The organism is Streptomyces sp. NPDC088197, assembly GCF_044741185.1.
Lineage (GTDB): Bacteria > Actinomycetota > Actinomycetes > Streptomycetales > Streptomycetaceae > Actinacidiphila.
This window is the reverse complement of record NZ_JBIUSD010000010.1, coordinates 115,344-230,686: the sequence shown is the minus strand read 5'-3', so window position 1 is coordinate 230,686 and position 115,343 is coordinate 115,344. Positions and strand designations below refer to the sequence as shown.

Sequence of the window (115,343 nt, the reverse complement as noted above, 5' to 3'; positions counted from 1 at the left end):
CCCCCTCCCGACCCGTTCGGGCCGACTCGGTCGACCGGGATCACCCCGGCCGACCCGGTCCGACCGGCCCGATGCCCCACCCCGCTCACGCCCGCTCGCCCGCACCCGCACCCGCACCCGCATCCGTCCGCATCCGCCAGCCCCCGACCGCATCCGTCCGCATCCGGATCCGCTCGCAGCCCCGCACCCAGGAGACCTCGTGGTACGCGCAGCCGTCCTGCCCGCCGTCAACGCGCCGCTGGCCGTCGCCGACATCGAGCTGCCCGACCCCGGACCCGGACAGGTCCGGGTCCGGCTGGCGGCGGCGGGCGTGTGCCACTCCGACCTGTCGCTGTCCAACGGGACGCTGCGCCAGCCGGTACCCGCCGTCCTCGGCCATGAGGGCGCGGGCACGGTGGTGTCGGTCGGAGACGGCGTCGGCCATCTCGCCCCCGGTGACCGCGTGGTCCTCAACTGGGCGCCAGCCTGCGGCGACTGCCACTTCTGCGGCCTCGCCGAGCCCTGGCTGTGCGCCAACTCCGCCACGGCAGCCGCCAGTCCGTACGCCACGCTGGCCGCCGACGGCAGCCCGCTCTACCCGGGCCTGGGCACCGCCGTCTTCGCCGAGGAGACCGTGGTCGCCGCGGGCGCGGTCCTGCCGCTCCCCGACGGCGTCCCGCTCACCGACGCCGCGCTGCTCGGCTGCGCCGTACTCACCGGCTACGGCGCGGTGCACCACTCGGCGCGGATCCGTACCGGCGAGAGCGTCGCCGTCTACGGGGTCGGCGGCGTGGGGCTCGCCGTGCTCCAGTCGGCGCGGATCGCGGGCGCCGAGCGGATCATCGCGGTCGATGTCGCGCCCGCCAAGGAGGAGCTGGCGCGGGCGGCCGGCGCCACCGACTTCGTCGTCTCCGGGGACGACACGGCCAAGCGGATCCGCAAGCTCACCGACGGCTTCGGCGCCGACGCGGCCATCGAGTGCGTGGGCCGCGCCGACACCATCCGCACCGCCTGGTCCTCCACGCGCCGCGGCGGCCGTACGACAGTGGTCGGCATCGGCGGCCAGGACCAGCAGGTCACCTTCACCGCGCTGGAACTCTTCTACTTCGGCCGCACGCTCTCCGGCTGCGTGTACGGAAACTGCGACCCGGCCGTGGATCTGCCGGTGCTCGCCGAGCACGTACGGGCGGGCCGCCTCGACCTGTCCGCCATGGTCACCGACCGCATCACGCTCGACGGCATCCCGGCGGCCTTCGAGGCGATGACCGCCGGGCGCGGCGGCCGGGCGCTGGTGGTCTTCTGACCGGTCGGTCGGGCCGGATTCCCGCGGGACCGCGCACCCGCCGCTGTCAGCGGGCGCGTCCCCAGGCGTACGTCTAGGCGTACGTCTACGCGTACGCCTACGCCTGCGCGCCGTCGACCATCGCCAGCCAGTGCCGGTGAGTGCCGTCGAAGGGACCGGTGCCCTCCGCCACCGCCGTCATCAGCCACGCGGCGGCGGATTCGGCGGCGCCGATCACATCGGCGGGGTAGCCGTACCGCACCTGGTGCTCGGCGAATTCGTCCTCGTCGACCAGGATCGGCAGGTCGGCGCCGCGCTTGAGCAGGACGTCCAGGTCGAGGTCGACCATGGTGACCTCGGCGGGGGACGGCCACCGCGGCGGGGTGGTGATGTCGCAGTAGATCTCGGTGCGGCGGGGCGCGGCGTTGAAGGTCGCCGTCCACCAGGCGTCGCGCGGGAAGAGGATGATGTGCGCCTCGGGGATCGGGACGTGGGGGTTGTGGCCCTTGCGCACCAGGCCGAAGCCGGGAAGGCCGAGCCATACGCCGTGCTCGTCCTCACCGAGCCGCCGCATCCGCAGATTCCAGTGCAGAGTGCCGTCGTATTTGCGGTAGTTGACCTGGACGAAGTCGGGCTCGGGGCCCTGCGGGACCGGTTCTGACATGGCGCCATCCTGTCAGCAGGCGCGGCAGGTCCGCCCCCGGATTTCCCGCCGGGAGGCCACCCGCGCCGGGGCTCACGCCGGGGCGGTTCCCGGGCCCGCGAGCGCCTCGAACTGCACGGCCAGACCGTCGATCAGCGCGCGCAGCCCCGTCTCGAAGGCGCCGCTGTCGATCTGCCGCTGGTGCTTGGCGAGGAGGTGGGCCTGGCCGAGGTGCGGATAGTCGGCGGGGTCGTAGACGTCCGCGTCGCCGACGAAGCCGCCCGCGAAGGAGCCGAGCGCGGAGCCGGTGACGAAGTAGCGCATGAGGGCGCCGATCCGGGTGGCGTGGGCGGGCGGCCAGCCCGCCTCGACCATGCCGCCGAAGACGGCGTCGGCCATCCGGAGCCCGGCGGGCCGCAGGCCGGGCCCGACGGCGAGGAACGGCACGATGTGCGGGTGGTCGGTGAGGGCGGCGCGGTAGGAGCGACCCCAGTCGAGCAGCGCCTGCCGCCAGTCCCTGCCGTCACCGAACATCGACAGGTCGACCTGGGTGACGACGGTGTCGGCCGCCGCGTCGAGGATGGCTTCCTTGGTGGCGAAGTGGTTGTAGAGGGAGGGCCCGCTCACGCCCAGTTCGGCCGCGAGCCGCCGGGTGGACAGGGCCGCCAGACCCTCCTCGTCGATGAGGGCGAGGGCCGCCGTGACGATCCGGTCGCGGCTGAGCAGGGGCTTGCGGGGGCGGGCCATGCGGCACATAGTAGAGCCTGCCGCCCGAAAACTAGCGGTGGTAGTTTCAAAGGATCGTCCGGACGATCGTGGGATGCGGTGACGACGCAGTGAACCTTGAGCTGACCGAGGAGCAGGCCGCCGTCAAGGAGCTGGCCAGGGACTTCACCGAGCGCGAGATCACGCCGAACGCGGTGGCGTGGGACCGCGCCGAGAGCGTGGACCGTGCCATCGTGAAGAAGCTCGGCGCGCTCGGTTTCCTGGGGCTGACCGTCGACGAGGAGTACGGCGGCTCCGGCGGCGACCACCTCGCCTACTGCCTGGTGACCGAGGAGCTGGGCCGCGGCGACTCCTCCGTGCGCGGCATCGTCTCGGTCTCGCTCGGGCTGGTCGCCAAGTCGATCGCGCGCTGGGGGAGCGAGGAGCACAAGCGCGCGTGGCTGCCCCGGCTCACCGCGGGCGACGCGGTCGGCTGCTTCGGGCTGACCGAGCCGGGCACCGGTTCGGACGCCGCGAATCTCACCACCCGCGCGGTACGGGACGGTGACTCGTACGTGATCACCGGCAGCAAGATGTTCATCACCAACGGCACCTGGGCCGATGTCGTCCTGCTCTTCGCCCGCACCGGTCGCGCCGACGAGGGGCACAAGGGCGTCAGCGCCTTCCTGGTGCCGACCGACACGGCGGGCCTGACCCGCCGAGAGATCCACGGCAAGCTCGGGCTGCGCGGGCAGGCGACGGCCGAGCTGGTCCTCGACGGCGTCCGCGTCCCGGCCTCCGCGATGCTCGCGCCCGAGGGCAAGGGCTTCTCCGTGGCGATGTCCGCGCTGGCCAAGGGCCGGATGTCGGTCGCGGCGGGCTGCGTCGGCATCGCCCAGGCGTGCCTGGACGCGGCGGTGGCGTACGCGGGGGAGCGCGAGCAGTTCGGCGCGCCGATCGCCGGGCGCCAGCTCGTCCAGGAGCTGCTCGCCGACATCGCGGTGGACGTGGACGCGGCCCGGCTGCTCACCTGGCGGGTCGCCGACCTGATCGACCGCGGGCTGCCCTTCGCCACCGAGTCCTCGGTCGCCAAGCTCTACGCGAGCGAGGCCGCCGTGCGCTGCGCCAACAACGCCCTCCAGGTCTTCGGCGGCTACGGCTACATCGACGAGTACCCGGCGGGCAAGCTGCTGCGGGACGCGCGGGTCATGACGCTGTACGAAGGCACCAGCCAGATACACAAGCTGCTGATCGGACGGGCGCTGACCGGCGTATCGGCGTTCTGACCGCAGGCCGCGCACCCGTACGCACCCGTACCGCTTCCACGCACCGCGCCCCCGTACCGCTTCGACGTCCTGTCTCGACGTCCCCCTGCCCTGGTCACGACAAGTGACGAGCGACCGCTTAGTATCTAAGCGCTTGCTCAGCCCCGCGATAGGGTGGCGGCTGTGACCGGCGGTGAGGAGCGTGCGATGAGCGTCGAGGCGACAACCGGCGAGGCGTGGGGGGACATCAGCCCCGACGCCGCGAGGCGGCTGGTGATCGCGGCGGTGCAGGCGTTCGCCGAGCGCGGCTACCACGCCACGACCACCCGCGACATCGCCGGGCGCGCGGGCATGAGCCCCGCCGCGCTCTACATCCACTACAAGACCAAAGAGGAACTGCTCTACCAGATCAGCAAGGTCGGCCACCTGCGCTCGCTCGCCATGCTCTCCGAGGCCAGGGACGGCGACGGCAGCCCGGCCGAACGGCTGGAGAGCGCCGTACGCGCCTTCGTCCGCTGGCACGCCGAGCACCACACGACCGGGCGGGTCGTGCAGTACGAGCTGGGCGCGCTCGCCCCCGAGCACCACGCGGAGATCGTGGCGCTGCGGCGGCAGAGCGAGGACGCGATCCGCACGATCATCAAGGACGGCGTGACGGCGGGCGAATTCGACGTCCCCGAGGTCTCCGGGACCACGCTCGCCGTGCTGTCGCTCTGCATCGACGTGGCCCGCTGGTTCAACCCCGAGGGCCGCAGGACCCCGGACGAGGTCGGCGCGCTCTACGCCGACCTCGTGCTGCGCATGGTGCGGCCCACGGCCTGAGGGCGCGACCCGCGCGAACGCGTCCACGGACAGCCGCCCGAACGCGTCCGCAGAGCTACAGATAGAAGCGGGCCACCGTCTCCGCCACGCACACCGGCTTGTCGCCGCCCTCGCGCTCGATGGTCACCTTCGTCACGAGCTGGATGCCGCCGCCCACCTCGGTGACCTCCGCGACCTCGGCGGTCGCGCGGAGCCGGGAGCCGACCGGTACGGGAGCGGGGAAACGCACCTTGTTCACGCCGTAGTTGACGCCCATCTTCACGCCCTCGACCAGCAGGAGCCGCGGGGTGAGGGACGGGATCAGGGAGAGCGTCAGATAGCCGTGCGCGATGGTCGTGCCGAACGGGCCGAGCGCCGCCTTCTCCGCGTCGACGTGGATCCACTGGTGGTCCCCGGTGGCCTCGGCGAACAGGTCGATCCGCTTCTGGTCGATCTCCTGCCACTCGGTCCAGCCGAGCTGTTCGCCGACGGCGGCGCGCAGTTCGTCCGGCGAAGCGAAGATGCGGGGCTGCGACATGGGGTGGCCTCCAGGGGCGGTCCGGTACGGCGCGCTACGGGGTTTCTAAGCGCTTGCTCAGCGACTCTCAGCATGGTTCGGGGGCCGCCGGGTGTCAATCGCCGCCGCGCGGTCGGCCGCCCCTCGCGCCGCCCGGCCGCCGATCCCGTACCCCCGGCTCCCGCGCCGATCCCGTACCCCCGGCTCCCGCGCCGATCCCGTACCCCCGGCTCCCGCGCCGCTACCAGAGCTCCGGCCGCCGCCCCGCCCAGGGCCTGGCCCGTTCCAACTGCGCCGACAGCGACACCAGCGTCGCCTCGTCGCCGTACCGCCCGCCCAGCATCACGCCGATCGGCAGCCCCGCGTCCGTCCAGTGCAGCGGGACGCTGACCGCGGGCTGGCCCGTCGCGTTGTACAGCGGGGTGAAGGGCGTGAAGGCGGCCATCGCGTCGAATTCGGCCGTCGGGTCCGCGTCGTCGCGCATGCCCCCGACCAGGGCGGGCGGCTGCGCGAGCGTCGGCGTCAGGATCACGTCGTACGACGTCAGGAGCGCGTCCGCGATGAGCTGGCCGAGCATGCGGAAGACGTAGAGGGCGCCCGCGAAGTCCAGCCCCGACACCTTGCCGCCCGCCGCCCGCAGATGCCGGGTCAGCGGCATCAGCAAGTGCTCGTCGCCCGGCGCGACCGGCCGGGCCGCGGCCATCACCGACCAGACCGCGTTGAACGCCTGCCGCACCGAGTCGTCCACCGGCAGCGCCATCTCGTCCACGTCGTGGCCCAGTTCGCGCAGCAGCCCCGCCGCGCCGTCGAGCGCGGCCCGGCAGTCGGGGTGCAGCGCGACGCCGGGCACCGGCGGATCGGCGAGCGCCACCACGCGCAGCGGCCCCGGCTCGCGGCGGGCGTGGGAGAGGAAGGTCTCGCCGGGCGGCAGCGAGGGCGCCCCGTACGGGGCGCCGGCCTCGGGGCCCGCGAGGATGTCGAGCAGCGCCGCCGCGTCGGCGACGGTACGGGCGATCGGGCCCGACGTGCTGAGCCCGCTCACGTCGTGCAGGACGGGACCGCCGCTCACCCGGCCGCGGCTCGGTTTTATGCCGAACAGCCCGCAAACCGAGGACGGGATACGGATCGAGCCGCCGCCGTCGCTGCCCTGCGCGACCGGCGCGAGGCCGCCCGCCACCGCCGCCCCGGCGCCACCGCTCGAACCGCCCGCCGACCGCTCCAGGTCCCAGGGCGTGCGGGCGGGCGGCGCCAGCCGGTTCTCGGTGTAGCAGGGCAGCCCGAACTCGGGGGTGTTGGTCTTGCCGAGCAGGATCGTGCCCGCCTTGCGCAGCCGGGCCGCCACATGGTCCTCGGCGTCGGGTACGTGCTCCGCGAAGGCCGCGGAACCGAAGGTGCAGCGCACACCCGCCACCAGATTCAGGTCCTTGACCGGCACCGGGACGCCGTGCAGCACGGGCAGTTCGTCGGCCGCGCCCTCGCGCCGCGCGGCCAGCGCCCACGCCTCGGCCTCCGCCGCCTGCTTGCGGGCGACCTCCGGCGTCACGGTGATGAACGCGCCGAGCGTCGCGTCGAGCCGGTCGATCCGCTCCAGATAGTGCTCGGTCAACTCGACCGGCGACACCGCCCCCTCACGTACCGCAGCCGCCTGCTCCACCGCCGTCAGATCGTGCAACTGGGCCATGCCCGCTCCCGCCTTCCGCCGCTCGTACCGCCGTGCGCCACGCGTCGTGCGCCGCGATCCTCGCACTACCGGCGGGTAGCGACCAGCCCCTCGGCGGACCCGGTCACCGCCCGGAACCCGTCATGCCTGATGACCACGGCCCCGTGGCGGTGACGCCCGTCGGCCGGTGACGCCGCCGACCGGTGACGGCCGTCGCCCCGCCGTCGGCCACTATGGAGCGGAGCCGACGGGCCAAAACGAGTGGCACCCGCCATCCCGATCGGGGACCATCGCGAACGCCCGAGCCCGCCTGTGAACGACCAGCACCGCCAAGGAGCCACATGAGCCTGCGCCACCACGAGATCGCCGAGGCGGACAACCGCATCCTCAACCCCCTCAGCCAGGAGAAGCTGCGGCTGCTCGGTGAGATCTGCCGGTTGAAGGAGGGGCAGCGGCATCTCGACCTCGCCTGCGGGAAGGGCGAGATGCTGGCCGGCTGGGCGAAGCGGTACGGCACGGGCGGTGTCGGCGTCGACCTCAGCGAGGTCTTCCTGACGGCGGCGCGCGAGCGGGCCGCGGAATTCGGCGTGTCGGAGAGCGTGACCTTCGAGCGTGGCGACGCCGGGAAATACCAGCCGGAGCCCGCCGCCTTCGACATCGCCTCGTGCCTCGGCGCCACCTGGATCGGGGACGGCCTCGCGGGCACGATCGAGCTGCTGCGGCCCGCCCTGCGCCCCGGCGGACTCATGCTGATCGGCGAGCCGTACTGGCACGAGACACCTCCGGAGGAGGCGTACGAGGCCCTCGGCACCGAGCCGGACGACTTCGTGTCGCTCAGCGGCACCCTGGACCGCTTCGAGGCGGCGGGCGTCGACCTGGTCGAAATGGTGCTGGCCGACGGCGACAACTGGGACCGCTACTACGCGCCCCAGTGGTTCGCGATCTCCGAATGGCTCCGCCGCACCCCCGCCGACCACCCCGACGTACCGGCCATGCGCGAATTCCTCGACCACCAGCGGCGCGGCCATCTCACCTACGGCAAGCGCTACTTCGGCTGGGGCGTCTTCGTCCTGCGCCCCCGCTGACCGCGACGCGCGCCGCTGCTCCCGGCGTGCCCCGCTGACCGCGACGCGTGCCCGCCGACCCCAACGCGCCCCCACTCACCCCAACGCGCCCCCCACCCCCCCCCGCGGCCGCGGGAGTCGGGGACGACGGGATGTGGGGGAAGTGAAAAGCTGACGCATGTTCATCTTCCGGGAAGGAGGTACCGGCGGTAACGTCCGGGGACTGGTATCCGGAAGGAGCAGACATGCCGCTGCGGACCCCACGACGGATCGGCAAGCTGGGCAGGATCGGCAAGTGGAGAACGGCGACAGCCGCGGCGCTGCTGGCGCTCGGGGCCACCTTGGTGGCCCCGTTGCCGCTGGCGGCGCAGGCCGCGGACAACTCGGGCGACTACTGCGCGGGACAGTGCTCTGACATTCTGCCGCCTGGCGAGAACGGCAACGCCACGCTCGCGGACATTCTGGCGAACAAGGTGCTCGGGACACGCCCCGCGCACACCTCTGACCAGCTCGGACCGTATTCGTCGCTCGCCGACGGATACCCAGGGCTGACCGACGCGACCATCAGCAACTTCTTCAACAGCTCGTCCTTCGGCGTCCCTTCGGGCCAGGTCGCCTCGGTGATCAGCCCGCGCTCGGACGTGACGATCACCCGTGACAAGGCGACGGGCGTCCCCCACATCAAGGGCACGACCAGGCAGGGCACGGAGTACGGCGCCGGATACGCGGCGGCGCAGGACCGGCTGTGGCTGATGGACCTCTTCCGGCACGTCGGACGCGGCGAACTGTCGTCGTTCGCGGGCGGCGCGGCGGCCAACCGCGGCCTGGAGCAGGAGTTCTGGCGGCAGGCCCCGTACACCGAGGCCGACCTCCAGGACCAGGTCACCCGGCTGGCGAACAGCGGCGGCGCCCGCGGCCAGCAGGCGCTCGCCGACGCGCAGGCGTACGTCGACGGCATCAACGCCTACATCACGCAGTCCAAGAACGGCCGTTACTTCCCCGGCGAGTACGTCCTCACCGGGCACATGGACGCGATCACCAACGCGGGCACGATCGACCCGTTCCAGCTCACCGACATGATCGCGCTCGCCTCGGTGATCGGCGCGTTGTTCGGCACCGGCGGCGGCGGAGAGGTGGAGTCCGCGCTGTCGCTGCTGGCGGCGCAGCAGAAGTACGGGGTCGCCGAGGGCACCAAGGTCTGGGAGTCCTTCCGCGAGCGGGACGACCCCGAGGCCACGCCCACCGTGCACGACGGCAGCAGCTTCCCGTACGCCGGCAAGCCCGCGCAGGCCAAGGGCCAGGCGCTGCCCGACGCCGGCTCGGTCGTACCGGAACCGCTGGTCTACGACGCGACCGGCGGCGCCAAGCAGGCCACCACCAAGAGCCCCGGAGTGCTGCCGAGCAACCTCTTCTCCGGCGACGCCACGAAGAAGGGAATGTCCAACGCTCTCGTGGTCAGCGGCGCGCACACCGCCAGCGGCCACCCGGTCGCCGTCTTCGGTCCGCAAACCGGCTATTTCGCGCCACAGTTGCTGATGCTCCAGGAGTTGCAGGGCCCCGGCATCAGCGCGCGCGGCGCGTCCTTCGCGGGCCTGGGCATGTACGTGGAACTCGGCCGGGGCCAGGACTACGCCTGGAGCGCGACCTCCGCGAGCCAGGACGTCACCGACACCTACGCCGTGGAGCTGTGCCAGGACTCCACGCACTATGTGCTGCACGGCGCGTGCGTGCCGATGGAGAAGCTGGAACGCACCAACTCCTGGTCGCCGACCGTCGCCGACTCCACGGCGGCGGGCTCGTACCGCATGCAGGTCTGGCGCACGGCGTACGGCCCGGTGCAGTACCGGGCGACCGTCGGCGGCAAGGCCGTCGCCTATACGGCGCTGCGCAGTTCGTACCGGCACGAGGCCGACTCGATCCTGGGCTTCCAGGAGCTGAACGACCCCGGATTCGTGCACGACGCCGCCTCGTTCCAGCGGGCGACGCAGGACATCAACTACACCTTCAACTGGTTCTACGCGGACTCCCAGCACACCGCGTACTACAACAGCGGCACCAACCCGGTCAGGGCGGACGGCGTGGACCCGTCGTTCCCGGTGTGGGCGCAGGCCGCCTACGACTGGCGCGGCTGGGACCCGGTGACCAACACCGCCTCCTACACCCCGCCCGCGCAGCATCCGCAGTCCGTCGACCAGGACTACTACGTGTCGTGGAACAACAAGCAGGCCAAGGGGTACACCTCGGCGGGCTTCGGCAACGGCTCCGTGCACCGCGCCGACCTGCTGGAGGACCGGGTGAAGGCGCTCACCCAGGCGGGCGGCGTCACCCGCGCCGCGCTCACCAAGGCCATGGCGGACGCGGCGCTCACCGACCTGCGCGGTGAGGACGTCCTGCCCGACCTGCTCCAGGTGATCCACAGCGCACCGGTCACCGATCCCCAGGAGGCCACCGCCGTACAGCAGTTGGAGGCGTGGAGCACGGCGGGCACCAAGCGGCACGAGACCTCGCCCGGCTCGCACACGTACGCCAACGCCGACGCGGTACGGGTGATGGACGCGTGGTGGCCGCTGCTGATCGCGGGCGAGTTCCAGCCCGGCCTCGGCAGCGACCTCTACAACGCGCTGGCCGCGAACCTCGCGATCGACGAGTCGCCGTCCGCGGGACACGGGCCGACCGGCTCGCACGCGGGCAGCGCCTTCCAGTACGGCTGGTGGTCGTACGCCGACAAGGATCTGCGCAAGGTGCTCGGCAAGCCGGTGCAGGGCGCTCTCGACCAGACGTACTGCGGCGGCGGCCAACTGGCCGCCTGCCGCGACATGTTGCTGTCCACGCTGAAGCAGGCGGCGGCCGTCCCGGCGGCCACCGTCTACCCGGCCGACGACAGCGGCTGCTCCGCCGGTGACCAGTGGTGCGCCGACTCGATCGTCCAGCGTCCGCTGGGCGGAGTCACGGACGACCGGATCGCGTGGCAGAACCGGCCCACCTTCCAGCAGGTGGTGGAATTCCCGTCACACAGGTGACGCGTTCCGCTCAGGGGTGAGCCCTTGAGCGGTCCGCGGTGACAGTCGCGGGCCGGGTCCTCAGCCGGGGACCCGGCCCGCGGCGCGCAGCACCAGGCGGGCCAGCTCCTCGTGGCAGATGTCGCTGTGCGCGCCGGACGGCGGCCCGCCCGAGCACACCACCGAGGACGCGTCCACGCTGACGCAGCCGGTCCTCGGCAGCTCACCGGCCAGGGCCCGCTCCAGGGTCAACTCCGGTGCGCCGTCCAGAGCTTGGAAGCCGTCGTGGCCCAGCGCGCCCCAGCGTTCGCCGAAGCCGAGCAGATCCGCTCCCGCGTGGGCGATGTCGCCGAGCAGCGACTCGTCCTCACCCGCGAGCCGCGAGGCCAGCGGGTAGAACACGCCGAGCGCCTGGTCGTGCCGCGAATGGCAGGCCACCAGGGGCCCGGTGACCCGCTGTTGTCTGCCGTGCAGCGCCCCGCCCCGCGCGTCGAAGGGCTGCGGGCCGCTGAACGCGTAGTGCGAGAGGGCCCCTTGGAGCAGGGTCACCGACGAGACCCGGACGGTGGACGGCATGCCGTCCAGGGCGAAGGACACCAGCCGCGCGCCGAAGCTGTGCCCGATCAGGTGAACCCGGACCGAGGGCGCCCGGCGCGCCAGCACCCCGAGCAGCGGCCCGAGCCCGCGCTGCCCGACGGTCCCCGCGCGCCGCTTCATCGCGTAGTACGTGGCCTGCCGAAGCAACTCCTTGGCGCCGTCCCACACGCGCCGGCCGAGCCCGCCGAACAGCGCCTCGCCGGAGACGGGTTGGGCCGGGGCGACCTCGGCGCCCGCTGTCGCCAGGGCGTCGGCCAGTGAGAGGCAGGTGGTGACGGGGTCCTGGGTGAAGAGGAGCGGCTCGGCGCCCGGCGCGGTGCCCATGTCCTCGGCGAGGAGGCTCTGGGCGGCGACGCCTTGTGCGGCGGGAATCTGTGCGGCGGGACCTGAGGCGGCGGGACCCCGTGCGCCGGGAGTCCGTGCGGCGGCGCCCGGACTCGGCGGCAGTCCGGTGAGCGTACGGACCAGCGCGGCGAATTCGTCCAGCCGCTCGGGCGCTTCCGGCCGCTCGGCCAGCAGTTCCGCGATCCGGTCGAGCGTCGGTCCGCTGCCGGGGAAGACCTCGCCGAGCGCGGCCCTGGTCAGGGGGTCGAGCGCGGCGCCCGACGCGGCGGCGCCGTCCGCCACGGGCGCGGCGAGCGTCGGGGAGGTGCGCGGGAAATCGGGGATGGGCTCGTCGCTGAAGCGCATCGACGGCCAGTGCACGCCGACGTAGCCGAAGCGGAGGTCCGGCGCGGCGGCCAGCAGGCCGGGGAAGGGGCCGAAGAAGCCGTCGTAGAGCGCGGTCGCGGTGGCGATGTCGTTGTTCCAGCCGTGCGAGAAGACCACCAGATCGGTCCGGTCCCCGACCGCCTCCAGCAGCGCGTCCCGCTGCCGGGGGTCGGGGTCGCCGTCCGCGTCGAAGGTCAAATCCCAGTACGGCCGGACGCTGGTCACTGAGGTGCCGGTCACGGCCATGGTGCCCCCCTGGAAATACGCCGTGATGGTGTGGTTCGCCCGCATCATCCCGACAGGGCCGGGTGTCGTCCATCCCCCGGACGGCTGAATACGCACCGGCTACGTACGCGGCGGCACCGGCTACGTACATGGCGCGCGGGCGGACCCCAGGCCCCGGCGTCCGGGGTCCGCCCCCGGCGCCCGGCCCGGCACTACCGGATTGTGTGACCGACCGCTTAGTATGCGAAGGAGCCGAGTCGAGTCGAAGGAGACACGATCGTGGTCGTGGAAGCAGTGCGCGGCGCCCGGGTGGTCGTCACCGGGGCGGGCGGCGGCATCGGAGCCGCCCTCGCCCGCAGATTCGCCGCCGAGGGCGCCCGGGTCGTGGTGAACGACCTGGACGCCGACGCCGCCCGCGCGGTCGCCGACGAGATCGGCGCGGCCGTCGTCCCCGGCGACGCCTCCGGCATCGTGCCCGCCGCCCGCACCGCGCTCGGCGGCGGCGTCGACATCTTCTGCGCCAACGCCGGGGTCGGCACCGGCGGCGGCCCCGAGGCGGACGACGCCGCCTGGGAGCTGGCCTGGGACGTCAACGTCATGAGCCATGTCCGCGCCGCCCGCGCGCTGCTCCCCGAATGGCTGGAGCGCGGACAGGGGCGCTTCGTGTCCACCGTCTCGGCCGCCGGACTGCTGACGATGATCGGCGCGGCCCCGTACTCGGTCACCAAGCACGGCGCGCTCGCCTTCGCCGAATGGCTCTCGCTCACCTACCGGCACCGCGGCGTCCACGTGCACGCGGTGTGCCCGCAGGGCGTGCGCACCGCGATGCTCCGCTCCACCGGGGTCGCGGGCGACCTCGTGCTCGCGCCGAACGCCATCGAGCCCGAGGACGTCGCCCAGGCGGTGCTCGACGGCATCGCGGCCGACCGCTTCCTGATCCTGCCGCACCCCGAGGTCGCCGGTTATTACGCGGCCCGCGCCGCGGAACCCGACCGCTGGCTCCGCGGCATGAACAAACTCCAGCGCACCTACGAGGAGTTGCGGGCGAAGGAAGCTGGACGGGCCGAGGGCGCGGGGAAGGCCGGGAAAGCCGAGGACACAGGGCGAGCCGGGCAGACCACGGAATCCGCCAACGCCCCCGCGCGGGAAGGGGAACCGGCATGACCACCTACGCCGACCAGCCCTGGCTCAAGCACTTCACCGACGAGCAGCGCGAGGACGTCGAGCACCCGCCGTCCGTCCTGCACACCTTCCTCGACGTCGCCGCGCGGATACCCGACCACCGCGCGCTCGCCTACTTCGACGGCGCGCTGAGCTACCGCGAACTCGACGCCCTCTCCGACGGGTTGGCCCGGCATCTGGCCGCGCGCGGCTTCGCCCCCGGCGACCGCCTCGCGGTCATGCTGCAAAATGTGCCGCAGTTCGTCGTCGGCCTGCTCGCCGCGTGGAAGGCGGGCGGCACCGTCATCCCGGTCAACCCCATGTACAAGCAGGGCGAGTTGGCGCACATCCTGACCGACGCCGGGGCCGCCGCGATCCTCTGCTCGGAGCGCGCCTGGCAGGGATACGTCCGCGCCACCGTCGTCGACTCGCCGGTCCGCATCGCGCTGACCGCCAGCGAATTCGACCTCCAGACGCGCGACGACAGCCGCGTACTGACCGGGGAACGGCCGCCCGCGCAGGCCGGTGAGGGCGCGGACGACGTCCTCACCGCCGCCCGCGCCGCGGCCGGACCGCGCCCCGACGTCCCCCTGCCCGCCGCCCGCGACATCGCGCTGATCAGCTACACCTCGGGCACCAGCGGCAAGCCCAAGGGGGCGCTCAACACACACGGCAACATCTCCTTCAACGCCCACCGGCAGGTACGCGTCCAGGGCTTCGCCGACGACGCCGTCATCTTCGCGCTCGCGCCGCTCTTCCACATCACCGGCATGGTCTGCCAGTTGTCGGCGGGGCTGGCGGGCGGACACACCGTCGTCCTCGCGTACCGCTTCGAGCCGGGCGTGGTGCTCGACGCCTTCCGCGAGCACCGCCCGACGTACACCGTCGGCCCGTCCACCGCCTTCATGGCGCTGCTGGCCAGGCCCGACGCCGACGCCGCGGACTTCGCGTCCTTCCGGCTGATCTCCTCGGGCGGCGCGCCGCTGCCGCCCGCCGTGGTGGAGGGCTTCCGCGCCCGCTCCGGCGGCCTCTACCTCGCCAACGGCTACGGCCTCACCGAGTGCACGGCCCCCTGCGCCAGCGTCCCGCCCGGCACCGAGGCCCCCGTCGACCCCGCGTCCGGCACCCTCGCCGTCGGCGTTCCGGGTCCCGGCACGATGGTCCGGATCCTGGACGACACGGGCGCCGAGGTGCCCTTCGGCGAATCCGGTGAGATCGCCGTCACCGGACCGATGGTCGTACCGGGCTACTGGAACCGGCCGGAGGAGTCCGCGGCGGCCCTGCCCGGCGGCGAGCTGCTGACCGGCGACATCGGCTTCATGGACGAGGACGGCTGGCTCTATGTCGTCGACCGCAAGAAGGACATGATCAACGCGTCCGGCTTCAAGGTCTGGCCGCGCGAGGTCGAGGACGTCCTCTACACCCACCCCGCGGTCCGCGAGGCGGCCGTCGTCGGCGTCCCCGACGCCTACCGCGGCGAGAGCGTCAAGGCGTACGTCAGCCTGCGGCCCGGCGCCACCGCGGGACCCGAGGAGATCGTCGCCTACTGCAAGGACCGGCTCGCCGCCTTCAAATACCCGCGCGAGGTCGAGGTGCTCGGCGACCTCCCCAAGACGGCCACCGGGAAGATCCTCCGGCGCGAACTCAAGGTCCGGGCCGGATAGGGTTCCCTACCGGCCGGAACGCGCGTCGCTTTGTCGGTACGGCGCCACATCGGTTCACCGGCAGGTCGGTACGGGGATACGTGGGCACGTGGGTACGGAAAGAGGTCAGGCCATGGCACGCAATGCGACGGGCGGCGGCAGCGGCGGCTCCGGCGAGGGCGGCACCGCCGCGGTACCCGAGCGGCTGCTCGCCGAGGCCACCCGGCTCTTCGCCGAGCGCGGCTACGACCGCACCTCCGTCCAGGAGATCGTGGAGGCCGCCGGAGTCACCAAGGGCGCGCTCTACCACTACTTCGGCTCCAAGGACGATCTGCTGCACGAGATCTACGGCCGGGTGCTGCGGCTCCAGACCGAACGTCTCGACGCCATCGCCGCCCGCGACACCGCCGTGCCCGACCGGCTCGCCGAGGCCGCCGCCGATGTCGTCGTCACCAGCATCCAGAACCTGGACGACACCAAGATCTTCTTCCGCTCCATCCACCAGCTCGCCCCGGAGAAGCAGAAGGCGGTACGTGCCGAGCGCCGCCGCTACCACGAGAAGTTCCGCTCCCTGATCGAGGAGGGCCAGCGCGGCGGCCACTTCCGCGCCGACCTGCGGCCCGACCTCGTGGTCGACTTCTTCTTCGGCTCCGTGCACCACCTCGGCACCTGGTACCACGCGGAGGGCCCGCTCTCCGCCGAGCAGGTCGCCACCGAATTCTCCGACCTGCTGCTGCACTCGGTGCGGCGGCACTGACCCGCTGGGAGCTTTGACGTGAAGGCATGGCGCGTGCACGAGAACGGCGAGCCGCGCGAGGCGATGCGCCTCGACGAGGTCCCCACCCCCGAGCCGGGTCCCGGCGAGGTGCTGCTGCGGGTACGCGCCGCCGGGGTCAACTTCCCCGACGCGATGCTCTGCCGGGGCACCTACCAGATCCGGCCGCCGCTGCCGTTCACGCCCGGCGTGGAATTCTGCGGCGAGGTCGTCGCCGTCGGTGAAGGGGTCACGGACCTGGACACCGGCGCCCGCGTCATCACGCCCGCCGCCCTGCCGCGCGGCGCCTTCGCCGAATACGCCGTCGTCCCCGCCGCCGGGGTGCTGCCCGCGCCCGAGGCCCTGGACGACGCCGAGGCCGCCGCCCTCCACATCGGCTACCAGACCGGCTGGTTCGCCCTGCACCGCCGCGCCGCCCTCAGGCCCGGCGAGACGCTGCTCGTGCACGCCGCCGCGGGCGGTGTCGGCAGCGCCGCCGTCCAGCTCGGCAAGGCCGCGGGCGCCACCGTCATCGGTGTCGTCGGCGGCCCCGACAAGGCCAAGGCCGCCCGTGAGCTCGGCGCCGACATCGTCGTGGACCGGCACGCGGAGGACTTCGTCGCGGTCGTCAAGGAAGCGACCGCCGGACGCGGTGCCAACGTCGTCTTCGACCCCGTCGGCGGCGACTCCTACACCAAGTCCACCAAGTGCGTCGCCTTCGAAGGGCGCATCGTCGTCGTCGGCTTCGCCGGCGGCACCGTCCCCGCGCCCGCGCTCAGCCACGCCCTCGTCAAGAACTACGCCATCCTCGGTCTCCACTGGGGGCTCTACAACACCCACGATCCGGTGGCGGTCCGCCAGGCCCACGAGGCGCTCTGCGAGCTGGCGGCTTCCGGGGCCGTCCGCCCCCTCGTGAGCGAGCGGGTGGCTTTCGACGGCGCCGCCGAGGCCGTTCAACGCGTCGCGGACGGCACGACGATCGGCCGGCTGGTCGTCCAGCCGTAACGCCCTCAGCGCCCCTGAAAAGACCGGCGCGCCGCCCACCGCGGAGGTACCCCTCCGCGGTGGGCCGCTCAAGACACCGGCGTATCGCCCAGCGCGGGCGCGGTCCCCTTACGGGGTCAGGTACTTCTTCAGCTCGCGGCGGGCGAGCGAGCGCTTGTGGACCTCGTCGGGTCCGTCCGCGAGCCGCAGGCTACGGGCGGCGGCGAAGAGTTGGGACAGGGGGAAGTCCTGGCTGACGCCGCCGGCGCCGTGGACCTGGATGGCGCGGTCGACGATGCGCTGGACGGCGACGGGGGTGGCGATCTTGATGGACTGGATCTCGGTGTGGGCGCCCTGGTTGCCGACGGTGTCCATGAGCCAGGCCGTCTTGAGGACGAGAAGCCGCAACTGCTCGATCTCGACGCGGGCTTCGGCGATCCACTCCTGGACCACGCCCTGGGCGGCGAGCGGCTTGCCGAAGGCGACACGGGAGGCGGCGCGGCGGCACATGAGTTCAAGCGCGCGCTCGGCCATGCCGATCAGCCGCATGCAGTGGTGGATGCGGCCGGGGCCGAGCCGGGCCTGGGCGATGGCGAAGCCGCCGCCCTCCTCGCCGATCAGATTCCCGGCGGGCACGCGCACGTCGTGGAAGACGATCTCGGCGTGACCGCCGTGGTCGCCGTCGTCGAAGCCGAACACCCGCATGCCGCGCCGTACTTCGATGCCGGGGGCGTCGCGCGGCACGAGGATCTGGCTCTGCTGGCGGTGCCGTTCGGCGTCCGGGTCGGTCTTGCCCATGACGATGAAGACCGCGCACTTGGGGTTCATCGCCCCGGAGATGTACCACTTGCGGCCGTTGATCACGTACGAGTCGCCGTCCCGTACGATCCGCGTCTCGATGTTGGTGGCGTCGGAGGAGGCGACGTCCGGCTCGGTCATCGCGAAGGCGGACCTGATCTCCCCGGCGAGCAGCGGCTCCAGCCACTCCTTGCGCTGGGCGGGGGTGCCGAATTCGCTGAGGACTTCCATGTTGCCGGTGTCGGGAGCGGCGCAGTTGAGGGCGGGCGGGGCCAAGTGGGGGCTGCGGCCGGTGAGTTCGGCGAGCGGCGCGTACTGGAGATTGGTCAGTCCCGCGCCGTGCTCGCCGGGCAGGAAGAGATTCCACAGGCCCTGCCGCCTGGCCTCGGCCTTGAGGTCCTCCACCACGGGCGGCGCGGTCCACCGGTCGTCCCCCGTGGCCTCGGCGCGCTGCTCGGCGAAGACCGGCTCGGCGGGGTAGACGTGCTCGTCGAGGAACGCGGTCAGCCGCGACCGCAGCTCCTCGGTACGGGTGTCGAAGGCGAATTCCATGGCTGCTCAGCCTTCCTTCCGGGGGGAGTCCTGCGAGGGGCGCGGCCGGCCCTGCCGCTCGGCGTGCCGCCGGAGCCGGTCGAGGCCGCGTTCGACGAAGTGGGGGACGATGCCGCCGATCCGGTCGAATCCGGCGCCGATCGTCTGCCCGAGGGTGTAGCGGTAGTGGATGCCCTCGGAGATGACGGCGAGCTTGTAGCAGGCGAAGGCCGTGTACCAGTCGACGGTCGACACGTCGCGGCCGGACCGCTCGGCGTACCGCTGGAGGAGTTCCGCCTCCGAGGGGTGGCCGGGCGCGCCGCCCGCCGCCTGGATGGGGAAGTCGGAGGCGATCTGCGGCTCGCTGTAGACCAGCAGCAGCCCGAGGTCGGTGAGCGGGTCGCCGAGGGTGGACATCTCCCAGTCCAGGACGGCGGTGAGCCGGTCGGCGGTGTCCACCAGGACGTTGTCCAGCTTGTAGTCGCCGTGGATGACGGCGCCGCCGGGGGAGTCGGGCAGGGCCGCGCCGAGCGCGGCGTGCAGCGCGTCGATGCCGGGCAGTTCACGGCTGCGGGAGGCGTCGAGCTGCTTGCCCCAGCGGCGCAACTGCCGTTCCAGATAGCCCTCGGGGCGGCCGAAGTCGCCGAGGCCGACCGCCGCCGGGTCCACCGCGTGCAGGTCGACCAGCGTGTCGACCAGCGCGAGCACGACCTCGCGGGTCCGCTCAGCGCCCAGCTCCCTGAGCTGGCTCTCGGTGCGGAAGGGGGTGCCCTCGACGAATTCCATGACGTAGAACGGGGCGCCGATCACCTCGCCGTCCTCGCACAGCAGCACCGTGCCGGGCACCGGCACCGGGGTGGCGGCGAGCGCGCTGATCACCCGGTGCTCGCGCGTCATGTCGTGCGCGGTGGCCAGGACGTGCCCGAGCGGCGGCCTGCGGACGACCCATTCGGTGCCGCCGTCGGTGACCCAGTACGTGAGGTTGGACCGGCCGCCCTCGATGAGCTTGCCGCGCAGGCCGCCGCCGACCAGCCCCGGCCGCTCCCGGTCGAGATGGGCGCGCAGCCGGCCCAGATCGAGACCCGGGGGGTTGTCGGTATCGCTCATGCCGTCTCCTCGTCACCGTCGTGGCTTCAGAAATCGTACCGACCAGTCGGTATGTCGTCCAGCTCTTCGCTCTCCCCGTCGCGTCCCGTCCGTCACGTCCGCGCTTGGGAGGCCGCATTGACGGCCGTGGTCACCGCACCTACGCTCTGGACTTATGGGTGAACGTAATTCACATATGCAGACAGCAGATCGCTCCGCCGGACTCGTGATCACCGAGGTGCGGCTGACCCCCATCCTCATCGCCGATCCGCCGCTGCTCAACACCCAGGGTGTCCACCAGCCCTACACGCCCCGCCTCATCATCGAGGTCGTCACCGCCGACGGTACGGCCGGGGTGGGCGAGACCTACGGCGACACCCGCTATCTCGACCTCGCCGCGCCCCTGGCCCGCGCGCTGCCCGGCCACACGGTCAGCGATCTGAACGGGCTGTTCACCCTCGCGGAAGAGGTCTGCGGCGACCCCGCCGACGTCTCCGACTCCGTCGACGTCGGCGGGCTGCGCGGTGTGCAGACCGCCGACAAGCTGCGGCTGTCGGTCATCTCCGGCTTCGAGGTGGCCTGCCTCGACGCCCTCGGCAAGCACCTCGGCCTGCCGGTGCACGCGCTGCTCGGCGGCAAGGTCCGCGACGCCGTCGACTACAGCGCCTACCTCTTCTACCGGCTCGCCGCCCACCCCGAGGGGCAGGGCGAGGCCGACGACTGGGGTCCCGCCCTCGACCCGGAAGGCGTCGTCGCCCAGGCCCGCCGCTTCGCCGACACGTACGGCTTCGGCTCCTTCAAGCTCAAGGGCGGTGTCTTCCCGCCCGACGAGGAGATCGCCGCCGTACGCGCCCTGGCCGCCGCCTTCCCCGGCCGGCCGCTGCGCCTCGACCCCAACGGCGCCTGGTCGGTGGAGACCTCGCTGTACGTGGCCCGCGAGCTGGGCGAGGTGCTGGAGTACCTGGAGGACCCGGCCAGCACCACCGACCGCATGGCCCGGGTCGCCAGCGGCACCTCCGTGCCGCTGGCGACCAACATGTGCGTGACGACCTTCGCCGAGATCCAGGACGCCTTCACGCGCGGCGCCGTCCAGGTGGTGCTCTCCGACCACCACTACTGGGGCGGTCTGCGCAACACGCAGCAACTCGCCGCGATCTGCCGGACGTTCGGCGTGGGCCTGTCCATGCACTCCAACACCCACCTCGGCATCAGCCTCGCCGCCATGACCCATGTCGCGGCCACCGTGCCCAACCTCGACTACGCCTGCGACTCGCACTACCCGTGGCAGACCGAGGACGTCATCACCCGCCGCCATGTCTTCGAGGACGGCCGTCTCGCCGTCAGCGACCTCCCCGGCCTCGGCGTCGAACTCGACCAGGACGCGCTCAAGGCGCTGCACCAGCGCTGGCTCGACGACGACGGGGCCATGCGCGACCGCGACGACGCCGCCGCGATGCGCAAGGCGGACCCGGACTGGCGGACGCCGCCCGTGCCGCGCTGGTGACACACGCGTGTGGGGCGGCGGACCGTACGGCCCGCCGCCCCACACACCTCACGATGTCAGCGCCTCACAGCACCAGCGACAGCAGCATGACGAAGCCCAGCGCCACCACCGAGATCACCGTCTCCATCACCGACCAGGTCTTGAGGGTCTGCGGGACGTCCATCCCGAAGTACTCCTTCACCAGCCAGAATCCGGCGTCGTTGACGTGCGAGAAGAACAGCGAACCGGCGCCCACCGACAGCACCAGCAGCGCGGTGTGCGAGGACGACATGCCCTCGGCGAGCGGCGCGACGAGACCGGCGGCCGAGATGATCGCCACCGTCGCGGAACCGGTCGCGACCCGGATCAGCACCGCGATCAGCCAGGCGAGCAGCAGCGCCGAGATGTGCCAGCTCTTGGACCAGTCGAGGATCATCTGACCGACCCCGCAGTCGATCAGGGTCTGCTTGAAGCCGCCGCCCGCGCCGACGATCAGCAGGATGCCCGCGATCGGGCCGAGCGAGGCGTCCACGGTCGAGGAGATGCGGTCCTTGCTGAAGCCCGCGGCTCGCCCGAGGGTGAACATCGCCACGATCACCGCGGCGAGCAGCGCCACCAGCGGCGTGCCGATGACGTCGAAGATCCGGTACGTCAGGCTGCTCTGGTCGTCCACGATCACGTCGACCAGGGCCTTGGCGAGCATCAGCACCACCGGCAGCAGCATCGTGCAGGTCGTCGCGGCGAAGCTCGGCCGCCGCTCCAGGTCGTCGGAGGCGCGCGCGGGCGTCATCCGCTCCGGCGGCGTCACGTCCACCCAGCCCGCGGCCACCCGGCCGAAGAGCGGACCCGCGATGGCGAGCGTGGGTATCGCGACCAGCACGCCGAGCGCGAGCGTGATGCCCATGTCGGCGTGGATGGCGCCGATCGCGGCCAGCGGGCCGGGGTGCGGCGGCACCAGACCGTGCATCACCGACAGACCGGCCAGCGCCGGGATGCCCAGCCGGATCAGCGACTGGCCGCTGCGCTTGGCGACCAGCAGCACCACCGGGATGAGGATCACGATGCCGATCTCGAAGAAGAGCGGCAGGCCGACCAGACCCGCGATCAGGGCCATCGCCCACGGCAGCCGTTTCTCGCTGGTACGGGCCAGGATCGTGTCGACGATCTGGTCCGCGCCGCCGGAGTCCGCGAGCAGTTTGCCCAGTATCGCGCCGAGCGCGATCAGGGTGCCGACGCTCGCCACGGTCGAGCCGAGGCCGGTCGAGAAACTGGTGATCGTCTTGGCCAGCGGCGCGCCCGCGACGGAGCCGAGCACACCGGAGCCGATGGTCAGGGCGAGGAAGGCGTGCACCTTCCAGCGGGTGATCAGCAGCACGATGACGGCGATACCGGCCAGGGCGGCCAGTGCCAGGCGGGTGTTGCCCGCGTCGGTGATCGGGGACGGATCGGCGGCCAGCAGCTCCACGCTGAGTGCGGACACGGAGGACTCCAGGGGGGAAGGACGGGGACAGGGGGGAGGGGGTTCGAACGGGTGGGGCGGGTCAGTCCTGCGACGTCAGCGGGGTACGGCGGCGAGCGCGCGGTCCGCGATCTCCCGCGGGCCGCCCTCGATCGTCACGACCGCGCCCGCCTCGTCCGGCTCCAGCGGCTCCAGCGTCGCGAACTGCGAGCGCAGCAACTCGGACGGCATGAAGTGCTGCATCCGCGCGGCCAGCCGGGAGGCGATCAGCTCCGGGGACCCGTCCAGGTGCAGGAAGAACAGGTCGGGCGCGCTCTGACGCAGGTGGTCGCGGTAGCGGCGGCGCAGGGCGGAACAGCTCACCACCCCGCCCTTGCCCTCGCGTTGCGCGATCCACGCGCCGATGGCGTCCAGCCACGGCGCCCGGTCGGCGTCGTCCAACGGATGACCGGCCGACATCTTGGCGATGTTGGCCGCCGGGTGGAAGTCGTCGGCCTCGGCGTACGGGACGCCCAGCCGATCCGCCAGCAGGCCGCCGACGGTCGACTTGCCCGAACCGGAGACCCCCATCACGACGACGACGGGGGAGTGCGGTGGGCGCGGGGAGCTGGTCATGCGCTCGAACCTCCTTGTGCAAGCGGTCGGGGACACTCAACGCCATAGGTACTACTTATTCAAGAGTCTGTGATGTAAAAGTCACATGACTGTGCTGCCGCATAAGCTGTCCTCATGCCTCAGCAGGAAGCACCGCGGGACGACGCCGGGGGTCTGCACGCCCGTGTTCTGGCCGAACTCGGCCCCGCCATCGCCTCGGGCGACTACCCGCCGGGGACGGTTCTGCGCATCGACGAACTGGAATCGCGCTACGGCGTCTCGCGCACCGTCGTCCGCGAGGCGGTCCGGGTGCTGGAGGCGATGCACCTCGTGGAGTCCCGCCGCCGCGTCGGCGTCACCGTGCTGCGCAGCGAGGAGTGGAACGTCTTCGACCCGGCCGTCATCCGCTGGCGCCTGGCCGGCGCCGACCGCCCCCGCCAACTGCGCTCCCTCACCACCTTGCGCACCGCCGTCGAACCGGTCGCCGCGGGGCTCGCCGCGACCGCCGCCGGTCCCGCCCAGTGCCGCGAACTCACCGTGCTGGCCGCCGAGATGGCCGCCGCCGCCCGCGCCGCCGACCTCGACGCGTACCTCGTGCACGACGTCGCCTTCCACCGCGTCGTCCTCGACGCCTCGGGCAACGAGATGTTCGCCCGCCTCGGGGACGTCGTCGCCGAAGTCCTCACCGGCCGCACCGAACACCATGTGATGTTCGCCGAGCCCGACCCCGCCGCCGTCACCCTCCACGTCCGCGTCGCCGAGGCGATCCGCTCCCGCGAAGCCGCCGCCGCCGAGGACCTGATGCGCGAGATCTGCGTGGGCGCCCTGCACGAGCTGGACATCCTGGCGCCCTGAAAATCCGTTTACCCGCACGGCCCGGCAGTGCTGCACTAATACGCGTGACCGCTCGTCAACCCGCCCCGCCGCAGCCCTTCCGCTGGGCGCTGTCCTCGTACGAGGGCCGCCCGCCGGACCGCCTCGGCACGCTCGCGGACGGCTCGGAACCCGTACGGCTGTGGCACCTTCCGGCGCTCACACAGTGCACGGGCAAGGTGCTGGCCCGCTCCCGCGCCGCCGACCTCCGCTTCGTCGGCCGCTCGCTGGACAGCATGTACGACCTGCTCACCGGCGCGCTGGAACACGCGGACCGCCCTGGCGGACTCCTGCGGCTCCCCCTGTCGATCCGCCGGTCCGCCCGCCTCGGGCAGCCCCAGCGGGAGCGCTTGCGCGAGCACCTGGCCGCGGCGGGCCTCGAACCGCGCGCCCTGGCCCGCCGCAAGCGCCCGCTGGCCGTGGTCGACGTGGTCCACAGCGGCTCCACCTTCGACGCGCTCCACCGTGAACTGGCCGCGTGGATCGCCGAGAGCCGCGAACCCTGGCCGGTGATCCGCCGCAAGCTGCGCTACGTCGGGGTGACGCCCCGCGGCAAGAGCGGCCCGAACGCCGACCGCTGGCAGCAGTCGCCCGATTCCGCCCGCTGGGTGCGGACGCTGCCCGCCGGACACGTGGTCAACGTGTCGCTGCCCTGGCCCGAATGGGGCTGGTACGGCAATGCGCAGCCCAAGCTCAACGGCACCTTTCCGCCGAGCCGCTGGTTCGACGAGGACGCGGACACACCCTGGTACCACCAGGCGCTCCCGCAGGCGCTGGCCGAGTCGCTGGCGCTGGTGGAGGCCGGCCGAAGCCGTACCGTGCGGGACGGACTCGTGCGGACCGTCGCGGGCGAGCCGGGCTTCGCCGACCGGGAGGTCCGGGCGCTGGTGAGCGTGCTGCGACGACGCTGAGGGGCGCGGCGGGCGCGCCTCACCACAGCTGGGCGCTTCACCACACGAGGGCGCGCGTCACCACAGCTGGGCGCGCGTCACCACACCAGCGCCGCGCCGAACACCGCGAGCGCCACCGTGCAGCCCACCACCGCGACGGCGGCGCCCGGCGCCATCACCGCCGGGTGCGGCGCGCCGCCGAGCTGCTGAATCCTGCGGTGCGCCAGCCGGAGGAAGGCCAGGAACGCGAGCGCCGTCAGACCGATGGCCACCGCGGGGAGCGCCCCGCCCTCGTGGTGCAGCACCTGCCGCCCGGCCAGCACGGCCGTCACCGCGCAGGACAGCGTCGTACGCCGCCACGCCAGCCGCGTTCGCTCCGGCTGGAGCCCCGGATCCCGGTCGTCACCGGGTCGGCCGCCGACTCCCGGCGGCCCGCCGTCCTGGCGGTCGTGGCTCATCCGGCCCAGCCGAAGAGCACCACGCACACCATCGCGACGGCGATCACCGCGATGGCGACCGCGAGCAGCGCGGGGAAGCGGGAGACGGGCAGGTCGGCGCCGCGGCGCATGGCGCGTTCGCAGCGGGCCCAGTGGTTGACCGCGCGCAGCGTGCAGGCGACGCCACCGGCCAGCAGGACGAGCGCCAGCGAGACCCGTACCCAGTGCGCGAGGTGGTCGGTGAGGAACTGGTCGACGGCGAAACCGCCGCCGATCAGGGCGAGCGCGGTGCGGATCCAGGCGAGGAAGGTCCGCTCGTTGGCCAGCGAGAAGCGGTAGTCGGGGGTCGTGCCCTCGTCCCGCACGTGGGCGGGGGCGAACCACAGACGTACGGAATCCCGCGCGGCACGCAGCCGCGCGGGCAGCTCCTGGGCGAAAGCGCTCACGCGTCCACACTAACGACCAGGTCGGAAGCGGGCGCGGGCGGTCACTTCCGGCGGGAGACCGCCGCGATGATCACGGCGAGCACCGCGGCCAGCAGCACCACGCCGACCACGGCGATCACCACATGGCCTGCGGAGCCGCCGCCACCGTCCTGCGGCGGCGCGACGTCAGCGAGCAGCATCGGAGGACTCCTTCCTTCCGTCGGTCGCACGCGCGTCGGTCGCGCTCTCTTCGGGCACGCCCATTGCGGGCGGGCTCTTCTCGGGCGGCCCCTCTTCGGTCGCGCTCGTCCCGGTCGGCCTCGTCCCGGTCGGCCTCGTCCCGGTCAGGTCCGCCCCGGCCGCCCGGCCCCGCTCCCCGAGCCCCAGCACCAGCATCAGCAGCACCGGGAACTCCAGATACGCGTGGTAGCTGGCCACCGCCGCGTACAGCGACCTGCCCCGCGTGTAGTCGCTGACGAACAGCACCGACAGGGCCGCCGCCCCGCCGAGCCCCAGCGCCCAGGCCCGCACACCGCGCAGCACGGGCGCGCGCCGCTCGAACGCCTCGGTCGCGTCCGGCGCGTACCGCGGCATGAACCACACCCACACCACGTAATGCATGGTCTGGAGGAAGGCGAAGACCGCGACGAAGCGCAGCCCGGCGTGCGTGTGCTGCCAGGCGGGCGGGGTGTACGACAGCGCCAGCCGGTCCGTCCAGCCCGAGCCCGCGCCGAGCAGACCGTCGAGGGCGCCGGACAGCAGCAGCGCGGGGATCACCAGCACCCACCCGCACTGCACCGCACGGAAGGCGGCACGGCCGCGCGGCATGGCGCGCGACCACTCCCACAAGAAGAGCAGCGGCACCACATTGTGCAGATGGGCCAGCACCACGAAGTGGTAGGCGGGGAAGGCCAGCGACGCCATGGCGGCGCCCGCCAGCAGGGCGCAGGAGGCGGCCAGCGGTACGGGCCTGGTCCGCAGCGCGTGCACGCAGGCCGCGGCGAGCAGCACGTACGCGAGCAGGATCTCGGCGGTACGGGTGGCGGAGGACGGCGGCAGCAGGCGGCACACGACGATGCCGGTGATGAGCGCGCCCAGCAGCCGCAGGAACGGGCCGTGCAGGACGCCTTCGAACCGGCCGGTCACGTACCGCAGTTCGAGCACATTGTGCAGAATGCCGAAGACCGCGAGGCCCACCACGGCTGTGCCCGCGGGCAGCCGCAGCGAGACGGCGAGCGCCACCGCCGCCGCCAGGACGAAACCGGCGACCGGCAGCGTACGCCCCGCGCGTCCCGTATCGGCCGTGCCCGTATCGCCCGCCAGGGGCGCCCCCACCGCGCTGGCCACTCGTCCCCTCCCCGTGGCACGATCCGCCCGTGCCGTATCCGCTGGCCCTCGCCCTCACCCTGCTCGTCGAGGTGCCCTGCTACGTCGCGGCGGTCACCGCGGCGTCCGCCGTCCGACCGACGCGGACCGCTCTCGCGGCCGTCATGGTCAACTGTGTGACGCACCCGCCGCTGTGGTGGTTCCTGCGGCAGACGCACGGCGCCGCGTACTGGCCCGCCTTCGCCGTCGCCGAGAGCGCGGTCTGCCTCGTGGAGGGTCTGCTGCTCGGCCGACTGCTGCGGCTGCGGGGCCCGTTGCCGTACGCGTCCTCGGTCGCCGCCAACTGCGCCTCGGTCATCGCCGGTCTCCTGGTGGCCGGTTGAGCCGCCGGGCGGTCAACTCCCGTGCGTCGCACGCCATTCGAGCAGCCTGCGGTAGCCGTCGAGGCCGTCCGGCACCCACTCCCACTCGGTGAGCCTGGCGGCCAGCTCCTCCTCGGTGAGGAAGGTGTGCCAGGCCACCTCCTCGGCCTGCGGGGCGACCGGCAGTGTGCACCGCACCTGGTAGACCGACGACCACCACGTCCGCGGCCCGTCCTCGTAGAGGAATCGGAACAGCGGCTCGGGGCGCGGCAGTCCGCTCACCCCCAGTTCCTCCTCCGCCTCGCGCAGCGCCGCCTCCTCGTAGGACTCGCCCGCGCCGACGACACCGCCGACGAACATGTCGTAGAGGGAGGGGAAGACCAGCTTCTCCGCGGTGCGGCGGTGCACGAAGATCCGGTCCTCGGCGTCCCTGGCCAGGATGAAGACGCAGCGGTGCCGCAGGCCCTTGGCGTACGCCTCGCCGCGCGGCGCCCTGCCGACGACCCGGTCGTGCTCGTCCACGATGTCGATGATCTCGTCGGCGGACAGCGGGGGTCGCGGTGTGGGCTCGTTCATGGAGCCGATTCAACCACCGGCCGCCGGACCCGCCCCGGGCGCGCCCCCTGGTGGTCTTGCGCGGCGCGGACACCGGCAAGATGATCGTCCCGGTTCGGTGAGACGGGGGAGTGACGGGAGTGTGGGATGACGGCACACCAGGCGCCCCGGGTACCGCAGGCGCCCCAGACGCGACAGGACCGGCGGGCACCGCGGGCGCAGCGGGAGCGCGGGGCGCCGCTGCGGATCGCGAACTGCTCCGGCTACTACGGTGACCGGCTGTCGGCCGCCCGCGAGATGGTCGAGGGCGGCCCCATCGACGTCCTCACCGGCGACTACCTGGCCGAACTGACCATGCTGCTGCTGTGGAAGGCGCGGCAGCGCGACCCGGACGGCGGCTACGCGGTCTCCTTCCTCGCCCAGATGCGCGAGGTGCTCGGCACCTGCCTGGAGCGCGGCATCAAGATCGTCGTCAACGCGGGCGGCCTCAACCCGGCGGGACTGGCCGCCAAGCTCGCCGAGTTGGCCGCGGTCGGCGGCCTGCACCCGTCCGTGGCGTACGTCGAGGGCGACGACCTGCTGGACCGGCTGCCCGAACTCCAGTCCCGCGGCCACGACTTCGCGCACCTGGCCACCGGCCGCCCGCTGGCGGGCTCCGGCGTCGAGCCGGTCACCGCCAACGCCTACCTCGGCGGCTGGGGCATCGCGCAGGCGCTGCGCGGCGGCGCCGACGTGGTGATCTGCGGCCGGGTCACCGACGCCTCGCTGGTCGTCGGGCCCGCCGCCTGGGCCTTCGAGTGGGCGCTCGACGACTGGGACCGGCTGGCGGGCGCCGTCACCGCGGGCCACATCATCGAGTGCGGCACCCAGGCCACCGGCGGCAACTACTCCTTCTTCACCGAGATCCCCGACCCGGTGCACCCCGGCTTCCCGATCGCCGAGATCCACGCCGACGGCTCCAGCGTCATCACCAAGCACCCCGGCACCGGCGGCGCCGTCACCATCGGCACCGTCACCGCCCAACTCCTGTACGAGATCGGCGGACCCGGCTACCTCAACACCGACGTCGTGGCCCGCTTCGACACCGTCCGGCTCATCCAGCAGGGCCCCGACCGGGTCTCCGTCGGCCCGGTCGCGGGCGAGCCCGCGCCCGACACCCTCAAGGTCTGCCTCAACCACCGCGGCGGCTACCGCAATTCCGCGACCTTCGTGCTCACCGGCCTCGACCTCGACGCGAAGGCGGACTTCGCCGAGGCCACCCTGCGCGACGCGACCGGCGGGCCGGGCCGCTTCGCCGGGTACGACCTGCGGCGCGAACACGGCGGCGAGGCCGACCGGTTGACGCTCACCGTCAAGGACCCGGACCTCGACACCGTCGGCCGCGGCTTCTTCACCGACGTCGCGGGCTCCGCGCTGGCCGGCTACCCCGGGCTCTACCTGGAGCACGCCTCGCCGCGCCCCACCGAGTACGGCGTGTACTGGCCCGCGCTGGTGGCCGCCGACGAGGTCACCGCCGTGACCGTGCTCGCCGACGGCACCCGGCTGCCCGTACCGCGCCCGCCGCACGGCGCCACCGACCTCCGCGAGGGACGGCCGGGTCCGGTGCCCGACTCCGGCCCCGTACCGCCGCCGCTGGTGTCGCCGGTCACCGGACCCGCGCCGCGCCAGGCGCGGACCGGGCCGCCCGAGCCCTTCGGCCGGACGGTACGGCTGCCGCTCGGGACCGTCGTCGGGGCGCGCTCGGGGGACAAGGGCGGCGACGCGAACGTCGGGCTGTGGGCGCGGGACGACGAGGGGTACGCGTGGCTGCGCGCGTATCTGGACGTACCCCGGCTGCGGGCCCTGCTGCCGGAGACCGCGACGCTGCCGGTGAGCCGCTGGGAACTGCCGAATCTGCGCGCGGTGAACTTCGTCGTGCACGGGCTGCTCGGCGACGGCGTCGCCGCTTCCACCAGGGCCGATCCGCAGGCCAAGGCGCTGGGGGAGCGGCTTCGGGGATGCCTCGCGGACGTGCCGGAAAAGCTGGTGGATCTTTTGCAGAGCCAGTACACGCCGTTGCCCAAGAGGTGACATTCGTGGAGTCATGATGGGAATCGTCCGAGGGCGACGGGCCCGCGGGGGTAGTGAAGGGCGGTCCCCATGGACGGCGACATCCTGCGCAAGGCGATCTTTCTGCTGCGTGAGTGCCACGAGTCGGAGCAGCAGGTCGTGACCAGGCTCAAGGACTACTTCCCCGGCCTGACGCTCGGCGACCGGGAGATGTACGTCAGCGAGGCCCGCGACCTCGTGCACGGCATCCACCCCGCCCACTCCGCGCCGCCCGCCCGGTAACCGCCCGCCCGGCCCCTGGCCTCCGGATTCCTGCCGCCCGGGGCCGACGGACCCCCTGACCCGCGCGACCGCCCGGTCCCCTCCTCGCTTCGGGCGGTCGCGCGCGGCATGATCGGCACCATGAGCAATCTCGACACGACGCCCGCCGCCACCCGCTGCGGCGGGCGCGCCGACGTCTCCGCCGCCCCGGTCCGCGACCTGCTCGCCGGCCGCACCGTCCAGCTCGGCGAGAGCACCGAGGTACGGCGGCTGCTCCCCAACCTCGGACGGCGCATGGTCGGCGCTTGGTGCTTTGTTGACCATTACGGGCCCGACGACATCGCCGACGAGCCCGGCATGCAGGTGCCGCCCCATCCGCACATGGGCTTGCAGACCGTCAGCTGGCTGCACGACGGCGAGGTGCTGCACCGCGACAGCCTCGGCAGCCTCCAGACGGTGCGCCCCCGCGAGCTGGGTCTGATGACCTCGGGCCGGGCCATCGCCCACTCCGAGGAATCACCGCGCGACCACGCCCGCTACCTGCACGGCGCCCAGCTCTGGGTCGCCCTGCCCGACGCCACCCGCGACACCGCGCCCTCCTTCGAGCACCACCCCGTACTCCCCGAGGTCACCGGCGGCGGCGGACTCCACGCCACCGTCATCCTCGGCGACCTCGACGGCGCCTCCTCGCCCGGCACGATCCACACCCCGCTCGTCGGCGCCGACCTCACCCTCGCCGCCGGTACCGACGCCCGGCTCCCGCTCGACCCCGACTTCGAGTACGCCGTCCTCACCATGTCCGGCGAATCCCACGTCGACGGCGTCCCCCTCACCCCCGGCTCCCTGCTCTACCTCGGCTGCGGCCGCCGCGAACTCCCCCTGCGCGCCGACACCCCCGCCTCCCTCATGCTGCTGGGCGGCGAGCCCTTCGCCGAACGCATCATCATGTGGTGGAACTTCGTCGCCCGCACCAGCGAGGAGATCACCGAGGCCCGTACCGCCTGGCAGTCCGCCACCCGCTTCGGCGACGTCCACGGCTACGACGGCGACCGCCTGTCCGCCCCCGACCTCCCGCCGGGCCCGCTGAAGGCGCGCGGCCGGGAGCGCTGACCGGGCGGAGGCGCGGCGGGGAACGTCACAGGGCCCCTGGGCGGCGGGGGCGCGCCGGGCAGGGGCCCTGGGGGGAGCGGGGGTCAGGACGCGGAGTGGTCCTGGGCCGCCTTCTGGACGTACTCGTCGGTGTACGTCTTCGACAGGTCGATCGTCTTGCCCTTCACGGTCGGGTCGACCGCGGTCAGGACGCGGAGCACCGTCTGCGGGGCGTCGGCCGGCATCTGGCCGGTCGGGTTGTACATGCCCATCTCGTTGGCCAGCGCCTGGACGTACTGGTCCTTGCCGCTGCCGGCGTAGAAGTCGGCCGGGACCTGCTCGGTGATCTCCGCGGCCGAGTGGGACTCCATCCACTGGAGCGTCTGGTAGACGGCGTTGACCATCTTCTGGACGGTCTCCTTGTGGCTGTTGGCCCACGCCGTCTGGACGGTCAGCGCGGTGCCGGGGTACGGGCCGCCGAGCGCGGCCTTGGTGCCCGCCGCGGTGCGCATGTCCGCGATGATCGTCCCGAGCTGCTTCTTGAGCAGCGTCGAAATGGTCGGCTCGGTGGTGACACCCGCGTCGATCCGGTTGTGCTCGAAGGCCGCCACGAAGGTGGCACCGGCCGCCACCGCCACCAGGTGGGTGTCGGCCACCGCGATGTTGTTGTGGATCGCGAGGTACGAGGCGATGGTGGAACTGGCGGAACCGAGCGAGGTGACGCCGACGTTCTTGCCCTTGAGGTCCGCGGGCGACTTGATCGACGGCGCGTTCGTACGGGCCATCTCGACCATGCCGGGCGCCTGGAGGAGCTGGACGACCGCCTGGGTGTTCTTGCCCTTGAGCTGGAGCTTGAGGTTCGAGTCGTAGAAGCCGATCATGCCCTGGGCGTCACCCTTGAGCAGCGCGTCGGAGACCTGCGGCGTGCCCTGGAGGTTGGCGATCTTCACGTTCAGACCCTGCTTCGTGAAGTAGCCCATCCGCTGCGCCAGGATCAGCGGGAGGTAACTCTGGTTCGCCTGGTTCGACAGGGCGATCGTCACCGTCTCCAGCGACCCCGCGCTCGCCGCGTCGGTGGTCTTGTCGGACTTGCTGTCCGAGCAGGCCGTCACGCCTGTCGCCAGGACTACCGTCGCGGCTGCGAGAACGATCTTCTTGTGCCACATGTGCGTTGTCTTCTCCTCGGAAGCGGGTGGGTCGTGCGCCGTCTCGGGTCGTGCCGCGGGCCGCGAGTCGCCGCGGGGCGGTTGACCGTCGGGGGGATGGCGGAATGGGCGGGGATGGCGGGAGTGCCGGAGGCGGCCCCGGTCCCGGCGGTGCTGTCGCCGGTCACGGCGGTCACGCCTGCGCTCCGGACTTCTGCGGACGCGGCTGCCAGCTCAGCAGCCACCGCTCCAGCAGCGAGATCAGTCCCTCGGCCGCCAGCGCGAACGCGGCGGTGATGACGAGTCCCGCGTAGACCCCGTTGGGATCGAAGTTGGCCTGCGCTTGGAAGATGAGCAGCCCGAGGCCCTGCTGCGCCCCGAGCAGTTCGCCCACGATCGCGCCGGTGATGGCGAAACCGAAGGCCACGTGCAGGCTGGTGGTGATCCAGCTCAGCGCGGACGGGACGACCACGTGCAAGGTCACCCGGGTGTTGCTCGCGCCGAGGATGCGGGCGTTGGCGAGGAGATTGCGGTCCACCTCGCGGGCGCCCTGGAAGGCGTTGAAGAACACGCCGAAGAAGACCAGTACGGCGGCCAGCATGACCTTGGAGCTGATGCCGAGACCGAACCAGATCGCGAACACCGAGCCCAGCAGGATGCGCGGGATCGAGTTCAGGGTCTTGATGTAGGGGGCGAAGACATCGGCCAGGAAGCGCAGCCGGCCCAGCACGATGCCGAGGACGACACCCAGGGTGACCCCGATGCCGAAGCCCATCAGGGTCTCCTGCAACGTCACCCACACCTGGTCCCACAGCGGTCCCTGCGACGTACCGTCGCGCATCCAGCCCCACAGCTTCGAGCAGATGCCCGACGGCTTGCCGGAATAGAACGGGTCGACGACCTCCGTCGAGGCGAGCACCTGCCACAGGCCGATGAACGCGGCGAGGACGGCGGCCCTGACAACGTTGACCCACACGCGGCGCCTGGCCCGTTGTCGCCTGGCCAGCGCGGCGCGGGCCGCTCCGGCGTCGCTCTTCGGCGGTTCGGGTCGCGCGAGGATCTCGTCGGTCGCCGACCCGGTCGCGGTGTCGGTCTTCATAGGCTCATGCCTCTTCCGTACGGATGGTTCAGGCCGCCGATTCGGACGTCACGGTCTCGGCCGACACGGTCTCGGGCCGCGCGGCCGTGCGGGAGTACGCGAGCTGCACCTCGTCCCGCAGCGCCTGCCAGACCCGTTCGTGGAGCTTGACGAATTCGGGAGTGTGCCGGATCTCGCGGGGATTGCGCGGCCGGGGGAGATCGATCTCGAACTCCTCCTTCACGGTGGCCGGTCCCGCCGTCAGCACCACGACCTTGTCGGCGAGCGAGATCGCCTCCTCCAGGTCGTGCGTGACGAACACGACCGAGGGCCGGGTCAGGTCCCAGAGCGAGAGCAGTTCGTCGGACATGATCTGACGGGTCTGCACATCGAGCCCCGAGAAGGGCTCGTCCATCAGCAGCACCCGCGGCTCGTTGATCATCGTCTGCGCGAGCGCCACCCTCTTGCGCATTCCGCCGGAGAGCTGGTGCGGGTGGTACCGCTCGAACCCGGCGAGGCCCACCCGGCGGATCCACTCGGCCGCGGCGGCGTGCGCCTCCTTGCGGGACGCGCCCCGGAAGCGCGGACCCGCCGCGACGTTGCCGATGACGGTCTTCCAGGGGAACACCGCGTCCGTCTGGAAGACGAACCCGACGTCCTTGCCAATGCCCTCCACCGGGCGCCCGTCGACGAGCACCTCACCGCTGTCCGGACGTTCCATGCCGGAGATCAACGAGAGAGTCGTCGATTTCCCGCATCCGGTGGGACCCACGACCGCGGTGAACTCTCCGGGCCTGACGGTGAAATCGATGTTGCGCAGGACGTCATGATTTCCGCCCTGCGGGGTACTGAAGGACTTGCACACGTCGCGCATCGCGATAGGCGATGTCGTCGGTTGCGGCGATTTGACTAGACCATTGCTGTGCCCGTGCTGGGATTCGCTTGCCACGCGAGTGAGGCTGCCAGAACCGACGGGCAGACACCAACCTCGTCGAACAAGGGTGCATTGACTTAAGCGTCCGGAGGCCGCTGACCTCACTCTCCGTCGACGTCGTTGTCCGGAGAAATTCCGTCTAGTGCCTCTTTCTCCCGACTATCCATAGTGGGTTAGACGCGGAGGGTTCTCCGGGGGTAGCTTCTGGCGAATGACGTTTCGCCATCTCGACATATCGCCTGAAACGCATCTTCCCGACCGGCTCGCACTGCGCATGCTCGTGGAGACTTTCCGGCCGGATGTGATGGACCGGCTCGTGGACAAAACCGAGCGCCGAGAGCGCCGCAGGCGTCTCCTGCCCGCACAGCTCATGATGTATTTCGTTCTGGCGATGTGGCTCTTCGGGGCCTCCTCTTATGAGGAGGTGCTCGCCAAACTCACCGGCGGTCTGCCCGAGATGTTCCCGGGCGCAGGCGTCGGCGGATCGGGCGACGTGGCCAGCGCGGCCGCCATCGCGCGGGCCCGCATGCGGCTCGGCGTCGAACCCCTCAAGGCGCTCTGCGGCCACCTCGCCGACGCCGCGGGCCACGGGACCCGGCTGGACGGCGAGCGGGTCTTCGTCTACGAGAGCGTCGCGATGGAAGTGCCGGACACCCCCGCGAACAGGGCAGGTTACGGCTCCCCCGACACCATGGCGCCCCGGTTGGACAAGCACCGGTCGCTCGACGTGTGGGTGTCCTCGCTCACCGACTGCCGGCTGCGCGTCTCGGCGGTCGCGGCCATCACGCCCCGGGCCGAGGAGGGCGCCGAGGGCCTGCTCGCGCAGTGGCCGGAAGACCTTCTCGACAAGCGGGCGCTGGTGGTCGGCGACGAGGAACTGATCCCGGTCGCGCTGTGGTCGGCGCTGGCCGAGACCGGCGCCGACCAGATCTGGCGCTCCGGCGGCCTCGGACCCGCCCCGTACTCACTGCCGGTGATGCGCGAACTCCCCGACGGCTCCTACCTGTCGGAGCTGGCGGCGGACGCCGGTCCCGGCGAAGGTCCGGGGCCGGGGACCGCGGTCCGGGTGGTGCCGTGCGGCGACCGCACGGCCGCGCGAGCCGCCGCCGCGGGACCGGTCCTGGGCGCTCCGCTGCTGGTCACCTCGGTACTCGACAGCACGGTGACGGCCGACGAGATCAGGGCCCGGTACGAACAGGCGGCCGTCGCGAGCGGCGACGGGGTCGCCCACTTCGTCGAGCAGATCACCGGGCCACGGGTGCTATTACGGTCGAAAAGCCCTGAACTCGTGCAGCAGGAAATATATGCCCTCCTGTGCACCTATCATGCCGTCGGACACCTCGTATCGCCGCCGCTTTCGGTGGGTCCGATTTCGACCGATCCGACCACTGGACTGGGGGAGTGGGCGGCGGTGAGGCCGCGTTAAGTCAGTAGCGCAACCCTTTGCTCCTGCGGGCACGCGTGTGCTGCAATAAAGTTCCCGCAGAGGGCGTGGAAGTGAACAGACACAAAGAGCCTCCGACCTGGTACGCAGTGGTATGCGGTCGGAGCCGAACGTCTCATCGCGGTGAACCGGATAATCAAGCGTCGCCGCGCCATGCGGCGGCGTTATGAGGGTTAAGGGTTAGTGAATGGAAGACCAGCGGTCTCACGGAGCCGGCAATCCGTTGACATGCGGGGACCGCTTGACGAAGCACGATGCGGCGACGGCATGACGAGCGCGCGGAGACGGGGTCGCGCGCCCGCACCGAAATGGATCTCCCCCCTCACCGGGCTCGGCTCCAGGCTCTGGACCAAACGCAAGCTCGGTGACTGGCGGCTGCGCAATCGCATGCTGCTCCTCGTGCTCGTCCCGCTGATCGCGATCATTCCGCTGGCGGGCGTGCGCGTGTTCTCCGCGGTCGGCAACCTCCGGAGCGCGGCCCATATCCAAGGGCAGGCGCAACTCGCCCGGCAGGTGTCCACGCTGGTCAGCGCGCTCGACGACGAACGCGACCTCACCCAGTTGGCACTCACCGGGTCGGGTACCGCCAAGGACGACAAGCTCGCGGCGGCGCAACGGGCCACCAACGCGCAGGTGAAGGCGTTCGGCCAGAGCCTGGACGAACACCGGAGCAGCGTCGACGCGCTGCCCGCCGCCGTACGCCTGATCGGCGTGCGCGCCGAGGCCCGGCTCGGTGACCTGACCCCGCTGCGCGCCTCGACCAAGGGCCTCGCCCACGGCGCCAACACGCCGACCTTCAGCGCCTACAGCACGATCATCGGCAATCTGCTCGACTTCAGCCAGCAGCTCGCGGCGGTCGGCTCCGACCACACGCTCGGCAGCCTGGTCACCACGCTCGCCTCGATCGAGCAGATCGAGCAGCAGACGTCGAGCGAACGCGGCTTCATCGTCGACGCGCTCGACCGCGGCTTCACACTGGAGCTCAAGGAGAACATCGAGCAGGCGCACTTCGAGACCGCCAACGGCACCTTCACGAACAACGCGTCGACCTCGCTGCTCAACCTGTACCAGTCGACGGTCAGCGGCGACAAAGTCGGCGCGGCCGACGGCACCATCCAGGTGGTCGCCACCGCCGCGCAGGAGGACATCCCGCTCGGCAGCCTCGGCATCACCAAGGCCACCGCGTTCCAGCAGATCACCGACAAGCTCGACGCCGTGCGCACCGTCGAACGGCAGACCGTGGCGGACCTCAACGACCGGTCCTCGCACCTGCTGTCGGCTGTGCGCACCCAGCTCTACCAGAACATCGCCATCATCGTCGCCGTGGTCGCGCTGTCCTTCCTCGGCGCGTTGATCCTGGCCAGGTCCGTGGTCCGGCCGCTGCGCCAACTGCGGGTGTCCGCACTGGACGTGGCCGACAACCGGCTGCCGGGCGCGGTCCGCCGACTGCGCGACGTGAACCCCTCGGAGACGGACCGGCCGGTACGGGTCGAGCCGATCGAGGTGCAGTCGCAGGACGAGGTCGGCCAGGTCGCGCGCGCCTTCGACCGCGTGCACTTCGAGGCGGTCCGGCTCGCCACCGAGCAGGCGCGGATGCGCTCCAACGTCAACGCGATCTTCACCAACCTCTCGCGGCGCAGTGAGAGCCTGGTGCTGCGCCAACTCCAGCTCATCGACGACCTGGAGAACAGCGAGCAGGACCCCGGTCAGCTCACCGCCCTGTTCCAGCTCGACCACCTCGCCACCCGCATGCGCCGCAACAACGAGAACCTGCTGGTGCTCGCGGGCGAGGAGCAAAGCCGCCGCTGGGACCAGCCGGTGTCGCTGTTCGACCTGGTCCGCGCCGCGACCGCCGAGGTCGAGCAGTACGAGCGCGTGGTGCTCTACGAACTGCCCGACGTGGCGGTGGTCGGACATGCCGCCACCGACGTCGTCCACCTGATGGCCGAGATCATCGAGAACGCCACGACGTTCTCCGGCCCCGAGACCCAGGTGCTGGTGGGCGCCAAGATGCTCACGGCGGGCGATGTGGTCCTGGACATCGCGGACGCGGGCATCGGCATCCGGCCCGAGGAGCTGGAGCGGATCAACCGGCGGCTCGCCGAGCCCCCGGTCCTCGATGTCGCGATCTCCCGCCGCATGGGCCTGTTCGTGGTCGGCCGGCTGGCGGCCAAGTACGGCATCCAGGTGCGGCTGACCAGTACGGGCAGGACCGGCCTGAACGCGCTCATCCGGATCCCACTGACTTTGCTGGTGTCCGCGAGCGAGTTGGAGGTGGACGGCCCGCAGGTCTTCGACCAGTCGGCGCTGCGGCCCGGACCGTACGACACCGGCGAGATGGCCGGGCTGCCGGGCGGCGGGGTCGCGGCCGGACAGGCGGGCGACCCGCGCTTCGACGGCCCCTACGGGCCCGCGGGCCCGCCCTCGCGCGGCCGGTCGTACGACGACGTGCCGGCGGGCCGCCACTCCGGTCAGCCCGACGGCGGCTTCCCGTGGTTCCACGACCAGGAGGAGGGCGGCGGCCCCGACGGCGACTTCTCGTGGTTCGCCTCGGAAGAGGAGGAGGCCGAGGCGGTCGCGCGCCTGGAAGGGCACGGGTCCGACCGGTTACCGATCTTCGACGCGATGAGGTCGCAGTGGCCGGCCGGGCAGGGACCGCAGCAGGCGCGGCCCCCGCAGGGGCACGTACGTCCGCAGGTCCCGCCGCAGCCGCAGGCGCTGCCCCACCAGCGGGTCCAGCCGCCGGCCCAGCGTCCGCAGCCCCTGCCGCAGCCCCAACCCCAGGCGCAGCTCCGGCCGCAGGCGCAACCCCGCCCGCCGGCCCAGCCGCCGGGCAACCCCGGTCACACCTCACCCTCGTGGGCCCGGCCGGGACCCGAGGACGCGGGCGGCCAGGCGACCGGAGGCACGACCGCCCAGGGTCTGCCCCGGCGGGTGCCCCTGAACAACCTCTCCGCCGAGGCGCGCCCGCGCGGCCCGGTGCCGCAGCCGAACGCGGCGCCCACCGCCCCGCGCGCGGCGAACCTGATGAGGGATCGGCTGTCGAACTTCCACCAAGGGGTCAGACAGGGTAAGGATGGGTCCGACCGCGAGGGGCCCGGCCGGACGCCGGGCGGATCGGGTCCGCTATGAGCGGACTCACAGCTCCCACGACCTCCGTGTTTCCCGTGTTTCCCCTGTCCGTAGCGCCGTCGGACGACGTCCTCGGCAGCATAGGAAGCAGCTACACCCATGAGCGATCTGAGCAACGAAGCACAGAACCTGAACTGGCTCATCGCCAACTTCGTGAAGCAGGTGCCGGGAGTCGCGCACGCGGTCGTGATCTCCTCGGACGGCGTTCAACTCCTGGCCTCCGCGTCCCTGCCCAGGGACCGCGGCGAGCAACTCGCCGCGATGGCCTCGGGCCTGGCGAGCCTGACGCAGGGCGCGGCCCTGCTCTTCGAGGCCGGGGTGGTCACGCAGACCGTCGTCGACATGGAGAACGGATTCCTCTTCCTGATGTCGGTCAGCGACGGCTCCGTGCTGGTGGTGCTGGCCTCGCCGACCTGCGACATGAAGGTCGTCGGTTACGAGATGGCGTTGCTGGTCGAGCGGACCGGCGACGTCCTCACGCCCGACGTGCGCAGGGAACTGCAGAACGCGCTGGCCGGCTGAGGGCCGGCGCGATGGGCCGTCCGAATCACACCCGGAAGGATGTGCGTTCGTGAGTGGAGACCGAGACCGAAGGCGCAACTCGCCGTTCGTCCGTCCGTACGCCGTCACCCGCGGCCGGACGACGGCGCGGACCGACTTCGCGCTGGAGGCCCTGGTCGGTACGACCGCTCTCGCCTGGGAGAGCGGTGTGCGGTTCTTCCCCGAGCAGCAGGCGATCTGCCGGCTGTGCATGAACCTCACATCGGTGGCCGAGATCTCCGCGCTGATGAACATCCCGCTCGGCGTGACCCGCGTCCTGGTGGGCGACCTCGCCGAGAGCGGCTTCGTCATCGTCCAGCAGCCCACGTACGCCGAGGGCCGGCCGGACGTCACGCTGCTGGAGCGGGTGCTCACCGGGCTGCGCGGCCTCTGAGGCCGCGCGGTCGCGGTACCCGAGGTCCGGTCCCGCGCCGGTCCTGCCCTGTTCCCGGCCGTACGACGGCCGCGCCCGACGACCTACGGAGTGCCGTGCCCGAACTGTCCAGCCTCGCCCTGTCCTTCGGGGCCGCGGCACGGGACTACGACCGCTACCGAGTGGGTCCCTCGGCCCGGATGCTCGACTGGCTGCTGCCCGCGGACTGCCCCTCGGTGCTCGACCTGGGCGCCGGGACCGGTCTGCTGACCCGGTGGCTCGCCGAACGGGTCGAGGACGTCGTGGCGGTCGAACCCGACGCGCGCATGCGGCGGGTGCTGACCGGTGTCTGCCCGCGGGCGACGGTGCTCCACGGGTTCGGCGAACGCATTCCGCTGCCGGACGCGCGGGTCGCCGCGGTCACGGTGTCCTCGGCGTGGCACTGGATGGACCCGGCCCTCACGCTCCCCGAGATCGCCCGGGTGCTCACCCCGGGCGGCTCGCTCGGCATCCTCTACACCCGCCGCGACCGGCGGGTGCCCTGGGTGGACGTGCTGGACGCCTACGTCCACGACGAGATGGGCAACGACGACTGGATCGGCGACCTGATCCAGCGCATGTCCGACGGACCGTGGCTCCCCGACGGTGTCCCCTTCGCGCCGCCGCAGGCTCATGTCGTCACCTGGACGGCCGAGTTGACCGTCGAGGAGGTCGTCGCGATGTTCGCCACCTACAGCAGGTACATCGCCCTGCCGGACGGCCAGAAGCGCGAACTCGCGGACCTGATCGGGGCGAAGGTCCGCGAGACGGCCGAGATGCGGGACGGCCTGGTCGTGATGCCCATGATCTGCCACGGCTGGCGCACCCGCCTGACCGCCTCCTGATCCGGCGGGCGGTCAGTTCGCGCGGGGCTCCTCGGCCTCCGCCGGCCAGGTCGCGGTGGCGATGCCGATCCGGTTCCAGGCGTTGGTCGCCGCGACGGTCCAGATCAGGCGGGCCGTGGCGTCGGGGCCGAGGAGGGTGGTGACCTCGGCGTGGACGGCGGCCGGGACGGCGCCGTCGGCGGGGCGGGTGAGGTGCCGCGCCAGGTCGAGGGCGGCGCGCTCGGCGGGCGTGAAATCGGGGGAGTCGGGCCACTGGGGGAGAGCGGCGAGCTTGAGCGGAGGGTGGCCCGCCGCGAGGGCGGCCTCGTGGTGCAGGGCGGTGCAGTAGGCGCAGCCGTTCATCTGCGAGACGTGCAGGCTGACCAGTTCGGCGATCTCGGGAGCCAGGCCCTCGGCGGAGACCCGGGTCAGCTCGGTGAGCGCCTGGAGGGCGTCGGGGGCGGCGGCGGTGGGGTTGACCTGCGGCATGGGCGTGGCTCTCAGGGGTGTGGGGGCGGGGTCTGTTCGAAGCTGACCGGTGTCTCGGGGGTGAGCTCCAGGTCGGCGCCGGTCACCGGGGCGTCGGCGTGGATGAGGATGTTGTAGTGGTTGGGGAAGTGGCAGGCGTCAAAGCCGAGGACCGTGCCGACGGTCCGTCCGCCGATACGGACGGTGTCGCCGCGGTCGATGACACCGCCGCGGTCCAGTTCGACGAAGCCGAGGAAGCCCACGCGGTCGATCCGCGCCCCCGGCGCGCTGTCGGCGTGGTCGGTGGTGACCAGCTCATGGACCTCGCCCGCGCGCACGCAGCGGCTGGCGTGGGGTTCCAGGGCCATGCCGCGGTCGTCGCGGCGGTGGATCAGGACCTTGACCAGACAGCCGTGGACGGTGCGCTTGAGGCCGTCCTCGCGCGGGGCGGCAGCCCTTTCGGGGGTCGGCTCTTGAGCGGCGGGCTCATGCACGGCGGGCTCTTGAGCGCTGGGTTCTTGAGCGGTGGGCTCGTGCGTGGCGGGCTCTCGCGCCGCGGGCGGGGTCAGCACGCCGTCACCTCCGTACGCCGGTACGCGGCCTCGACCAGCTCCAGGGCCGCCGTACCGCCGTGGTCGGCGCGGTAGGGACCGCGGAGCCGGGCGGTGAAGTCCGCGAGGATCGCCGCGTACTCGTGCCGGAGCGAGGACTTGAAGCCCTGGTGCCCGGCCAGCATGTCGGCGTGGTGCACGGACCCGTCGGCCAGCGTGACCGTCACGTCCTTCAACTCGCCCGGATACGACCAGTCCAGCTCGACCGTGGCACGCGCGGCGCCGGAGACGGAGCGCAGCCCGATCGTCGCGGTGCGGTCGAGCCCCGTCCCGTCGTAGCCGATCCGGGCGGTCTCGACGGTCACCTCGCCCAGCAACAGCCGTACCAGGTCGAACGCGTTGGGCCCGTTGTCGGCGACGCAGCCGCCACCGCACCGGGCCGGGTCCAGATACCAGCGGTCCCGCCCGATGTGCTCCTCGATCCGCTCGAAGTACCGGACCGTGACCCGCTCGACCGGCACGTCCCGCGGCAGCCCGGCGGCCAGCGCCCTGACCGCCGCGTTGTAGCGCCGGTGGAAGGCGGTGAACAGCGGCACCCCGGACGCCTGCGCGAGCGCGGTCAGTTCGGCGCCCTCCGCGCCGGTGAGGGCCAGCGGCTTCTCCACGCACACCGGTACGCCCGCGCGCAGGAAGTCGGCGCAGAGCGCCGCGTGGGCGTCGTTCGGGACGGTGATCACCACGCCGTCGAGCGGCGGCCCGGCGGCGAGGAGTTCACGGTGGTCGCGGTAGGCGGGTACGGCCCCGGACGCGTCCTGTCCGCCCCTGGCGGCGAGCGCGGCCGGGTCGCGGTCGCAGACGGCGGCGAGGCGGGCCGCCGGGGAGGCGTCGAGGGCGGCCAGGTAGAAGCGGGAGATGACGCCCAGGCCGACGACGGCGATCGAGTGCCGGGTCATCGGCGAAGGCCCCCGTCCAGCGGGACGGGCGCGGTCAGGCCGAACCGCCCTGCCACATCGCCGAGTTCGCGGTACTGCCCGGCGGTGACCGGCACACCGTCCGCACGGTGGGCGTCGGCCGTCGCGCCCTCGGTCCAGCCGGGGTAGCGGACGGGGGAGGCGGGGTCGACCGGCGGGCAGGCGAGCAGGCTGCCGAACAGCGAGTCGGCGTCCGAGGCGACGTCCTCCCGCGGGCGGAGCATGGCGGGGGCGATGGCGGCGACCAGAGTGCCGATGTCGTCGTCGCGGCCCGAGGGGAGCCCGTCCCCGTCCAGCGCCTCGGGGGCCGGGCCGAGGCCGGAGCCGCTGACCAGACCGGCCAGCACCTCCACCGCGAGCCCGAGTCCGTAGCCCTTGTACGCGCCGGTCTCCGGTGCGCCGCCGAGCCAGCCGAGGTACGCCTGGCCGCGGTCGAAGGCCGCCGGGTCGGTGACCGGAAGCCCGGCCTCGTCGGTCAGCCAGCCCTCGGGCACCGCCCGGCCCGCGCGGGCGGCGGCGCGCACGCGTCCGGTGGGGACGACGGTGGTGCTCATGTCGAGCACGAACGGGTGGCGCGGCCCGGCGGGGGCCGCGACGGCGAGCGGGTTCGTGCCGAGCATCGTGACCCGGCCGCCCGGTGGCCGGGCGATGCGCTGACGGCCGCAGTTGGAGGCCACCAGGCCGACCATGCCGCGGTGCGCCGCGCGGGCCGCGTGGTACCCGGCGCAGCCCAGATGGGTGGCGTTGTGGACGCTGACCAGGCCGACGCCGAAGCGCTCCGCGCGCTCGACGGCCAGGTCCATCGCGTCGGCCGCGGCCCACAGGCCGAGCGCGCGCCGGGCGTCCAGGCGGACCGCGGCGCCGAGATCCACGGCACGCTCCGGCTCGGCCGCCGGGTCGGCGCGGCGCTCCTCGAACAGCGGCAGATACAGCCGGGTCAGATTCGTCACGCCATGGGAACTCATCCCGGCCAGATCGCCGTAACACAGCGCCTCGGCCGCCGTGGCCGCCCGCTCCCCGGCGAGACCGCACCGCGTGAAGACGCCGGTGACGAAGGTCAGCAACTCCTCATACGCGAGGCGCACGGTACTGTCCGGCGCCCGCGCCGGAAGGGTCGACTGCGGCGGGCTCGACAACGGCATGGGGCTCGTTCCTCCTGCTGACGGGCGTGGACGGCGCAAGTGGCGTGGACGGCGCGGGAAGTGACGGCGGCGCGGACGGCGCGAGCGGTACGGCGGGCGCGGGCACGGCAGGCGACGCGGCCGCGTCGAAGGCGGCCAGGAGGCGCGGGACCGTGGCCGCGAAGGCGTCCAGGTCGGCCAGATCGGCGAACTCACCCGCGGCGTGGGCGCGGTTGGCGTCCAGGCTGCCGGGGCCCAGGACGACGGTGTGGGCGTCGGGCACGCCGGACATCCAGATCGCGTCGCAGGTGAACGCGGGTTCGGCGGCGGGCCACCGCGGCACCCCGGCGCGGTCGAGCAGCGGACCGAGCCACGACGGGTCGCCGTCGAGCGCGGGCAGGCCGCGCTTGAGCCAGTCCAGCCGCAGGATGTCCGCCGCGTCGGCCGCGGTGCGGGCGAACCGCCGGCTGTGCCGGAAGGCGGCGCAGAAGGACTCCAGCCCCTCGGCGACGGCGTCGCCCAGCAGCCGCTCCAGCCGCCGTCCGGTGGCGGCCGAGCCGTAGGAGAGGTTGAGCAGCAGGTCGCCGCTGCCGTAGACGCGGTTGTGCAGGTCGCCGGTGCGCAGGCCCGCCACGCACACCTGCCCGTCGGCCGGGTCGAGTCGCGGGTCGAGCGCGGCGGCGAGGTGCTGGGCGAGATGGCCGAGCAGGACGGTGGCGTTGTGCCCCGCCTCGGGCCGGTCGTCGATCGCGTCACGGCCGCGGACGCTCAGCCGCGCGGTCATGGCCGCGGTGCTGCGGGTCAGGGCCCGGCCGCCGGTGGGTTCGCAGAAGACGTTGAGCCGCCCGTGGTGCCCGGCGTCCACGAGCGGACGGGTGCCGAAGGCGCCGAGCGCGCCGCCCTCCTCGCCGGAGACGGCCTGCACCAGAATCCGGGTGTCGCGGGGGAGTTCGGGCCGCTCCCGCAGGGCGCGCCGCAGTCCGGCCAGCAGCGCGACGGCCGGGCCCTTCGCGTCGATCGCGCCCCTGCCGTGGAAGCGGTCACCGTCGAACGAGACCGGTTCGAGGCCCGCGACGGTGTCGAGGTGGACGTTGAACATCACCGTACGGTCGCGCGGTGCCCCGGCCGGGCCGAGGGCGAGCACCAGGCTGGGCTGGCAGGCCAGGAACTCCGGCCGCTCGGCGGCGGCTTGACGTACCAGGAGCGGTACGTCGTCGCGGTCGACGCAGGCGGGCGGCGGGGCCGCGTGGTGCAGGACGGTGAAACCGAGTTCGGCGGCGGCCCCCGCGTAACGGCGCTGCGCCTCCCACAGCGCGGGTGCGGGCGCGTCGGGGCCGCATTCGAGCGGGCCGGCCGTCGGCAGGGCGAGCAGGTCGAGCAGCAGGGTGCGGTCGGCGGGGCTGAGCGGGCTCACTGAGCGGGCTCCCGCAACGCCGCCCCGTCCGGCGGGGTGTGCGCGATGGTGCCGCCGGGCACCCGCGCGCACGCGTCCAGCAGATTCCGCAGCGCCACCCCGCTCCTGACGAAGGCGGCGTGGCACCGCTCCTCCGGATCGCGGTGGTCCTCGTGCGGCCGTACGGCGATGTGCGGTTCGATCGACAGCGCGCCCCGGTAGCCGTGGGCCAGCAGGGCGCGCAGACAGTCGGCGATCCGCAGGTCGCCGGTGCCCGGCTCGCAGTAGGCGGGGCGGCCGTCGGGGGCGATGACGGCGTCCTTGACGTGGACGTGCAGGATTCGGTCGGCGTACGGCAGCAGTTCGGTCAGCAGCCGGTGGCCGTCGTAGCCGTACGCGGGGCCGTTGCCGGTGTCGAAGAGCAGGGCGAGCCCCGGGCCCGCGGTCTCCAGGAGGCGGACCGTACGGGTCGCGTCGGCGCCCGCCCAGCCGGAGCAGTTCTCGTGCAGCAGTGTCAGGCCCGACTCGGCGGCGCGGTGGGCGAGTTCGCGGACGCGGCGCAGCGCCTCACGCTCCCAGGCGTCGGCGTCGAGCCCGTCGTTCGGGAAGGACATCACGCGGACGAAGCGGGCGCCGAGCCGGGCGCATCGCTGTTCCAGGACCGCGAGTTCGGCCAGGTCGGCGGCGAAGTCACCGGTCACCGGGCGGGCCCAGCCGCCGATCCTCGCGTCCACCGCGGCGACCGACACCCCGGCGTCCGCGAGCGTCCCCGCGACCCGGTCGAAGGCGGTAGGGGACAGGTCGGCGACCGGCGTGCCGTCCACGGTCCGCAGCTCGACCGACCGCCAGCCCAAGGCGCTGACGGCCGCGATCTGGCCCTCCACGCCGAGCGCGGCCTCGTCGCCGATCCCGGTGAGGCGCAACGGCTCGTCCGCCCGTACGGCGGTCTGCTGTTCAGTGGGCACCGGCCAACTCCCTTCGTGGGCCCGAGGCGTCGGGCGGGGCCGCCAGATTCTTGGCGTCGGTGAGCAGGCCGACCACGCGCGCCTGTCGCGCGAAGTCGGTGGGGCAGGGGCCGTCGTCCCCGGCGAAGTCGGCGTAGGCGCGGAGCATGAACGCGGTCAGGGCGTCGTCGCGGAACACCTCGCGGTCCCCGGCCGGGCATTCCGGTGTGGTCAGCCGCAGTTGGGCGTAGTGGTCGCCGGCGTCGGCCGGGTAGTGGCCGACGGCGGTGCCGCCGTCGAATCCGAGCGTGATCCGGCGCTCGCGCACCGGTGAGGTGAGGTCGGAGCGGATGTCGGCGAGCACGCCGTCGCGGTGGGCCAGGCGCACCTCGGCGCCGCCGAGCCGGGGCAGCCGCCGTCCGTCCACGTCCAGGTCGGTGCACGAGGCGCCGACCACTTCGGCGTCCCCGGCCAGCCGCAGCAGGACGCCGAGCGCGTGCGGGATCTCGATGTCGAACGCCGTGGGGTGCCCTGAGGTGGCGAGCGTGCGCTGGAAGCGCGGCTTGTCCTGCACGACCGAGATCTGCCGCAGCGCGCCGAGACCGGGCCGCTCCTCCACGAGGGCGATCAGCCGGTCGGTGAGCGTGCTCGCCAACCAGGGCGCCACGACGGTGGCTTGGACACCGGGCCGCCCCACCAGCTCCACCAGCCGCGCGAGATCGCGCGGCCCCGCCGCGAGCGGCTTCTCCAACAGCAGCCTGCGGAAGCCGAGTCGGAGCAGTTCGGCCACGACCTCGGCGCGGGCGAGCGGCGGGGTGCAGATGTGCACGACCGTGCGCTCCGGGTCCAGCGACTCCCGTGCCCGCGCGAGCGAGTCCACGACGCTCAGACTGGTGTCGGCCGCCGCCCGGGCCCGTTCGGCCGGGTCGCGGTCGAAGGCGATCACCGGCTCCGGTGCGAAGAGCCGGGGCCGCAGGTCCCGCGCCTTGGCGAGGACCGGCAGGTGCAGACCCGCCCCCGCGCGGCCGAGGCCGAGGACCATCGTGCGCAGCGGCATCTCCTGCGTCAGCCTTCCGTCGACTTCGGTGGGGGCGGGGGAAACGAAGCGGAACAGGGCGGTACGGGACAGCGGGGGGAAAGCGCCGGGCGCCGGGGGGAGTTGCGGAAAAGAGAGGGCAGGGCGCGACGACGTCGGTCAGCCTGCTCGCCCGAACCGGGCGAAGTCAAACAAACGCGCCGATAGCGCCCTTTTGTGTGAATCCCCCCGTCGGCCGCGCCGCCGACCCCCGTCCGGCCGAGGGCCTGGCATAGCGTCGGCCTCCAGCGCGTCCGGGACGCCCGGTTCGTCCGGCACGACCGGGCGAACCGCCGCGTCCGGACGAGCGACAGCGTCCGGATGAGCGACCGCGTCCGGATGGATCAGCGCATTCGGCGTACCCGGCGTATCCGGGCAGCAGAGAGGCGGAGATGGACCTCCAGCACACCGTCGAGCCGCGCGAACCGGCCCCCGCCGACGTGCCGTTCTTCACCCAGGCCGAGTCCTTCTCCGCCCTCTGGCCGCGGATCGAGCGGCACCTGTCGGAGATGTTCGAGGACGGGAAGTTCTCCCACGGCAGCAAGGTGGCGGAGCTGGAACGGGCGCTCGCCGCCTACACCGGCGCCCGGCACGTCATCGGGGTCAACAGCGGCACCGACGCCCTGGTCCTGCTGCTGCGCGCGGCCGGTCTGCGGCCGGGGGACGAGGTCGTCGTCCCGGCCTTCAGCTTCGTGGCCTCCGCCTCCTCGGTCGTCCTGGCGGGCGGGCGGCCGGTGTTCGCGGACATCGACCCGGTCACGTACGCCCTCGACCCCGCCTCGGTGGAGCGCGTGCTCACCCCGCGCTGCCGCTTCCTGATGCCGGTCCACCTCTTCTGCCAGCTCGCGGACGTGGAACGGCTCGGCGAACTGGCCGGGCGGCACGGGCTCACCGTGGTCGAGGACAGCGCCGAGGCGATCGGCATGCGCCGCGAGGGCGTCCACGCGGGGCTGTTCGGCGCCGGAGGGGTGCTGTCGTTCTTCCCGACCAAGACCCTGGGCGCGATCGGGGACGCGGGGGCGGTGCTCACCGACGACGACGAGATCACCCGTACCGTGGACGCGCTGCGCCACCACGGCCGGTTCGGGCGCACCATCGCGGACTTCACCACCATCAACACCAGCAGTTCGCTGCCGGGCTGCAACAGCAAGATGGACGACGTGCAGGCGTCCGTACTGCTCGCGAAGCTCACCCGGCTGGACGCGGACATCGCCCGCAGGGAAGCGCTGGCCGACGCGTACAGCCGGCGGCTGGCCGGAACGCCGGGCATCCTGCGGCTGCCGACGGTCGTGGCCCGCGGCGGCACGGCCGATCCGGTCTTCTACGTCTATCTGATCGAGGCCGAACGCCGTGACGAGCTGGCCGGGCACCTGGCCGCGCACGGCGTGAGCACCGAGACGTACTACCCGAGCCCGCTGCACCTCCAGCCCTGCTTCGCCGAACTCGGCCACCAGCCGGGCGACTTCCCCGTGGCCGAGGCCGCCTGCGCGCGCACCCTCGCGCTGCCGCTCTACCCCGATCTGACCACCGAGGCCGTGGACCGGGTCTGCGATCTGGTCCAGGACTTCTTCTCCGGAGCCGGAGCCCGCCCATGACGCCCGCGACCACGCCGACGCCCGCGACCACGCCGATGCCCGGGACCACGCCGACGCCCGCGACCGCTCCCGTGCCTCCGACGCCCACCACCGTGCCTGCGCCTCCCGCGCCCGCGACGGCCCGGGGCGACCGCCCGCGGCTGCCGTTCTTCCCCCCCGACCTGTTCGAGGCCGACCGCGAGCACCTGCTGCGCGTCGTGCGCGAGACCGGCACCGGACCGGCCCAGAAGTTCATCCTCGGCGAGCACACGGCCCGCTTCGAGCAGGCCCTGCGCGAACAGCTCGGCGCCGCCGACGTCGTCGCCTGCGGCAGCGGCACCAGCGCGCTGACCCTGGTGCTGGCCGCGATGGACGTCGGCGCGGGCGACGAGGTCGTGGTCCCGGCCTTCGGCTGCGCGCCGCTGGCCGGTTCGGTCGTGGCGCTCGGCGCGACACCGGTCTTCGCCGACATCGACCCCTGGACCATGGTGGTCGACCCCGACGACATGGAACGCCGGATCACCCCGCGCACCAAGGCCCTGATGCCCGCTCACATGTTCTCGGTGATGGCGGACATGCCGCGCCTGACCGCGCTCGCGCGGGACCGCGGGCTGCGGCTGGTCGAGGACTCCGCCGTCGCGCAGGGCGGCGTCCAGGGCGGGGTTCCCGCGGGGCTGGCGGGCGAGGCGGGGGTCTACTCCTTCGTCCAGGTGAAGACCTTCGGCACGGCGGGGGAGGGCGGCGCGGTCGTCACCCGCGACGCGGAACTGGGCCGTACGGTACGGATGCTGCGCAACCACGGGCAGGACGGCGTCCACCGCTTCGTCCACCACCGGATCGGCTGGAACAGCCGGTTCGACGAGGTGCTCGCCGCCTTCCAGCTCCACCGCCTGCCGGGGCTGGCCGGCCGTCTGGAGCGCCGCGCCCGGATCGCCGGTCACTACACCGAGCGCTTCGCCGACCTCGCCGAGCGCGGTGTCCTCGCCCCGCCGCCCGGCCGCGACGGCCGCTGCTATTACGTCTACACGCTCCAGTGCGACCGGCGCGACGCGCTCAAGGCGCACCTGGCCGAGCGCGGTGTCGACTCGCACGTCTACTACCCGCTGCCGCTGCCCCGCCAGCCCGCCTTCTCCGGCTTCGCCGCCCCCGGCGACAGCTGGCCCGCCGCGGAACGCGCGGGCGAGCGGATCCTCTCCCTGCCCGTCTACCCGCACCTGAGCGACGCGCAGGTGGAGTACATCGCCGACGCCGTCAGGGAGTTCGCCCTGGCCCCCTGACGCCCGCGGTCCGCCGACAGACGCTAGAGCCGTACGACGCGCTCCCCTGACAGCCGGCCCGTCGTGTCGAAGAGCAGCCGGGCCGTCTTGGTGATCGCGCCCAGGTCGTAGGCGCGATGGGCCTGGAGCAGGACGACCAGGTCCGCCTCGGCCGCGGCCGACAGCGCGTCGTCGTACCGCCGCAGCCGGGGGTCCGCCAGCGGCAGGTCCGCCGCGTGCGGGTCGTGCCAGCCGACCCGCGCGCCGAGGTCGAGCAGCCCGCTCGCCACCTCGAGCGCGGGCGACTCGCGCAGGTCGTCGGTGTCGGGCTTGTACGCGGCGCCGAGCAGCGCGACGCGGGCGCCCGGCAGCGGCACCCCGCGGTCCTGGAGCAACCGCGAGGCGCGCGCGACGACATGGCCGGGCATGACGCGGTTCGCGCGCAGGGCGGCCCGTACGACCTGGAACGCGTCGGCGGGCGCGCCTTGCAGCAGGTAGACCGGGTCGACCGGGATGCAGTGCCCGCCGACGCCGGGGCCGGGGCGGAACGACTGGAAGCCGAAGGGCTTCGTCGCCGCGCACGCCACCACGTCCCACACGTCCGCGCCCACGTCGTGGCAGTAGCGGGCGAATTCGTTGACCAGGGCGATGTTGACGCTGCGGTAGGTGTTCTCCAGCAGCTTCGCCAGCTCCGCCTCGCGCGTGCCGCGGGCCACGATCACCCGGTCCACGAAACGCTCGTACAGCGCCGCGCACTGCTTGGCGCACACCTGCGTCACCCCGGAGACCACCTTGGGCGTGTTGCCGATGCCGAAGAACTGGTTGGCCGGATCGACGCGTTCGGGGGAGTAGCCGAGGTGGAAGTCCCTCCCCGCGACCAGCCCCGACGCCTCCAGCAGCGGTCTGGCCAACTCCTCGGTGGTGCCGGGGAACGAGGTCGATTCGACGACGACCAGCGTTCCCGGCCGCAGATGCGCGGCGACCGTACGACAGGCGGCGGTGAGCGGGCCGAGGTCGGGGCCTCCTTCGGGGGTCAGGCCGGTGGGGACGCAGATCGCGACGGCCTGGGCCCGCGCGAGCGGCGCGGGGTCGGTGTCGACGGCGAAACCGGCGGCGAGCATCCGGGTCACGTCCGCGTCGGTGACGTCACGGACCGGGGACCGCCCGCCGCGCAGCGCGGCGACGGTCGACGGCGCGATGTCGTATCCGGCCACCGCGAGCCCGGCGTCGGCGGCGGCGCGGGCGAGGGGCAGACCCACGTATCCCAGGCCCACCACGAGCAGATCGAAGGACATGACCGAGACTCCCCGGGGACGGTGGGCGCTGCGCGACGGGCGGTCCGGGAAGGCGCCCCGGGGCCCGCTCACCGCGATCTTGAACCAGTCCCCGCCCGGCCCGTGCGTGTGGCGGCCGGGCGGCGGTCATGAGGGTGAATTCTTCACCCTGTCGGCGCTGGTCCGGCCTTCGCGGGAGCCGGGAGCGGCCGGTGACGACCCGCGTCCGGCGCCGACGAGCAGCGGGCCGGGCCACGATCGGGCCATCGGGCTCCCCGCGACACGGCGACGGCGGCACATCCCGCAGTCATATGCGAACCTTCTTCCGATATGGTCCACTTCGTGCGAACCCGGACATTCGGTCCGGACCGTTCGAGGAGAGTTCATGACCCGTTTTGTCACGGCGAAGCGTGCCGCTGTCGCAGCCACCGCCACCGGCGCCGCAGCCCTCGCCCTGGTGGCCGGTTCCTCCGCCACCGCCACCGCGACCGCCACGCAGGTACGCGCCACCCCGCCGTCGCTGACGCTGGACTTCAGCGGCAACAACAGCGCGGGCGCCGCCGCCAGCACCGTGGGCGCGGGCTTCGGCGGCAGCGCCACGGTCAAGGACTCCTCCGGGAAGCCGGTCGGCACCGCCTACGACATGTGCGACAAGGACGCCATCTCCGCCAAGGAGGTGACCGCGTTCTGCCACGCGAACATCGTCTTCAACGGCGGTGACCAGGTCGCCCTCTCGGTGGTCTTCCCGATCCAGAACCCGCTCACCGCGACCTACCCGAAGTCCTTCGACGGCGTCGTCGTCGGCGGCACGGGCGCCTACAAGGGCCTCACCGGCGCGGCCCACTTCACCAACACCGCGCTCGCGGTCTACACCGTGAGCTGGGACGCCTGAGGGATCTGAAGTCCTTTCCGGTGGGCCGTCGTCCGGACGGCGGCCCACCGCCACCCCGCCCACGCACCGGAGAGTCCATGCCAGCCGCGAGTCCCGGCACGACCACCGCCACGGCGGCGACGGCCGACCGCCCCGAAGGCGACTACGCCTTCGACAACGACAGCCCGTACGCCACCGAGCAGCACCGCTGCCTGGCCGCCGCGCACGACGCGATCACCACCGCGCGGCTGGCGGAGACCGGCGTCGGCCCCGGCTGGGACTGCCTGGAGGCGGGAGCGGGCGGCGGCAGCGTCGCCCTGTGGCTGGCCGACCGCACCGCGCCCGGCGGCAGCGTGCTGGCCACCGACATCAAGCCCGAGCACATCCCCGCCCGCCCCGGTCTCGAACAGCGCCGCCACGACATCGTGCGCGACCCGCTCCCCGACGCGGCCTTCGACCTCGTCCACTCCCGCCTGGTGCTCACCCACCTGCCCCAGCGGCGGGCCGTGCTCGGCCGGCTGCTGGGCGCCCTGCGGCCCGGCGGGCACCTCCAGTTGGAGGAGTTCGACATCGACTACGCGCCGGTGCTCCTCGCCCCCGACGAGCGCACCCGCGCGGGCTACGAGGCGTTCCGGGCCGCCAAGGGCCGCGTGCTGCGGGCCGCGGGAGCCGACCCCGCGTGGGGCCGCACCTGCGCCGCCGACCTGCGGGCCGCCGGATTCACCGACATCGAACCCGTACCGCACCTCGTGCCCTGGACGGCGGGCTCCCCGGGCCTGCGGCTGCAACTGCACCACACCTACCACCTGCGGGACGCGCTCCTGGAGCACGGGATGACGGAGGACGAACTGCTCGCGGCGCGCGACGCGATGCGCCACCCGGACTTCCGCGCCGCCTCCTGCGTCCTGTACTGCGTACAGGCGAGGCGACCGGAGTGACGGCCACCGCGGCCGGCCCCCGTACCACCGCGGCGCCGCGTATCGGCACGGCGCCGGTTTCCGCGCGCGGCGGCGCGCCCGCCACGGCCGTCCGGCTCGCCGTCGCCCACCTGCGGGCGCTCGGCTGCGGCACCGAGCACGGCAGGTCGGGCGCGTTCACCGCGCACTACGGCCTGGTCCGCGCGCGCTGCGAGGTGAGCTGGGCCGGGCCCGTGGACCTCCCGCTGACCAGCGAGGCCGACGTACAGGCCGCGTGCGGTCTGACGCAGGTGCACGGCCGCCGCTACGGTGCACCGACCCCGCTCGGCGTCGACTACGCCTCCTGCGTCGCGGGCGCGCTCGCCGCCACCGGCACCCTCGCCGCGCTGGCCGCCGGGCCCGCCGACGACGGCGGCGAGATCCGCGTCACCACCTCGGTCGCCCAGGCGGCGCTGCTCTCGGTCGGCCAGTACCTGGCCGCCGCGACCGCGGCCGACGACTGGCCGGAACGCCACGCCCCCGGCGGCCCGCCCTTCGCCGCCGCCGACGGCGTCCGGTTCGAACTGGAGACCCTGGACCCCGAGGCGTGGCGCGGCTTCTGGTCCGCGCTCGGCGTGGACCGCGCGGACGCCGCACGCGGCTGGCTCCCCTTCCAGCAGCGGTACGCCACCGCGGTCTGCCCGCTCCCGCCCGCCCTCCACGAGGCCGTCGCCCGGCTGCCCTTCCCCGAACTCGGCCGCCTCGCCGACGCGATCGGCGTGGATCTGACCCCGGTCGCCGCGGGGCCGCCCCCGTGGGCGGACGGCGACGAGCGGCCCTGGCGGCTGCGCCCCACCGGCCCGACGGCCGCGCCGCAGGCCGCGCCCGGCACCGGGGCGCCGCTGGACGGGGTGACCGTCGTCGAGGTGTGCCGCCGCGTCCAGGGACCGCTCGCCGGGCACCTGCTGCGGCTGCTCGGCGCGCGCGTCGTCCGCGTCGAGCCGCCGGGCGGCGACCCGATGCGGGGCATGCCGCCCATGGCGGGCGGCACATCGGCCCGCTTCACGGCCCTGAACGACGGCAAGGAGACGGTGGAGGCCGATCTCACCACCGCGTCCGGCCGCGCCGCGGTCCGCGAACTCCTCGCGGGGGCCGAGGTGTTCCTGCACAGCCTGGCCCCCGGCAAGGACCGGCGGTGCGGGCTCGACGCCGACACCCTGACCGCCCACCGCCCCGGCCTGGTGCACGCCGCCGCCTCCGGCTGGGGCGACGCGCGCGGCTCCCGGCCTCCCGTCGGCACCGACTTCCCCGTACAGGCGTGGACGGGCCTCGCCGCCCTGGTCACCCCGCCGGGACTGCCGCCGACACCGTCCCTGCTCACCCTCACCGACGTGCTCGGCGGCGTGATCTGCGCGGAAGGCGCCGTCGCGGGGCTGCTCGCGGCCCGGCGGACCGGGCGCGGACAGGCCGTCACCTCCTCGCTGCTGTCCGCCGCCCGGCTGCTGTGCGGGCCGCGGTTCCGCTCGGCTCCCGCGCGGACGACGGTCCCCGACCGCGCCGACCTGACCGACCTCGCGGCGGACCCCCGCCTCGCGCCCGCCCTCGACCGCGACCTGTGCGCGCGGGCCGCAAACCCCTGGGAGTTCCACCGATGACCACTCCGGTGGAGACGCCGACCGACGCGACACCTCCCGTACGGGCGGCGGCCGGACGCACATGGCGGTCCCGCAACGGCCTCGTGCTGCGCGACACGGTCCCGGCCCCGCTGCGGCGGCGCTGGGCCCGGCGCGAGGAGTGTCCCGACACGGGGCTGTACGCGGCCTTCGCCGAGCACGTACGCGACCACGGCGACCGGACGGCCGTACGCACTCCCGGCCTCGCGCTGACCTACCGCGAACTCGACGTGCGGGTACGCGGGATGGCGTCGGCGCTGGGCGCGCTCGGCGCGGGCCCCGGCGATGTGGTCGGCATCCGGCTGAACGGCGGCTGGCCCGCGCTGGCCACGGACCTCGCCGTCGCCGCCGTCGGCGCGGTCGCCCTTCCCTGGCCCACGGGGCAGGGCACCCGCGAGAGCCACGCCCTGCTGGAGCTGTCCCGCGCCCGCTACATGGTGAGCGACACCCCACTGGATCACCGGCACGGCCCCCTCCCGTACCTGGAACGCCTCACCACGGTCGGGGAACTCCTCTACGGCGACCCCGACGGATGCGTCCCCGCCGTCGTGGACCCCGAGGACCCGGCCCGCGTCCTGGTCTCCTCGGGCTCCGAGGCCGCGCCCAAGATGACCGCCTACAGCCACAACGCGCTGCTCGGCGGACGCGGCAGTTACGTGGACGCGGTGCTGCGCGGCGGCGGCGCCGGACACGACACGGCCACCGGCACCGGCCAGGACATGCTAGGCGGCGACCCCGGCACCGGCGAAAGCGCCGAGGACGGCGGCCCGGCCGCGCTCGTCCTCGTCCCGCTCGCCTCCTCCTTCGGCTCCTTCGGACTGGTCGCCCTCGCCCGCTGCGGCGCGACCCTCCACCTGCTGGACCGCTTCGACCCCGGCGCCGCCCTGCGCGCCGTCACCGACTGGCGGCCCACCCACGTCGTCGCCGTACCCACCATGCTGGGCCGGATCGCCGACCACCCCACCGTGCCCGGCGAGGACCTGGGCTCGCTGCGGGCCGTCGTCTCCAGCGGCGCCCCGCTCACCGCCACCGTCCTCGCCGCCGCGCTGCGCCGCTTCGGCCGCCCGGTCACCAACGTCTACGGGTCGAGCGACGGCGTGAACTGCCGTATCACCTGGACCGGTTCTGACGGCGACGTCCGCCGCGTCGGACACCCGGACCCGCGCGTCACCGACCTGCGCGTCTGCGGCGCCGACGACCGGCCGCTGCCCGCGGGGCACAGCGGCGAGATTCAGGCCCGCGGCCCGATGAGCCCGCTGGCCTATGTCGGCGCGCCCGACCTCGACCTGCGCTACCGCACCGACGACGGCTGGATCAGGACCGGTGACCTCGGGGTCTTCGACGCCGACGGTTCGCTGCGCGTCCTGGACCGGATCAGGCAGACCGTGATCCGCGGCGGCTGGACGATCAGCCCCGCCGAGGTCGAGGAGGAGCTGCACACCCACCCGCACGTCGCCGAGGCCGCCTGCGTACCCGTCCCCGACCCGGATCTCGGCGAGCGGCTGTGCGCCTTCCTGGTCCAGCGCCCGGGCACGGAGCCGCTGACGGTCGCGGCGCTGTCCGCGTATCTGACCGGCGAGCGCGGTCTGGCCCGGCGCAAGCTGCCCGAACTCGTGCTGCACCTGGACCGGTTGCCGCTCGGGGCCACCGGCAAGGTCTGCCGCCGCACCCTCGCCGCCGCGGCCCTCGGCCGCCCGCCAGAAGACCCGGTACGCGCCCCCCGGCGCTGAGCAGCGCCTGAGCCACACCGCACCGCAGGAGGAGCACCCGCCCATGGAACCCGCGCCCGTACTCGACACCGCGGCCAGGCCCCCCGTCGGCGCCGTTCCCGCCGCCGACACCTCGCCGATCGCGCCCGGCAGTTGGCGCGCCTACGCCAAGCTGGCCAAGCTGGACATCCTCGACTACTACCTGAGCATCCCGCTGGCCGCCGCGATGCTCGTCCCGTTCGGCGTCGTCACCGGGGCCGGGCTCGTCACCGGGGCCGGGCTCCGGCCCGAGACCACGGGACGCGCCGCGCTCGTGCTGGTCCTGTTCTTCCTGGGCGAACTGACCATGGTGGCCGGGATGGTCGCCTTCGACGACGTGACCGGCTACCGCGACGGCAGCGACGCGGCCAACTACGGCCCGGACGCCGCCGCCCGCCGCCTCGCCCGTAAACCGCTGGTCGCCGGGACGCTCACCGAGCGGCAGGCGATCCGGTTCGGCTGGGCGGCGGTCGCGCTGTGCGCGCTGTTCTGGGGCGCGGCCGTCCTCGCCGCTCCCGCCCGGCCGCTGTGGGCGGTGCTCGGCACGGCGGCCTGCGCGCTCTTCGGGTTCCAGTACTCCTGGTGGCTGAAGTTCAGCTACCGCGGCGGCCAGGAGATCTTCCTGGCCGCGCTCGGCTGGGGCTATGTGCTGCCGCTCTTCGGCCTGCTGAACGGCAGCGCACCCGGCTTCGTCGTCGTGCAGGCGCTGATCTTCGGGCTCGGCCCCGTGCTGTTCGGCGTCTACTCCAACATCAACGACCGGGACGGGGACCACGCGGTCGGGCGGCTGACCGTGGCCGCCGTCGCCTCCGAGCGCGGCAACTCCGCCTTCATCGCCGGGGTCTCCGGGCTGGAGGCCCTGCTGATCGTCGTCCCCGCCGCCGCCGGGATCGCGCCGTGGTGGTTCCCGCCGCTCATGTCGCCCGTCCTCGTGCTGCGCGCCCGCCAGTGGGTACGCGGCAATCGGCGCGGTGACGTCCTGGGGGCCCGCACCCGCGGCATCCGGCTGCACCGCCTCGCCACCGCGCTGATGATCGCGGCCGACCTGCTGCTGGCGGTGACCCGGTGACCAAGCCCCTCGACCCCGGCATCGTCTTCGACGCGCTCGCCCGCCGCGGCTCGCCGACCGTCGTCCACCTCAGCCGCCCCCTCGACCTCGCGCCCGAGGAGGGCACCCGGTGGACGGTGCCCCAACTGGCCGGCCTGGTACGGGACACCGCCGCCCGGCTCGCCGCGGCGGGAGCGGGCCCCGGCGACCACGTGGCCGTCGTCAAGCGCAACCACTGGGACTACGTCCTGCTCGCCTGCGCCGCCGTCCGGATCGGCGCCGTCCCCGCGCTGCTCTCCGACCACCTCGCCCCCGAGGTGCTCGACACCCTGCTCGAACGGCTGCGCCCCGCCGTCCTGGTCACCCAGACGCACCTGCTGCGCACGGCCGCCAGAGCCGATGTCGAGCTGGCGCGCCACAGCGCGTGCACGCTGACCCTGGACAGCGCGAGCCTGCACGACTCGGTACCGGACGACACCCGGCCGCCCCAGCCGGTCCGCTCCTTCCACGACCTGCCCGCACGGCCGCTCGCCCCGATCCACCGCCGCGGTGACGGCGAGCCGCTGGCCGTGCACCACACCTCGGGGACCACCGGCGTGCCCAAACTGGTCGTCCACTCCACCACGACGCTCATCCGGCGGCTCGCCGGATTCGAGGCCAGGCGCTGGCCCGTGGTCACCTCGCGCGCCGGCGACACCGTCGCCAGCGCCATCTCCTTCGCGCACGGCCGCGCGCTCGCCTGGACCGTCAGCGCGCTGTGGCACCAGCCCCGCGAGGCCGTGATCGTCGCCGACTCCGATCCCGACGCGGCCCGCCGCACCCTGACCGCGCACCCGCCCACCGTCCTGGAAGCGCTGCCCTCCACGTATGTGCGCTGGCAGCGCCTGGCCGCCGAGCCCGACAGTCCCTTCCGGGACGTGCGCATGTACATCTCCACCTTCGACGCCGTCCACCCGCCGACCGTGCGGGTCTTCCTCGACGCCAGCCGGCGCGCCCGGCCGCTGTGGATGCAGGGCTGGGGCCAGACCGAGACCGGGCCGCTCACCTTCCGCTTCCTCACCCGAGGGGCGCTGGCCCGGCGCGCGGAGCGCCACCCCACCACCCGCGACCTCGGCCGCCCGGTCCCCGGCTGGGTCGGCCTGCGGGTGGTGGACCCGCGGACCTTCCAACCCGTGCCGCGCGGGCAGGTCGGCCTCGTCCTCACCCGGACCAAGGCCCGCTGCCTCGGCTACCTCGGCGAACAGGACCGCTGGGACGAGAAGGCGCACGGGCCCTGGTTCAACACCGGAGACCTCGCGGTCCGCACGCGCGGCGGCTCGCTGATCCTGCTGGACCGGGAGGTCGACATGATCCCGGGGCTGAGCTGCGTGGAGCTGGAGGACGTCCTGCACGACCGGCTGCCCGAGGTCGAGGAGGCCGTCGTCCTCGGCGTCGTGGACCGCGACCCGCAGACCGTCCTGGTCGTCAACGCGCCCATCGACCCGGCCCGTTGGCGGCACGCCGTACGCGACCTGCCCGCGCTCGCCGAACCCCTCACGGTGGACTGGGACGCCGTCCCGCGCACCGCCACCGGCAAGGTCCGCCGCCACGAGCTGCGCGACCGCTACCTCGCCGGCACCGCCACCCACGGAACCGGGAGATGGACGTGACGGACCTCGACGTCGCGGTCGTCGGCGGCGGCATCGGCGGCCTCGCCGCCGCCTACCGGCTGCAACGGGCGGGCCGCTCCGTGCGGGTCTTCGAGGCCGCCCCGCGCGTCGGCGGACGCATGGCCAGCTCCCTCGTCGACGGCTGCCTCGTCGACGAGGGAGCGGAGACCATCGCCACCCGCGGCTACCAGGCCACCTGGCGCCTCATCGACGAACTCGCCGTGCCGCCCGCACACCTCACCCCGGTGCGGGCCGGATTCGCCCTCTGGCACGAGGGCCGCGCCCACGCCCGGCTCGGCCACCCGGCGGGGCTGCTCACCGGCGCGGGCATGTCCTGGCGCGGGCGGCTGGACTGGCTGCGCTTCACCGCCCGACTGCTGCGCCGCCGCGGGGACTTCGACGCCGACCGGCCCGAACTCGCGCCGCCCGGCACGGCCACCCTCGCCGAGTACGCCCGCGCCTACCACCCCGACGTGCACGACCGCCTGCTCCAGCCGCTGTCGGGCCACTGCTTCGGCTGGCACTCGGAACGCTCGGCCGCCGCCCCCATGCTCGCCACGCTGCTCGCGGTCGGCGGCGCCGGAGCCCGCTGGACCACCTACACCACCGGCATGGACACCCTCCCGCGCGCCCTGGCCGAACGGGTCCCCGTACAACTCGGCAGCTCGGTCACGGCCGTTGAGCGGGCCGGCGCGGACGAGGCACGGCTGCACCTCGCCGACGGCGAGATCTTGACGGCACGTCAGATCCTGATCGCCGTACCGGCACCGGTCGCACTGTCCCTGTACGCCGACCCGTCGCCCGATGAACGCGCCTATCTGGCGGCCTGTTCCTTCACCCCCATGCTCAAGGCCGTCTGCCTCCTCGACCGGCCGCTGCCCAGCCCGACCCGCGCCCCCAGCTACGCCCTGTCCGTTCCCGCGACCGAGAGCCGGATCTGCGGCGGGCTGCTCCTCGACCACCTCAAGGCCGAGGGGCGCGTCCCGCCGGGCCGCGGGATGGTCAGCCTCTTCGCCTCGCCCGCGATCGGCCCCCGCCTGCTGGACGTCGACGACGCCGAGGTCACCCGCACGCTCGTCGGCGAGGCAGAACGCTTTCTGCCGGGGCTCGGCGAGGCCACCACCCGCACGCTCGTGCACCGCTTCCGGTACGGCCTGCCCGAAGCCACCCCCGCCGCGCTGGGCCTGCGCGCGGCCTTCGCCGCCCGGCCCGCGGGGCCCGTCGACTACGTCGGCGACTGGACTCTCCTGCGGCCCAGCAGCGAGGGCGCGGTCCGCTCGGCGGAACTGGCCGCGCGACGCGTCGCCGCGCGCACGGCCCACCCCTCTCGTCCGAAGCGCGCGGTGAGCCCGGCACCCACCGGCCGACCCGCGTGATTCGGCGCACATGTCCCACCCGCGAATCACGTGCACTGGAGGCACCTGTCATGCGTCGAAGCACCACCATGATCGCGATGGCCGCGGCGGCCGTCGTCGGCCTCGCGGCCACTCCCGCCCAGGCCGCCACCGGCCAGGTCGTCGTCTTCTCCGTCGAGGGCCAGCCCCTCAAGGTCTACCAGGACCCCACCGGCTGTCAGCGACTCCCGTTGACGGCGCATGTGCTGGACAACCTCACCGACCAGCCGGTCAAGGTCTTCGCCGACCCCTTCTGCACGGTCCCGGCGACCCTACCCACCACCGGCGTCGGCGTCCTTCCGGTCGGCTACGGCACCCACGTCACCGGAGTCGGCAGCTTCTCCGCCTGACCACCGGTCGCGGCACGCGCGCCCGCCGTACCACCGCCGTCGGGGTGCGGTGGTACGGCGGGGCGGCCGGCCCGGTCAGGGCGTGAGGCGGTTCGGCCCCCGGAACAGGAACATGGCCCCGCGGAGCGCGTCCAGGCCGAGCATCGCCATGAGGACGCGGCCGAGGGTCAGACCGTCGCCGGGAGGGGCATGGGGGCGGGGCGGCGACGGTCGCGCAGGGCGGCGGACAGCACCGACACGACGATGCCGCCGAAGGCCCAGGCACCCAGGATCCACAGGGACCTGGTGATGTCGTGCCCGTCGAAGTAGACGGTGTTGCGGACCACGGTCGTCCCGGCGCCCGGCGGCAGGATCTGGCCGATGGCCCGCCAGAAGGGCGGCAGGAGAGCGGCCGGATAGACCCCGCCGGAGCTGGGATTGCCCAGGACGGTGAAGATCAGGATGGTCAGGCCGAGGCCGATGGTGCCCGCCACCGACTGGAGGGCGACGCCCACCGCGCCCGAGGCGAACACGATCAGGGTGCCGATGCCGACCAGGTCCCAGAAGGCGCCGGGAAGGCAGTGCAGGACGGGACCGACGATCACCGCGCCGCCGATGCCGGAGACGAAGGCGTAGGGCAGCATCGCGGTCAGCCGCACCAGGACGCGGCGCAGGGTGGGGCGCGCCGACCCGGCCGCCATGTTCAGCGCGGACGCGGCCAGATAGCCGCCGATCGTCCAGCTCAGGACGAGGTAGAAGGACGACAGGCCGCGCGAGTCGCCCTTCACCGGCGGGCGGATGTCGCGTACGACGACCTCACGGTGCTGCGCCTGTCCCGCCAGCCGCACGACCTGGGTCGCCGCGTCCGAGGCGGAGGGGCCGCCCGCGGACGCGACCAGGACGGTGTCCGTCGTCCCGCGCGGGTCGACGACGACGGCGGCGTCGGTGCGCCGGTCCAGCAGCCGGGCCCTGGCCTCGGCGCGGTCGGCGACCGCGACGGCGTGCACCGGCTCACCGGGAAGGGCGTTGAGCCGGGCCACCGCGTCCCGCGCCGCGGCCTGCGGTGCGACCACGACGATCGGCACCCGGTGGGGCTTGGGCGAGTGGAAGGCGCCCATGTAGGACAGCGCGAAGCCCAGTTGCAGCAGGAGCACGCCCAGCATGACCAGGACGGCCCTGAATGTGATCGCGTCCCGCAACTCCTCCACGATGCCGTGCCTGCCCGGCCTGTCGAGTACCACCCGACTGCTCCCCGTGCCCGTCAACGCTGTCCGCCCTTCTGGTACGCCGGGGCCATGAGCCCGGCCGAAGTCGTCAAATCCTCGGCTCCGCGTCGGCGTCCGTCGCCGGGGCGCGCCCACGGCGCCCGTCCCGGCAACCCGTTCGGCGTACGCCCGACCGCCGCCTAAGGGTTGGGTATCAGTCATGCGGCACCTGCAACCGCTGGGGCGGTCGTACTCTCCTATAGTGCGACCGGCGAGATGGGGAGACTCGATTGATCACGGCAACGGCGGTTGACACCGCCGCTCAGGGCTCGCGTAAGCGGCGGGTGGCGAAGGGGATGTTGGCGTTGGCGCTCGGCGCCGTCCTGCTGGGGGCGACCGCCTGCAGCGGGAGCGCGGGCGCGTCGACCGACAAGGGAAAGCAGGACGGCAAGGGTTCGGCGTCGGGCGGCGCCACGACGACGCCTGCCTCGCAGGTGGCGCTGAGCATCGTGCCCAAGGACGGCGCGACCGGGGTGGACACCACGGGCGCGCTCAAGATCACGGCCGCCAAGGGCAAGTTGGTGAAGATCGCGGTGACCGACGCGGCCGGCCACCGGCCGGTCGACGGCGCGATATCGGCGGACGGCACCAGTTGGAAGCCGTCCGGGATTCTGCGCACCGCGACCAAGTACACCGTGAACGCGGAGGCGGTGGACTCGGCCGGGCGCAGCACCGTACAGCACTCGTCGTTCACCACGCTGAAGCCGCAGGCCGTCAACTACGGCGTGTTCAACGTGGATCCGGGCTCGACGTACGGCGTGGGCATGGAGGTGTCGATCCGCTTCAACAAGCCGGTCGCCGACCAGGCCGCGACGCACAAGGGGATCACCGTCACGGCGGACCCGCAGGTGCCCGTCGAGGGCCACTGGTTCGGCAACCAGCGGATCGACTTCCGGCCGGAGAGGTACTGGGCGCCCGGCACCAAGGTCACGCTGCACATGAACCTCAACGGTGTGCAGATGTCGCCCGGTGTCTACGGCCAGCAGTCGAAGGACGTGAGCTTCACCATCGGCCGCTCGCAGACCTCGGTGGCCGACAACACCGCGAAGACGCTGAAGATCTACCGGGGCGGGAAGCTGTACAAGACGTACCCGGCGAGCCTCGGTGACCCCCAGCACACCACGTACAACGGCAAGATGGTGATCGAGGAGAAGGACCCGGTGGTGGACATGGACTCCCGCACCGTGGGCCTCGGCAACTCGTACCACATCAAGGACGTGCCGCACGGCATGCGGCTGTCCGACTCGGGAACCTTCGCGCACGGCAACTACTGGCGCCCGGTGTCGGTGTTCGGACACGAGAACACCAGCCACGGCTGCGTGGGCCTGCACGACGTGAAGGGCGGCGGCGACCCGGACACCCCGGCCGCCTGGTTCTACAGCCACTCGCTCATCGGTGACGTCGTCGAGGTCGTGCACTCGCCCGACAAGGTCATCGACCCGAGCAACGGCATCAACGGCTGGAACATGTCCTGGGCCACCTGGGTGGCCAACTGACCCTCGGACCACGGTCCCCGACCGTCCGGACACGCGTCCCGGGCGGCCCGGGGAACGGGTCCCGAGCGGCCCGGGGAACGGGTCGCGGGCGGTTGACGAATGGATCGCGGCCCCGGAACGCTCAGGCGTTCCGGGGCCGTTCCGCGCGGGACACTCCGGTGCGGACATCGATGTCAGGGCATCGGCGGTCCCGCCAGATACGTGCCGTGCGCGTCGTACGGCCACGCGTTCGCCACACAGCCGTGCAGTCCGTCGATCTGCTGCATCATCGCGGGCGCCGGACGCCCGGGGCCGGGACACCCCTCGTGGCCGTGCCCGATGCGGTGGCCCACCTCGTGGTTGACGATCAGGGCGCGGTACTCGTGGAGCGGCCCGGGGAACTGCGGCGAACCGGTCCGCCAGCGCTTGAGGTTCACCACCACCTGGTCGCCGACATCGCAGTTGACCTCGCCGCGGGTGTGCAGCCCGGCCGCCCCGCAGATCCGGTCCACGGTGTCCGGGCTGGCGATCTTCACCTCGAAGTCGTATTGGCCGCCGGAGACGAGCTGGAAGGCGTCGTGGCCGTCGGCGATCCAGCTCCGCCGGTCGCCGAGGATGCTCTCGATCTCGCGCGCCGCGTCGGCGGCTCTGACGCCCGTGCCCTGCTCGACCTGCACCTTGTAACGGCGCAGCGTACCGGTGCCGACCGACGTCCCCGACGCCCGGGCGGTGTCGAAGACGCCGTTGCCCCCGGTGCCGGACGACGGCGCGGACGACGGCGCGGACGCGGGCGCCCGCCCGGCGGGTGACGTGGAAGGCGCCGCCGGCGTCCTCGCCGGTTCGGTGGCGGCGGGCGGCGAACCCGCCGTAGCCCCGTCCGCCGCGTGGCCGTCCTTCCCGTCCTTCCCGTCCTTCCCGCCGTGCGCGGCGACCAGCAGCGCCCCGGCCACCCCGACCGCCGCCAGCGTGCCGAGCGTGTACGTCGTCCGCCGTCGCCTGCGCCGCCGTAGGGTCGCCAGGGAACGCCGCGTACGGGCGCCGCCCCCCGCCCGCCCCGCCGATTTCCGTTTCTTCTCCCGGTGCATGGCTGTTCACACTGCGGTCCGCGTGTGATGGCCCCTGGCCCAGAAGATCACGAAAGCGTAACCACGGCGGCGGACGGCCGCTGTATGACCCCTTCGTAACAGCTGCCCGGCCGAGCCCCTCTCACGGCCCTGCCCGCCCGGACCTCACGCATACTGACCTGCATGCCCCGCGTTCTGCTCGTCGAAGACGACCCCGCGGTCCGCAAGGGCGTGCAGCTGGCCCTGCGCCACCAGGGACACGACGTCCTCGCCGCCGCGACCGGTGAGGAGGGCCTGAGCCACCTGCGCCCCTTCCGGCCCGACGTCGTCGTGCTCGACCTCATGCTCCCCGGCATCGCCGGACTCGACGTCTGTCGTCGCATACGCGAGCACGACCAGGTCCCGATCATCATCGTGACCGCGCGCGGCGACGACGTGGACGTGGTGGTCGGCCTGGAGGCCGGAGCGGACGACTACGTGGTCAAGCCGGTACAGGCCCGCGTGCTCGAAGCCCGTATACGCGCGGTGCTGCGCCGGATCGCCGCACCCGGCGCCGACGGCACCAGGCCCCGGCAGGAGTCGCACGGCGACCTGTCCATCGACCGCGCCGGGCTGCGGGTCTCCCTGCGCGGCGAGCCCGTACCGCTGGCCCCCTCGGAACTGCGGCTGCTGCTGACCCTGTCGGCCTCGCCGGGACAGGTGCTCAGCCGCCAGCAGCTCCTGGAAGCGGTCTGGGAGCACAGCTACCACGGCGACATCCGGCTGGTCGACGCCTGCGTGAAGCGGCTGCGCGGCAAGCTCGGCGGCGGACCGGGCGCCGGGTCCGGCTACATCGAGACCGTACGGGGCTTCGGCTACCGCTTCCGCGCGCCGTACGCGCGGCCGCTCCAGCCGACCCCATGAGGTCCGCCGTCTCCAGGGCCCTGCTCGCGCTGCGCGGGCTGCGCACCCGGCTGGTGGTCGCCTTCGTGCTGGTCGCGGTCGTCAGCGCGCTGAGCACCGGGGCCCTCGCCTTCAGGGAGGCGCGGACCGGCGTGCTCCAGCAGAGCCAGGACGCGGTCATCCGGCAGTTCCGCGACAGCGTCGACGCGCTGGCCCCCGCGATCCCCGCGGAGCCCGACCAGGCGGCGATGGACTCGCTGGTCATCCAGGTCGCGAGGGCCCACCAGTCGCAGCGCTGGCAGGTCCTTGCCACGTACGGGGAGCGCCGCGCCGGATCCGCGCCGGAGAACGCCTTCGAGCGGCTGACCCCCGAACTCCTCGGGTCGGTGCGCGACCAGGCCGCCGCGGTCTTCCAACGGGTGAGCACCGACGACGGCCCGGTCCTCGTCGTCGGCCTGCCGGTCGCGTACCGCGCCGCCGAGAACCAGTCGCTGACGCTCTCCGGCCTCGTCATGTACCTGGTCGTGCTGCAGGACACCGAGCAGGCGTACGTCCAGGCCATGATCACCGCCATCAAGGACGCCGCGCTGTGGGCCGTGGTCCTCGCGGTCGTCCTGGCGCTCTTCGCCGCGCGCGGCGTGCTGCGCCCGGTACGTGCCCTGCGCCGCGCGACCCGGCGGATGGCGGAGGGCCACCTCGACGTACGGCTGGCCGTCAACGGCTCCGACGAACTCGCCGACCTCTCCCGGTCCTTCAACGACACGGCCGCCGCCCTGGAGCGCTCGGTGACCGAACTGCGGCGGCTGGAGGCGCAGGCCCGGCGGTTCGTCGCCGACGTCTCGCACGAACTGCGCACACCGCTGGCCGCGATGTCCTCGGTCACCGACGTGCTGGACGAGGGCGCGGGCCGCCTCGACCCCGAGACGGCCACCGCGGTCGGCCTGATCAGCGAGGAGACGGTACGGCTCGCCCGGCTCGTGGAGGACCTGATGGAGGTGTCGCGCTTCGACGCGGGCGCCGCGCGGCTCAACCTGGACGAGATCGACCTGGCCGAGTCGGTGCGCCGCACCCTCGTCTCGCGCGGCTGGCTGGCGGAGGTCGACACCCGGCTGCCCGCGCCCGGCGCCCTGCGCGCCCGCGTCGACCCGCGCCGCCTGGACGTGGTGGTGGCCAACCTCGTCGGCAACGCGCTGCGGCACGGCGCGCCGCCCGTGGTGCTGTCCCTGAGCGCGGTCGGCGGGCGGTCCGCCGGGGGAGCGTGGGCGGTGATCGAGGTACGGGACGCCGGTCCCGGCATCCCGGAGGCGGCCCTGCCGCACATCTTCGAGCGCTTCTACAAGGCGGACACCTCGCGCACGCGCAGTGAGAGCAGCGGCCTCGGCCTGGCCATCACGGCCGAGAACGTACGGCTGCACGGCGGCCGGATCACCGCCCGCAACGCGGACGGCGGCGGCTCCGTCCTCACCGTCGAACTGCCGCTGCGCCGCGACTCGGCCGCGGGCACCGCCGACGCCGGGGACCGCGCCGGTTCTGCCGGTTCCGTCAGTTCTGCTGATTCCGTCGGTTCCGCTGATTCCGCCGCCTTCGGAAGCGAGGACGTCCGATGAGGCGCGCCGCCGGTCCGCTGGCCTGCCTGGCGTCCGCCGCCGCGCTCACGGCCTGCGGCGTCCCGCCGACCAGCGTCATCCAGGCCGGGGAGCCCGCGGTGGGCATGACCCCCGGCGTCAGCGTCTACTTCCTCTCCGACGACACCTTGCGGGCGGTTCCCCGCCGCGCGCCCGACGGCGCCGGTCCGGTCGTCGCGCTGCGGCTGCTGTTCGCGGGCCCCGGCGACGCCGACCCGACGACGCTCACCACGCGACTGCCGTCCCTGCCGCGCCCGCCCGTGATCGCCTTCGACGGCGTCACCACCGTCGTGCGCCTGCCCGCGGGCGTCGACCGCCTCTCGCCGCTGGCCATGGACCAGGTGGTGTGCACAGTGGCGGCCAATCCGGGGGGCCCGCAGCGCACCGCGCCGCCCGGCGGGGCCAGCGCCGTCCCCACCGCCGTCCCCGACGTCCCGACCGCCGGGACCCCGCGGTCGGCGTCGCCCAGCCCCGACGTCCGCGTCATCGGCGCGGGCTGGGCGCTGTCCCGGCTCGTGGAGAGCTGCCCGTAGCGACCGGCGGGCGACCGTACAGCCTGCTGGGCCGGTACGTCGGGGCCGCGAACACGCGGACGCCCCGCCGGTGGTGGGACCGGCGGGGCGTACGGGGGACGGCTGCGGAGAGCCGGGGGCCGCCCGGGCGCCGGACTACTCGACGTCGACCCAGTCCAGGGTCCGGTCCACGGCCTTCTTCCAGCCCTTGTAGCCCGTGGCGCGCTGCTCCTCGCTCCACTGGGGCTCCCAGCGGCGCGACTCGTGCCAGTGCTCGCGCAGCTCGTCGGTGTCGCGCCAGAAGCCGGTGGCGAGACCGGCCGCGTAGGCCGCGCCCAGCGCGGTGGTCTCGGCGACCACCGGACGGCTGACCGGGACGCCCAGGACGTCGGCCTGGGTCTGCATGCACAGGTCGTTGGCCGTGACACCGCCGTCGACCTTGAGCACGTCCAGGTGCACGCCGGAGTCCTGCTCCATCGCCTCGACCACGTCGCGGCTCTGGTAGCACATGGACTCCAGCGTGGCCCGCGCCAGGTGGCCGTTGGTGTGGAAGCGGGCGAGGCCGACGATGGCGCCGCGCGCGTCGGACCGCCAGTACGGCGCGAACAGCCCGGAGAAGGCGGGCACGAAGTAGATCCCGTCGCTGCTCTCGACGGTCTTCGCCAGCCGCTCGCTCTCCGCGGCCTCGCTGATCAGGTGCATCTGGTCGCGCAGCCACTGCACCGCCGAACCGGTCACCGCGATGGAGCCCTCCAGCGCGTACACCGCCGGGGCGTCACCGAACTTGTACGCCACGGTCGTCAGCAGGCCGTGCTCGGAGCGGACCGCCTCCGTACCGGTGTTGAGCAGCAGGAAGTTACCGGTGCCGTAGGTGTTCTTCGCCTCGCCCGGCGCGAAGCAGACCTGGCCGACGGTGGCCGCCTGCTGGTCGCCGAGCACACCCGTGATGGGGATCGGCGCGCTCAGCGGGCGCGAGGTGCGGGTGGTGCCGAACGCCTCGGGGTGCGACGACGCGTGGATCGTCGGCAGCATCGCGCGCGGGATGTTGAAGATGCCGAGCAGCTCCTCGTCCCAGTCCAGCGTCTCCAGGTCCATCAGCATCGTGCGGCTGGCGTTGGTGACGTCGGTGGCGTGGATGCCGCCGTTCGGACCGCCGGTGAGGTTCCACAGGATCCAGGAGTCCGTGGTGCCGAACAGCGCGTGCCCCTGCTCGGCGGCCTGGCGGACCCCGTCGACGTTCTCCAGGATCCACTTGATCTTGCCGCCGGAGAAGTACGTCGCGGGCGGCAGGCCCGCCCGGCGCCGGATCAGGTCGCCGTGGCCGTCGCGCTCCAGCGCCTTGGCGATCGAGTCGGTCCTGGTGTCCTGCCAGACGATCGCGTTGCCGTACGGGCGACCGGTGCGCGGGTCCCAGACGACGGTGGTCTCACGCTGGTTGGTGATGCCGATCGCCGCGAGGTCGGAGGCCGAGATACCGGCCGACCGCACCGCGTTCTGGATCGCGACGTTGGTCCGCTCCCAGATCTCCACCGGGTCGTGCTCCACCCAGCCCGGCTTCGGCAGGTACTGGGTGTGCTCCAACTGGTGCTTGGCCACTTCGTTTCCGTCGTGGTCGAAGATCATGAAGCGGCTGCTGGTGGTTCCCTGATCCACCGCGCCGACGAAGTCCGCCATGGGTGCTTCCTGCCTTTCGTGGGTGTACCGGACCGCGGTGTACGTGACCGCGGTGTGCGTGACCGCCGTCCGCACGGCCGCCGTGTACGTGACCCCCGCGTACGGACCGCGGGGGTGTACGGACCTCGTGGACCCGCGGGCTCAGACCTCGGCAGCGGGCTCGGAGGCGGGGGCGCGTCCCGGGGGCTCCGGCGGGGCCTCGGGCAGGAAGCGGCCGACGAAGATCTTGTAGATCGCGCCGCCGAGGACACCACCGATCAGCGGTCCGACGATCGGCACCCAGAAGTAGAGATTCCCCCACTGGTCGCGCCACGCCGTGCTGTAGCCCGTGATGTAGCTGGCCAGCCGCGGGCCGAGGTCACGCGCCGGGTTGATCGCGTAACCGGCGTTGGCGCCGTACGCCATGCCGATCGCGACCACGATCAGGCCGACGATGAACGGGCCGAGATTCGCGCGGGGCGCGGTGTTGAGCACATCGGTGACCGCGAGGATCAGGATCAGCAGGATCGCCGTGCCGATCACCTGGTCGCGGAAGGCGCCCCACTCGTGGACACCGGCCGTCAGCGAGCCGTTGCCCGGCAGGGTGGCGAAGACCGTCTGCGTCTTGATGGTGTGGCCCGGGTCGGCGTGGCCCAGGATCTCGGAGTAGTTCCAGCGCACCAGCAGCGCGGCGACGAAGGCGCCCGCGGTCTGCGCCAGCGCGTAGGGCGCGACCTTCTTCCAGTCGAAGCCCTTGAACACCGCCAGGGTCAGCGTCACCGCCGGGTTGAGGTGCGCGCCGCTGAGTCGCGCGGCGACGTAGACACCGAGGGTGACGCCGAGCCCCCAGGCCCAGGCGATGCTGTCATGGTCGCCGAGACCGCCCTTCGGATCGGTCAGCGCGCCGCCGCCGACGACTTGGGCCACGACGCCGACACCGATCAGAATGAGGATCATCGTCCCGACGAACTCCGCCGACAGTTCGCCCAGAAGTCCTGAGCGTGCACGTGTCGCCATGGATTCCCGCTTCCCGCCGGCCGCCGTATGGACCGGCTGTAGCTCGTCCCGCTCTTGGCCATGCGTCTTCTGCTCTCCGCATGCTCCTTCACACGGAAGCACGTGTGAACCGGCTGTGCCGGATGGGATTGCGCCGTACGGGGGAGAGTGGTGGGAGAGGTGAGGCGGACACGGGAGTGGCGGCACCGGAAGCGGCGACCGGTCTGTTAGAGGCGCGGCCGTCCGGGGGCGCGGTCCGCTGAAGGCGGGTGTGTGTCAGGGGCGGGCGGGCTCGACGCGGCCGACGACCTCGCCGAGGCCGATCCGCGCGCCGCCGGGGCCGGGCGCGGTGGCGCTGATCACCACCTCGTCGCCGTCCTCCAGGAACGACCGGCGCGTCCCGTCCGGCAGCTCCAGCGGCTCCTCGCCGTTCCAGGCCAGCTCCATCAGCGCGCCCCTGGTCTCCCTGTCGGGACCGCTGACCGTGCCCGAGGCGAAGAAGTCCCCGGTCCGCAGGCTCGCGCCGTTCACCGTCATGTGCGCCAGCATCTGCGCGTACGTCCAGTACATGGCGGCGAACGGCGGCCGGGACACCAGATGCCCGTTGAGCCGTACCTCCAGGGCGATGTCGAGGCCGTACGGCGGTCGCGCCGCGCGGTCGTCGAGATACGGCAGCGGCTCGGTGTCGCGGACCGGCGGGTCGGTACGGGCCTGCGCGAGCGCGGCCAGCGGCACCACCCACGGCGACACCGACGTGGCGAAGGACTTGCCGAGGAAGGGGCCGAGCGGGACGTACTCCCACGCCTGGAGGTCGCGCGCCGACCAGTCGTTGACCAGGCACACCCCGAAGACGTGCGCGTCCGCGTCGGCCAGCGCCACCCGGCCGCCGAGCGGCGAGGGCGCGCCCACCACGAAGCCCAGCTCCGCCTCGATGTCCAGCTTCCGCGAGGGGCCGAAGTCCGGCGCCGGATCGGCCGCCGCCTTGCGCTGCCCGCACGGCCTGACCACCGGCGTGCCGGAGACCACGACGGTGCCCGCCCGTCCGTGGTAACCGATCGGCAGATGCTTCCAGTTCGGGGTCAGCGGCTCGGACCCCGGCCGGAAGATCCGGCCGATGTTCGCGGCGTGGTGCTCCGAGGCGTAGAAGTCCACGTAGTCCGCCACCTCGAACGGCAGGCGCATCGTCAGCTCCGCGCGCGGCAGCAGGCACGGCTCGACGGCGTCGGCGTAGGTGTCGTCGGTCAGCCACGCGGTCAGCGCCGCCCTGACCCGCGTCCACAGCGGACGGCCCGCGGCCAGCAGCGGGTTGAGCGAGTCCGCGCCGAGCGCGGCGGCCAGATCGGCGGGCGCCCCGGCCGCCCGCGCGGCGGCCCCCGCGTCCAGGACGTGATCGCCGTACGCCACCCCGATCCGCCGCGCGGCGGGCTCGTCGGCGGTGCTGAACACCCCGTACGGCAGATTGCGCACCCCGAAGGGCGCGTCGTACGGGACGGCGAGCGGGCTGCTGGCGCTCAACGGACCTCCAGGTGCGGCTCCTGCGCGGCGGAAACGACCCGAGGGTACCGCCGGGTCCGGCGGCCGGGTTTGGAGCTGCTACCGGTGCAAACGTAAAGTTCGGCCGGGGCGGGGCACGCGGGGGCATCGCATGGGCACATACGGAGAGAGCAGCGGCGGGATGACGGCGACAACGCAGGACCTTCACGGCCACGGGGCCTACGAGGAACCGATCGGTGATGCCGAGGACGCGGACGGCGCGGAGGCCGTGGAGGGCGCCGAGGGCTTTGCCGACGTGCCCGGCATCGATCCCGCGCGGATGGCGGTCTGCCTCGCCGTACTCGGCGAGCTCGACACGCTGCCCGTCGACCACCCCGACGCCATCGCCGTACGCCGGGCCACCGCGGGCATCTACCGGTCGGTGAAGCAGCGCCGCCGTCAGGAGCGCCGGGCCGCCAAGACCGCCAACGACAAGGCCGTCACCGAGGCCACCGCGACCGGCGCCGCCGACCGGATCGACGACGAGACCCTCGGCATCCAGCTCACCACCTCCGTCAGCACGGAGATCGCGGGCATCCTGGAGCGGCCCCGCTCCTGCTACGTCTGCAAGACCCGCTACGTCGAGGTCGACGCCTTCTACCACCAGCTCTGCCCGTCGTGCGCGGCCGAGAACCGGGCCCGCCGCGACGCGCGCACCGACCTCACCGGGCGCCGCGCGCTGCTCACCGGCGGACGCGCCAAGATCGGCATGTACATCGCGCTGCGGCTGCTCCGCGACGGCGCGCACACGACGATCACCACCCGCTTCCCCAACGACGCCGTCCGCCGCTTCAAGGCCATGCCCGACAGCGACGAGTGGATCCACCGGCTCAAGATCGTCGGCATCGACCTGCGCGACCCCGCCCAGGTCGTCGCCCTCGCCGACTCGGTCGCGGCGGCGGGCCCGCTCGACATCCTGATCAACAACGCCGCCCAGACCGTACGCCGTTCCCCGGACGCCTACCGCGAGCTGGTCGCCGCCGAGTCCGCGCCGCTGCCCGCGGGCGAACTGCCCGCCTCCGAGGTCTTCGGCGCCTTCGGCAGCGGCGCGCAGACCGCGGCCGCCCTCCCGGCCCCGCGCCGCGAGGACGCCCTCACCGCGCAGGACGTCACCGGCCTCGCGCTCGTCAGCGGCTCCGCCTCGCTCGCCAGGATCGAAGCGGGCACCGCCATCGACGCGGGCGGGCTCGTGCCCGACCTCGACCCCACCAACACCTGGGTGCAGACCGTCGGCGAGGTCGACCCCGTCGAACTCCTCGAAGTCCAGCTCTGCAACGTCACCGCGCCGTTCGTCCTCGTCAGCCGGCTCAGGCCCGCCATGGCCGCCGCCGCGGCGCGCCGCAAGTACGTCGTCAACGTCTCCGCCATGGAGGGGCAGTTCAGCCGCGGCTACAAGGGCCCCGGCCACCCCCACACCAACATGGCCAAGGCCGCGCTCAACATGCTCACCCGCACCAGCGCCCAGGAGATGCTCGACACCGACGGCATCCTCATGACCGCCGTCGACACCGGCTGGATCACCGACGAACGGCCCCACCCCGACAAGGTCCGGCTCGCCGCCGAGGGCTTTCACGCCCCGCTCGACCTCGTCGACGGCGCCGCCCGCGTCTACGACCCCGTCGTCCGGGGCGAACGCGGCGAGGATCTCTACGGCTGCTTCCTGAAGGACTACGCCCCCTCCGCCTGGTGACACCGCGCGGGCGGTGACGCTCACCCGTTGCCGTTGCCGTTGCCGCCGTTGCCGCCGACGACCCATCGGACCGGACCGGGCCGCACCGGGCCGTCCGGCCGGTCCGGCGGTCACGCGTCGCCGCGCGTACCAGGAATGCTGAGCAGTCCGCCTACGCGCGTCCGCGTCGCCGTACGCGCAAGGTCGTAGATCTCAGCTCCCACGCCCCTCACGCGCCCCTCCCGTGCCCCGAGTGCAACCGGCGCGCGGGGGGCGCGCGGCACCCGGCGCCCGCACGGCGCATTTCCTGGCGCGCACCTGTGACGTGCGAATTCCCCGCGGAGCGGAATCACCGAATCCGGTGGCCTATGCCAGCCGCTCTTGCCGAATAATCCGTGATGCCGCCCGGTCGATTACCGATGTACGGATTTGGCCATTAACGAGCGCCGCCGATTCCGCGCCGTCGTTTCGGGCGCCAAGGCGGCGAGCTTTACGTGATGCGATGCCCTGGCATTTATCTACGGCCTGGCCGGTCCGCTCCGCCGCCGTCGAAGAAGGCGCAGTTCGGGGCGGGGTGCACCCGGTAATCGAAAATATGTCCGCCGCCGCCGGGGCCTATATACCCCGGTTCTTCGATCTGAATCAGGTCAGGAGGAAGTTCGTACCCCCAACAGGTGAAACCGGCCAATCGTCGGCCTCCCGGCAGTCTTTCCGTCCGAAGAAGTCGGCTGTTGTACTCTGACGATGATGCGAATAGGGACAGGGCTGTGCCGCCCCGCGCTTTACCGGGGCCCGTACGGCGAGAAGAAACGGAAAACTGAGGGAAGGTGGAGCGGCCATGGTTAATCCTTTCGACGACGACTCGGCTCGGTTCGTCGTATTGGTGAACGACGAGGGACAGCACTCCCTGTGGCCCGCACATCTCGACCAACCCGGCGGCTGGCACGCGGACGGCCCGGAGAGATCCCGTCAGGAGTGCCTGGACGCGATCGAGAAGTCCTGGATCGACATGCGGCCCACGAGCCTGGTGCGCGCGATGGAGGCGGACGTCCGGTAGGCGGAATCCCGGGTCGGCACCCGTCCTCGTCGGGACGGGTGCCGACCCCGTCCCTCGCGCTTCCCGCCGCCTCGGTGAGCGGGTCCGACCGAAGGTGACCGCACGCGATCACTTTCGGTCCGTGAATGCTCTCTTTCGTCGCGGGTGTTTCACCGGGACCATCATCCGGTCCTTCGCGGCGTCATCCGCCGCGCGCGGCAGGGAACGCCCTTCGCCGCGAATCGCCGCGCCGGCGGAACCCGAGTGCCCGACGCGATGACGCGGGCGCGCTTTCGGCCCGCCTCCCTCGGCACGGCGTCGGCGGCCTTTTTATCGACGGGCTGATTTCGTCGTTTCTCCGCACCGTTCCAGAATCTCCCCGAAGGGGTCGACCGGCATGCATGAAGACAGCTCCTTCTCAGAAGACAGTTCCTTCCCGGCGGACAGCGTTTCCCGGGATCTCTTCGAACTGACGTCGGCCCAGCAAGGTGTCTGGTACGGGCAGTTGATCGATCCGGACAGTCCGAAGTACAACATCGGGGAATGCCTGGAGATCCGCGGCGACCTCGACGAGGCGCTTTTCGCCGCCGCGCTCGGCCGGGCCGTCGCCCACTGCGACAATCTCCACCTGCGGTTCGAGACCGGCGACGACGGCGTCCGGCAGTACGTCACCGACCGCCCGGCCACCGCGACCGACCGGGTCCGCCTGATCGACCTGTCCGGGGCGGAGGACCCGGCGGCCGAGGCCGAGGCGTACATGGCACGGGACATGGCCACCGTCGACCGGCTCGACGCCCCGTCCCACCACTTCGCGCTGCTGCGTCTGGCCCCCCGGCTGCGCTACTGGTACGTGCGCTACCACCACATAGCCATCGACGGCCTCAGCGGCGGCGTGGTCAACCACCTCGTGGCCGACCTCTACGCGCGTGCGGTCCGCGGCGAGGACATCACCGCCGTCGACCTCCCGGCCGCCTCACTGCGCGAGCTGGTGGCGGACGAGCTGGCGTACCTCGGGTCGGAGCGCCACCGCGCGGACCGGGCGTACTGGATCGACACCTTCGCCGGGCCGACCGCCGAACGCGGGACGGACGCGGCCGGGACGGCCGGGACAGCGGCACCGGTGGGAACGGCACGAACGGCGGGAACGGCGGACGAGGCGGAAGCCCGCGGCGGCGCGCCGCTCATCCGCCGCCGCGCCGCGGACCTGCCGGACGCGGGCGCCGCCGCCCCGCAGGGCGCGGGCCCTGCCGCCCCGCTGCACACCGGCGAGTCGCTGCCCGTCGCTGTCCTGGACGGCCTACGACGGCTCGGCTCCGCCCGCCGCACCACCTGGACGGCCGTCGTGGTGAGCGCGGCCGCCGCGTACGTCGCGCGGGCCACCGGCCGCGAGGACGTCACCGTCGGGCTGGCCTCGAACGGTCGGCACAGCGCGCTGCGGCACGCCGTCGGCATGACGGCCAACGTGCTGCCGATCAGGCTGCGCCTGCCCGCCGACCGGACCGTCGGCGACCTGATCCGGTCGGTGTCCGCCGAGATGGCCCGCGCCCTGCGCCACCGCCGCTACTCCCGCGAACAGCTCGCCCGCGAGGTGGACGCGGGCGACGACGCCGCGCGCCTGACCGATCTCGTCGTCAACGTCATGCCCTACAACTTCGACCTCGACCTCGCGGGCAGCCCCGCCACCTCCCGCGTGCTGTCCATCGGACCCGTCGACGACGTGTCGCTCTTCGTCTCCGAACGGTCGGAGGGCATAGGCCCGCTGATCGGGCTGGACGCCGCCCCGGCGCTCTACCACCCCGACGACGTCCTGCTCCACCAGCACGCTCTCGTCTCCTTCCTCACCGCGCTGGCGGCGGCGGACGCCGACACCCTGCTGCGCGACCTGCCGTTCCTGGACGACGACGCGGCCGAGGCGGTCCTCGCCCAGGGCCGCGGCGCGCAACTGCCGCCGCGCACCGCCGCGGCGAACCTGCCCGAGGCGTTCGCCGCCCAGGCGCGCCTGACCCCGGACGCGACGGCCGTCGTGGACGGCGCCCGCACGCTCTCCTACCGCGAACTCGCCCGCACCGCGGACGCCCTGTCCCACGCCCTGGCGGGCTGGGGCGTGGCCGCGGAGGACCGGGTCGCGGTGCTCCTGGAACGCTCGGCCGCGGTGGTGTCCGCCACCCTCGGCGTGGTGGGCGCGGGCGCCGCCTACGTGCCGATGGACCCGGCCTGGCCCGCGGAACGGCTCAGCGGCGTCCGCGGCGTCGCGGACGTACGCGCCCTGGTGGTCGACGAGGCCGCCGCCGCGCAGCCGTGGGTGAAGGAGGCGGCGGCCGGTCTGCCGGTCGTCGTCGTCGACAGGACCGGCGCCGTCGTCCGCGGCGGGCCGCCGTCCCCGACGCCGCCGCCGAGGGCCGGACATCCCGACCGGCTCGCGTACGTGATGTTCACCTCGGGCTCGACCGGTCTGCCCAAGGGCGTTGGCGTCACGCACGGGGACGTTCTGGCGCTGGCGGCCGACTCCGCGTGGCACGACGGCGCGGTGGAAGCGGTGCTGATGCACTCGGCGTATGTCTTCGACGCCTCGACGTTCGAGATCTGGGCGCCGCTGCTCAGCGGCGGCCGGATCGTCGTCGCACCCGAAGGCGTCCTGCACGCACCGGTCCTGCGCGACATGGTGGAGCGCCACGCGGTGACCGCGCTGTTCCTGACCACCGCCCTGTTCAACCTGGTGGCCGAGGAGGAGCCGACGGCGTTCGCCGGACTGCGCCTGGTCTGCTCCGGAGGCGAGGCCGCCGCTCCCGACCTGCTGCGACGGGTGGCCGTCGGCGCGCCCGACGTGACGGTGCTGCACGTGTACGGGCCCACCGAGACCACCACCTTCGCCACCCGCCACCACGTCACCGCCGACCCGCTGCCGGGACCGCCGCCCATCGGCCGGCCCCTGGACGGCATGCGCCTGTACGTGCTCGACGACGCCCTGCGCCTGGTGCCGCCCGGCGTGGTGGGGGAGCTGTACGTCGGCGGCTCCGGTGTGGCGCGCGGCTACGTCGGCCGCCCCGACCTGACCGCGACCCGTTTCGTGGCAGACCCGTTCGGTACGGGGGGCGGCCGGATGTACCGCACCGGCGACCTCGTGCGCTGGACCGCGGGCGGCCAGGTGGAGTACGTCGGCCGCGCCGACGGCCAGGTCAAGCTCCGCGGCTACCGCATCGAGCCCGCCGAGATCGAGTCCGTCCTGCTCACCGCGCCGGGTGTGCGCGCCGCGTGCGTCGTGGTGCGCGAGGACACGCCGGGCGACCGGCGGCTGGCCGCCTATATCGTGCCGTCGGCCGACGTCCGCCCCGACGAGGAGTCCCTGGTCCGGCACGTCGCACGCGCCCTGCCCTCGTACATGGTGCCCTCGGTGTTCGTCCCGCTGGACGCGCTGCCGCTGAACCCCAACGGGAAGGTCGACCGGCGCGCCCTGCCCGTGCCGCCGGCCGCGGTCGCGACCGGCCGTGCCCCGCGCACCCCGCGCGAGGAGGTGCTCGCCGGGCTGTTCGCCGACGTCCTGGGCGTGGCCGCCGTCGGCATCGACGACAACTTCTTCGCGCTGGGCGGCCATTCGCTGCTGGCCACCCGGCTCACCGGCCGGTTACGGGCGGCGCTGGGGGCCGAACTCGACCTGCGCACCCTCTTCGACCACCCGACGGTCGCCTCCCTCGCCGGGGTCCTCGACACCGCTCGCGCCCGCGGACCGGTCCTCGCCCCGCGCCAGCGCCCCGACCCGTTGCCGCTGTCCTTCGCGCAGCAGCGGCTGTGGTTCCTCAACCGCGTCGAGGGCCGCCCCGGCAGCACGTACAACGTCCCGCTCGTCCTCGCGCTCGACGGCGACCTGGACGTGCGGACCCTGCGCGAGGCGCTGGCCGACGTGGTCGACCGGCACGAGAGCCTGCGCACCGTCTTCGCCGAGGAGGACGGCGTCGCCCGGCAGGTGATCCGGCACGGCGCCGACGCGGCGGCGCTCGTCCCGCTCACGGTCGCGCACGCGCCGTCCGAAGAAGGCGGGGCAGGCAGGGCAGACGGGGCAGGCGGGGCAGGCGGGGCAGCGGCAGCACGCGACGACGGCGCGGAAGGCGCGGAAGCCGGCGCGGGCCGGGGAAGCGAGCAGCGCCAGGAGCATGCCGCCGCCTGGGCCGAGGAAACGGTACGGCACCTGACCTCGCTCCCCTTCGACCTCGCAGGGGACGCCCCGCTGCGCGCCCACCTGCTCGTGCTGGGCGCCGACCGGCACGTCCTGGTCCTCGTCCTGCACCACGTCGTCGCCGACGGCTGGTCGCTGGCCCCGCTCGTGCGTGACCTCGGAGCCGCCTACCGGGCCAGGACCGCGGGCGCGGACGCCCCCGACTGGCCCGCGTTGCGCGTGCAGTACGCCGACTACACGCTCTGGCAGCGCGAACTGCTCGGCGGCGACAGCCCGGACGGCCTGGGCGCACGCCAACTCGCCTTCTGGCGGGAGGCGTTGGCGGGCGCGCCCGACCTCCTCGACCTGCCGCTCGACCGGCCCCGGCGCGCGGTGCCCACCCACCGCGGCGGCGCGCACCCGATCGAACTGCCCGCCGCCACGCACACGGCGCTGGTCCGGCTCGCCCGCGCGTGCGGCCGTACCCCGTTCATGGTCCTCCAGGCGGCCCTCGCGGTGACGCTGCACGCGTACGGCGCGGGCACCGACATCCCGCTGGGCACCGCGGTGGCCGGACGTACCGACGAAGCGCTGGACGACCTGGTCGGCTTCTTCGTCAACACCCTCGTGCTGCGCACCGACCTGTCCGGCGACCCGACCTTCCGCGAACTGCTGGACCGGGTGGGGCGGTTCGACCTGGCCGCCTTCGGCCACGCCGACCTGCCCTTCGAACGGCTGGTGGAGGAGCTGAACCCGGAGCGCTCGGGCGACCACCACCCGCTCTTCCAGACCATGCTGGTCCTCCAGAGCCAGCGGCAGGCGCGGCTCGACCTGCCGGGCGTCACCGTCCACGACCGGTCCGCGCACACCGGGATCAGCAAATTCGACCTGACCCTCTCGCTGACGGAGGCCGACCCCGACCCCGACGGCGACCCGGCCGAGGCGGCCGGCATCAGCGGGTATCTGGAGTACGCCGCCGACCTCTTCGACCCGGACACCGCCCGCGACCTGTGCGACGGCTTCGTCCGTGTCCTCACCCAGGCCGTCGCCGAACCCGGCCTCGCCGTCAGCGCGTTGGAGCCGATGGCGCCCGGCGCGCGGGCCCGGCTCCTCGGCCGCGGACAGGGCGAGCGGCGACCGCTGCCGACCCGTACCGTGCCCGAGGCGGTACGGGAGTGGGCCCTGCGCACACCCGGCGCCGTCGCGGTGCGCGACGCGGGCGCCAGCCTGACCTACGCCGCTCTCGACGCCCGCGCCGACAGCCTCGCCCAGGTACTGCGCGAGCGAGGGGTCGGCCGCGAGAGCCTCGTGGCCCTGGCCGTACCGCCGTCCGTGGACACCGTGGTGGCCATGCTGGCGGTCCTGCGGGCGGGCGGGGCCTACCTGCCCGTCGATCCGCGGTACCCGGCGGCGCGCATCCGGCAGATGCTCGACGACGCCGGGCCCGTCCTGCTGCTCACCACCGGGCGGATACGCGAGGACCTGCCCGTCGGCGGCCCGCCCCGGCTCGCGCTCGACGACCCGGCCGACATGGCGGCCGGCCCCATGGTGCGGGACCCGAGACCGTCCCATCCGGCCGACCCCGCGTACGTCATCTACACCTCAGGTTCCACCGGCCGCCCCAAGGGCGTGGTCGTCCCGCACGGCGCGCTGGCCAACCACATGGCCTGGATGACGCGGCACTTGGACGTCACCGCGGACGACCGGGTGCTCGCCCGCACCTCCACCAGCTTTGACGCGTCCGTCTGGGAGGTGTGGCTCCCGCTGGTGAACGGCGCCGAGGTCTGCGTGCTGCCGCGCGAGGCCAACGAGGAACCCCGTGAACTCGTCTCCTGGATGAGCAAGTTCGGAGTGACCCTCGCCCAATTCGTGCCCTCCCACCTGGCCCTCGTCCTCGCCGAGGCCGGGAGCCACGCCCCGCTGCCCGACCTGCGCGCCGTGCTGTGCGGCGGCGAACCGCTGCCGCACGCCGTCGCGGCCGAGGTCGCCGTCCAGTGGCGGGTGCCGACGCACAATCTCTACGGGCCGACCGAGGCGACCATCGACGCCACCGCCCACCGCGTGCCGGACGCGACGACCGCGCCCACCGGCCCGCACGCCCGGCCCGCCGCGCCCGACGAGCCGTCCGCCGCGCCCGCCGCGTCCGAGACCGTGCCGATCGGCCGCCCCGTCGACACCATGCGCGGGTACGTCCTCGACGACCGGCTGCGGCCCGTCCCGCCCGGTGTCACGGGGGAGTTGTACCTGGCGGGCCCCAACCTCGCGCGCGGCTACCTCGACCGGCCGGGGCTGACCGCCGCCCGGTTCGTCGCCGACCCCTTCGCCGCCGACCTCGCCGCCACCGCCACAACAGCCGCCACCGGCGCTGACCTCGCCGCCACCGCCGACCCCGGCGACCCGACCTCCGCCGCCGGTGCCCGGATGTACCGGACGGGCGACCTCGTGCGGTGGAGCCGCGACGGCCTGCTCGAATACCGGGGCCGCGCCGACGACCAGGTCAAACTCCGTGGTTTCCGGATCGAGTTGGGCGAGGTCGAGGCCGAACTGGCGGCCCTGCCCGGCGTCACGGCCGCCTGCGCCGTCGTCCGCGAGGACGTCCCCGGCAGGCCCGTCCTGGTCGCGTACGCCGTCACCGGCGACCCGGCACCGCAGGGTCCCGGCCTGCGCGACGCGCTCGCCGGGACGCTGCCCCACCACATGGTCCCCTCGGCGGTCGTCGTGCTCGACGCCCTTCCGCTGCTGCCCAACGGCAAGGTGGACCGCCGCGCCCTGCCAGAGCCCGCCGCGGGCACCGGCGGCCCGAGCGCACCGGGACGGCGCACCTTCCAGGAGGAACTGCTCGCCGGGATCTTCGCCGACGTCCTCGAAGTGCCCCAAGTACGGCCCGGGGACAGCTTCTTCGACCTCGGCGGGCACTCCCTGCTCGCGATGCGCGTCGTCAGCCGTATCCGCACCCTGCTGCACGCCGACGTCACCCTGCGCAGGCTGTTCGAGCACCCGACCGTCGAGGAGCTGGCCCGCGTCCTGGACACGCCGGGCCGCCGCCGACCCGCGGTGCTGCCCGTCACGCGGCGGCCCGACCCGCTGCCGCTGTCGTTCGCCCAGCGCCGCCTGTGGTTCCTCAACCGGCTGGAGGGCCCCAGCTCCACGTACAACATCCCGCTCGTCCTGCAACTGCGGGGCGCCCTGGACGCGGACGCCCTGCGCGGCGCGCTGCGCGACACCGTCGCCCGGCACGAGGCGCTGCGCACGGTGTTCCCCGAACGGGACGGCGTACCACACCAGTTGATCCTGCCGGCCGACACGGCCGCGCCCGCGCTGCCCGTCACGAGCACCGCCCCCTCGCGGCTGGAGGCGGCCGTCCTGGACGCCGTACAGGAGCCGTTCGACGTCGGGACCGACCTGCCGCTGCGCGCGCTGCTGCTGCGCTCTGCGCCCGAACACCACGTCCTGGTCCTGGTGTTGCACCACATCGCGGGCGACGGCTGGTCGCTGGCCCCGCTCGCCCGCCACCTCGGCGACGCCTACCGGGCGCGCCTGGCGGGCGAAGAGGGCGGCACGGCGCCCGGCGCGCGGCTCCAGTACGCCGACTACACCCTGTGGCAGCACGCCCTTCTCGCCGAGGACGGAAGCGACAGCGCCGTCGAGGACCCCGCCGCCCACGGCGACAGCCTGCTGCGGGAACAGCTCGACCACTGGCGCGCCGCCCTCGACGGGCTGCCCGTCCTGATCGACCTGCCCTCGGACCGGCCGCGCCCGGCCGTCGTCGACCCGAGGGGCGCGGTGCACGCCTTCGACGTGCCGCCCGCCGTGCGCGACGGCCTGCTGAAGCTGGCCAGGCAGTCGGGGAGCAGCCTGTTCATGGTGCTCCAGGCGGCCGTCGCCACCCTGCTGAGCCGGCACGGCGCCGGGGACGACATCCCGCTCGGCACCCCGGTGGCGGGCCGCACGGACGAGGCGCTCGAAGACCTGGTCGGGTTCTTCGTCAACACCCTCGTGCTGCGCACCGACCTGTCCGGCGACCCCACCTTCGCCGAACTCCTCACCCGTGTCCGGGAGTTCGACCTGACGGCCTACGCGCACCAGGACATACCCTTCGAGCGGCTGGTGGAGGAGCTCAACCCCGCCAGAGCGCGCGACCACCACCCGCTGTTCCAGACCATGCTCGTCCTGCAGAACCAGGACAGTCCCCGCCCCGACCTGCCCGGCGTCGCCGTCGAGGACCGCCTCGTCCACAACGGCCTGAGCAAGTTCGACCTCACCTTCGCCTTCTCCGAGGAGCCCGCGGGGGCCCCCGATGCGGACGGCTCGCTGAGCGCCGGAATCGAGTACGCCACCGCGCTCTTCGACCGTGCCACCGTCGAAACCCTCGCCGCGCGCCTGGTCGGGCTGCTGGAACAGGTCGTGGCCGATCCGGACCTGCGCCTGGCCGCGTACGACCTGATGACGCCGGACGAACACACCCGCATCACGCGCTGGGGCACCGGCCGCGCCCTGCCGACCGGCCCGGAGGACGGCACCCTGACCGCCGCCTTCGCCGCCCAGGCGCGGCGCACACCGGACGCCGTGGCCGTCGTCGCCGACGACACCACCCTCGACTACGCGGGACTCGACCGGATCTCGGCCGACCTCGCCGGGGTGCTCGCCGGTCTCGGGGCCGGTCCGGAGACGCGGGTCGGTGTGCTGCTCGACCGGTCCGCCGCGGTGGTGTCGGTGTCCCTCGGCATCGTCCGCTCCGGCGCCGCCTACGTCCCCCTCGACAGGCGCTGGCCCGACGAACGCCACAGCCAGGTCGCCGACATCGCGGACATCCGCCTCCTCGTCGTCGGCGAGGAGGCCGCGCGATCGCCCCGGGTCGCCGCCGCCGGGACGCCGGTCGTGGTCGTGGACCGGCTCGGCCGGGTGCTGTCCGGAGCGCGCCGCCCCGCCGCCCCGGCCCCCGTGCCCGGCCCCGCGACCCTGGCGTACGTGATGTTCACCTCGGGCTCGACCGGTCTGCCCAAGGGAGTTGGCGTCACGCACGGGGACGTCCTGGCGTTGGCGGCCGATTCCGCGTGGCACGACGGCGCGGTGGAAGCGGTGCTGATGCACTCGGCGTACGTCTTCGACGCCTCGACGTTCGAGATCTGGGCGCCGCTGCTCAGCGGCGGCCGGATCGTCGTCGCACCCGAAGGCGCCCTGGAGGCACACGTCCTCGACCACGCCGTCCACGAGCACGGCGTGACCGCCGTCTTCCTGACCACCGCCCTGTTCAACGTGATCGCGGAGACCGATCCCGGTGCCTTCGCGGGGCTGCGGCTCGTCTGCGCCGGTGGTGAACTTGCCTCGCCCGACCTGATGCAGCGCGTCGCCCGGGTCGCGCCCGGAGCGCGACTCCTGCACGTGTACGGGCCCACCGAGACCACCACCTTCGCCACCCGCCACCACGTCACCGAGGATCTGCCGACCGGGCCGCCGCCCATCGGCCGCCCGCTGGACGGCATGCGCGGTCACGTCCTCGACCACCACCTGCGTCCGGTGCCGCCCGGTGTCACGGGCGAGCTGTACCTGGCAGGACGCGGCGTGGCGCGCGGGTACATCGGCCGCCCCGACCTGACCGCCACGCGCTTCGTGGCAGACCCGTTCGGTACGGGGGGCGGCCGGATGTACCGCACCGGAGACCTCGTGCGCTGGACCGCGGGCGGCCAGGTGGAGTACGTCGGCCGCGCGGACGGCCAGGTCAAGCTGCGCGGCTACCGCATCGAACTGGGCGAGATCGAAGGGGCGCTGGCAGGCTGCGAGGGGGTCGCCGACGCCTTCGCCATGGTCAGGGAGGACACCCCCGGTGACCGCCGGCTGGTGGCCTACGTGGTGCCCGCGGCCGACGGCCGCCCGGAGGCCGGTGCGCTCGCGAGCGCCCTCGGCCACTCGCTGCCCGCCTACATGGTGCCGTCGGCCTTCGTCCTCCTCGACACGCTGCCGCTGACCCCCAACGGCAAGGTCGACCGGCACGCGCTCCCCGAACCCGCCCGCCGCGCGCCGGTCCGCACGCGGGCCGCCCGCACCGCCCGCGAGGAGATCGTCCGCGGCCTGTTCGCCGACGTCCTCGGACTGCCCGCCGCGGCGGCCGACGACGACTTCTTCGCACTGGGCGGCCACTCGCTGCTCGCCACCCGCCTCGCCGCCCGCGTCCGCACCGCGCTCGGTGTGGAGATCGAGGTCAGAGCCCTGTTCGAGCATCCCACCCCGGCCCGGCTCGCCGACGCTCTCGACGACGCGCGGCGGGCCAGGACGCCGCTGCTGCGGGCCGCCTCCCGCCCCGACCCGCTGCCGCTGTCCTTCGCGCAGCAACGGCTGTGGTTCCTCAACCGGTTCGAGGGGCCCAGCGCCACGTACAACGTGCCGATGGTGCTGCGGCTGGACGGTCCGCTCGACGCGGACGCCCTCGCGAGCGCCGTGGCCGACGTCGTCGAGCGGCACGAGAGCCTGCGCACGGTCTTCCCCGACACACGGGGCGTGGCACGCCAGGTGGTGCGCGCCGCCGACGACGCGGACATCGACCTCGCGCCGCGCGACACCGACCCCGGGCGGCTGGACGAGGCGCTGAGCGCGGAGGTGGCGCACACCTTCGACGTGAGCACCGGCCTCCCGCTGCGGGCGCGGCTGCTGCGGCTGGCCGACGACGCCCACGTCCTGGTCCTGCTGGTCCACCACATCGCGGGCGACGGCTGGTCGCTGGCCCCGCTCGCCCGTGACCTGGGCCTGGCCTACCGGGCCCGCGTCGCGGGCGAGGAGCCCGGCTGGACCGAACTCGCCGTGCAGTACGCCGACTACACGCTGTGGCAGCGGGAACTGCTCGGCGCCGAGGACGACCCGTCCAGCCGGGCCGCGCGCCAACTGGACTTCTGGCGCGGCGCGCTCGACGGCGCTCCCGAACTCCTCGACCTGCCGTACGACCGGCCGCGCCCCGACGTCACCTCGCATCGCGGCGACGCGTTCTCCTTCGCCGTGGACGCCGGTACCCATCGGGCGCTGGCGGACCTCGCCCGCGCCCGCGGGTGCAGCCTGTTCATGGTGCTCCAGGCCGGTGTGGCGGTGCTGCTCTCCCGGCACGGCGCGGGCGAGGACATCCCGCTCGGCACCCCCGTGGCCGGGCGCACCGACGAGGCGCTGGACGACCTGGTGGGCTTCTTCGTCAACACCCTCGTGCTGCGCACCGACCTGTCGGGGAACCCCACCTTCGGCGAAGTGCTCGACCGCGTACGGGAGTTCGACCTGGCCGCCTACGCCCACCAGGACATTCCGTTCGAACGCCTGGTGGACAGCCTCGACCCGGTCCGCGCCCAGAACCGGCACCCGCTCTTCCAGACCATGGTCGCGCTCCAGAACCAGGCCGACGCCGCCGTGGACCTGCCCGGCCTCACCGTGACCGGGCAGCATGTCGGCACCGGCATCAGCAAGTTCGACCTGACGTTCACCTTCACCGAGAAGCGCGACGAGGTGAACGCGCCCGCCGGTCTCGACGCGGTCCTGGAGTTCTCCACCGAACTGTTCGCCCACTCCACCGCGCACGGCCTGGCCGACCGCCTCACCCGGCTCCTCGGCGCGCTCGCCGCCGAGCCGGAGCGGCCGGTGCACACCGCCCCCGTCCTGGCCGCCGACCGGCGGGCGGCGCTGCTGGCGGCCGGGCACGGCCCGCTCCGGCCCGCTGCGGGCACGATCCCCTCGGCGTTCGCGGCCCAGCGCGCCCGGACCCCGGAGGCCGTCGCGGTCCGCGCGGGCGCGCGGACCCTGACCTTCGCCGAACTCGACGCGCTCTCCGGCGAGTTGGCGGACCGCCTGCGCGGTCGCGGGGTCGGCCGCGGCGACCTGGTCGCCCTCGCGATGCCCGGCACCGCGGACCAGACGGTCGCCATGCTGGCGGTGGCCAAGGCCGGGGCGGCCTATCTGGCGGTCGACCCCGAGTACCCGCGGGCCCGTATCGCCTTCATGATCGACGACGCCCGTCCCGTACTGCTGCTCACCCGCGGGGCCACCGCGCCGCAGGACCTGCCCGTACCCGTCCTGGACCTGGACGTGGACCTGGACCTGGACCCGGGGGCCGTGAGCACCGGCGCGGCCGGTCGGAATGCTGTGGCGGCCGACCCGCGCGACGCGGCGTACGTCATCTACACCTCGGGCTCCACCGGGCGCCCCAAGGGCGTGGTCGTCACCCACGGCTCCGTCACCAACCACATGGCGTGGATGGCCGCCCACCTCGAACTCACCGACGACGACCGGGTCCTCGCCCGCACCTCACCGAGCTTCGACGCCTCCGTCTGGGAGACCTGGCTGCCGCTGCTCCACGGCGGTGCCACCTGCCCCGTGCCGCCCGCGGCCAACCACGACCCGGCGGGACTGCTGGCCCTGATGCGCGAGACAGAGGTGACCGTCGCGCAGTTCGTGCCCTCGCACCTCTCGCTCCTGCTGGCCGAGACCGCCCCCGGCGACGCGCCCGAGAGCCTGCGCGCGGTGCTGTGCGGCGGCGAGCCGCTGACCCGGACACTGGCGGAGCGCGTCGGCCGCGACTGGCGGGCGCGGGTGCACAATCTCTACGGCCCGACCGAGGCCACCATCGACGCCACCGCCCACCGGTGGGACGGGCGGCAGGACACCGACGGGTACGGGGAGAGCGTCCCGCTGGGCCGCCCCGTCGACAACACCCGCGCCTACGTCCTCGACAGCGGCCTCCAGCCCGTGCCGCCCGGCGTCACCGGGGAGCTGTACCTCGCGGGCGACGGCCTCGCCCGCGGCTACCTCGGCCGCCCGGCGCTGACCGCGGCGCGGTTCGTCGCCGACCCGCACGGACCCGGCGGCGCCCGGATGTACCGCACGGGCGACCTCGTCAGATACGGCGCCGACGGCGAGCTCACCTTCGTCGCCCGCGCCGACGAACAGGTCAAGCTCAACGGCCTGCGCATCGAACCCGGCGAGATCGAGGCCGCCCTCACCGGCCTGGACGGGATCGCCGCCGCGTGCGTACTGGTCCGCGAGGACATACCGGGGGAGCGGCGCCTGGTCGCCTACACCGTCCCCGACCGGCCCGGCGCCCCCACCGACCGCGAACTGCGCGACCGCCTGGCAGCGGAACTGCCCGCCTACATGACACCCGCCGTCTTCGTCCCGCTGGACGCGCTGCCCCTGCTGCCCAACGGAAAGACCGACCGCAAGGCGCTGCCCGCTCCGGCCCGGCCCGCCGCCGCCCGGCCCGGAGGACAGCCGCGCACCGCGTCCGAGCGCGTGCTCTGCGAGGTCTTCGCCGCGCTGCTGCACACCGACACCGTCCGTACCGACGACGACTTCTTCGGTCTCGGCGGCGACAGCATCCTCTCGATCCAGCTCGTCAGCCGCGCGCGGGAGGCCGGGCTGAGCGTCACACCGCGCGACGTGTTCGCGCACCGCACGCCCGAGGCGATCGCGGCCGTCGCCCGAACCCTCGGCCAGGACGTGCCGGCCCAGGCCGTACCCGGCTCCGGCGAACTGCCGGCCACGCCCATCGCCGCGTGGCTGCTGCGACGGCCCGGCACCATCGACGGGTACAACCAGTCAGGGGTGCTGCGCACACCCGCGGGAGCCGACGAGGACAGCGTCGCCGCCACGCTCCAGCGCCTCATCGACCACCACGACACGCTCCGGCTGCGGGCCGTCAGGACCGGCGAGGACGGCCCCGTGCTCGACGTGCTGCCGCCCGGCGCCGTGAGCATCCGCCGGCGCCTCACCCGTGTCGATGTCGCGGGACTCGACGCCGACGCCGTCCGCACCGTCCTCGCCGAGGCCGGGGAGCGGGCCCGGCGGCGGCTGCGGCCCGCGGACGGCCACGTGATCGAGGCGGTCTGGTGCGACGCGGGACCGCACGCGCGCGGACGGCTGCTGCTGGTCGTGCACCACCTCGCCGTCGACGCCGTCTCCTGGCGCGTCCTCGCCGAAGACTTCGCCACCGCCTGGCACGCCGTCACCTCGGGTCCGCCCGAGGACGGCCTGCCCGCCGTCGGCACGACCTACCGCGGCTGGGCGCGGCTGCTCGCCGCCCAGGCGCTGGAACCGGCGCGCGAAGCGGAACTCCCGCTGTGGGAAAGGGCCTTGAGCACCCCCGCGCCCCGCCTGGGAAACCGGCCGCTCCACCCCGACCTGGACACCGCCGACCGGACCCGCACGGTGACCACCCGGCTGCCCGCCACCTGGACCGCGCCGCTGCTCACCGACGTGCCCGCCGCCTTCCACACGGGAGTCGGCGACGTCCTGCTCACCGGCCTCGCCCTCGCCCTGAACTCCTGGCAGGCCCAACGGGCGGCCGACGGCGGCCCGTTGCCCGGCGGCACCGGCGTGCTCCTCGACGTCGAGGGCCACGGACGCGAGCAGATCGCCGACCACGTCGACCTGTCCCGTACCGTCGGCTGGTTCACCAGCCTCTACCCGGTCAGCGTCGATCCGGGACCCGTCGATCCCCGCGACCCCGGGCGCTTCGGCCCCGCGCTCGTGGACCGCGCGCTCAAACGCGTCAAGGAGCAGTTGCGGGCCGTGCCCGACCACGGCCTCGGATTCGGGATGCTGCGCCACCTCAACCCGGCCACCCGCCCCCGGCTCGCCGCCCTGCCGGAACCGCAGATCGGCTTCAACTACCTCGGCCGGTACACCACTTCGCACCAGGACACCGCCGGGGCCGCGCGGCAGGACGCGGGCGCCGACTGGGAAGTGCTGCTCGACGGCGGCGGCCCGCGCGCCCAGGACCCGGACATGCCCGTCCACCACGTCCTCGACATCAACGCGCACACCGAGGACCTGCCCGACGGCCCGCGCCTGGTGACCCGGTGGACGTGGGCCGCCGACCTGATCGCGGAAGAGGAGATCGACGCCCTGTCCGACGCCTTCGGACGCGCCCTGCGCGCCATCGCCGAGCACACCGAACAACCCGACGCGGGCGGCTACACGCCCTCCGACCTACCGCTGGTCTCGCTCGACCAGGCCCAGATCGACCGGCTTCAGAACAAGTGGGGTGGACACAAGTGACCGGGTTCCAGTTGGAGGACGTACTTCCGCTGACACCGCTTCAGTCGGGGATGCTCTTCCACGCGCTGTACGACTCCGCCGCCGTGGACGTCTACACCGCGCAGTTCGTCTTCGACCTCGAAGGCGCCGTCGACGTCGCAGCGCTGCGCGCCGCCATCGCCGCCCTGCTGCGGCGGCACGCCAACCTGCGGGTCGGTTTCCTGCACGAGGACCTGGACGAGCCCGTACAGGCGGTCGCCGCCACCGTCCCCGTACCGCTGGAGGAACTCGATCTGACCGGGCGGGACGGCGCGGCGGCGGGCGAACGGCTCGGCGCGTTCCTCGCCGCCGACCGGACCCGGCGCTTCGACCTCACCTCCCCGCCGCTGATGCGGTTCACCCTGGTGCGCACCGCCCCCCGTCAGTCGCGGCTGGTCATGACGAGCCACCACATCCTGCTCGACGGCTGGTCGACACCGCTGCTGGTACGGGAGCTGTTCGAGCTGTACGCGAGCCGCGGCGACGACACCGCGCTGCCCCGCCCCACCCCGTACCGGACCTACCTGGCCTGGCTCGCCCGGCAGGACCGCGCCGCCGCCCTGGACACCTGGCGCACCGCCCTGGCGGGCCTGGAGGCCCCGACCCTGCTCGCCGGGCCCGGCCGGACGCGGACGGCCGCCACCGACGACCTGCCCGGAACGCTCGTCCTCGACCTGGACGCGGCCACCACGACCCGGCTGCGCGAGACCGCCCGCGCCCACCGGCTCACCGTCAACACCCTGGTCCAGGGCGCCTGGGGACTGCTGCTGACGCACCTCACCGGGCGCGACGACATCGTCTTCGGCACCACCGTCTCCGGCCGCCCGCCCGAGATACCCGGCGTCGAATCGATGATCGGCCTGTTCATCAACACCGTGCCGGTACGGCTGCGCCTGGAGCCCGGCGAGACCCTGGCCGCGCTCCTGACCAGGCTCCAGGCCGAACAGGGCCGCCTCCTGGACAGCCAGTACCTGGGCCTGACCGACATCCGCGGCGTCACCGGACTGGACGAACTCTTCGACACCCTCGCGGTCTTCGAGAACTACCCGGTGGACGCCGCCGCGCTGAGCACCGCCCGGCGCGGACTGCCCGGCCTCGACCTCACCGGCTTCACCGGCACGGACGCCGCCCACTACCCGCTCACCCTCACCATCGCGCCGGGCGACCGGCTGAGGATCACCTTCGGCTACCGGGCCGCCGTCCTCGACCACGACGACGTGGCCCGCACCGTCGCCCGCGTGCGGCGCGTGCTGACCGCGATGGCCGACGGCCTCGACCGCCGCGCCGACACCGTCGACGTCCTCCTCGACGGCGAGCGCGAACGGCTGCTCGCCCTCGGGCGCGGCGCCCCGCTCCCCGTCGGCACCGTGGACACCAGCGTCTGGGACACCGTGCTGCGCCACGCCGCCGACCACCCCGACCGGCCCGCCGTGACCGGCGCGGGCGAGCCGTTGTCGTACCGCGAACTGGCCGACGTCGCGGGGGAGACGGCCCGCGCCCTGACCGGCCTCACCACCGCGTCCGGCAGCCGCGTCGGTGTCATGACGGAGCGCTCGGCCGCCCAGGTCACCGTGTCCCTGGCCGTGCTGGGCGCGGGCGCCGCCTATGTGCCGCTCGACCCGCGCTGGCCCGACGAACGGCTCACCCGTGTCGCCGAGGCGGCCGGACTGCGCGCCCTGGTGGTCGACGAGGCCGCCGCCGCCCATCCGTGGGTCCGCGGTCTCGCCACCGCCCTGCCGACGCTGACCGTGGACGCCGCGGGTCGGGTCCGCGCAGGCGCGCCCGCCGCCCCCGGAACCCTGCCGGAGGTCACCGGGGGAGCCCGGCTCGCGTACGTGATGTTCACCTCGGGCTCCACCGGCCTGCCCAAGGCCGTCGGCGTCACCCACGCCGACATCGCCGCGCTGGCCGCCGACCGCGTCTGGCACGGCGGCGCGGCCGACGCCGTCCTGCTGCACTCGGCGTACGTCTTCGACGCCTCCACCTTCGAGATGTGGGCGCCGCTGCTCAGCGGCGGCCGGGTCGTCGTGGCCCCGCCCGGCCCCCTCCAGCCCGCCGTGCTCCGGGACCTCGTGGCCCGGCACGGCCTGACGTCGGCGTTCTTGACCACCTCCCTGTTCAACCTCGTCGCCGAGGCCGACCCGGACGCGCTCGGCCTGCTCCGCACGGTCGCCTCGGGCGGCGAGGCCGCCGCCCCCGGCGTCCTGCAACGCCTGGCCGCCGCCCACCCCGGCACCGCCGTCCTCAACGTGTACGGGCCCACCGAGACGACCACCTTCGCCACCCGCCACCAGGTGCGCCCCGAGGACGGCCCCGACGGCGCGCCGCCGATCGGCGGCCCCACCGACGGCACCCGCGCCTACGTCCTGGACGCCGCGCTGCGCCCGGTCCCGCCGGGAGCCGAGGGCGAACTGTACGTCGCGGGCCCAGGCGTGGCGCGCGGCTACCTGGAGCGGCCCGCCCTGACGGCCACCCGCTTCGTCGCCGACCCGTTCGCCGCCACCGGGGACCGCATGTACCGCACCGGCGACCTCGTGCGCCAACAGCCCGACGGCGCCCTCCAGTACGTCGCACGGGCCGACCAGCAGGTCAAACTGCGCGGCCACCGCATCGAGCCCGGCGAGATCGAGGCGGTGCTGCGCGCCGACCCGTCGGTGCGGTCCGCCTGCGTCATGGTGCGCGAGGACCTGCCCGGCGGTCGCGGACTCGCCGCGTACGTCGTCCCCGCGCCCGGCCGCACCCCCGACCCCGACCTGCTCACCGCGCACGTCGGCAGCCATCTGCCCGGCTACATGGTGCCGACCGCGATCCAGGTGCTCGACGGCTTCCCGCTGACCGTCAACGGCAAGCTGGACCGGGCGGCCCTCCCCGCGCCCGCCGCCCCTGACCTGGCCCCGGTCCGGGCCCCGCGCGACGCCCACGAGGAGATCCTGACCGGCCTGTTCGCCGACGTGCTCGGGGTGCCCCGGGTCGGCCCGGACGACAGCTTCTTCGCGCTCGGCGGCCACTCGCTGCTCGCCACCCGCCTGGTGGGCCGCATCCGGACCGCCCTGGCCGCCGAGACCGAGATCCGCACGCTGTTCGACCACCCCACCGCCGCCGCCCTCGCGACCGCGCTGAAGGACGCGCGCCGCCCGGCGCGGCCCGCGCTCGTCCCCCAGCCCCGCCCTGCCGTCCTCCCGCTGTCGTACGCCCAGCGCCGCCTGTGGTTCCTGCACCGCCTCGAAGGGCCCTCGGCGACGTACAACATCCCCTTCGCCGTACGCCTGGACGGGCCCCTCGACACCGGCGCGCTGCGCCGGGCCCTGCGCGATGTCGTCGTCCGGCACTCCGCCATGCGCACGGTCTTCCCCGAGCACGACGGCGGACCGCGCCAACTCATCACGGCGGCCGACGACGTCCGCCTCGTCCTGGCAGCGGAGACCGTCGAGCCGGACAAGCTGCACGACCGGGTCAGGTCCGCGGCGGCCGAACCGATCGACATCGAGCGGCAGTTGCCGCTGCGGGCGACTCTGCTGCGGCTGGCCGACGACGCCCACGTCCTGGTCCTGGTGATCCACCACATCGCCTCCGACGGGTCCTCCATGGCGCCCCTCGCCCGTGACCTCGCCGCCGCCTACCGCGCCCGCGTCGGCGGACGGGCCCCGGCCTGGGCCGAACCGCCCGTCGACTACGCCGACTTCACGCTCTGGCAGCGCCGGCTGCTCGGCGACGAGCAGGACCCCGACAGCGCCATGGCCCGCCAACTGCGGTACTGGAAGCAGGCGTTGGACGGTCTGCCGCACCTGGTCGAACTGCCGTGGGACCTGCCGCGCCCCGCCGTCCCCCGGCACACCGGCGCCAGCCACGACTTCGTCCTGGACCCCGACGTGGCCCGGCGCGTCACCGACCTCGCCCGCAGCCGCGGCTGCACGGTCTTCATGGTGCTCCAGGCGGCCCTGTCACTGCTGCTGTCCCGGCACGGAGCCGGTGACGACATCCCGCTGGGCACGGCGGTCGCCGGACGCACCGACGAGGCCGCGACCGACCTCGTGGGCTTCTTCGTGAACACCCTCGTGCTGCGCACGGACCTGACGGGCGACCCGACGTTCCTCGAACTCCTGGACCGCGTCAAGGACGCCGACCTCGCGGCCTACGCCCACCAGGACGTCCCCTTCGAGCGGCTGGTCGAACTGCTCAACCCCGCGCGCTCGCAGAACCACCACCCGCTCTTCCAGACCATGCTCGTGCTCCAGAACCACGCCCCCGCCGCCCCCTTCGACCTGCCCGGCCTCACCGTCTCCGGCCTGCCCGTCGATCCGGGCGTCAGCAAATTCGACCTGTCGTTCACCTTCACCGAGACACCCGCCGGTACGGGTACGGGTACGGGTACGGGTACGGCGGACGGTCAGGACGCGTCCGGCGCGTCCGGCCCGTCCGGCGGCATGCACGCGACCGTGGACTACGCGACGGAGCTGTTCACCGAGGCCACGGTCGGCGCGCTCGCCGAGCGCCTCGTCGTCCTGCTCGGCGAGGTCACCGCCGACCCCGGCCGCCCGCTGCGGACCTACGACGTCCTCGGCCCCGGCGAACGCGCCCGGATCGCCGCCCTGGGCACAGGACCGGCCGACGACCTGCCCCGCCCGACGGTCCCCGAACTCTTCGCCCGGCAGGTCCGCCGCGCCCCGGACGCCCCGGCGGTGCGCGACGCGGCCACCACCCTCAGCTACGCCGAACTCGACGCGCGCGCCGACGCCCTGGCCCGCCGTCTCCTCGCGCGGGGCATCGGCCCCGAGGACCGGGTGGCCGTCGCGCTGCCCCGGACCAACGACCTCGTCGTCGCCCTCCTCGGCGTCCTCAAGGCCGGTGCCGCCTATCTGCCGCTCGACCCCGACTACCCGGCCCAGCGGCTGTCCTTCATGCTCGACGACGCCGGGCCGCGGCTGCTCCTCACCACGGCCGACGTCGGCGCCCGCCTCCCGGAGACCGCCGTACCGCGCCTGGTGCTCGACACCCCCGAGGCGGACGGTGCGCCGGTCCCGCGGCGCGGGGACACCGCCGTCCCGCCGCGTGCGCTCCCGTCGCATCCCGCGTACGTCATCTACACCTCCGGCTCCACCGGCCGGCCCAAGGGCGTGGTCGTCACCCACCAGGGCGTCGGCGCCATGGCCAGGACGCAGCGCGACCGGCTCCGGGCCGGTCCCGGCAGCCGGGTCCTCCAGATGGCGTCGGTCAGCTTCGACGCCGCGTTCTGGGAGCTGTGCATGGGGCTGCTGTCCGGCGCCTGCCTGGAGATCGGGGAACGCGAGGCCCTGCTGCCGGGACCCGCCCTCGCGGACGCCGTCCGCACGCGCGGCATCACCCACCTCACGCTGCCCCCGGCCGCGCTCGCGGTGATGGAGCCCGGCTCCCTGCCCACCGGGATCACCCTGGTGCTCGCGGGCGAGGCGTGCCCGCCGGAGCTGGCGCGGGCCTGGGCGCGCGGGCGGTACCTCGTCAACGCCTACGGCCCCACCGAGACGACCGTCTGCGCCACCATGAGCGGCTTCCAGCAGGCGGACGGCGCCCTCGCCCCCGACCGCACGGTCCCCATCGGCCTGCCCGTGGACGGCACCCGCGTGCACGTACTGGACGACCGGCTGGCACCCGTCCCGTCCGGTGTCATCGGCGAGTTGTACGTGTCGGGCGCGGGACTGGCCCGCGGCTACCTCGGCAGGGCCGCCCTCACCGCGTCCCGCTTCGTGGCCGACCCGTTCGACCGCTCCGGCGGCCGTATGTACCGCACCGGCGACCTGGTGCGCCGTACGGCCGAGGGCCAGATCGTCTACGTCGGCCGCGTCGACGACCAGGTCAAGCTCCGCGGATTCCGGGTGGAACCCGGTGAGATCGAGGCCGCGATCACGGCGCTGCCCGGCGTCGCGGCGGCCTGCGTCGTCGTCCGCGAGGACCGGCCGGGCGACCGGCGCCTGGTCGCCTACACCGTGGCCGCGCGCGGCGGGACGGCCCCCGACGAGGCGGCGATCCGCGCCCGGCTCGCCGACACGCTGCCCGGCCACATGATCCCGGCCGCGTGCGTCCGGCTCGACGCGCTGCCGGTCACCCCCAACGGGAAGACCGACCGCCGTGCCCTGCCCGCGCCCGGCCACGCCGCGCCCGCCGCGTCCAGGCCCCCGGCCACCGACCGCGAACGCGAGCTGTGCGCGGCGTTCGCGCAGACGCTCGGCGTGCCCGAGGTCGGGGTGACGGACGACTTCTTCGCCCTCGGCGGCCACTCGCTGCTCGCGGTGACCCTGGCCCGCAGGATCGAGGAGCGGTGCGGCCGACGGCCCTCGCTCAGGGCGCTGTTCGCGGCGCCGACGGTCGAAGGCGTCATCCGGTCGCTGGACGGCGCGGCGGACAGAGGTCCGGCGGCGCCGGACACCACGCCGACCGGGCCGGGCGAGGGCCCGGGCGAGGGACCGCTGGACCCGGTCGCGTCGTACCTCCTCGCGGAGGTCCGGCTCGCCCCCGACATCACGGGCGGTGCGCGCCGGACCGCGCCGGTGCCCGCTCCCACCCGCTCCCGCCCCGCCGCCCGCCCCCTGCTGACCGGCGCTTCCGGCTTCCTCGGCGCGTTCCTGCTGCGCGACCTCATCGAGGCCACGGACGGCCCCGTCGACTGCCTGGTCCGCGCCGACGGCCCGGACCACGCGGCGCACCGGCTGCGGGCCAACCTGGAGCGCTACGGCCTCTGGCGCCCCGCCTACGCCGACCTGGTCCGTCCCGTCCCCGGCGACCTGGCCGCCCCCGGCCTCGGCCTGTCGCCCGACGACCGCGCCGCCCTGGCCCGCCGCCTCGGCCCGGTGCTGCACAACGGCGCCCGGGTCAACTTCGCCGCCCCGTACGGCGATCTGCGCGCCCCCAACGTGGCCGGTACCGAGGAACTGCTGCGGCTGCTCGCCGACTCCGGCTCACCGGGCATGCACTACATCTCGACCACGAGCGTCTACGCCCCGTCGTCCGATCCCGACGCCGCGCCCGTCACGGAGTCGACGCCGACCGGCCCGGCCGCCGACCTGCCGGGCGGCTACGCGCAGAGCAAGTGGGTGGCCGAGGGGATCGTCGACCTGGCACGCGCCCGCGGCCTGCCGGTCACCGTCTACCGCCCCGGCCGGATCAGCGGCGACACCGCCACCGGCGCCTGCCAGGACCGCGACCTGCTCTGGCAGCTCATCAAGGGCTGCCTCCAGGCCGGGGCGGTGCCGGACCTGCCGCACGGCTCGACCGACTGGATACCCGTCGACTACGTCAGCGCGGCCGTCGTGGCACTGGCCCGCTCCGCCGGGACCAGTACCGCCATGCCCGTGTACCACCTCACCAACCCGGACGCCCCCGACCTGCGGACCGTCTTCGAAGTGGCCGCCCGCCTGGGCCACGACCTGCCCACCGTCCCGGTGGCGCGGTGGCGCTCCCGCGTGGCGGCGCAGCCCGACAACGCCGCCCAGCTCCTGCTCGGCGACGACGCCCCGCTCGCCGGCTCCGCCCCCTCCCACCACCGCCGCTTCGACTCCCGGCGCACCGCCGCGCAAGCCGCCGCCGCGGGCGTCCACCTGCCGCCCCTGACCGACACGGTGCTCACCCGCTACCTCACCCACGGCCACACCACCGGCTACCTCCCCACCCCCTGACCCGGCCCCGTCCGCGCCGCGACCGACCGACCCCTCAGGACCCGCGCCTCCCGAAACGCGGTGGCCCCGGGCCCCGGGGGGTCGGGAGGATGGGGCGATGACGACCGACAGCGGGGCCGTGGGGGCACAAGGTGTGCGAGCCGAGTGGGGGGACGTGCCCGCAGGCGTGCGGGGAGAGGCCGAGGCACGCCTGGGAGCACGCGTCGCGGCGGCGGAGACGCAGGCCGGCGGCTTCTCGCCGGGCGTGGCGGCCCGCCTGCGGCTGACGGACGGGACGAGGGCGTTCGTCAAGGCCGTGACCCCGGCGGCGAATCCGGAGAGCCCGGGCATCCACCGGGCGGAGGCCGCGGTGGCCGCGGCGCTTCCCCGTGAAGTCCCGGCCCCGCGCCTGCTGGCCTCCTTCGAGCGGGACGACTGGGTGGTCCTGCTCTTCGAGGACATCGAGGGCCGCACGCCCGCACAGCCGTGGGACGCGGCCGAGTTGGAGCGCGTCCTGACCGCGGTCGGCGACCTCGCGACGCTGCTCACACCGTCCCCGGTGGAGGTCCCGCCCGTGGCGGAGGCGAACGCGGAGAACTTCCACGGCTGGCGCGCCCTGGCCGCCGAGCACGCGGCGGCCACCGACGACCTGACGGGCCTCGACCCCTGGGCCGTACGCCATCTGGCGGAACTGGCCGCGTTGGAGGCCGGATGGGCGCGGGCGGCGGCCGGAAAGACCCTGGCCCACGCGGACCTGCGGGCCGACAATCTGCTGCTCACCGCGGACGGCCGCGTCATGGTCGTGGACTGGCCGTGGGCCTGCCTGGCGGCGCCCTGGTTCGACCTGCTGCTGATGCTGCCCAGCGTGGGGATGCAGGGCGGACCGCCCCCCGCCGAGATCTTCGACCGGCACCCGGTGGCCGCGGGCGCCGACCCGGACGGCGTCACGGCGGTGCTGGCCGCCTTCGCCGGCTTCCTGCTCGGCCACGCGCGGCGGCCCGCGCCGCCCGGCCTGCCGACACTGCGCCCCTTCCAGTACGCCCAGGGCGTCGTCGCGCTCGACTGGCTGCGGACCCGTACCGGCTGGTCCTGACGGCGGCGCGCCCTACCCTGGCCTTATGTCCCCTTTCGTGGTCGAGCGCCGCACCCCGCTGCCCGTCGCCGAGGCGTGGCGGCGGCTGACCGACTGGGAACGGCACACCGCCACCGTGCCGTTGACCCGGATCAGTGTGCTGACGCCGCCGCCCGACGGGGTCGGCACGGCCTTCGTGGCGCGGACCGGGCTCGGCGGTGCCGGGTTCGACGACCCGATGCGGATCGTGCGCTGGGAGCCGCCGGTCGACGGCGGCCCCGGATTCTGCCGTCTGGAGAAGACCGGCCGGATCGTCACCGGCTGGGCGGAGATCGACGTACGGCCGGACGACAGCGGTACGGGTACGGGCGCGGATACCGGCTCGTGGGTGCGCTGGCGCGAGGAGCTGCGGGTGTGGCGGCTGCCGGGAGCGTTCGACGCGGTCACGGCGCGTACCGGACGGCTCGTCTTCGGCCGGGCCGTGGACACCCTGCTGCGCGGGGAGTGAGGCGAAGACGGCCCGCGGGTACCGATGAGTTCCGCGCCGCGCACCGGTCTACCCCGGTGAAGCGCACGACCTTCCCGTGACACCGACCAGCGGAACGTAAGGCAGGCACCCATGTCCACGAAGATCTTCGTCAACCTCCCCGTGAAGGACCTCGACCGCTCCGTGGCCTTCTTCACCGCCGCCGGGTTCACCTTCAACCCGCAGTTCACCGACGACAACGCGACCTGCATGGTGATCAGCGACGACATCTACGCGATGCTGCTGGTCGAGCCCTTCTTCCGGACCTTCACCGAGAAGGAGATCGCGGACACCGCGACCACCACCGAGGCCATCGTGGCGCTGGGCCTGGACAGCAAGGAGCAGGTCGACCGGATCGCGGAGGCGGCCGTGGCAGGGGGCGGCACGGCGGCCAAGCGCACCGAGCACGAGAGCCCGATGTACACCCGGAGCTTCTTCGACCTGGACGGCCACCACTGGGAGCTGTTCTGGCTCGACCCGGCCCTCGCCCAGGGCTGACCCGCCCCTGGTCCAGCGCTGACCCCCTGGTCCAGCGGCCTGGTCACCGTACGGGCGGCGGCCCGCTGCTCTCGCGCACGACCAGCTCGCCCGCGACCTCCACCCTGGTCGACGCGGGCTGCTCCCCGCCGAGGAGCTGGAGCACCATCCGGGCGGCGAGCGCGGCCATGTCGGCGAGCGGGGTGCGTACGGTGGTCAGCCGCGGCGTGACCCAGTCGGCGAAGGGCAGGTCGTCGAAGCCGACGACGCTCAGGTCGGCCGGGACGCGCAGCCCGAGCGCGGCGGCGGCGCGGTAGGTGCTCAGCGCCTGCTGGTCGTTGCCCGCGAAGACCGCGGTCGGCGGGTCGGGCAGCCCCAGCAGGTCCAGGGCGTGCCGGTGCGCGGGCTCGTGGGTGAAGTCGCCGTAGCGGACGAGCGCCGGGTCGAAGGGCAGCCCGGCCTCGTCGAGCGCCGAGCGGTAGCCGTCCACGCGGGCGCGTGAGGCCAGCCGCTCCGGCGGCCCGCTGATGACGGCGATCCTGCGGTGGCCGAGCCCGATGAGATGGCGGGTCGCGGCCAGCCCGCCCGGCCAGTTCGTGGCGCCCACCCACGGCACTCCGGGCGCGGGCTCGTCGGCCGGGGCGATCAGCGCGAAGGGCAGGCCGAGCCTGCGCAACTCCTCGTGCTGGGCGGGCGTCAGCTCCGGCAGCACCAGGATCGCGCCGCGCGTGCGGCGGGTGGCGAGCGAGTCCAGCCACTGCCGGGTGAGCCGGCTGCGGCCGTGCGTCGCCGACACCACCATGCCCAGCCCCTCGGCGTGCAGCGCCTCCTCCGCGCCCCGGATCAGCTCGCCCGCCCACGGGCTGGCCAGTTCGTTGATCACGAAGTCGATCAGGCCGCCCGCCGCCAGCGCCGTCGCCGCGGGGCGGTGCCGCGCGAGATACCCGTGCTGCTCCAGCAGCCGCTGGACCTTGGCGCGGGTCCTGGACGCCACGTCCGAGCGGTCGTGCAGCACCTTGGAGACCGTGGAGACCGACACCCCCGCCTGCCGCGCGATCTCGGCGAGCGTCGTCGTGCCTCCGCCGCCCGCGCCTGCGTCTGTGCCGCCGTCTGTGTCGCCGTCGGCTTCGTGCCCCGGTTCCGCCGCCGCCATCCTCTGCTCTCCCGCGCTCGCGCCCCCGGCGGCCGTACCGCCGTGCCGGTCCGCCTTTTGCGAAAGCTATCGCGAATCACCGCGGTCGCGGTCCCCGGACCCGGCGGCGGTCGGCGGGTTCCGTCACCGCCTTGACCCTCACCGAAGGTGAGAGCCCACCGTGAGGGCAGGGCGTACCGCACGCCGCGGAACCGGACGAGAGGACCTTCCATGAAGACGACTGGACCTTCCACGACAGAGCGCTGCGTCATCCTCGACATCGGCGGAGTCCTGGAGATCACACCGCCGACGGGCTGGATCGAGCGGTGGGACGAGCGCCTCGGCCTCCCGCCGGGCACCGTGGACCGCCGTCTCGACGACGTCTGGGAGGCCGGTGCGGTCGGCGCGATCACCGAGCCCGAGGTACGCGCCCAGGTCGGCGCCCGTTTCGGCCTCGACGCCCGCCAGGTCGAGTCCTTCATGTCCGACCTCTGGGCCGAATACCTCGGCGCCCCCAACACGGAACTCATCGACTACGTCCGCGGCCTGCGCTCCCGCTGCCGCCTCGGCATCCTCAGCAACAGCTTCGTCGGCGCCCGCGAACGGGAGACCGCCCGCTACCGCTTCGACTCATTGGTCGACGAGATCGTCTACTCCCACGAGATCGGCGTCTCCAAGCCCGACCCCCGCGCCTTCGCGCTCACCTGCGAACGCCTCGAAGTCCGCCCGTCGGACTGCCTGTTCATCGACGACCACGCCCCCAACATCGCCGCCGCCGAGACCGCGGGCATGCGCGCCCACCTCTTCACCGGCACCCCGCAGGCCGTCGCCCGCGTCGAAGCCCACCTGCCGGCGCTATGAGGTGCGGGTGTTGGTGAGGTGCGGTCCGATGTGGCCGATGTAGAGCAGACCGGTGTTGGCGGTGTCGTCGAAGAAGTGCAGCCGCGGGGAGATGGTGCTGCCGCCGCCGATCCGCAGATGGGCCTCCATGTAGACCGCGCCGGAGGGATCGACGGCGCGGGGCACGGGGAGGGTGCGCTCCTTGCGCCAGGAGAGGTTGCGCCAGACGGTGTCGGACTCCTTCATCAGGACCTTGCCCGCGGGGAAGGGGTGGCAGCCGGAGGGGAGATCCTGGCACCAGGAGCGGAAGTCGCCGCGGGCGCGGCCGGCCACGGAGGCGGCGGCGAAGTCCTCGAGAGCCTGGAGCGCTTCCCAGCAGACGTTGACCCAGTTGGGCTTGGAACGGTCGTCGAGACCGGTCATCACCTTGGCGTCCCCGGTGAAGAGCAGGGTGGGGAACTGGTGGAGCCGGGCGTGGAGTTCGGTGAAGCTGCCGGGCAGCGCCTCGCTCTCGTCCTCCTCGACGGGGGCGAAGGCGGCCTCGTAGGCGCCGACTTGCTGGAGACGTAACTGGAGCGCGCGGACCTGCTGTTGGGCGGCGCGGCGCTCGGCGTAGAACTCCTCGGCGAGCCAGTTGGCGTCGGCGAGGTCGTGCTGGAGCTCGCGGACCTGCTTGTAGCGGGCGGCCTCGGCCTCCGCCGCCTCGTCGAGAAGGGCGATCAGGCTTTCGTGGTCGGCGCGCAGGCGCGCGATTTCGTCGCCGTGCTCGGTGGACCGGGGCCGCGGGCGCTGGGCGTGCAGGCGGGCCAGCGGCTGGGGGAGCGGCATGCGGGCCGCCTGGTTGCGCGGCAGCGCGGTCAGCACGGTGGCGGCCCGTACCGGATCGGCCTCGACCGTGGCGCGGGACATCACCGGGTGCCGCTGCCCGTCGGCGGCCCACGCGGGGTCGACGCGCGGCATGTACGTACGGATGCCGCCGCCGAAGACCGGATGGTGTTCGAGCGCCTTGTTGAACGCGGCCTGCGCCTCGCGGGTCAGCACGTACAGCACCGCGCGGCCCACGAGTTGGGTGAAGGCGCGGTCCACGACCTTCTCCAGCCACTCGTCGGCGTCGGTCCCGTACGGCACGCTCGCCACGACGATGGGCAGCCGCCGCTCCCGGTCGGTCAGCTCCTCGACCACCTCCTTCACGTCACCGGCGTAGATGAAGCTGGCGCGGGCGCGGATCTCGGCGATGCCGCTGTGCGTGTCCAGGGCGTCGAGTATCGCGTCGGCCAGCCGCGGCTTGGACGCGCGGATCTGCGGTATCTCCGCCGAGTCCGGCCGGTGTTCGACATCGAGCTGCACCCAGGTGCGGCCCGGATCGGCCATGTCGGTACGGACGATGAGCGTGGACTGCCAGGTCGCCCGCAATGCCGGCGGGCTCTCCCGCAATCGCCAGCGGCTGTGCGCGCCCTGCTGCCCCGAATCGGTGTCGCGGTCGAGCGTCACGTGCTCGGCTATCTCGTTGCGGCCGTCGTGCAGCGCCGTGACCGGATAACCCTTGGCGTCGGTGAGCCACTCCGCGACCAGCCGGTCGGCCGTCGCGGCGGCCGTGACGTAGTCCTGCTCGGTCCACACGACCATGCGGTACGCGGACGCGTCCACGCAAGTCCCCCCTCGGTGGGCTGATCGATCTTCAAGGGGAGGCTAGAAGAGCGCGGTGTCACGGTGATAGGGGGCACGCCGTCCGGCCGGGCCGTACGGGCTGCCCGATCCGGGGCGAATCGGGTCCCCGGCCGTTGGGCGTCACACCTCCGCTGCCCCGGTGGCCTACGCGAGCGCCGCCCGCAACTCCCCTGTCGTGGGCGGGTTGGCGCCGGGCCGCGAGACGGTGAGCGCGGCGGCGGTGCCCGCGTGGCGCAGCACATGGGCGAGGGTCGCCTTGTCCAGGGCGCCGAGCGCGGGCCGGGCGGCGGCGCCGGTGAGGCCGAGGCCGGTGAGGGCGTCCAGCGTCGCGGACATGAAGGAGTCGCCCGCGCCCACGGTGTCGGCGACCTCGGTCCGCACCGGCGCGCCCGTCACCTCGATGTCACGGGTGAAGGCGGCGGCGCCCTCCCCGCCCATGGTCACGAAGACGACGGCGGGCCCGGCCGCCAGCCAGCGCGCGGCGACCGCCGCGACCGGCTCGCCCGGATACAGCCACTCCAGATCCTCGTCGCTCGCCTTGACGAGGTCGCTCAGCGCCACGCACCGCTCGACTCCGGCGACACCCAGCTCGTGCGTGCCCATCAACTCCGGCCGGATGTTGGGGTCGTAGCTGACGGTGGCGTCCGCGCGCAGCCGCGCGGCGAGGTCCACGGTGGTGGCCGCGCCCGGCTCCGCCACGGCGGCGATCGACCCGACGTGGACGTGCCGGAGCGCGGTAGGCGGCTCGACGGGCCCGAGCGTCCACGCGATGTCGAAGTCGTAGCGCGCCGCGCCCTGTTCGTCGAGCGTGACCACCGCCGTCGGCGTGCGGACGTCGTGCCGGCCGTCCGCGAGCAGGTGTACGCCCGCCGACCGCAGGTGGTCGGTGATGAGCTTGCCCGAGGGGTCGTCGCCGAGCTGCGTGAGGAGCGCGGTGGCGTGGCCGAGGCGGGCCAGCCCGTACGCCACGTTGGCGGGACTGCCGCCGGGATGCGGCACATCGGGCTGTCCGGGGGTCCGGACGATGTCCGCTACGCACTCACCGATCACCAGGAAGTCGCTCATGGGCCACATGCTGCCGTATCGCGGTCCCGCCCGGCGACCCCCCGTCCCCGTACGCGATCACGCGGGCGGTCCCCTGCCGGTACGCGGCCGGAGACCGTCTGCCGCGGCGGGCCCGCCCGCCCTACGCTGGTGGCGGCGGCCCCGCGGATGAGCGGGGCGGCGGACGAAGGGGGGGCTCCGTGGACGCGGAGTTGGCGGCACTGGCCGCGTCGGGCGCGACGCAGGTGGTCACACTGATGGCGTCCGACGCCTGGACACAGGTACGGGACCGGCTGGCGCGGTTCCTCGCACGCGGCAGCGGCGGCAGCGCCGGGGCGGCGGCCGACGGCGATACGGCAGCCGACGACGGTACGACCGGGGCCGCCGCACGCACCGGGGACGAGACCGCCGCTCTCGACGAACTCCAGCTCTCCCGAGCCGAGTTGACGGCCGCCAGGGACTCGGGGGACGCGGACGCCGCCGCCGACATCGAGGCGGGCTGGCGCACCCGGCTGCGCCGCGTCCTGCGGGACGACCCGGCCGCCGCCGCCGAACTGCGGCTGCTGCTGGAGGAGTTGGCCCCGGCGGCCGGCCGTGGCTCGGTCAGCGTCGTCAACAACACCGTCAACGACGGGGTGTTCCACGCCCCGGTCATCCAGGGCCGCGACATCAGGAGCACCACCGTCCACGGCGGCGGCCCGACGACGCCCTGACGGCGGCAGGGCCCGGCGGTCAGGACTCGGACCTGTCCAGCTCCTCGTCCAGCGCCGTCGCCGCCGTGATCAGCGACAGATGCGTGAACGCCTGCGGGAAGTTGCCCAGTTGCTCACCAGTCGGCCCGATCTCCTCGGCGAACAGGCCGACGTGGTTGGCGTAGGTGAGCATCTTGTCGAAGGCGTAGCGGGCCGGGCCCAGGCGCCCGGCGCGGGCGAGCGCGCCGACGTACAGGAAGCTGCACAGCGAGAAGGTGCCCTCGCCGCCGCGCAGCCCGTCGGGGGACGCGCCCGGGTCGTAGCGGTAGACGAGGCTGTCGGAGACCAGCTCCTCGTCCATCGCGTCCAGCGTCGACAGCCAGCGCGGCTCCTTCGGCGCGACGAAGCCGACCTCCGGCATCAGCAGCAGCGACGCGTCCAGCACCTCGCTGCCGTAGTGCTGCACGAAGGCGTGCCGCTTCTCGCTCCAGCCGCGGTCCATGACCTGTTCCATGATCGTGTCGCGCGCCGTCGTCCAGGTCTCCAGATCCGCGGGCCTGGCGAGTTCCGCGGCCAGCCGGATGCCGCGGTCGAAGGCCGACCAGCACATCAGACGGCTGTACGTGAAGTCCTGCCGCCCGCCGCGGGTCTCCCAGATGCCCTCGTCCGCGCGGTCCCAGTGCGCGGCCAGCCAGTCCAGCAGCCCGGAGAAGGCCCGCCAGCCCTCCCACCCGGCGAGCTGGGCGATGTCCTGCGACCGGGACAGGGCGTGCACGGCCTCGCCGTAGATGTCGAGCTGGAGCTGGTCGGCGGCCCCGTTGCCGAGCCGGACGGGCGCGGAGCCGCGGTAGCCCTCGAAGTGGTCCAGCGTCTCCTCGGCCAGGTGCGGGTCGCCGTCCACCCGGTACATGATCTGCAACGGCTCGCCGGTGACCGTGCCGCCCGCGCGCAGCCGCCCGCCGAGCCAGCGGCGGAAGGCGTCCGCCTCCGCGGTGAAACCGAGGTCGACCAGCGCGTTCACCGACAGCGACGCGTCCCTGACCCACGTATAGCGGTAGTCCCAGTTGCGCTCGCCGCCGACCTGCTCCGGCAGGCCCATCGTGGCGGCGGCGACCGGAGCGCCGGTCGGCGCGTACGTGAGCAGCTTCAAGGTGATCGCCGAGCGGTTCACCGCCTGCTGCCAGCGGCCCCGGTAGCGGCACTGCCGGATCCAGCCGTGCCAGAACTCCCGCACCCCGTCGAATTCCGCCCGCAGGCCGTCCACCGTCACCGGCTCGGGCGGCTCGCCGTGCGCCGCGCACACCGTCAGCACCGCGGCGGCCATCTCGCCCTGCTCCAGCGTGACCGCGGCCCGGACGTCCTCCTCGTCGCGTTCGAGGTCCAGCGGGCCGACCGGCTGGAGGTACGCCCACGCCCCCGACGCGCCGAATCTGGCCGTGCCGTCGTCGCTCACGTGCAGCCGGTGGTCGCAGCGGCCGTAGTCGAAGCGCGGCCTGCACTCCAGGGCGAAGCGGACCGTGCCGCGCACCACCCGCATGACGCGCAGCAGCCGGTGCCGGTCGGTGGCGGTCTCCGGCCGGTCCACCGGCATGAAGTCGATGACCTCGCCGACGCCGTCGGGGGTCATGAAGCGGGTGACGAGCACCGCGGTGTCCGGCAGATAGAGCTGCCTGACCCTCGCCTCAGGGCTCGCGGCCGCGATCGAGAAGTAGCCGCCGCGGTCGTGGTCGAGGAGCGAGGCGAAGACGCTCGGCGAGTCGAAGCGCGGCGCGCAGAACCAGTCGACGACGCCCCGCGACGACACCAGCGCGCTGGTCTGGAGGTCTCCGATGAGGCCGTGGTCCGCGATCGGCGGGTAGCGACGCATGAGGGCACCTTTCGCCGTTCCCCCGCCGCGGTGCGCCCGCCGCGAGGCGTCCCCCCGCCCTGACCACGCTAGATGACGCGGTCCGCACCGGCATTCCGGCGCGATCGCGGGTCCGTGCCGCCGGCGGGTCCGAGGAGGGAGGCCAGCGGCGGCTCGGAGGCCAGCACGGCGCCCGCGGTGATGGTGAAGGTCAGCACCGCGCAGATCGCGATCAGCCAGGAGAGCATCGTGAAGACCGACCCCAGGGAGCCGTAATTGGCCAGGCTGCGGTTGAGGGCGGTCGGCATGTAGAGGCGGGCGGTCACCGACAGGGCCGTCATCGCCAGCGCGGTGAGGATCGCGCCGGGCAGCAGCGGCAGCCACGCGACGCGCTTGCTCAGCAGCAGCCGCTGGGTCCACCACCACACCAGCACGTCCGCGAGGAAGGTCAGCGGCAGGCCGAGCCACAGCCCGACGCCGAAGCCGTCGCGCAGCGGCCCCTGGAGCACCAGCGCCACCATCCACGCGGCGATCCACACCACCCAGCGCCACACCGCGACCCGCACCGAGGCGCGCGGCAGCCCCCACGCCCGCTCGCACACCCGCGCCATCGCCCGGCTGCACGCGGTGGCGGACAGCAGCGCCATCAGGACGCCGATCACCCCGATGGTCTGCCGCAGATCCCCGCCGTTCGCGCTGTAGACCTGCCTGAGCTGCTCGTCCGACGCCCCGGTGAGGCCGAAGACGTTACGCGCGGTGCTCACGAGCTGGTCGCGTACGGTCTTCGGCGCGAAGGCCGCGACCACGAACAGCAGCGGGACGGCGGTCAGGAAGAGCTGGGCGGCCAGCCGGGTGCCCGCGTCCAGCAGATTCACCGACAGCAGGCGGGCGGTCAGCTCGGTGATGACGGGGAAGCGGCGTTCCGCCGCGTGGCGCAGCCGCAGCCCGCGCGCCTTCCACCGCGCCGCGCGCCCGGCCGCCCCCGCGACCGTACGGCCGACCAGGCCCTTCTCGCGGTCGGCCCGGCCCTTCTCACGGCCCGGAGGCCCGGAGGGTGCGGCGGCCATACGCGACCTCCACGGCGGACACGGCGGACACGGCTGTGACGGGCGGACATGGCGAGCACCGCGAGTACCGCGAACACGGCGGCGACGAACGCCACGAACGCCACCAGTCAAGGCGGTGTACGGGGAACGCGCGACTTGTGACGCCGACGGACGGCCTCCGCGCCGGCCTCCGCGCCGGGCTCAGCGAGCCCGCGGCGCGGGAAGGACGGCCTCCAGACACACCCGGCCGCCGATCTCGACGGTGCCGTCAGGGCCGGGCGCGGTGAGGATCTGCGAGCCCCGGCCCTGCGTGATGTGCAGCGCGCGGCCGAGCTGGCGGGTGAGCAGCAGCGCGGCGGCGCCCGTCGCCTCGTCCTCGTCGATGCCGTCGCCGCGGCCGGGGAAGGCGCGCGCCCTGATCCGGCCGGCGGCCTCGTCCTGCCACGCCCAGGCGTACACCCACTCGCCCGGCTCCGGCACGTCCAGCGCGTCGACCTCGGCGGGCAGCGCGTACTCGCGCAGGGTGCGCGGCGGCGCCCACTCCGCGCGGACGGTGATCCAGGTGAACTCCCCGTCGTCGCGCGTGAAGACCTCCCCGACCTCGGGTTCGAGCACCTCCACGTCGAGCAGCCAGGCGACCCCGACCAACGGGTGCCCGGCGAAGGGCAGTCGCAGCCCCGGCGTGTAGATGTCGACCGCGCCGCGCTCCGGGTCGTCCACGAACACCGTTTCGCTGAAGCCGAGTTCACCGGCCAGGGCCTGCCGTGCCGCGCGGTCCGGGTAGCGCGAGCCGTCGCGGACCACGCCGAGCGGGTTGCCGTACCGCCGGTCGGGGCCGCAGAAGACCCGCAGCACATCGATGCCGCCCGATGTCGTATTCACTCCGGCATTCAAGCATTCGGGGCGCGGGAGTGGACCCGCTCGCACCGGCCGGTTCCGGCCGTCCCGCCGCCGGGACCCGTGGAACTGGTCAGACCACCTGGCGGAAAGCTATCCTGAGCGTCGCTGTTCATCAGTTACGGCGTCGGCGGCCGGAGGTCGCGAGCGCGTCATTATGGGGGCCTCACGTATGAACGACTCTCGCGAGGTCGCGGGCGTTATCCTGCCGGGCTATCCAGAACCCCTGTGGATCCAGGCGGTGAATTTGATCCGCAGCGAAATCGACCGGGGCGAGCTGAGGCCGGGAATGCGGCTGGCGCCCGAGCGGGAGCTCTGCCGTCAACTGGGCATCAGCCGGGTCACGCTGAGGAAAGCCCTGGGTCACCTGGTGGAGGAGGGCGTGCTCAGCGCGTCCCACGGCCGTGGCTGGTACGTGACGCAGTCGGCGCCGAAGAAGGAATGGCCGAACAGCCTGGAATCCTTCAGCGAGACCGCGGCACGAATGGGGTTGAAGCCGCACTCCAAGGTATTAATGGCACAGGCGAGCCCGGCCAGCATCGACGAGGCGGAGCGGCTCGGTATCGCGCCCGGCACTCCGCTGTTCCGGCTGGAGCGGGTACGGCTGCTCGACGGTGTTCCGATAGCGCTGGACCTGACGCGAATTCCGCTCGCTCTGGTGCCCGGCATCGAGGACGTCGATTTCGCGGACCGCTCGCTGTACGCGACGCTTTCCGCCGCCGGGGTCGAGCCGGTCCGCGCGGACAGCACGATCGAGGCGACCAAGGCCGACGACCGCGCCGCGGGACAGCTCGACATGGCCTCGGGCGATCCGCTTCTGGTCATGCACCAGATCGCCGTCGGCTCCGACGAGGAGCCGCTGTTCGAGTCCACGATCCAGTACGCGGGCGACCGGTACCGGCTGCGTACGTCCTTCGCGCGCTCGCACGGCTGAGCCGCGGGCGGCCGTACGGCTGAGCCGCGGGCGCTCGTACGGCTGAGCCGCGGGCTGAGGCCGGACCGGTGTGCCGACCTCAGCCGTACGCGTGGTCAGAGCACCAGCACTCCCTTGACGAAGTCGGGACCGGCCGCCGTCATGGCGCGGAAGGCGTCGTCCACGCCTTCGAGGCCGAAGCGGTGGGTGATCAACGGCGCGTAGCTGAAGCGGCGTTCGCCGATCAGCGCGAGCGCGTCGCGCATGGCGCCCATCAGCCGGGTCCGGTCCGGGCAGAAGCCGTTGACGACGGTGACGGCCTTGTACCAGAGGTCCATGTCCATCATCGCGTCGCCGGTGTGGTGGTAGCCGACGACGCACAGGGTGCCGAAGGGCCGTACCAGGCTGCCGGCCGTGCCGAGCCCGCTCGTCGTGCCGGTCGCCTCCAGGACCACGGCGAGCCGCGCGTCGGTGGCCCGTCCGGTGTCCTTCCGGTACTCCTCCGGGAGGTCGTCGGGGGCGAAGACGAGGTCGGCGCCGAGCCGCAGGGCGCGCTCGCGGCGGGCCGGGTCGGGGTCGACGCCCACCAGCAGCCCCGGCGCGTGCCGCTTGGCGAGCTGGACCAGGCCGAGGCCCATGAAGCCGAGGCCGACGACGGCGACCCGGTCGCCCGCGCGCACCCCCGTACGGGACAGCGCCTCCTCCAGGTCGGCGACCGGTTCGCCGATCGCGTGCGCGGGTTCGATCCCGGCCGGTACCGGCAGGACGGCGTGCGCGTCCATGACGGCGAGCGTCGCGAATCCCTCGCCGCCGAGCCCGGTCACCAGGTCGCCCGGCGCCCAGCGGCCCGCGTCCCGGCCGGTGCCGACCACCCGCCCCACGATCTCGTGGCCCAGGCTGACCGGCGGCGCGGCCGGGTCGTGCGAGAGCCACGGCCCGATGTCGGAGGTGCAGACCCCGCTGGCCAGCACCTCGACCAGCACCTGGTCGGCGCCGGGGACCGGGTCGTCGGCCGCGACGACCTCCGAGGTGCGCGGGCCGACGAGCTGACTGATCTTCATACGGATCTCCTGGCCTGAGTGGTGTGACGGCTGGTGGTGTGACGGCTGGTGGTGTGACGGCTGGGCGGGAATGGCGGGCCGAGCGGGGTGACGGGGTCGGTGACGACCGGGGACCAGCGTAGCGAAGTGGTCCTATGTGGTCAGTAGTGGTGTCGTAGAAATCCGGCCGGGATGACGGCCGAATTGTGCCTGTCTGTGGCTGAAAAGTGCGAAGTGCGCCCGGTTTCCCCAGCATTCTGGTCTGCTTCACCCTCTAGACAGGACCGTCTTTCGTATTACGATGGCGGCAAGTGGTATGGCTTTGGCACATACCCAACGACCACTGTCCGGGCCCTCGACAGCCCCGGAGGCGGTCCTGGCGGGACTCACTTCAGGCGGGACTCAGGGGAGGAGAGCGGATGGCATCCGTCACCGCGGCAGTCATCGGCGCGGGTTCGCAGGGCCGGGTGCACGGCCTCGGCCTGAGGGCGGTGCCGGGCGTCGAGCTCGTCGCCCTCGCCGACGTCGACGAGCGGACCGCGGAGGACCTGGCGGGGGAGCTGGGCGTACCGCGGACGTACCGCGACTACCGCGAACTGCTCGTCCTGGAACGGCCCGACGTCGTCAGCGTCTGCACACCGCCCGCCCTGCACCCGGAGATCGTCCGGGCCGCGGCGGCGGCCGGGGTCCGCGCGGTGCACTGCGAGAAGCCGGTCGCGCTGTCGTACGGCGAGGCCCTGGAGATGACCCGGGTCGCGGCCGACGCCGGCACGCAACTGACCTACAACCTCCAGCGCCGCTTCGAGGCCGTGCAGCGCTTCGCCCGCGAAGCCGTCGCCGGGGGCGAGATCGGCGAGGTCGTGACCATCGAGGGGTACTGCCCGAACCTGTTCGACTGGGGCACCCACATCCTCGACCTGATCCTCTTCCACCGCGGCGACACCGCACCGGAGTGGGTCTTCGGCCAACTCGACGTGACGCTCGACCGCTATGTGTACGGCGCCTTCGTCGAGACCGCGTCGGTCACCCAGATCGGCTGGGCCGACGGCGTCCGCGCGGTGGTCTCCACCGGACGCGAACCGCACACCCCGGTCCTCAACCTCCAGAACAACCTGGGGCTGATCATCCAGGGCACCCGCGGGCGCGCCGACATCCGCGGCGCGCGCTGCCTGATCCAGCGCTTCGGCAAGGACGACCTGGTCCACGACTCACCCTTCGACACCGACTCCCGCACCTGGGACCGCGGCGTCGACCCGGCGATCGTGGCCGCCACGGCCGAGGCGGTGCGGGACGCGGTCGACAGCCTGCGCACCGGCGGCAAGCCCGCCCTCGACGCCGAGCACGGCCTGCGCGGCGCCGAACTGGTCTTCGCGACCTACGAGAGCAGCCGGTCCCGGCGGCGCGTGCCGCTGCCGCTCGACCGCATGGACAACGCCCTGCTCAGCGGGCGTGCGCAGGGCTACTGGAGCCCTACCGGCGAACTGCGCTCCACCTACTGAAACGAGCGGCCCGACGATGCCGAGAACCGCCAGCCCCACCGCCCTCGCCGTCTTCAGCGGCGACGACGTCCACGAAGACCTCTTCACCGCCGCCCGCGAAGTGCGGACGCTGCTGACCGACGAGGGATTCGTCACCCGTACCGCCGTCGGCACCGGCCGCTTCGACGGCCCGGTCGACGCCGAACTCATCGTGCTCTACACGGCCTTGGGCCGCTTCACCGACGCACAGCGCGCGAGCCTGGCCCGCGCGGTCCGCGGCGGCGCCGGACTGATCGCCCTGCACTCCACCACCGTGGACGCGGACCTGTTCGACCTGGTCGGCAGCCGGTACGTCTCGCACGGGCCACCGCCCCACGAGAGCCGGTTCACCGTCACCCTCGACGGCGCACACGAAGTGACCGCCGGAATACCGCCGTTCGAGCTGACGCACGAGCACTACCACGTCGAGACCGCGCCCGGCGTGCTCACCCTCGCCCGCCGTACGACCCCCGGCGGCACCGAACCCCTGCTGCACGTCCGCGAATTCGGGAACGGACGTGTCTGCTACCTCCAGTTGGGCCACGACATGCGGAGCTGGGGAGAACCCGCCGTGCGCCTTCTCGTCCGGCGCGCGGCCCGCTGGGCGTGCCGCCTCGAAGCCCGAGGGAACTGACCCATGCGCATCCTTTTCCGGAAGATCTGTTTCTACCTGCTCACGGCGTGGGCGGCCATCAGCCTCAACTTCGTCATCCCGCGCGTCATGCCGGGAAACCCCGCGGACAACCTGATCCAGCAGTTCCACGGGAAGCTCAGCCCCTCCGCGGTCCAGGCCCTGCGGGTGCTGTTCGGCGAGTCCGACAAGAACCTGTGGGAGCAGTACGTCAGTTACTGGCACAGCATCTTCACCGGCGACTTCGGCACCTCGTACGCCTACTACCCGTCGCAGGTGAGCACCGTGCTCGGGCAGAGCATGTACTGGACGCTGATCCTGGTCACCATCTGCACGGTGCTCGGCTTCGTCATCGGCACCACGCTCGGCATGCTCGTCGGCTGGAAGCGCGGCACCTGGCTCGACTCGCTGATACCGATCACCACCTTCCTGTCGTCGATCCCGTACTTCTGGTTCGCGATCATGATCGTGTACGTCTTCGCGATCACCCTCAAGTGGTTCCCGCTGTCCGGCGGTTACGGGCTCGACCAGACCATCGGCCTGAACGCCGGGTTCATCGGCAGCGCGATCAACTACGCCGTCCTGCCCGCCGTCACCATCACCGTCGCCTCCGTGGGCGGCTGGCTGATCAGCATGCGCAACATGATGGTCACCACGCTCAGCGAGGACTACGTACGGCTCGCCGAGGCCAAGGGGCTGCCCAGGCGCCGGGTGATGTACACCTACGCCGCCCGCAACGCGATGCTGCCGTCCTTCTCCGGCTTCGCCATGTCGCTCGGCTTCGTGATCGGCGGCTCCATCGTCACCGAGGTCGTCTTCAACTACCCCGGCATCGGGTCGGTGCTGTTCAAGGCCGCACAGGCGGCCGACTACCCGCTGATGTCCGCGATCTTCCTGCTCATCACCGTGCTGGTGCTGATCGCCAACCTGATCGCCGACATCGCGTACGTGTTCCTCGACCCGAGGACAAGGGAGAGCTGATCCATGGCCGTGCAAGCCGCCGCCCTCGCCGAGGCGGACACCGCCGACACCGCCGCCGAGCCCGCCGGCGGCCCCGCCCGCCTCCGGTCGCGCCTGCTGCGCTCACCGCTGACCCTCATCGGCCTCGCGGTCGTTCTGGTCTTCGTCGTCCTGGCCGTCGTCGCGCCGTGGATCTCGCCGTACGACCCCTCGACGGTCAGCGACGACACCCTCGTCGGACCGTCCACCGCGCACTGGCTCGGCACCACCCAGAACGGCCAGGACGTCCTGTCGCAGATGCTCTACGGCGCCCGCGCCTCGATGCTCGTCGGCCTGGGCGCCGCGGTCCTCGCCACCTTCCTGTCGGTGATCGTCGGCGTCACCGCCGGATACGTCGGCGGCCTCGGCGACGAAGTGCTGTCGCTGCTGGCCAACGTGTTCCTGGTGCTGCCCAGCGTGCCGCTGACGATCATCCTGGCCGCGTATCTGCCGCACAGCGGCTCGCTCGGCATCATCCTGGTCATCACGCTCACCGGCTGGGCCTGGGGAGCGCGGGTGCTGCGGGCGCAGACGCTCTCGCTGCGCAAACGCGACTTCGTGGAGGCCGCCCGCGCCACCGGCGACAAGACCTGGCGGATCATCCTCAAGGACATCCTGCCCAACCAGCTCGCGGTGATCGCCGCGTCCTTCCTCGGCACCGTCAACTTCGCGATCCTCACCCAGGCGACCCTGGCCTTCCTCGGCCTCGCCGACGTCACCCAGTGGTCGTGGGGCACGATCCTGTACTGGGCCCAGACCGGCAGCGCGCTGCTGACCGGCGCCTGGTGGTGGTTCGTCCCCGCCGGCCTGGCCATCGCCCTGCTCGGCACCGCCCTGTCGCTGGTCAACTTCGGCATCGACGAGTTCATCAACCCCCGGCTGCGCCAGGCCGGGATCGGCACCAAGAAGGCCCAGCGCGGCCAGGTCGCCGCCAAACGCGCCCGCCGGATCAAGAACCACGCCCCGGCCGAACGCCGCACCGAGGTCACGCCCTTCACCCCGGACAGCACCGACGTCGTCCTCGACGTCCGCGACCTGCGGGTGGAGTACGTCGGCGACGGCGGTGAGCGCACCCCGGCGGTCAGCGACGTGTCGTTCACCCTGCGGCGCGGCGAAGTCCTCGGCATCGCGGGCGAGTCGGGCTCGGGCAAGTCCACCCTCGCGTACGCCATCACCCGGCTGCACAAGCCGCCCGCCGAGATCACCCGGGGCCGGATCGTCTACACCAAGCCCGACGGCGACACCGTGGACGTGCTCGCGATGGGCGACGCCGAACTGCGGGGCTTTCGCTGGGAGGAGCTGTCGATCGTCTTCCAGTCGGCCATGCACGCGCTCAACCCGATCATGCGGATCGGCGAGCAGATCGAGGACGTCATCGTCGCGCACCGGCCGCGGATGACCCGGCAGGAACGGGCCGCCCGGGTGGTCGAACTCCTCGGCATCGTCGGCATCCCCGCCGACCGGGCGGGCTCCTACCCGCACGAGCTGTCCGGCGGCATGCGGCAGCGCGCGATGATCGCGAT

General features: G+C 73.4%; 86 protein-coding genes and 1 pseudogene (1 of these 87 only partly in view). 50 read left to right on the top strand and 37 right to left on the bottom strand.

Features of this window, described 5'->3' with window-relative positions:
* Window positions 1-199: 199 nt before the first annotated feature.
* Window positions 200-1,282 (top strand): zinc-binding dehydrogenase, encoded by a 1,083-nt coding sequence (locus ACIOC1_RS24230; protein ID WP_391048521.1) that lies wholly within the window; start codon window positions 200-202, stop codon window positions 1,280-1,282.
* 97 nt (window positions 1,283-1,379) lie between these two features.
* Here the strand turns inward: ACIOC1_RS24230 and ACIOC1_RS24225 are convergent, their stop codons facing one another.
* Together ACIOC1_RS24225 and ACIOC1_RS24220 are read right to left on the bottom strand one after the other, a co-directional pair.
* Complete coding sequence (locus ACIOC1_RS24225; protein ID WP_391161273.1) at window positions 1,380-1,925, bottom strand: DUF402 domain-containing protein; 546 nt, start codon at window positions 1,923-1,925, stop codon at window positions 1,380-1,382.
* A 72-nt stretch (window positions 1,926-1,997) separates the two neighbouring features.
* Window positions 1,998-2,651: a TetR family transcriptional regulator gene (locus ACIOC1_RS24220; RefSeq protein WP_391161271.1), complete on the bottom strand. Its 654-nt coding sequence runs from the start codon at window positions 2,649-2,651 to the stop codon at window positions 1,998-2,000.
* 89 nt (window positions 2,652-2,740) lie between these two features.
* On the opposite strand from ACIOC1_RS24220, the gene ACIOC1_RS24215 reads away from it, so the two are divergent.
* Together ACIOC1_RS24215 and ACIOC1_RS24210 are read left to right on the top strand one after the other, a co-directional pair.
* A complete protein-coding gene (locus tag ACIOC1_RS24215; protein ID WP_391048517.1) occupies window positions 2,741-3,895 on the top strand; it encodes an acyl-CoA dehydrogenase family protein in 1,155 nt (384 codons plus the stop codon).
* Between the two features lie 186 nt (window positions 3,896-4,081).
* Window positions 4,082-4,696: a TetR/AcrR family transcriptional regulator gene (locus tag ACIOC1_RS24210; RefSeq protein ID WP_355333387.1), complete on the top strand. Its 615-nt coding sequence runs from the start codon at window positions 4,082-4,084 to the stop codon at window positions 4,694-4,696.
* A gap of 55 nt (window positions 4,697-4,751) precedes the next feature.
* On the opposite strand, the gene ACIOC1_RS24205 is transcribed toward ACIOC1_RS24210, so the two are convergent.
* Together ACIOC1_RS24205 and ACIOC1_RS24200 are read right to left on the bottom strand one after the other, a co-directional pair.
* Complete coding sequence (locus ACIOC1_RS24205) at window positions 4,752-5,213, bottom strand: MaoC family dehydratase (protein WP_355333385.1); 462 nt, start codon at window positions 5,211-5,213, stop codon at window positions 4,752-4,754.
* Between the two features lie 220 nt (window positions 5,214-5,433).
* Complete coding sequence (locus ACIOC1_RS24200) at window positions 5,434-6,873, bottom strand: amidase (protein WP_355333382.1); 1,440 nt, start codon at window positions 6,871-6,873, stop codon at window positions 5,434-5,436.
* A 320-nt stretch (window positions 6,874-7,193) separates the two neighbouring features.
* Here ACIOC1_RS24200 and ACIOC1_RS24195 point away from each other — a divergent pair, with 320 nt between their 5' ends.
* Window positions 7,194-7,937 carry a class I SAM-dependent methyltransferase gene (locus tag ACIOC1_RS24195; RefSeq protein WP_355333380.1) on the top strand — a complete coding sequence of 248 codons (744 nt, stop codon included), beginning with the start codon at window positions 7,194-7,196 and terminating at the stop codon, window positions 7,935-7,937.
* Between the two features lie 224 nt (window positions 7,938-8,161).
* A complete protein-coding gene (locus ACIOC1_RS24190; protein ID WP_401856325.1) occupies window positions 8,162-10,936 on the top strand; it encodes a penicillin acylase family protein in 2,775 nt (924 codons plus the stop codon).
* A 60-nt stretch (window positions 10,937-10,996) separates the two neighbouring features.
* On the opposite strand, the gene ACIOC1_RS24185 is transcribed toward ACIOC1_RS24190, so the two are convergent.
* The gene (locus ACIOC1_RS24185; protein WP_401856324.1) at window positions 10,997-12,463 is read right to left on the bottom strand and encodes a serine-threonine protein kinase; all 1,467 of its coding nucleotides are present in this window, start codon (window positions 12,461-12,463) and stop codon (window positions 10,997-10,999) included.
* Window positions 12,464-12,733: 270 nt separating this feature from the next.
* Here ACIOC1_RS24185 and ACIOC1_RS24180 point away from each other — a divergent pair, with 270 nt between their 5' ends.
* The 4 genes from ACIOC1_RS24180 to ACIOC1_RS24165 all read left to right on the top strand — a co-directional run bounded on the left by ACIOC1_RS24180 (window position 12,734) and on the right by ACIOC1_RS24165 (window position 17,011).
* Window positions 12,734-13,612, top strand: a complete 879-nt coding sequence (locus ACIOC1_RS24180) for an SDR family oxidoreductase (protein ID WP_401856357.1) — start codon at window positions 12,734-12,736, stop codon at window positions 13,610-13,612.
* The gene (locus ACIOC1_RS24175) at window positions 13,609-15,273 is read left to right on the top strand and encodes an AMP-binding protein (RefSeq protein WP_401313553.1); all 1,665 of its coding nucleotides are present in this window, start codon (window positions 13,609-13,611) and stop codon (window positions 15,271-15,273) included. Before ACIOC1_RS24180 ends, ACIOC1_RS24175 begins: the two co-directional genes overlap by 4 nt.
* Window positions 15,274-15,385: 112 nt before the next feature.
* On the top strand, window positions 15,386-16,009 hold the full coding sequence (locus ACIOC1_RS24170; RefSeq protein ID WP_355333369.1) for a TetR/AcrR family transcriptional regulator: 624 nt from the start codon (window positions 15,386-15,388) through the stop codon (window positions 16,007-16,009).
* Between the two features lie 18 nt (window positions 16,010-16,027).
* The gene (locus tag ACIOC1_RS24165; RefSeq protein ID WP_391161262.1) at window positions 16,028-17,011 is read left to right on the top strand and encodes a zinc-binding dehydrogenase; all 984 of its coding nucleotides are present in this window, start codon (window positions 16,028-16,030) and stop codon (window positions 17,009-17,011) included.
* A gap of 108 nt (window positions 17,012-17,119) precedes the next feature.
* On the opposite strand, the gene ACIOC1_RS24160 is transcribed toward ACIOC1_RS24165, so the two are convergent.
* Together ACIOC1_RS24160 and ACIOC1_RS24155 are read right to left on the bottom strand one after the other, a co-directional pair.
* On the bottom strand, window positions 17,120-18,340 hold the full coding sequence (locus tag ACIOC1_RS24160; protein ID WP_355333364.1) for an acyl-CoA dehydrogenase family protein: 1,221 nt from the start codon (window positions 18,338-18,340) through the stop codon (window positions 17,120-17,122).
* Window positions 18,341-18,346: 6 nt separating this feature from the next.
* On the bottom strand, window positions 18,347-19,426 hold the full coding sequence (locus tag ACIOC1_RS24155) for a phosphotransferase (RefSeq protein WP_391161260.1): 1,080 nt from the start codon (window positions 19,424-19,426) through the stop codon (window positions 18,347-18,349).
* Between the two features lie 175 nt (window positions 19,427-19,601).
* Between ACIOC1_RS24155 and ACIOC1_RS24150 the strand changes: the two genes are divergently transcribed.
* A complete protein-coding gene (locus tag ACIOC1_RS24150) occupies window positions 19,602-20,909 on the top strand; it encodes a glucarate dehydratase family protein (protein WP_355333359.1) in 1,308 nt (435 codons plus the stop codon).
* Between the two features lie 64 nt (window positions 20,910-20,973).
* Here the strand turns inward: ACIOC1_RS24150 and ACIOC1_RS24145 are convergent, their stop codons facing one another.
* Together ACIOC1_RS24145 and ACIOC1_RS24140 are read right to left on the bottom strand one after the other, a co-directional pair.
* Window positions 20,974-22,368 (bottom strand): gluconate:H+ symporter, encoded by a 1,395-nt coding sequence (locus tag ACIOC1_RS24145; RefSeq protein ID WP_391048487.1) that lies wholly within the window; start codon window positions 22,366-22,368, stop codon window positions 20,974-20,976.
* Between the two features lie 75 nt (window positions 22,369-22,443).
* Window positions 22,444-22,962: a gluconokinase gene (locus ACIOC1_RS24140; protein WP_355333353.1), complete on the bottom strand. Its 519-nt coding sequence runs from the start codon at window positions 22,960-22,962 to the stop codon at window positions 22,444-22,446.
* A gap of 114 nt (window positions 22,963-23,076) precedes the next feature.
* Between ACIOC1_RS24140 and ACIOC1_RS24135 the strand changes: the two genes are divergently transcribed.
* Both ACIOC1_RS24135 and ACIOC1_RS24130 read left to right on the top strand, forming a co-directional pair.
* A complete protein-coding gene (locus ACIOC1_RS24135; RefSeq protein ID WP_401313563.1) occupies window positions 23,077-23,796 on the top strand; it encodes a FadR/GntR family transcriptional regulator in 720 nt (239 codons plus the stop codon).
* A gap of 44 nt (window positions 23,797-23,840) precedes the next feature.
* Window positions 23,841-24,725, top strand: a complete 885-nt coding sequence (locus ACIOC1_RS24130) for a hypothetical protein (RefSeq protein ID WP_401856323.1) — start codon at window positions 23,841-23,843, stop codon at window positions 24,723-24,725.
* A 77-nt stretch (window positions 24,726-24,802) separates the two neighbouring features.
* Here the strand turns inward: ACIOC1_RS24130 and ACIOC1_RS24125 are convergent, their stop codons facing one another.
* Genes ACIOC1_RS24125 through ACIOC1_RS24110 form a run of 4 tightly spaced genes read right to left on the bottom strand, consistent with a single transcriptional unit; the run spans window position 24,803 to window position 26,913 of the window.
* The gene (locus ACIOC1_RS24125) at window positions 24,803-25,162 is read right to left on the bottom strand and encodes a DUF202 domain-containing protein (protein ID WP_401313565.1); all 360 of its coding nucleotides are present in this window, start codon (window positions 25,160-25,162) and stop codon (window positions 24,803-24,805) included.
* Window positions 25,159-25,587 (bottom strand): YidH family protein, encoded by a 429-nt coding sequence (locus ACIOC1_RS24120; RefSeq protein ID WP_401856322.1) that lies wholly within the window; start codon window positions 25,585-25,587, stop codon window positions 25,159-25,161. Before ACIOC1_RS24120 ends, ACIOC1_RS24125 begins: the two co-directional genes overlap by 4 nt.
* Window positions 25,588-25,628: 41 nt before the next feature.
* A complete protein-coding gene (locus ACIOC1_RS24115) occupies window positions 25,629-25,766 on the bottom strand; it encodes a hypothetical protein (protein ID WP_355333343.1) in 138 nt (45 codons plus the stop codon).
* Complete coding sequence (locus ACIOC1_RS24110; protein ID WP_401856321.1) at window positions 25,753-26,913, bottom strand: hypothetical protein; 1,161 nt, start codon at window positions 26,911-26,913, stop codon at window positions 25,753-25,755. Before ACIOC1_RS24110 ends, ACIOC1_RS24115 begins: the two co-directional genes overlap by 14 nt.
* A 29-nt stretch (window positions 26,914-26,942) precedes the next feature.
* Between ACIOC1_RS24110 and ACIOC1_RS24105 the strand changes: the two genes are divergently transcribed.
* Window positions 26,943-27,275 (top strand): hypothetical protein, encoded by a 333-nt coding sequence (locus ACIOC1_RS24105; protein ID WP_401313569.1) that lies wholly within the window; start codon window positions 26,943-26,945, stop codon window positions 27,273-27,275.
* A gap of 12 nt (window positions 27,276-27,287) precedes the next feature.
* On the opposite strand, the gene ACIOC1_RS24100 is transcribed toward ACIOC1_RS24105, so the two are convergent.
* Window positions 27,288-27,830, bottom strand: coding sequence for an NUDIX hydrolase (locus ACIOC1_RS24100; RefSeq protein ID WP_401313571.1), 543 nt, complete (start codon window positions 27,828-27,830; stop codon window positions 27,288-27,290).
* A 126-nt stretch (window positions 27,831-27,956) separates the two neighbouring features.
* On the opposite strand from ACIOC1_RS24100, the gene ACIOC1_RS24095 reads away from it, so the two are divergent.
* The 3 genes from ACIOC1_RS24095 (at window position 27,957) to ACIOC1_RS24085 (ending at window position 31,229) form a co-directional block, all read left to right on the top strand.
* Window positions 27,957-29,879 (top strand): acyclic terpene utilization AtuA family protein, encoded by a 1,923-nt coding sequence (locus ACIOC1_RS24095; protein ID WP_391048475.1) that lies wholly within the window; start codon window positions 27,957-27,959, stop codon window positions 29,877-29,879.
* Window positions 29,880-29,948: 69 nt separating this feature from the next.
* The gene (locus tag ACIOC1_RS24090) at window positions 29,949-30,140 is read left to right on the top strand and encodes a hypothetical protein (RefSeq protein WP_188283824.1); all 192 of its coding nucleotides are present in this window, start codon (window positions 29,949-29,951) and stop codon (window positions 30,138-30,140) included.
* Window positions 30,141-30,260: 120 nt separating this feature from the next.
* Window positions 30,261-31,229, top strand: coding sequence for a pirin family protein (locus ACIOC1_RS24085; RefSeq protein ID WP_401856320.1), 969 nt, complete (start codon window positions 30,261-30,263; stop codon window positions 31,227-31,229).
* Window positions 31,230-31,312: 83 nt separating this feature from the next.
* On the opposite strand, the gene ACIOC1_RS24080 is transcribed toward ACIOC1_RS24085, so the two are convergent.
* The 3 genes from ACIOC1_RS24080 to ACIOC1_RS24070 all read right to left on the bottom strand — a co-directional run bounded on the left by ACIOC1_RS24080 (window position 31,313) and on the right by ACIOC1_RS24070 (window position 34,305).
* Window positions 31,313-32,374 carry an ABC transporter substrate-binding protein gene (locus tag ACIOC1_RS24080; protein WP_401856319.1) on the bottom strand — a complete coding sequence of 354 codons (1,062 nt, stop codon included), beginning with the start codon at window positions 32,372-32,374 and terminating at the stop codon, window positions 31,313-31,315.
* 172 nt (window positions 32,375-32,546) lie between these two features.
* Window positions 32,547-33,452 (bottom strand): ABC transporter permease, encoded by a 906-nt coding sequence (locus tag ACIOC1_RS24075; RefSeq protein ID WP_401856318.1) that lies wholly within the window; start codon window positions 33,450-33,452, stop codon window positions 32,547-32,549.
* Window positions 33,453-33,480: 28 nt separating this feature from the next.
* Window positions 33,481-34,305: an ABC transporter ATP-binding protein gene (locus tag ACIOC1_RS24070; RefSeq protein WP_401313671.1), complete on the bottom strand. Its 825-nt coding sequence runs from the start codon at window positions 34,303-34,305 to the stop codon at window positions 33,481-33,483.
* Window positions 34,306-34,576: 271 nt separating this feature from the next.
* On the opposite strand from ACIOC1_RS24070, the gene ACIOC1_RS24065 reads away from it, so the two are divergent.
* From ACIOC1_RS24065 to ACIOC1_RS24045, 5 genes are all read left to right on the top strand, one after another.
* Window positions 34,577-35,791 carry a transposase domain-containing protein gene (locus ACIOC1_RS24065; protein ID WP_401856317.1) on the top strand — a complete coding sequence of 405 codons (1,215 nt, stop codon included), beginning with the start codon at window positions 34,577-34,579 and terminating at the stop codon, window positions 35,789-35,791.
* A 285-nt stretch (window positions 35,792-36,076) separates the two neighbouring features.
* On the top strand, window positions 36,077-38,941 hold the full coding sequence (locus ACIOC1_RS24060; RefSeq protein WP_401856316.1) for a nitrate- and nitrite sensing domain-containing protein: 2,865 nt from the start codon (window positions 36,077-36,079) through the stop codon (window positions 38,939-38,941).
* 99 nt (window positions 38,942-39,040) lie between these two features.
* Complete coding sequence (locus ACIOC1_RS24055; protein WP_355333321.1) at window positions 39,041-39,463, top strand: roadblock/LC7 domain-containing protein; 423 nt, start codon at window positions 39,041-39,043, stop codon at window positions 39,461-39,463.
* Between the two features lie 49 nt (window positions 39,464-39,512).
* A complete protein-coding gene (locus ACIOC1_RS24050; protein ID WP_188283832.1) occupies window positions 39,513-39,875 on the top strand; it encodes a DUF742 domain-containing protein in 363 nt (120 codons plus the stop codon).
* Between the two features lie 95 nt (window positions 39,876-39,970).
* The gene (locus ACIOC1_RS24045) at window positions 39,971-40,738 is read left to right on the top strand and encodes a methyltransferase domain-containing protein (RefSeq protein ID WP_355333319.1); all 768 of its coding nucleotides are present in this window, start codon (window positions 39,971-39,973) and stop codon (window positions 40,736-40,738) included.
* Between the two features lie 12 nt (window positions 40,739-40,750).
* Here ACIOC1_RS24045 and ACIOC1_RS24040 read toward each other — a convergent pair whose 3' ends face one another.
* The 7 genes from ACIOC1_RS24040 to ACIOC1_RS24010 are packed head-to-tail and all read right to left on the bottom strand — an operon-like array spanning window position 40,751 to window position 47,222.
* On the bottom strand, window positions 40,751-41,206 hold the full coding sequence (locus ACIOC1_RS24040) for a carboxymuconolactone decarboxylase family protein (RefSeq protein WP_401856315.1): 456 nt from the start codon (window positions 41,204-41,206) through the stop codon (window positions 40,751-40,753).
* 11 nt (window positions 41,207-41,217) lie between these two features.
* Window positions 41,218-41,757 (bottom strand): DUF6917 domain-containing protein, encoded by a 540-nt coding sequence (locus tag ACIOC1_RS24035; protein WP_401856314.1) that lies wholly within the window; start codon window positions 41,755-41,757, stop codon window positions 41,218-41,220.
* The gene (locus ACIOC1_RS24030; RefSeq protein WP_401856313.1) at window positions 41,751-42,689 is read right to left on the bottom strand and encodes a Gfo/Idh/MocA family protein; all 939 of its coding nucleotides are present in this window, start codon (window positions 42,687-42,689) and stop codon (window positions 41,751-41,753) included. The genes ACIOC1_RS24035 and ACIOC1_RS24030 overlap by 7 nt, the downstream gene beginning before the upstream one ends.
* Window positions 42,686-43,792, bottom strand: a complete 1,107-nt coding sequence (locus ACIOC1_RS24025) for an Ldh family oxidoreductase (protein WP_355333310.1) — start codon at window positions 43,790-43,792, stop codon at window positions 42,686-42,688. Before ACIOC1_RS24025 ends, ACIOC1_RS24030 begins: the two co-directional genes overlap by 4 nt.
* A complete protein-coding gene (locus ACIOC1_RS24020) occupies window positions 43,776-45,242 on the bottom strand; it encodes a M20/M25/M40 family metallo-hydrolase (RefSeq protein ID WP_401856312.1) in 1,467 nt (488 codons plus the stop codon). The genes ACIOC1_RS24025 and ACIOC1_RS24020 overlap by 17 nt, the downstream gene beginning before the upstream one ends.
* Window positions 45,239-46,186 (bottom strand): sugar phosphate isomerase/epimerase family protein, encoded by a 948-nt coding sequence (locus ACIOC1_RS24015; RefSeq protein ID WP_401856311.1) that lies wholly within the window; start codon window positions 46,184-46,186, stop codon window positions 45,239-45,241. The genes ACIOC1_RS24020 and ACIOC1_RS24015 overlap by 4 nt, the downstream gene beginning before the upstream one ends.
* The gene (locus ACIOC1_RS24010; RefSeq protein WP_401856310.1) at window positions 46,176-47,222 is read right to left on the bottom strand and encodes a Gfo/Idh/MocA family oxidoreductase; all 1,047 of its coding nucleotides are present in this window, start codon (window positions 47,220-47,222) and stop codon (window positions 46,176-46,178) included. Before ACIOC1_RS24010 ends, ACIOC1_RS24015 begins: the two co-directional genes overlap by 11 nt.
* Window positions 47,223-47,632: 410 nt before the next feature.
* Between ACIOC1_RS24010 and ACIOC1_RS24005 the strand changes: the two genes are divergently transcribed.
* Together ACIOC1_RS24005 and ACIOC1_RS24000 are read left to right on the top strand one after the other, a co-directional pair.
* On the top strand, window positions 47,633-48,835 hold the full coding sequence (locus ACIOC1_RS24005) for a DegT/DnrJ/EryC1/StrS family aminotransferase (protein WP_401856309.1): 1,203 nt from the start codon (window positions 47,633-47,635) through the stop codon (window positions 48,833-48,835).
* Window positions 48,832-50,091, top strand: a complete 1,260-nt coding sequence (locus ACIOC1_RS24000) for a DegT/DnrJ/EryC1/StrS family aminotransferase (protein WP_401856308.1) — start codon at window positions 48,832-48,834, stop codon at window positions 50,089-50,091. The genes ACIOC1_RS24005 and ACIOC1_RS24000 overlap by 4 nt, the downstream gene beginning before the upstream one ends.
* Window positions 50,092-50,114: 23 nt before the next feature.
* Here the strand turns inward: ACIOC1_RS24000 and ACIOC1_RS23995 are convergent, their stop codons facing one another.
* Window positions 50,115-51,365, bottom strand: a complete 1,251-nt coding sequence (locus ACIOC1_RS23995) for a nucleotide sugar dehydrogenase (protein ID WP_401856307.1) — start codon at window positions 51,363-51,365, stop codon at window positions 50,115-50,117.
* Between the two features lie 364 nt (window positions 51,366-51,729).
* Between ACIOC1_RS23995 and ACIOC1_RS23990 the strand changes: the two genes are divergently transcribed.
* The 8 genes from ACIOC1_RS23990 (at window position 51,730) to ACIOC1_RS23955 (ending at window position 60,973) form a co-directional block, all read left to right on the top strand.
* Entirely contained in the window at window positions 51,730-52,236 is a 507-nt protein-coding gene (locus ACIOC1_RS23990) for a hypothetical protein (protein ID WP_355333292.1), read from the top strand.
* A gap of 77 nt (window positions 52,237-52,313) precedes the next feature.
* Window positions 52,314-53,153 (top strand): class I SAM-dependent methyltransferase, encoded by an 840-nt coding sequence (locus tag ACIOC1_RS23985; RefSeq protein WP_401856306.1) that lies wholly within the window; start codon window positions 52,314-52,316, stop codon window positions 53,151-53,153.
* On the top strand, window positions 53,150-54,766 hold the full coding sequence (locus ACIOC1_RS23980) for a CoA transferase (RefSeq protein WP_401856305.1): 1,617 nt from the start codon (window positions 53,150-53,152) through the stop codon (window positions 54,764-54,766). Before ACIOC1_RS23985 ends, ACIOC1_RS23980 begins: the two co-directional genes overlap by 4 nt.
* Complete coding sequence (locus ACIOC1_RS23975) at window positions 54,763-56,514, top strand: class I adenylate-forming enzyme family protein (protein ID WP_401856304.1); 1,752 nt, start codon at window positions 54,763-54,765, stop codon at window positions 56,512-56,514. Before ACIOC1_RS23980 ends, ACIOC1_RS23975 begins: the two co-directional genes overlap by 4 nt.
* A gap of 43 nt (window positions 56,515-56,557) precedes the next feature.
* Complete coding sequence (locus ACIOC1_RS23970) at window positions 56,558-57,601, top strand: UbiA family prenyltransferase (protein WP_401856303.1); 1,044 nt, start codon at window positions 56,558-56,560, stop codon at window positions 57,599-57,601.
* Window positions 57,598-59,229: an AMP-binding protein gene (locus ACIOC1_RS23965; RefSeq protein WP_401856302.1), complete on the top strand. Its 1,632-nt coding sequence runs from the start codon at window positions 57,598-57,600 to the stop codon at window positions 59,227-59,229. The genes ACIOC1_RS23970 and ACIOC1_RS23965 overlap by 4 nt, the downstream gene beginning before the upstream one ends.
* Window positions 59,220-60,605, top strand: a complete 1,386-nt coding sequence (locus ACIOC1_RS23960; RefSeq protein WP_401856301.1) for a protoporphyrinogen/coproporphyrinogen oxidase — start codon at window positions 59,220-59,222, stop codon at window positions 60,603-60,605. Before ACIOC1_RS23965 ends, ACIOC1_RS23960 begins: the two co-directional genes overlap by 10 nt.
* Before the next feature lie 50 nt (window positions 60,606-60,655).
* Complete coding sequence (locus tag ACIOC1_RS23955) at window positions 60,656-60,973, top strand: hypothetical protein (protein ID WP_401856300.1); 318 nt, start codon at window positions 60,656-60,658, stop codon at window positions 60,971-60,973.
* A 167-nt stretch (window positions 60,974-61,140) separates the two neighbouring features.
* Here ACIOC1_RS23955 and ACIOC1_RS23950 read toward each other — a convergent pair whose 3' ends face one another.
* The gene (locus tag ACIOC1_RS23950; RefSeq protein WP_391048668.1) at window positions 61,141-62,115 is read right to left on the bottom strand and encodes an ABC transporter permease; all 975 of its coding nucleotides are present in this window, start codon (window positions 62,113-62,115) and stop codon (window positions 61,141-61,143) included.
* Between the two features lie 398 nt (window positions 62,116-62,513).
* Here ACIOC1_RS23950 and ACIOC1_RS23945 point away from each other — a divergent pair, with 398 nt between their 5' ends.
* Window positions 62,514-63,713, top strand: coding sequence for an Ig-like domain-containing protein (locus ACIOC1_RS23945; protein WP_401856299.1), 1,200 nt, complete (start codon window positions 62,514-62,516; stop codon window positions 63,711-63,713).
* A 173-nt stretch (window positions 63,714-63,886) separates the two neighbouring features.
* Here the strand turns inward: ACIOC1_RS23945 and ACIOC1_RS23940 are convergent, their stop codons facing one another.
* Window positions 63,887-64,777 carry a DUF3152 domain-containing protein gene (locus ACIOC1_RS23940; RefSeq protein WP_401856298.1) on the bottom strand — a complete coding sequence of 297 codons (891 nt, stop codon included), beginning with the start codon at window positions 64,775-64,777 and terminating at the stop codon, window positions 63,887-63,889.
* A gap of 162 nt (window positions 64,778-64,939) precedes the next feature.
* Between ACIOC1_RS23940 and ACIOC1_RS23935 the strand changes: the two genes are divergently transcribed.
* The 3 genes from ACIOC1_RS23935 to ACIOC1_RS23925 are packed head-to-tail and all read left to right on the top strand — an operon-like array spanning window position 64,940 to window position 67,796.
* Entirely contained in the window at window positions 64,940-65,659 is a 720-nt protein-coding gene (locus tag ACIOC1_RS23935; protein WP_391048419.1) for a response regulator, read from the top strand.
* The gene (locus ACIOC1_RS23930; RefSeq protein WP_401856297.1) at window positions 65,656-67,245 is read left to right on the top strand and encodes a sensor histidine kinase; all 1,590 of its coding nucleotides are present in this window, start codon (window positions 65,656-65,658) and stop codon (window positions 67,243-67,245) included. Before ACIOC1_RS23935 ends, ACIOC1_RS23930 begins: the two co-directional genes overlap by 4 nt.
* The gene (locus tag ACIOC1_RS23925; protein WP_391048415.1) at window positions 67,242-67,796 is read left to right on the top strand and encodes a hypothetical protein; all 555 of its coding nucleotides are present in this window, start codon (window positions 67,242-67,244) and stop codon (window positions 67,794-67,796) included. Before ACIOC1_RS23930 ends, ACIOC1_RS23925 begins: the two co-directional genes overlap by 4 nt.
* A 135-nt stretch (window positions 67,797-67,931) precedes the next feature.
* Here ACIOC1_RS23925 and glpK read toward each other — a convergent pair whose 3' ends face one another.
* From glpK to fahA, 3 genes are all read right to left on the bottom strand, one after another.
* Window positions 67,932-69,449: a glycerol kinase GlpK gene (gene glpK, locus ACIOC1_RS23920; protein ID WP_355333263.1), complete on the bottom strand. Its 1,518-nt coding sequence runs from the start codon at window positions 69,447-69,449 to the stop codon at window positions 67,932-67,934.
* Between the two features lie 141 nt (window positions 69,450-69,590).
* On the bottom strand, window positions 69,591-70,445 hold the full coding sequence (locus ACIOC1_RS23915) for an MIP/aquaporin family protein (protein WP_355333260.1): 855 nt from the start codon (window positions 70,443-70,445) through the stop codon (window positions 69,591-69,593).
* A gap of 255 nt (window positions 70,446-70,700) precedes the next feature.
* Window positions 70,701-71,939 (bottom strand): fumarylacetoacetase, encoded by a 1,239-nt coding sequence (gene fahA / locus ACIOC1_RS23910; RefSeq protein ID WP_401856296.1) that lies wholly within the window; start codon window positions 71,937-71,939, stop codon window positions 70,701-70,703.
* A 298-nt stretch (window positions 71,940-72,237) separates the two neighbouring features.
* Between fahA and ACIOC1_RS23905 the strand changes: the two genes are divergently transcribed.
* The 7 genes from ACIOC1_RS23905 (at window position 72,238) to ACIOC1_RS23875 (ending at window position 99,576) form a co-directional block, all read left to right on the top strand.
* A complete protein-coding gene (locus ACIOC1_RS23905; protein WP_355333601.1) occupies window positions 72,238-73,647 on the top strand; it encodes an SDR family NAD(P)-dependent oxidoreductase in 1,410 nt (469 codons plus the stop codon).
* A gap of 817 nt (window positions 73,648-74,464) precedes the next feature.
* Window positions 74,465-74,683 carry an MbtH family protein gene (locus ACIOC1_RS23900; protein ID WP_188285961.1) on the top strand — a complete coding sequence of 73 codons (219 nt, stop codon included), beginning with the start codon at window positions 74,465-74,467 and terminating at the stop codon, window positions 74,681-74,683.
* 376 nt (window positions 74,684-75,059) lie between these two features.
* The gene (locus tag ACIOC1_RS23895) at window positions 75,060-89,837 is read left to right on the top strand and encodes an amino acid adenylation domain-containing protein (protein ID WP_401856295.1); all 14,778 of its coding nucleotides are present in this window, start codon (window positions 75,060-75,062) and stop codon (window positions 89,835-89,837) included.
* Window positions 89,834-97,501, top strand: a complete 7,668-nt coding sequence (locus tag ACIOC1_RS23890; protein ID WP_401856294.1) for an amino acid adenylation domain-containing protein — start codon at window positions 89,834-89,836, stop codon at window positions 97,499-97,501. The genes ACIOC1_RS23895 and ACIOC1_RS23890 overlap by 4 nt, the downstream gene beginning before the upstream one ends.
* 97 nt (window positions 97,502-97,598) lie before the next feature.
* Window positions 97,599-98,573 (top strand): aminoglycoside phosphotransferase family protein, encoded by a 975-nt coding sequence (locus ACIOC1_RS23885; RefSeq protein ID WP_401856293.1) that lies wholly within the window; start codon window positions 97,599-97,601, stop codon window positions 98,571-98,573.
* 25 nt (window positions 98,574-98,598) lie between these two features.
* A complete protein-coding gene (locus tag ACIOC1_RS23880) occupies window positions 98,599-99,060 on the top strand; it encodes an SRPBCC family protein (protein WP_401856292.1) in 462 nt (153 codons plus the stop codon).
* Window positions 99,061-99,171: 111 nt separating this feature from the next.
* Window positions 99,172-99,576, top strand: coding sequence for a VOC family protein (locus ACIOC1_RS23875; RefSeq protein ID WP_391048396.1), 405 nt, complete (start codon window positions 99,172-99,174; stop codon window positions 99,574-99,576).
* A 43-nt stretch (window positions 99,577-99,619) separates the two neighbouring features.
* Here the strand turns inward: ACIOC1_RS23875 and ACIOC1_RS23870 are convergent, their stop codons facing one another.
* On the bottom strand, window positions 99,620-100,708 hold the full coding sequence (locus ACIOC1_RS23870) for a LacI family DNA-binding transcriptional regulator (RefSeq protein ID WP_401856291.1): 1,089 nt from the start codon (window positions 100,706-100,708) through the stop codon (window positions 99,620-99,622).
* Between the two features lie 210 nt (window positions 100,709-100,918).
* Here ACIOC1_RS23870 and ACIOC1_RS23865 point away from each other — a divergent pair, with 210 nt between their 5' ends.
* Window positions 100,919-101,548, top strand: coding sequence for an HAD family phosphatase (locus tag ACIOC1_RS23865; protein WP_355333240.1), 630 nt, complete (start codon window positions 100,919-100,921; stop codon window positions 101,546-101,548).
* Here the strand turns inward: ACIOC1_RS23865 and ACIOC1_RS23860 are convergent.
* On the bottom strand, window positions 101,543-103,174 hold the full coding sequence (locus tag ACIOC1_RS23860) for a hypothetical protein (RefSeq protein WP_391161173.1): 1,632 nt from the start codon (window positions 103,172-103,174) through the stop codon (window positions 101,543-101,545). The genes ACIOC1_RS23865 and ACIOC1_RS23860 overlap by 6 nt on opposite strands.
* 165 nt (window positions 103,175-103,339) lie before the next feature.
* Window positions 103,340-104,260 (bottom strand): carbohydrate kinase, encoded by a 921-nt coding sequence (locus tag ACIOC1_RS23855; protein ID WP_401856290.1) that lies wholly within the window; start codon window positions 104,258-104,260, stop codon window positions 103,340-103,342.
* 179 nt (window positions 104,261-104,439) lie between these two features.
* Between ACIOC1_RS23855 and ACIOC1_RS23850 the strand changes: the two genes are divergently transcribed.
* The gene (locus ACIOC1_RS23850; RefSeq protein ID WP_401856289.1) at window positions 104,440-104,952 is read left to right on the top strand and encodes a hypothetical protein; all 513 of its coding nucleotides are present in this window, start codon (window positions 104,440-104,442) and stop codon (window positions 104,950-104,952) included.
* A 19-nt stretch (window positions 104,953-104,971) separates the two neighbouring features.
* Here the strand turns inward: ACIOC1_RS23850 and ACIOC1_RS23845 are convergent, their stop codons facing one another.
* The 3 genes from ACIOC1_RS23845 to ACIOC1_RS23835 form a co-directional block, all read right to left on the bottom strand.
* Window positions 104,972-106,798: a glycoside hydrolase family 15 protein gene (locus ACIOC1_RS23845; RefSeq protein ID WP_401856288.1), complete on the bottom strand. Its 1,827-nt coding sequence runs from the start codon at window positions 106,796-106,798 to the stop codon at window positions 104,972-104,974.
* 68 nt (window positions 106,799-106,866) lie between these two features.
* Window positions 106,867-107,844, bottom strand: a complete 978-nt coding sequence (locus ACIOC1_RS23840) for a YhjD/YihY/BrkB family envelope integrity protein (RefSeq protein WP_355333229.1) — start codon at window positions 107,842-107,844, stop codon at window positions 106,867-106,869.
* 180 nt (window positions 107,845-108,024) lie between these two features.
* Window positions 108,025-108,705, bottom strand: a complete 681-nt coding sequence (locus ACIOC1_RS23835; protein ID WP_391048380.1) for a PhzF family phenazine biosynthesis protein — start codon at window positions 108,703-108,705, stop codon at window positions 108,025-108,027.
* 187 nt (window positions 108,706-108,892) lie between these two features.
* Between ACIOC1_RS23835 and ACIOC1_RS23830 the strand changes: the two genes are divergently transcribed.
* The gene (locus ACIOC1_RS23830) at window positions 108,893-109,654 is read left to right on the top strand and encodes a GntR family transcriptional regulator (RefSeq protein ID WP_355333224.1); all 762 of its coding nucleotides are present in this window, start codon (window positions 108,893-108,895) and stop codon (window positions 109,652-109,654) included.
* 95 nt (window positions 109,655-109,749) lie between these two features.
* On the opposite strand, the gene ACIOC1_RS23825 is transcribed toward ACIOC1_RS23830, so the two are convergent.
* Window positions 109,750-110,694: a zinc-binding dehydrogenase gene (locus ACIOC1_RS23825; protein WP_401856287.1), complete on the bottom strand. Its 945-nt coding sequence runs from the start codon at window positions 110,692-110,694 to the stop codon at window positions 109,750-109,752.
* A gap of 398 nt (window positions 110,695-111,092) precedes the next feature.
* On the opposite strand from ACIOC1_RS23825, the gene ACIOC1_RS23820 reads away from it, so the two are divergent.
* The 5 genes and pseudogenes from ACIOC1_RS23820 to ACIOC1_RS23800 form a co-directional block, all read left to right on the top strand.
* Window positions 111,093-112,172, top strand: a complete 1,080-nt coding sequence (locus tag ACIOC1_RS23820) for a Gfo/Idh/MocA family protein (protein ID WP_401856286.1) — start codon at window positions 111,093-111,095, stop codon at window positions 112,170-112,172.
* Between the two features lie 16 nt (window positions 112,173-112,188).
* Complete coding sequence (locus ACIOC1_RS23815; protein WP_401856285.1) at window positions 112,189-112,824, top strand: ThuA domain-containing protein; 636 nt, start codon at window positions 112,189-112,191, stop codon at window positions 112,822-112,824.
* Window positions 112,825-112,827: 3 nt separating this feature from the next.
* Window positions 112,828-113,802, top strand: coding sequence for an ABC transporter permease (locus ACIOC1_RS23810; protein ID WP_355333214.1), 975 nt, complete (start codon window positions 112,828-112,830; stop codon window positions 113,800-113,802).
* A gap of 3 nt (window positions 113,803-113,805) precedes the next feature.
* Window positions 113,806-114,648: pseudogene (locus ACIOC1_RS23805) on the top strand (ABC transporter permease); the annotation flags it as partial.
* A gap of 207 nt (window positions 114,649-114,855) precedes the next feature.
* Window positions 114,856-115,343, top strand: partial view of an ABC transporter ATP-binding protein gene (locus ACIOC1_RS23800; RefSeq protein ID WP_401721589.1) — the beginning only. It continues 520 nt past the right edge of the window; the window shows 488 of its 1,008 coding nt (coding positions 1-488); the start codon lies at window positions 114,856-114,858; its stop codon lies beyond the right edge, outside the window.

What these genes read in the sequence shown, in the direction of transcription:
- ACIOC1_RS23840 (WP_355333229.1), bottom strand. Translation starts at nt 107,844, where the DNA reads ATGGCCGCCGCACCCTCCGGGCCTCCGGGCCGTGAGAAGGGCCGGGCC.
- ACIOC1_RS24010 (WP_401856310.1), bottom strand. Translation starts at nt 47,222, where the DNA reads ATGCCGCTGCGCACGATGGTCCTCGGCCTCGGCCGCGCGGGGGCGGGT.
- ACIOC1_RS23865 (WP_355333240.1), top strand. Translation starts at nt 100,919, where the DNA reads ATGAAGACGACTGGACCTTCCACGACAGAGCGCTGCGTCATCCTCGAC.
- ACIOC1_RS24000 (WP_401856308.1), top strand. Translation starts at nt 48,832, where the DNA reads ATGACGCCCGCGACCACGCCGACGCCCGCGACCACGCCGATGCCCGGG.
- ACIOC1_RS23960 (WP_401856301.1), top strand. Translation starts at nt 59,220, where the DNA reads ATGGACGTGACGGACCTCGACGTCGCGGTCGTCGGCGGCGGCATCGGC.
- ACIOC1_RS23885 (WP_401856293.1), top strand. Translation starts at nt 97,599, where the DNA reads ATGACGACCGACAGCGGGGCCGTGGGGGCACAAGGTGTGCGAGCCGAG.
- ACIOC1_RS24055 (WP_355333321.1), top strand. Translation starts at nt 39,041, where the DNA reads ATGAGCGATCTGAGCAACGAAGCACAGAACCTGAACTGGCTCATCGCC.
- ACIOC1_RS23985 (WP_401856306.1), top strand. Translation starts at nt 52,314, where the DNA reads ATGCCAGCCGCGAGTCCCGGCACGACCACCGCCACGGCGGCGACGGCC.
- ACIOC1_RS23915 (WP_355333260.1), bottom strand. Translation starts at nt 70,445, where the DNA reads ATGGCGACACGTGCACGCTCAGGACTTCTGGGCGAACTGTCGGCGGAG.
- ACIOC1_RS23950 (WP_391048668.1), bottom strand. Translation starts at nt 62,115, where the DNA reads ATGCTGGGCGTGCTCCTGCTGCAACTGGGCTTCGCGCTGTCCTACATG.
- ACIOC1_RS24100 (WP_401313571.1), bottom strand. Translation starts at nt 27,830, where the DNA reads ATGAACGAGCCCACACCGCGACCCCCGCTGTCCGCCGACGAGATCATC.
- ACIOC1_RS24125 (WP_401313565.1), bottom strand. Translation starts at nt 25,162, where the DNA reads ATGAGCCACGACCGCCAGGACGGCGGGCCGCCGGGAGTCGGCGGCCGA.
- ACIOC1_RS24155 (WP_391161260.1), bottom strand. Translation starts at nt 19,426, where the DNA reads ATGAGCGATACCGACAACCCCCCGGGTCTCGATCTGGGCCGGCTGCGC.
- ACIOC1_RS24135 (WP_401313563.1), top strand. Translation starts at nt 23,077, where the DNA reads ATGCCTCAGCAGGAAGCACCGCGGGACGACGCCGGGGGTCTGCACGCC.
- ACIOC1_RS24225 (WP_391161273.1), bottom strand. Translation starts at nt 1,925, where the DNA reads ATGTCAGAACCGGTCCCGCAGGGCCCCGAGCCCGACTTCGTCCAGGTC.
- ACIOC1_RS24170 (WP_355333369.1), top strand. Translation starts at nt 15,386, where the DNA reads ATGGCACGCAATGCGACGGGCGGCGGCAGCGGCGGCTCCGGCGAGGGC.
- ACIOC1_RS23930 (WP_401856297.1), top strand. Translation starts at nt 65,656, where the DNA reads ATGAGGTCCGCCGTCTCCAGGGCCCTGCTCGCGCTGCGCGGGCTGCGC.
- ACIOC1_RS23845 (WP_401856288.1), bottom strand. Translation starts at nt 106,798, where the DNA reads ATGCGTCGCTACCCGCCGATCGCGGACCACGGCCTCATCGGAGACCTC.
- ACIOC1_RS24095 (WP_391048475.1), top strand. Translation starts at nt 27,957, where the DNA reads ATGACGGCACACCAGGCGCCCCGGGTACCGCAGGCGCCCCAGACGCGA.
- ACIOC1_RS24040 (WP_401856315.1), bottom strand. Translation starts at nt 41,206, where the DNA reads ATGCCGCAGGTCAACCCCACCGCCGCCGCCCCCGACGCCCTCCAGGCG.
- ACIOC1_RS23945 (WP_401856299.1), top strand. Translation starts at nt 62,514, where the DNA reads ATGTTGGCGTTGGCGCTCGGCGCCGTCCTGCTGGGGGCGACCGCCTGC.
- ACIOC1_RS23895 (WP_401856295.1), top strand. Translation starts at nt 75,060, where the DNA reads ATGCATGAAGACAGCTCCTTCTCAGAAGACAGTTCCTTCCCGGCGGAC.
- ACIOC1_RS23855 (WP_401856290.1), bottom strand. Translation starts at nt 104,260, where the DNA reads ATGAGCGACTTCCTGGTGATCGGTGAGTGCGTAGCGGACATCGTCCGG.
- ACIOC1_RS24060 (WP_401856316.1), top strand. Translation starts at nt 36,077, where the DNA reads ATGACGAGCGCGCGGAGACGGGGTCGCGCGCCCGCACCGAAATGGATC.
- ACIOC1_RS23995 (WP_401856307.1), bottom strand. Translation starts at nt 51,365, where the DNA reads ATGTCCTTCGATCTGCTCGTGGTGGGCCTGGGATACGTGGGTCTGCCC.
- ACIOC1_RS24160 (WP_355333364.1), bottom strand. Translation starts at nt 18,340, where the DNA reads ATGGAATTCGCCTTCGACACCCGTACCGAGGAGCTGCGGTCGCGGCTG.
- ACIOC1_RS24115 (WP_355333343.1), bottom strand. Translation starts at nt 25,766, where the DNA reads ATGCTGCTCGCTGACGTCGCGCCGCCGCAGGACGGTGGCGGCGGCTCC.
- ACIOC1_RS24205 (WP_355333385.1), bottom strand. Translation starts at nt 5,213, where the DNA reads ATGTCGCAGCCCCGCATCTTCGCTTCGCCGGACGAACTGCGCGCCGCC.
- ACIOC1_RS23810 (WP_355333214.1), top strand. Translation starts at nt 112,828, where the DNA reads ATGCGCATCCTTTTCCGGAAGATCTGTTTCTACCTGCTCACGGCGTGG.
- ACIOC1_RS23975 (WP_401856304.1), top strand. Translation starts at nt 54,763, where the DNA reads ATGACCACTCCGGTGGAGACGCCGACCGACGCGACACCTCCCGTACGG.
- ACIOC1_RS24090 (WP_188283824.1), top strand. Translation starts at nt 29,949, where the DNA reads ATGGACGGCGACATCCTGCGCAAGGCGATCTTTCTGCTGCGTGAGTGC.
- ACIOC1_RS24150 (WP_355333359.1), top strand. Translation starts at nt 19,602, where the DNA reads ATGCAGACAGCAGATCGCTCCGCCGGACTCGTGATCACCGAGGTGCGG.
- ACIOC1_RS24085 (WP_401856320.1), top strand. Translation starts at nt 30,261, where the DNA reads ATGAGCAATCTCGACACGACGCCCGCCGCCACCCGCTGCGGCGGGCGC.
- ACIOC1_RS23825 (WP_401856287.1), bottom strand. Translation starts at nt 110,694, where the DNA reads ATGAAGATCAGTCAGCTCGTCGGCCCGCGCACCTCGGAGGTCGTCGCG.
- ACIOC1_RS23935 (WP_391048419.1), top strand. Translation starts at nt 64,940, where the DNA reads ATGCCCCGCGTTCTGCTCGTCGAAGACGACCCCGCGGTCCGCAAGGGC.
- glpK (WP_355333263.1), bottom strand. Translation starts at nt 69,449, where the DNA reads ATGGCGGACTTCGTCGGCGCGGTGGATCAGGGAACCACCAGCAGCCGC.
- ACIOC1_RS24065 (WP_401856317.1), top strand. Translation starts at nt 34,577, where the DNA reads ATGACGTTTCGCCATCTCGACATATCGCCTGAAACGCATCTTCCCGAC.
- ACIOC1_RS24220 (WP_391161271.1), bottom strand. Translation starts at nt 2,651, where the DNA reads ATGGCCCGCCCCCGCAAGCCCCTGCTCAGCCGCGACCGGATCGTCACG.
- ACIOC1_RS23925 (WP_391048415.1), top strand. Translation starts at nt 67,242, where the DNA reads ATGAGGCGCGCCGCCGGTCCGCTGGCCTGCCTGGCGTCCGCCGCCGCG.
- ACIOC1_RS24140 (WP_355333353.1), bottom strand. Translation starts at nt 22,962, where the DNA reads ATGACCAGCTCCCCGCGCCCACCGCACTCCCCCGTCGTCGTCGTGATG.
- ACIOC1_RS23880 (WP_401856292.1), top strand. Translation starts at nt 98,599, where the DNA reads ATGTCCCCTTTCGTGGTCGAGCGCCGCACCCCGCTGCCCGTCGCCGAG.
- ACIOC1_RS24070 (WP_401313671.1), bottom strand. Translation starts at nt 34,305, where the DNA reads ATGCGCGACGTGTGCAAGTCCTTCAGTACCCCGCAGGGCGGAAATCAT.
- ACIOC1_RS24175 (WP_401313553.1), top strand. Translation starts at nt 13,609, where the DNA reads ATGACCACCTACGCCGACCAGCCCTGGCTCAAGCACTTCACCGACGAG.
- ACIOC1_RS23905 (WP_355333601.1), top strand. Translation starts at nt 72,238, where the DNA reads ATGGCGGTCTGCCTCGCCGTACTCGGCGAGCTCGACACGCTGCCCGTC.
- ACIOC1_RS24030 (WP_401856313.1), bottom strand. Translation starts at nt 42,689, where the DNA reads ATGACCCGGCACTCGATCGCCGTCGTCGGCCTGGGCGTCATCTCCCGC.
- ACIOC1_RS23900 (WP_188285961.1), top strand. Translation starts at nt 74,465, where the DNA reads ATGGTTAATCCTTTCGACGACGACTCGGCTCGGTTCGTCGTATTGGTG.
- ACIOC1_RS23990 (WP_355333292.1), top strand. Translation starts at nt 51,730, where the DNA reads ATGACCCGTTTTGTCACGGCGAAGCGTGCCGCTGTCGCAGCCACCGCC.
- ACIOC1_RS24080 (WP_401856319.1), bottom strand. Translation starts at nt 32,374, where the DNA reads ATGTGGCACAAGAAGATCGTTCTCGCAGCCGCGACGGTAGTCCTGGCG.
- ACIOC1_RS24195 (WP_355333380.1), top strand. Translation starts at nt 7,194, where the DNA reads ATGAGCCTGCGCCACCACGAGATCGCCGAGGCGGACAACCGCATCCTC.
- ACIOC1_RS23870 (WP_401856291.1), bottom strand. Translation starts at nt 100,708, where the DNA reads ATGGCGGCGGCGGAACCGGGGCACGAAGCCGACGGCGACACAGACGGC.
- ACIOC1_RS23830 (WP_355333224.1), top strand. Translation starts at nt 108,893, where the DNA reads ATGAACGACTCTCGCGAGGTCGCGGGCGTTATCCTGCCGGGCTATCCA.
- ACIOC1_RS24210 (WP_355333387.1), top strand. Translation starts at nt 4,082, where the DNA reads ATGAGCGTCGAGGCGACAACCGGCGAGGCGTGGGGGGACATCAGCCCC.
- ACIOC1_RS24005 (WP_401856309.1), top strand. Translation starts at nt 47,633, where the DNA reads ATGGACCTCCAGCACACCGTCGAGCCGCGCGAACCGGCCCCCGCCGAC.
- ACIOC1_RS23815 (WP_401856285.1), top strand. Translation starts at nt 112,189, where the DNA reads ATGCCGAGAACCGCCAGCCCCACCGCCCTCGCCGTCTTCAGCGGCGAC.
- ACIOC1_RS23875 (WP_391048396.1), top strand. Translation starts at nt 99,172, where the DNA reads ATGTCCACGAAGATCTTCGTCAACCTCCCCGTGAAGGACCTCGACCGC.
- ACIOC1_RS24190 (WP_401856325.1), top strand. Translation starts at nt 8,162, where the DNA reads ATGCCGCTGCGGACCCCACGACGGATCGGCAAGCTGGGCAGGATCGGC.
- ACIOC1_RS23820 (WP_401856286.1), top strand. Translation starts at nt 111,093, where the DNA reads ATGGCATCCGTCACCGCGGCAGTCATCGGCGCGGGTTCGCAGGGCCGG.
- ACIOC1_RS24200 (WP_355333382.1), bottom strand. Translation starts at nt 6,873, where the DNA reads ATGGCCCAGTTGCACGATCTGACGGCGGTGGAGCAGGCGGCTGCGGTA.
- ACIOC1_RS23940 (WP_401856298.1), bottom strand. Translation starts at nt 64,777, where the DNA reads ATGCACCGGGAGAAGAAACGGAAATCGGCGGGGCGGGCGGGGGGCGGC.
- ACIOC1_RS23970 (WP_401856303.1), top strand. Translation starts at nt 56,558, where the DNA reads ATGGAACCCGCGCCCGTACTCGACACCGCGGCCAGGCCCCCCGTCGGC.
- ACIOC1_RS23955 (WP_401856300.1), top strand. Translation starts at nt 60,656, where the DNA reads ATGCGTCGAAGCACCACCATGATCGCGATGGCCGCGGCGGCCGTCGTC.
- ACIOC1_RS24075 (WP_401856318.1), bottom strand. Translation starts at nt 33,452, where the DNA reads ATGAAGACCGACACCGCGACCGGGTCGGCGACCGACGAGATCCTCGCG.